The sequence below is a fragment of the Candidatus Acidulodesulfobacterium ferriphilum genome (assembly GCA_004195035.1).
Classification (GTDB): Bacteria; SZUA-79; SZUA-79; order Acidulodesulfobacterales; family Acidulodesulfobacteraceae; genus Acidulodesulfobacterium; species Acidulodesulfobacterium ferriphilum.
In genome coordinates, this window is sequence record SGBD01000004.1 from 115,343 (window position 1) to 226,968 (window position 111,626).

99 protein-coding genes and 3 tRNA genes (1 of these 102 cut by a window edge) are annotated in these 111,626 nt (G+C 36.8%); 11 read left to right on the forward strand and 91 right to left on the reverse strand.

Translation table 11 applies throughout. The features are described 5' to 3' along the window. The 7 genes from EVJ47_07625 to EVJ47_07655 all read right to left on the reverse strand — a co-directional run. Positions 1 to 943: the 5' portion of a menaquinone biosynthesis decarboxylase gene (locus EVJ47_07625; GenBank protein ID RZD14095.1), read on the reverse strand. Its footprint begins 506 nt before the window's first position; only the first 943 of its 1,449 coding nucleotides appear in the window; it begins with the start codon at positions 941 to 943; the stop codon falls past the left edge of the window. 91 nt (positions 944 to 1,034) lie between these two features. Next, positions 1,035 to 2,975, reverse strand: coding sequence for a selenocysteine-specific translation elongation factor (gene selB, locus EVJ47_07630; GenBank protein ID RZD14096.1), 1,941 nt, complete (start codon positions 2,973 to 2,975; stop codon positions 1,035 to 1,037). A 183-nt stretch (positions 2,976 to 3,158) separates the two neighbouring features. Further along, positions 3,159 to 4,643: a Do family serine endopeptidase gene (locus EVJ47_07635; GenBank protein RZD14097.1), complete on the reverse strand. Its 1,485-nt coding sequence runs from the start codon at positions 4,641 to 4,643 to the stop codon at positions 3,159 to 3,161. Between the two features lie 415 nt (positions 4,644 to 5,058). Next, complete coding sequence (gene clpB, locus EVJ47_07640) at positions 5,059 to 7,674, reverse strand: ATP-dependent chaperone ClpB (GenBank protein ID RZD14098.1); 2,616 nt, start codon at positions 7,672 to 7,674, stop codon at positions 5,059 to 5,061. Positions 7,675 to 7,868: 194 nt separating this feature from the next. Further along, positions 7,869 to 8,366 carry a DUF1844 domain-containing protein gene (locus EVJ47_07645; GenBank protein RZD14099.1) on the reverse strand — a complete coding sequence of 166 codons (498 nt, stop codon included), beginning with the start codon at positions 8,364 to 8,366 and terminating at the stop codon, positions 7,869 to 7,871. Further along, positions 8,341 to 10,671: an ATP-dependent Clp protease ATP-binding subunit gene (locus tag EVJ47_07650; protein ID RZD14100.1), complete on the reverse strand. Its 2,331-nt coding sequence runs from the start codon at positions 10,669 to 10,671 to the stop codon at positions 8,341 to 8,343. The genes EVJ47_07645 and EVJ47_07650 overlap by 26 nt, the downstream gene beginning before the upstream one ends. A 108-nt stretch (positions 10,672 to 10,779) precedes the next feature. Beyond that, a complete protein-coding gene (locus EVJ47_07655) occupies positions 10,780 to 11,118 on the reverse strand; it encodes an Hsp20/alpha crystallin family protein (protein RZD14101.1) in 339 nt (112 codons plus the stop codon). 179 nt (positions 11,119 to 11,297) lie between these two features. Here EVJ47_07655 and EVJ47_07660 point away from each other — a divergent pair, with 179 nt between their 5' ends. Beyond that, positions 11,298 to 11,759 carry a hypothetical protein gene (locus EVJ47_07660; protein RZD14102.1) on the forward strand — a complete coding sequence of 154 codons (462 nt, stop codon included), beginning with the start codon at positions 11,298 to 11,300 and terminating at the stop codon, positions 11,757 to 11,759. 15 nt (positions 11,760 to 11,774) lie between these two features. On the opposite strand, the gene EVJ47_07665 is transcribed toward EVJ47_07660, so the two are convergent. The 29 genes from EVJ47_07665 to gcvT form a co-directional block, all read right to left on the reverse strand. Then, on the reverse strand, positions 11,775 to 12,419 hold the full coding sequence (locus EVJ47_07665) for a hypothetical protein (protein ID RZD14103.1): 645 nt from the start codon (positions 12,417 to 12,419) through the stop codon (positions 11,775 to 11,777). A gap of 46 nt (positions 12,420 to 12,465) precedes the next feature. Continuing rightward, entirely contained in the window at positions 12,466 to 13,134 is a 669-nt protein-coding gene (locus EVJ47_07670) for a hypothetical protein (protein RZD14104.1), read from the reverse strand. 12 nt (positions 13,135 to 13,146) lie between these two features. Continuing rightward, positions 13,147 to 14,235, reverse strand: a complete 1,089-nt coding sequence (hflX, locus tag EVJ47_07675; GenBank protein RZD14105.1) for a GTPase HflX — start codon at positions 14,233 to 14,235, stop codon at positions 13,147 to 13,149. A gap of 51 nt (positions 14,236 to 14,286) precedes the next feature. After that, positions 14,287 to 15,687, reverse strand: coding sequence for a hypothetical protein (locus EVJ47_07680; protein RZD14106.1), 1,401 nt, complete (start codon positions 15,685 to 15,687; stop codon positions 14,287 to 14,289). Continuing rightward, on the reverse strand, positions 15,684 to 17,219 hold the full coding sequence (locus tag EVJ47_07685) for a CCA tRNA nucleotidyltransferase (protein RZD14107.1): 1,536 nt from the start codon (positions 17,217 to 17,219) through the stop codon (positions 15,684 to 15,686). The genes EVJ47_07680 and EVJ47_07685 overlap by 4 nt, the downstream gene beginning before the upstream one ends. A gap of 9 nt (positions 17,220 to 17,228) precedes the next feature. After that, positions 17,229 to 18,191, reverse strand: coding sequence for a tRNA (adenosine(37)-N6)-dimethylallyltransferase MiaA (gene miaA / locus EVJ47_07690; GenBank protein RZD14108.1), 963 nt, complete (start codon positions 18,189 to 18,191; stop codon positions 17,229 to 17,231). 34 nt (positions 18,192 to 18,225) lie between these two features. After that, on the reverse strand, positions 18,226 to 18,486 hold the full coding sequence (locus EVJ47_07695) for a LapA family protein (protein RZD14109.1): 261 nt from the start codon (positions 18,484 to 18,486) through the stop codon (positions 18,226 to 18,228). A 36-nt stretch (positions 18,487 to 18,522) separates the two neighbouring features. Next, the gene (locus EVJ47_07700; protein RZD14110.1) at positions 18,523 to 19,008 is read right to left on the reverse strand and encodes an HIT domain-containing protein; all 486 of its coding nucleotides are present in this window, start codon (positions 19,006 to 19,008) and stop codon (positions 18,523 to 18,525) included. 17 nt (positions 19,009 to 19,025) lie between these two features. Beyond that, complete coding sequence (gene sppA / locus EVJ47_07705; protein ID RZD14111.1) at positions 19,026 to 19,952, reverse strand: signal peptide peptidase SppA; 927 nt, start codon at positions 19,950 to 19,952, stop codon at positions 19,026 to 19,028. Positions 19,953 to 19,988: 36 nt separating this feature from the next. Then, the gene (locus EVJ47_07710) at positions 19,989 to 21,599 is read right to left on the reverse strand and encodes a 30S ribosomal protein S1 (protein ID RZD14112.1); all 1,611 of its coding nucleotides are present in this window, start codon (positions 21,597 to 21,599) and stop codon (positions 19,989 to 19,991) included. 56 nt (positions 21,600 to 21,655) lie between these two features. Beyond that, positions 21,656 to 22,540, reverse strand: coding sequence for a 4-hydroxy-3-methylbut-2-enyl diphosphate reductase (gene ispH, locus EVJ47_07715; protein ID RZD14113.1), 885 nt, complete (start codon positions 22,538 to 22,540; stop codon positions 21,656 to 21,658). Then, positions 22,537 to 23,958, reverse strand: a complete 1,422-nt coding sequence (aroA, locus tag EVJ47_07720) for a 3-phosphoshikimate 1-carboxyvinyltransferase (protein ID RZD14114.1) — start codon at positions 23,956 to 23,958, stop codon at positions 22,537 to 22,539. Before aroA ends, ispH begins: the two co-directional genes overlap by 4 nt. Then, positions 23,955 to 24,857, reverse strand: a complete 903-nt coding sequence (locus EVJ47_07725; protein RZD14115.1) for a prephenate dehydrogenase/arogenate dehydrogenase family protein — start codon at positions 24,855 to 24,857, stop codon at positions 23,955 to 23,957. Before EVJ47_07725 ends, aroA begins: the two co-directional genes overlap by 4 nt. Before the next feature lie 99 nt (positions 24,858 to 24,956). Then, on the reverse strand, positions 24,957 to 25,976 hold the full coding sequence (gene aroF / locus EVJ47_07730) for a 3-deoxy-7-phosphoheptulonate synthase (GenBank protein ID RZD14116.1): 1,020 nt from the start codon (positions 25,974 to 25,976) through the stop codon (positions 24,957 to 24,959). A 143-nt stretch (positions 25,977 to 26,119) separates the two neighbouring features. Then, the gene (locus EVJ47_07735) at positions 26,120 to 27,235 is read right to left on the reverse strand and encodes a histidinol-phosphate transaminase (GenBank protein ID RZD14117.1); all 1,116 of its coding nucleotides are present in this window, start codon (positions 27,233 to 27,235) and stop codon (positions 26,120 to 26,122) included. Between the two features lie 28 nt (positions 27,236 to 27,263). Next, the gene (locus tag EVJ47_07740) at positions 27,264 to 27,920 is read right to left on the reverse strand and encodes a 5,10-methylenetetrahydrofolate reductase (GenBank protein RZD14118.1); all 657 of its coding nucleotides are present in this window, start codon (positions 27,918 to 27,920) and stop codon (positions 27,264 to 27,266) included. Next, entirely contained in the window at positions 27,917 to 28,825 is a 909-nt protein-coding gene (locus tag EVJ47_07745) for a bifunctional methylenetetrahydrofolate dehydrogenase/methenyltetrahydrofolate cyclohydrolase (protein ID RZD14119.1), read from the reverse strand. Before EVJ47_07745 ends, EVJ47_07740 begins: the two co-directional genes overlap by 4 nt. Before the next feature lie 14 nt (positions 28,826 to 28,839). Further along, complete coding sequence (locus EVJ47_07750) at positions 28,840 to 29,736, reverse strand: pyruvate ferredoxin oxidoreductase (protein RZD14120.1); 897 nt, start codon at positions 29,734 to 29,736, stop codon at positions 28,840 to 28,842. Positions 29,737 to 29,774: 38 nt separating this feature from the next. Continuing rightward, a complete protein-coding gene (gene porA / locus EVJ47_07755; GenBank protein RZD14121.1) occupies positions 29,775 to 30,947 on the reverse strand; it encodes a pyruvate ferredoxin oxidoreductase in 1,173 nt (390 codons plus the stop codon). 72 nt (positions 30,948 to 31,019) lie between these two features. Next, the gene (locus tag EVJ47_07760; GenBank protein RZD14122.1) at positions 31,020 to 31,283 is read right to left on the reverse strand and encodes a 4Fe-4S dicluster domain-containing protein; all 264 of its coding nucleotides are present in this window, start codon (positions 31,281 to 31,283) and stop codon (positions 31,020 to 31,022) included. Beyond that, complete coding sequence (locus EVJ47_07765) at positions 31,273 to 31,839, reverse strand: pyruvate ferredoxin oxidoreductase subunit gamma (GenBank protein ID RZD14199.1); 567 nt, start codon at positions 31,837 to 31,839, stop codon at positions 31,273 to 31,275. The genes EVJ47_07760 and EVJ47_07765 overlap by 11 nt, the downstream gene beginning before the upstream one ends. Before the next feature lie 135 nt (positions 31,840 to 31,974). Beyond that, a complete protein-coding gene (locus EVJ47_07770; GenBank protein RZD14123.1) occupies positions 31,975 to 32,889 on the reverse strand; it encodes a 5,10-methylenetetrahydrofolate reductase in 915 nt (304 codons plus the stop codon). Positions 32,890 to 32,913: 24 nt separating this feature from the next. Further along, complete coding sequence (gene pheA, locus EVJ47_07775; GenBank protein RZD14200.1) at positions 32,914 to 33,993, reverse strand: prephenate dehydratase; 1,080 nt, start codon at positions 33,991 to 33,993, stop codon at positions 32,914 to 32,916. 117 nt (positions 33,994 to 34,110) lie between these two features. Further along, entirely contained in the window at positions 34,111 to 35,349 is a 1,239-nt protein-coding gene (locus tag EVJ47_07780; protein RZD14124.1) for an MFS transporter, read from the reverse strand. A gap of 5 nt (positions 35,350 to 35,354) precedes the next feature. After that, on the reverse strand, positions 35,355 to 35,963 hold the full coding sequence (locus EVJ47_07785; GenBank protein RZD14125.1) for an alpha/beta fold hydrolase: 609 nt from the start codon (positions 35,961 to 35,963) through the stop codon (positions 35,355 to 35,357). 77 nt (positions 35,964 to 36,040) lie between these two features. Further along, the gene (locus EVJ47_07790) at positions 36,041 to 37,528 is read right to left on the reverse strand and encodes a glycine dehydrogenase subunit 2 (protein ID RZD14126.1); all 1,488 of its coding nucleotides are present in this window, start codon (positions 37,526 to 37,528) and stop codon (positions 36,041 to 36,043) included. A 3-nt stretch (positions 37,529 to 37,531) separates the two neighbouring features. Further along, positions 37,532 to 39,010, reverse strand: coding sequence for a glycine dehydrogenase (locus EVJ47_07795; GenBank protein RZD14127.1), 1,479 nt, complete (start codon positions 39,008 to 39,010; stop codon positions 37,532 to 37,534). After that, the gene (gene gcvH, locus EVJ47_07800; protein ID RZD14128.1) at positions 38,979 to 39,371 is read right to left on the reverse strand and encodes a glycine cleavage system protein GcvH; all 393 of its coding nucleotides are present in this window, start codon (positions 39,369 to 39,371) and stop codon (positions 38,979 to 38,981) included. The genes EVJ47_07795 and gcvH overlap by 32 nt, the downstream gene beginning before the upstream one ends. 25 nt (positions 39,372 to 39,396) lie before the next feature. Beyond that, complete coding sequence (gene gcvT, locus EVJ47_07805; GenBank protein RZD14129.1) at positions 39,397 to 40,578, reverse strand: glycine cleavage system aminomethyltransferase GcvT; 1,182 nt, start codon at positions 40,576 to 40,578, stop codon at positions 39,397 to 39,399. A gap of 165 nt (positions 40,579 to 40,743) precedes the next feature. On the opposite strand from gcvT, the gene EVJ47_07810 reads away from it, so the two are divergent. Then, a tRNA-Met gene (locus EVJ47_07810) sits at positions 40,744 to 40,820 on the forward strand. Between the two features lie 85 nt (positions 40,821 to 40,905). Here the strand turns inward: EVJ47_07810 and EVJ47_07815 are convergent. After that, positions 40,906 to 42,411 carry a mannose-1-phosphate guanylyltransferase/mannose-6-phosphate isomerase gene (locus EVJ47_07815; GenBank protein RZD14130.1) on the reverse strand — a complete coding sequence of 502 codons (1,506 nt, stop codon included), beginning with the start codon at positions 42,409 to 42,411 and terminating at the stop codon, positions 40,906 to 40,908. A 138-nt stretch (positions 42,412 to 42,549) separates the two neighbouring features. After that, a complete protein-coding gene (locus tag EVJ47_07820) occupies positions 42,550 to 43,854 on the reverse strand; it encodes a UDP-glucose/GDP-mannose dehydrogenase family protein (GenBank protein RZD14131.1) in 1,305 nt (434 codons plus the stop codon). A gap of 374 nt (positions 43,855 to 44,228) precedes the next feature. On the opposite strand from EVJ47_07820, the gene EVJ47_07825 reads away from it, so the two are divergent. Then, a complete protein-coding gene (locus EVJ47_07825) occupies positions 44,229 to 44,849 on the forward strand; it encodes a peroxiredoxin (GenBank protein ID RZD14132.1) in 621 nt (206 codons plus the stop codon). Positions 44,850 to 44,923: 74 nt separating this feature from the next. Here the strand turns inward: EVJ47_07825 and EVJ47_07830 are convergent, their stop codons facing one another. Beyond that, complete coding sequence (locus tag EVJ47_07830; protein ID RZD14133.1) at positions 44,924 to 45,706, reverse strand: phosphoribosylaminoimidazolesuccinocarboxamide synthase; 783 nt, start codon at positions 45,704 to 45,706, stop codon at positions 44,924 to 44,926. A gap of 166 nt (positions 45,707 to 45,872) precedes the next feature. Between EVJ47_07830 and EVJ47_07835 the strand changes: the two genes are divergently transcribed. Next, a complete protein-coding gene (locus tag EVJ47_07835; GenBank protein RZD14134.1) occupies positions 45,873 to 46,682 on the forward strand; it encodes an energy transducer TonB in 810 nt (269 codons plus the stop codon). A 27-nt stretch (positions 46,683 to 46,709) separates the two neighbouring features. Here EVJ47_07835 and EVJ47_07840 read toward each other — a convergent pair whose 3' ends face one another. Beyond that, on the reverse strand, positions 46,710 to 47,393 hold the full coding sequence (locus tag EVJ47_07840) for a hypothetical protein (protein ID RZD14135.1): 684 nt from the start codon (positions 47,391 to 47,393) through the stop codon (positions 46,710 to 46,712). Position 47,394: 1 nt separating this feature from the next. Continuing rightward, positions 47,395 to 47,580, reverse strand: a complete 186-nt coding sequence (locus tag EVJ47_07845) for a hypothetical protein (protein RZD14136.1) — start codon at positions 47,578 to 47,580, stop codon at positions 47,395 to 47,397. 225 nt (positions 47,581 to 47,805) lie between these two features. Here EVJ47_07845 and EVJ47_07850 point away from each other — a divergent pair, with 225 nt between their 5' ends. Then, on the forward strand, positions 47,806 to 49,353 hold the full coding sequence (locus EVJ47_07850) for an Rne/Rng family ribonuclease (GenBank protein ID RZD14137.1): 1,548 nt from the start codon (positions 47,806 to 47,808) through the stop codon (positions 49,351 to 49,353). Between the two features lie 14 nt (positions 49,354 to 49,367). Here EVJ47_07850 and EVJ47_07855 read toward each other — a convergent pair whose 3' ends face one another. The 13 genes from EVJ47_07855 to EVJ47_07915 all read right to left on the reverse strand — a co-directional run bounded on the left by EVJ47_07855 (position 49,368) and on the right by EVJ47_07915 (position 60,729). After that, entirely contained in the window at positions 49,368 to 49,694 is a 327-nt protein-coding gene (locus tag EVJ47_07855; protein RZD14138.1) for a septum formation initiator family protein, read from the reverse strand. Continuing rightward, entirely contained in the window at positions 49,666 to 50,964 is a 1,299-nt protein-coding gene (thiC, locus tag EVJ47_07860; GenBank protein ID RZD14201.1) for a phosphomethylpyrimidine synthase ThiC, read from the reverse strand. The genes EVJ47_07855 and thiC overlap by 29 nt, the downstream gene beginning before the upstream one ends. 90 nt (positions 50,965 to 51,054) lie before the next feature. Beyond that, the gene (locus EVJ47_07865) at positions 51,055 to 52,569 is read right to left on the reverse strand and encodes a cobyrinate a,c-diamide synthase (GenBank protein ID RZD14139.1); all 1,515 of its coding nucleotides are present in this window, start codon (positions 52,567 to 52,569) and stop codon (positions 51,055 to 51,057) included. Between the two features lie 57 nt (positions 52,570 to 52,626). Next, a complete protein-coding gene (gene cobS / locus EVJ47_07870) occupies positions 52,627 to 53,442 on the reverse strand; it encodes an adenosylcobinamide-GDP ribazoletransferase (GenBank protein RZD14140.1) in 816 nt (271 codons plus the stop codon). Between the two features lie 57 nt (positions 53,443 to 53,499). Then, positions 53,500 to 54,588, reverse strand: coding sequence for a nicotinate-nucleotide--dimethylbenzimidazole phosphoribosyltransferase (gene cobT, locus EVJ47_07875; GenBank protein RZD14141.1), 1,089 nt, complete (start codon positions 54,586 to 54,588; stop codon positions 53,500 to 53,502). Between the two features lie 124 nt (positions 54,589 to 54,712). Further along, the gene (locus tag EVJ47_07880) at positions 54,713 to 55,318 is read right to left on the reverse strand and encodes a hypothetical protein (GenBank protein RZD14142.1); all 606 of its coding nucleotides are present in this window, start codon (positions 55,316 to 55,318) and stop codon (positions 54,713 to 54,715) included. Positions 55,319 to 55,364: 46 nt separating this feature from the next. Beyond that, complete coding sequence (locus EVJ47_07885) at positions 55,365 to 56,600, reverse strand: EAL domain-containing protein (GenBank protein ID RZD14143.1); 1,236 nt, start codon at positions 56,598 to 56,600, stop codon at positions 55,365 to 55,367. Between the two features lie 261 nt (positions 56,601 to 56,861). Continuing rightward, positions 56,862 to 56,936, reverse strand: a tRNA-Val gene (locus EVJ47_07890). A gap of 265 nt (positions 56,937 to 57,201) precedes the next feature. After that, positions 57,202 to 58,302 (reverse strand): hypothetical protein, encoded by a 1,101-nt coding sequence (locus tag EVJ47_07895; GenBank protein RZD14144.1) that lies wholly within the window; start codon positions 58,300 to 58,302, stop codon positions 57,202 to 57,204. 26 nt (positions 58,303 to 58,328) lie between these two features. Continuing rightward, entirely contained in the window at positions 58,329 to 59,468 is a 1,140-nt protein-coding gene (locus EVJ47_07900) for an NAD(P)/FAD-dependent oxidoreductase (GenBank protein ID RZD14145.1), read from the reverse strand. 92 nt (positions 59,469 to 59,560) lie between these two features. Then, entirely contained in the window at positions 59,561 to 59,821 is a 261-nt protein-coding gene (locus tag EVJ47_07905) for a sulfurtransferase TusA family protein (GenBank protein RZD14146.1), read from the reverse strand. 131 nt (positions 59,822 to 59,952) lie between these two features. After that, complete coding sequence (locus EVJ47_07910; GenBank protein ID RZD14147.1) at positions 59,953 to 60,234, reverse strand: sulfurtransferase TusA family protein; 282 nt, start codon at positions 60,232 to 60,234, stop codon at positions 59,953 to 59,955. 96 nt (positions 60,235 to 60,330) lie between these two features. After that, positions 60,331 to 60,729 carry a hypothetical protein gene (locus EVJ47_07915; protein RZD14148.1) on the reverse strand — a complete coding sequence of 133 codons (399 nt, stop codon included), beginning with the start codon at positions 60,727 to 60,729 and terminating at the stop codon, positions 60,331 to 60,333. 415 nt (positions 60,730 to 61,144) lie between these two features. On the opposite strand from EVJ47_07915, the gene EVJ47_07920 reads away from it, so the two are divergent. From EVJ47_07920 to EVJ47_07930, 3 genes are all read left to right on the forward strand, one after another. After that, a tRNA-Val gene (locus tag EVJ47_07920) sits at positions 61,145 to 61,220 on the forward strand. A 131-nt stretch (positions 61,221 to 61,351) separates the two neighbouring features. Then, positions 61,352 to 62,383, forward strand: a complete 1,032-nt coding sequence (locus EVJ47_07925) for a site-specific integrase (GenBank protein RZD14149.1) — start codon at positions 61,352 to 61,354, stop codon at positions 62,381 to 62,383. Further along, the gene (locus tag EVJ47_07930; GenBank protein ID RZD14150.1) at positions 62,383 to 63,054 is read left to right on the forward strand and encodes a hypothetical protein; all 672 of its coding nucleotides are present in this window, start codon (positions 62,383 to 62,385) and stop codon (positions 63,052 to 63,054) included. The genes EVJ47_07925 and EVJ47_07930 overlap by 1 nt, the downstream gene beginning before the upstream one ends. A 482-nt stretch (positions 63,055 to 63,536) precedes the next feature. Here EVJ47_07930 and EVJ47_07935 read toward each other — a convergent pair whose 3' ends face one another. The 19 genes from EVJ47_07935 to EVJ47_08025 all read right to left on the reverse strand — a co-directional run bounded on the left by EVJ47_07935 (position 63,537) and on the right by EVJ47_08025 (position 86,835). Further along, the gene (locus tag EVJ47_07935; GenBank protein ID RZD14151.1) at positions 63,537 to 63,761 is read right to left on the reverse strand and encodes a hypothetical protein; all 225 of its coding nucleotides are present in this window, start codon (positions 63,759 to 63,761) and stop codon (positions 63,537 to 63,539) included. A gap of 107 nt (positions 63,762 to 63,868) precedes the next feature. Continuing rightward, positions 63,869 to 64,204, reverse strand: a complete 336-nt coding sequence (locus tag EVJ47_07940; protein ID RZD14152.1) for a hypothetical protein — start codon at positions 64,202 to 64,204, stop codon at positions 63,869 to 63,871. A 673-nt stretch (positions 64,205 to 64,877) separates the two neighbouring features. Continuing rightward, positions 64,878 to 67,154, reverse strand: a complete 2,277-nt coding sequence (locus EVJ47_07945; GenBank protein ID RZD14153.1) for a hypothetical protein — start codon at positions 67,152 to 67,154, stop codon at positions 64,878 to 64,880. Between the two features lie 37 nt (positions 67,155 to 67,191). Continuing rightward, complete coding sequence (locus EVJ47_07950; GenBank protein RZD14154.1) at positions 67,192 to 69,681, reverse strand: restriction endonuclease subunit R; 2,490 nt, start codon at positions 69,679 to 69,681, stop codon at positions 67,192 to 67,194. 2 nt (positions 69,682 to 69,683) lie between these two features. Continuing rightward, positions 69,684 to 71,321, reverse strand: coding sequence for a site-specific DNA-methyltransferase (locus tag EVJ47_07955; GenBank protein ID RZD14155.1), 1,638 nt, complete (start codon positions 71,319 to 71,321; stop codon positions 69,684 to 69,686). Positions 71,322 to 71,409: 88 nt separating this feature from the next. Beyond that, the gene (locus EVJ47_07960; protein RZD14156.1) at positions 71,410 to 72,096 is read right to left on the reverse strand and encodes a hypothetical protein; all 687 of its coding nucleotides are present in this window, start codon (positions 72,094 to 72,096) and stop codon (positions 71,410 to 71,412) included. Positions 72,097 to 72,120: 24 nt separating this feature from the next. Then, on the reverse strand, positions 72,121 to 72,360 hold the full coding sequence (locus EVJ47_07965; GenBank protein ID RZD14157.1) for a hypothetical protein: 240 nt from the start codon (positions 72,358 to 72,360) through the stop codon (positions 72,121 to 72,123). 324 nt (positions 72,361 to 72,684) lie between these two features. Then, positions 72,685 to 73,455 (reverse strand): hypothetical protein, encoded by a 771-nt coding sequence (locus tag EVJ47_07970; protein ID RZD14158.1) that lies wholly within the window; start codon positions 73,453 to 73,455, stop codon positions 72,685 to 72,687. A 111-nt stretch (positions 73,456 to 73,566) separates the two neighbouring features. Next, entirely contained in the window at positions 73,567 to 73,770 is a 204-nt protein-coding gene (locus EVJ47_07975; protein ID RZD14159.1) for a hypothetical protein, read from the reverse strand. A 9-nt stretch (positions 73,771 to 73,779) separates the two neighbouring features. Then, on the reverse strand, positions 73,780 to 74,727 hold the full coding sequence (locus EVJ47_07980; GenBank protein ID RZD14160.1) for a hypothetical protein: 948 nt from the start codon (positions 74,725 to 74,727) through the stop codon (positions 73,780 to 73,782). A gap of 1,245 nt (positions 74,728 to 75,972) precedes the next feature. Further along, complete coding sequence (locus EVJ47_07985) at positions 75,973 to 76,368, reverse strand: putative toxin-antitoxin system toxin component, PIN family (protein RZD14161.1); 396 nt, start codon at positions 76,366 to 76,368, stop codon at positions 75,973 to 75,975. Beyond that, on the reverse strand, positions 76,359 to 76,622 hold the full coding sequence (locus EVJ47_07990; GenBank protein ID RZD14162.1) for an AbrB/MazE/SpoVT family DNA-binding domain-containing protein: 264 nt from the start codon (positions 76,620 to 76,622) through the stop codon (positions 76,359 to 76,361). Before EVJ47_07990 ends, EVJ47_07985 begins: the two co-directional genes overlap by 10 nt. Before the next feature lie 550 nt (positions 76,623 to 77,172). Then, entirely contained in the window at positions 77,173 to 78,381 is a 1,209-nt protein-coding gene (locus tag EVJ47_07995; GenBank protein RZD14163.1) for an MFS transporter, read from the reverse strand. 7 nt (positions 78,382 to 78,388) lie between these two features. After that, positions 78,389 to 79,300, reverse strand: a complete 912-nt coding sequence (locus EVJ47_08000; GenBank protein RZD14164.1) for a sugar phosphate isomerase/epimerase — start codon at positions 79,298 to 79,300, stop codon at positions 78,389 to 78,391. Between the two features lie 85 nt (positions 79,301 to 79,385). Further along, a complete protein-coding gene (locus tag EVJ47_08005; protein RZD14165.1) occupies positions 79,386 to 79,790 on the reverse strand; it encodes a biopolymer transporter ExbD in 405 nt (134 codons plus the stop codon). Between the two features lie 74 nt (positions 79,791 to 79,864). After that, the gene (locus EVJ47_08010; protein ID RZD14166.1) at positions 79,865 to 80,548 is read right to left on the reverse strand and encodes a MotA/TolQ/ExbB proton channel family protein; all 684 of its coding nucleotides are present in this window, start codon (positions 80,546 to 80,548) and stop codon (positions 79,865 to 79,867) included. Positions 80,549 to 80,623: 75 nt separating this feature from the next. Next, positions 80,624 to 81,349: a TonB family protein gene (locus EVJ47_08015; protein ID RZD14167.1), complete on the reverse strand. Its 726-nt coding sequence runs from the start codon at positions 81,347 to 81,349 to the stop codon at positions 80,624 to 80,626. A gap of 215 nt (positions 81,350 to 81,564) precedes the next feature. Further along, positions 81,565 to 84,018 (reverse strand): TonB-dependent receptor, encoded by a 2,454-nt coding sequence (locus tag EVJ47_08020; protein RZD14168.1) that lies wholly within the window; start codon positions 84,016 to 84,018, stop codon positions 81,565 to 81,567. 369 nt (positions 84,019 to 84,387) lie between these two features. Beyond that, positions 84,388 to 86,835, reverse strand: a complete 2,448-nt coding sequence (locus EVJ47_08025) for a TonB-dependent receptor (GenBank protein RZD14169.1) — start codon at positions 86,833 to 86,835, stop codon at positions 84,388 to 84,390. Positions 86,836 to 87,183: 348 nt separating this feature from the next. Here EVJ47_08025 and EVJ47_08030 point away from each other — a divergent pair, with 348 nt between their 5' ends. After that, positions 87,184 to 87,789, forward strand: coding sequence for a Uma2 family endonuclease (locus EVJ47_08030; protein ID RZD14170.1), 606 nt, complete (start codon positions 87,184 to 87,186; stop codon positions 87,787 to 87,789). A gap of 94 nt (positions 87,790 to 87,883) precedes the next feature. Here EVJ47_08030 and EVJ47_08035 read toward each other — a convergent pair whose 3' ends face one another. The 4 genes from EVJ47_08035 to EVJ47_08050 all read right to left on the reverse strand — a co-directional run bounded on the left by EVJ47_08035 (position 87,884) and on the right by EVJ47_08050 (position 94,210). After that, the gene (locus tag EVJ47_08035; protein ID RZD14171.1) at positions 87,884 to 88,981 is read right to left on the reverse strand and encodes a hypothetical protein; all 1,098 of its coding nucleotides are present in this window, start codon (positions 88,979 to 88,981) and stop codon (positions 87,884 to 87,886) included. 45 nt (positions 88,982 to 89,026) lie between these two features. Further along, entirely contained in the window at positions 89,027 to 90,838 is a 1,812-nt protein-coding gene (locus tag EVJ47_08040) for a YncE family protein (GenBank protein RZD14172.1), read from the reverse strand. A 28-nt stretch (positions 90,839 to 90,866) separates the two neighbouring features. Next, complete coding sequence (locus tag EVJ47_08045; GenBank protein ID RZD14173.1) at positions 90,867 to 91,649, reverse strand: hypothetical protein; 783 nt, start codon at positions 91,647 to 91,649, stop codon at positions 90,867 to 90,869. A 194-nt stretch (positions 91,650 to 91,843) separates the two neighbouring features. Then, complete coding sequence (locus EVJ47_08050; protein ID RZD14174.1) at positions 91,844 to 94,210, reverse strand: TonB-dependent receptor; 2,367 nt, start codon at positions 94,208 to 94,210, stop codon at positions 91,844 to 91,846. Between the two features lie 484 nt (positions 94,211 to 94,694). Here EVJ47_08050 and EVJ47_08055 point away from each other — a divergent pair, with 484 nt between their 5' ends. Next, positions 94,695 to 95,267 (forward strand): hypothetical protein, encoded by a 573-nt coding sequence (locus EVJ47_08055; protein RZD14175.1) that lies wholly within the window; start codon positions 94,695 to 94,697, stop codon positions 95,265 to 95,267. 47 nt (positions 95,268 to 95,314) lie between these two features. Here EVJ47_08055 and EVJ47_08060 read toward each other — a convergent pair whose 3' ends face one another. From EVJ47_08060 to EVJ47_08070, 3 genes are all read right to left on the reverse strand, one after another. Then, positions 95,315 to 95,746 (reverse strand): hypothetical protein, encoded by a 432-nt coding sequence (locus EVJ47_08060; GenBank protein RZD14176.1) that lies wholly within the window; start codon positions 95,744 to 95,746, stop codon positions 95,315 to 95,317. Then, positions 95,703 to 96,194 (reverse strand): hypothetical protein, encoded by a 492-nt coding sequence (locus EVJ47_08065; GenBank protein RZD14177.1) that lies wholly within the window; start codon positions 96,192 to 96,194, stop codon positions 95,703 to 95,705. Before EVJ47_08065 ends, EVJ47_08060 begins: the two co-directional genes overlap by 44 nt. Positions 96,195 to 96,276: 82 nt before the next feature. After that, a complete protein-coding gene (locus tag EVJ47_08070) occupies positions 96,277 to 97,467 on the reverse strand; it encodes a hypothetical protein (GenBank protein ID RZD14178.1) in 1,191 nt (396 codons plus the stop codon). 241 nt (positions 97,468 to 97,708) lie between these two features. Between EVJ47_08070 and EVJ47_08075 the strand changes: the two genes are divergently transcribed. Beyond that, positions 97,709 to 99,580 (forward strand): potassium transporter Kup, encoded by a 1,872-nt coding sequence (locus EVJ47_08075; GenBank protein RZD14179.1) that lies wholly within the window; start codon positions 97,709 to 97,711, stop codon positions 99,578 to 99,580. A 23-nt stretch (positions 99,581 to 99,603) separates the two neighbouring features. Here the strand turns inward: EVJ47_08075 and EVJ47_08080 are convergent, their stop codons facing one another. The 11 genes from EVJ47_08080 to soxB form a co-directional block, all read right to left on the reverse strand. Next, positions 99,604 to 100,920 carry a replication-associated recombination protein A gene (locus EVJ47_08080; GenBank protein ID RZD14180.1) on the reverse strand — a complete coding sequence of 439 codons (1,317 nt, stop codon included), beginning with the start codon at positions 100,918 to 100,920 and terminating at the stop codon, positions 99,604 to 99,606. Positions 100,921 to 101,166: 246 nt separating this feature from the next. Then, a complete protein-coding gene (locus tag EVJ47_08085) occupies positions 101,167 to 101,547 on the reverse strand; it encodes a nucleotide pyrophosphohydrolase (GenBank protein RZD14181.1) in 381 nt (126 codons plus the stop codon). Positions 101,548 to 101,589: 42 nt separating this feature from the next. Next, entirely contained in the window at positions 101,590 to 102,447 is an 858-nt protein-coding gene (lgt, locus tag EVJ47_08090) for a prolipoprotein diacylglyceryl transferase (GenBank protein ID RZD14182.1), read from the reverse strand. A gap of 70 nt (positions 102,448 to 102,517) precedes the next feature. Further along, a complete protein-coding gene (locus EVJ47_08095) occupies positions 102,518 to 103,804 on the reverse strand; it encodes a peptidoglycan endopeptidase (protein RZD14183.1) in 1,287 nt (428 codons plus the stop codon). 194 nt (positions 103,805 to 103,998) lie between these two features. Beyond that, positions 103,999 to 106,209: a thioredoxin domain-containing protein gene (locus EVJ47_08100; protein ID RZD14184.1), complete on the reverse strand. Its 2,211-nt coding sequence runs from the start codon at positions 106,207 to 106,209 to the stop codon at positions 103,999 to 104,001. A gap of 247 nt (positions 106,210 to 106,456) precedes the next feature. Next, the gene (locus EVJ47_08105; GenBank protein RZD14185.1) at positions 106,457 to 107,014 is read right to left on the reverse strand and encodes a hypothetical protein; all 558 of its coding nucleotides are present in this window, start codon (positions 107,012 to 107,014) and stop codon (positions 106,457 to 106,459) included. A gap of 69 nt (positions 107,015 to 107,083) precedes the next feature. Continuing rightward, positions 107,084 to 107,674, reverse strand: coding sequence for a hypothetical protein (locus EVJ47_08110; GenBank protein RZD14186.1), 591 nt, complete (start codon positions 107,672 to 107,674; stop codon positions 107,084 to 107,086). A 99-nt stretch (positions 107,675 to 107,773) separates the two neighbouring features. Next, positions 107,774 to 108,313, reverse strand: a complete 540-nt coding sequence (locus EVJ47_08115) for a hypothetical protein (GenBank protein RZD14187.1) — start codon at positions 108,311 to 108,313, stop codon at positions 107,774 to 107,776. A gap of 19 nt (positions 108,314 to 108,332) precedes the next feature. Beyond that, positions 108,333 to 109,145, reverse strand: coding sequence for a hypothetical protein (locus tag EVJ47_08120; protein RZD14188.1), 813 nt, complete (start codon positions 109,143 to 109,145; stop codon positions 108,333 to 108,335). 32 nt (positions 109,146 to 109,177) lie between these two features. Then, positions 109,178 to 109,705, reverse strand: a complete 528-nt coding sequence (locus tag EVJ47_08125; protein ID RZD14189.1) for a hypothetical protein — start codon at positions 109,703 to 109,705, stop codon at positions 109,178 to 109,180. Positions 109,706 to 109,812: 107 nt separating this feature from the next. After that, complete coding sequence (gene soxB / locus EVJ47_08130; protein RZD14190.1) at positions 109,813 to 111,507, reverse strand: thiosulfohydrolase SoxB; 1,695 nt, start codon at positions 111,505 to 111,507, stop codon at positions 109,813 to 109,815. Between the last annotated feature and the right edge of the window lie 119 nt (positions 111,508 to 111,626).

The following is a 111,626-nucleotide window of genomic DNA, read 5'->3' on the forward strand; positions in this document are numbered from 1 at the left end:
CGACGATAGTAGCGGGATATATGGCATCCTTCCTGTGCGTTATAAGGGTTACATGAAACACAGGATAAAAATCCTCGAGCGAATAATACCCCGTATGGTCGCCGAAAGGGCCTTCGAGCCTGAAATCTTCAGCAGGGTCTATATAGCCTTCCAGCACAAACTCCGCATTTGCCGGAACAAGCAAATCGTTTGTTTCGCATTTTACAAGCTCTACGGCATCCCCCCTTAAAAACCCTGCAAACATCATTTCTTCTATATCTGGAGGAAGCGGCGCGGTGGCGGAATAAATCACCGCAGGGTCGGAACCTATAACCACGGAAACAGGTATCTTTTTGCCTAATTCTTTATATTTTCTAAAATGCCTTGCCCCGTCTTTATGTATATGCCAGTGCATACCGCACGATGTATCGTCGTAAACCTGCATCCTGTACATTCCTACATTGGTGGAGCCTTTTTCGGGATCTTTTGTAAAAACAAGCGGCAAGGTTATAAACGGTCCGCCGTCTTCGGGCCATGTCTTTAAAACCGGTAAAATATCGAGCAGGGGCGGTTTGTCGATAATAACATCCTTGCATTTCCCTGTTTTGACAATCTTTGGCATGTAATCGGCAAGTTTTTTCAGTTTTGAGAGGGATTTTATTTTCTCGAAAAAATTTGTCGGCATCTCAGGGTCTATTATCTCCGATACCCTTTTTGCGACATCGTCAAGACTTTTAACCTCAAAGGCCTGTAAAATCCGTTTATTCGAGCCGAACATATTTATAAGAACCGGAAAATTAAAGCCCTTGACATTTTCGAATAAAAGCGCCGGACCCTCTTTTTTTACCATCCTGTCCGCTATTTCAGCTATTTCTAAAAATCTATCGACAGGGGCATTAACCCTGTGTAAATCTTTGTTTTCTTCTAAAAATTTGACAAATTCGCGGAGGTCTTTATAAGGCATTATGAATTTTATGATATTTATTATTTATCGCTGCTTGTTATCCGTAATGTCTATATTATATCAAATTAATTAAAAAAATAAAACGACAAAGTTACCTTTTGATTCTATAATCGCCTGTTTTAGCCGTATATCCGGTATAGTCAAAATATTCTAACAGCGGTATGGCATATTTTCTAGAAACTGCCGCGATTTCTTTCATATCCTTTGGTTCAAGTCTTTCCGAAGATTGAAAAAATAAATCAAGACCTTTTTTAATATTATCCATTTGTTCTTTTAAATAATAAATATCGTGTTTTATCTTAACTAACTTCCCCTGCTTCGCCATTACCGTAATGGCGTAATTCAACATCTTTTTATTTATTTTAATTTTCTTTTCGAGTTCGTCCAATGTGGGAACGCTGTTGCCGCTTGACTTTAATAAATTTTCGATCTTCTTAATAATCTCCCGATATTCCTCCTGAATTTCAAGAGCGGCCGCCTCGTCTCCCTGTCTTTTAACTGTTATATTTCCGTTATCGTTCAAAATCTCTTTTTTCGACAACAAATCGTCTAAAATAATATCGAACAGCGCCCCTGTTTGTTTATTAAAATTATTCTCAAACAGGCGGTACAGCTCCGGTTTGCCAATCCCGCTTTTTAGAGCATTTTTTTCATTTACGAGATTTTCCTTGATTGTCTTGATTAGTATAGATCTGCCCGTATCAAAATCTTCTTTTAAAACCGCAAATTTTCCTTTGCTATCCGTTATTATCTTTCCGTCTCCCTTTAATTTATCTATAAATGCCGTAAAGTCGGGATAATTAAAATTTAATTTTTTATAAATTTCTTCTAAGCCTGCGCCGCCTGTCAGCTTAATAAAGCTATAAACAGCCTCTTGCGGATTTTCCGAAGCCATTCCTTTGTAAACTACTTCCAGTGATTCATCATAGCGATAATCCATAAAGGGGTCTATTATAATTCCCCCGCCTATCGTTCTTCCCGCCCCTGCATCCCTTACAATAAATCTTTCCTTAGACATTGTGGATATTTTATTTTGCAATTTGAATATGGCATATGAATAATTTCCGGGGCTTACTTTTTTATTTTCATTCAGAACGATTATCTTTGAGCCGATACTGATGCTTCCGGTCATAAATATTAATATTAGATGGCTCCTTAGCTCTTTTTTATTGTCAAAATCATAATAAAACTTTGTAAAAACGGAGTCCGTTGCCAGAAGGCCATCTTTTGACGATATTATATCCCCGTATTTTACGCTTTCCTTTTTTATGGACGGAACATTTATCGATATTCTCATAGATTTATGCGCCGCGGTTATTTTTTTATTGTGCGATTCCATATTTTTTATCTTTGCGGTTAAGCCGGACGGCATTATCTGTATTTCGTCTCCAACCGAAAAACTGCCGCATTTCAAAGTTCCTGCCAGAATTGTTCCAAAACCCTTCGAAGAAATAACTCTGTCCACGGGCAAAAAGACCTTTGTAGATGCATGCCCTGCTATATTTTTCGCATCCTCATTCTTTATGGCCTTTTCTATTGCGTTCTTTAATTCATCAATGCCCGTACCTGATTTAACCGATACCTTAATAATATTTTGGGATGCCTTATCGTAACCGTAAGATTTTAAGAAATCTTTTATCTCGTTTTCCCGCATAGAAATGATTTCATCGTTCACGGTATCGATTTTGGTTAAAACAGGTATGACAACGCCAGCACCCAGTAGTTTTAAAATGAGAAGATGCTCCTTAGTTTGAGCCATTATGCCGTCATCTGCGGCAATTACAAGCAGAACCCCATCCATTCCCGTGGAGCCGGAAACCATAGTTTTGATAAATTTCGCGTGTCCCGGAACATCGACAATTCCGACGGATATTCCTGAAGGAAGGGTTATATTGGCATAACCGAGCACAATACTGATCCCGCGCCTTTTTTCTTCCTTTAGCCTGTCTGTTTCTACGCCCGTTAAGGCTTTTATCAGCGACGATTTTCCATGGTCTATGTGACCCGCCGTTCCTAAAATAAAATTTTCCATATACCGTAATATTATACAACAAAAAATGGGTTTGCGGAATGAAGAGGACAAAAAATAAATAGCCCGGTCCTTTTTACGGGAACCGGGCCACCTTTAGGAGGAGTGATGGAAAGCTTACAGTTTGTCTTGGTTTTAGGAAAACTTTATAAACTTTATATATTTAATTTGAAACTTAAAAATTCATTATTCCGAGTATGCAAGATACAATTTCATATTTCCCCTTCTCACAAAGAAAAGAAACTGTTTGGATTTTTCAGCCTGATTTATAAGATTAACATACTGTTTTATATTATTAACCGGCTGATGATTTATCTCCTGTATTACATCCCCGGGCATTATCCCGATTCTCTGGCCTATTCCGCCGGGTATGACCTTTGAGACTATAACGCCGTGATGAACATTTTGTATGCCGTATCCCTGCATATTAGAACTTGTTAAGGGCACAACGACAATCCCTAACTTTTTAGCAGACACCTTTTGAGCTTTTTCGTTAAAGGTATTTTTAGGGCTTTTCCAATTGCCAACCGTAATCATAATGGTTTCTTTCTTGCCATGCCTTATAATCTCCATCGGAACAGCTTTTCCGGGTTTCGTATTTCCCACGAGCCACGGAAGCTGCGACATTTCTTTAACCTTTTCCCCGTTAAATTTTATTATAACATCCCCGCTTTTTAATCCGGCACGCGCCGCCGGACCGTTTGGAAGCACCGAAGAAACAAGGGCACCTTGCGAAGTTTCAAGATTAAACGCTTTTTTGAGCGCAGGCGTTATCTTTTGAATTTCTATTCCAAGCCAGCCCCTTGTGATTTTACCGGTCTCAAGCTCCGGAAGAACCTGCTTGACAACATTTACCGGTATCGAAAACCCTATTCCCTGGGCGCCCTTAATGATTGCCGTATTTATTCCTATAACCTGGCCTTTCATATTAATAAGGGGTCCGCCGCTATTTCCCGGATTAATTGCGGCATTGGTCTGTATAAAATCTTCATACGGTCCGCCGATAGCCCTGCCTTTAGCGCTTATAATGCCGTTAGTAACCGTCCAACCCAACCCGAAGGGATTTCCTATGGCTAAAACCCATTCTCCTATCTGGGATTTGGCCGAGTCTCCAAGGGTAGCAACGGGAAGATTATTGCCGTCGTTTATCTTTAAAAGGGCAAGATCAACCTGCGGATCTTTCCCGATGACCCTTGCCTTGAAAGTTTTGCCGTTATAAAGCTTAACATATATTTTGGTTGCTCCCTTTATAACATGATTGTTTGTAACTATATAACCGCTTTTGCTGATAATTACGCCTGAACCGAGGCTTTCTTCGGTATAGGTGCTTTGAGGCACATTATGAAAGAAATTGTTAAAAAAGTTACCGAAAGGATTTTGCTCGTTGCCGAAAGGATTTTGATACATCTGGAATGGTCCTCCCTTTACCTTTTGGGTTGTTCTGATATTTACGACAAACGGCTTATCCTGTTTTATCAATGCGATAAAATTACTGGGACCGTTTTGGGCAGGCATTTCCGAATTAGTAGTCGTATGAATTACCGGCGAAGCCGGCTCGGCAAGGGACTTTTTAAATAAATGTAAATTTGCCGTAATTATAACTCCTGCAATTATACCTATCAATACGGCCACGCCAGCGCCGATTATTTTGGAATCAGATTTAAAACCCATAACTTTAAAAACCTCCGATAAATTATACCTTAGTTATTTATATATATAACAAGCAATAATTATGCCAGAATATATTTTATCTTTAAAAATCGACCAGGCAACCCTTACTGCAATGGTTAAAATGGATTACCGCTTCCTTCGGAATGACAAACCTTTTCCTTTATAACATTGAATATTTTGTCATTATGACAATAATAATTGAGTTTTAATATTAATATTTGTCAAATTGACAAATTAATTATTTCCCAAAATTGCCTATAGAAAATTTTATTCTGGATTCCCGCTTTCGCGGGAATGACTTTGAGGGATTTTAAAAGTTCACCCGTTGGGTGTCATTCCTGCGAAAGCAGGAATCCAGTGTTCTTAATGCATTGCAATATGTTTAACAATCTCTATCGGCAATTTTTGAGTATTTTTATATATCTTCGGCTGAAACCATCACGGCCTTTTCGATTATAACATCATTTAGCCCTTCGTTATAATCCAGAACAATGGAATCGCCTGTTATAATTCCGCCTGAAAGTAAATCCGTGGCTATCCTGTCCTGCAAAAAGGTTTTTATAGCCCTTTTTAGCGGCCTTGCCCCATAGATAGGGTCATAACCCTCCATAGCTATAAACTTAACTAACGGATCCGTATAGCGAACCCCTATCCCTTTTTCTTCCAATATTTTTTTAAGCCTGTTTAGTTGAATCTCCACTATTTTTAATATATCATCCTCGGTAAGAGCATGAAATATAATTATATCGTCAAGCCTGTTAAGAAATTCGGGTCTAAAGTAATTTTTTAAAAGCCCAGTAACGCTGTTTTTCATCTCTTCATAGTATCCGCCGGCATAACTCTGTATAATATCGGAGCCGATATTTGAGGTCATAATGACGATAGTATTTTTAAAATCCACCGTCCTTCCCCGCCCGTCGGTTAAGCGTCCGTCGTCAAGAAGCTGTAGCAGCACATTAAACACATCTTGATGCGCCTTTTCCACTTCGTCAAAAAGCACGACGCTGTACGGCCGCCTTCTAACCGCCTCGGTTAACTGCCCGCCTTCTTCATAGCCGACATAGCCTGGGGGAGCGCCTATCAGCCTCGAAACAGTATGCTTTTCCATATACTCCGACATATCTATTCTTACTATATTGTTTTCATCGTCAAATAAAAACTCGGCAAGCGCTTTAGCAAGCTCCGTTTTGCCCACGCCTGTCGGACCCAAAAACATAAAGGAACCCATAGGCTTGTTTTGATCGGACAAGCCTGCCCTTGAACGCCTTATGGTATTGGCAACACTGCTTATTGCTTCATTTTGCGATATGACGCGGTTATGCAGATGCTCCTCTATCAGCAAAAGCTTTTCCTTCTCGCCTTCCATAAGTTTCGTAACGGGAATCCCCGTCCACTTCGCGACAACCCTTGCAATATCGTCGGAATCGACCTCTTCTTTTAAAAAACCGCCCCCTTTTTGCATTTGAGTTATCTTTTTGTTTGAATCCTCCAATATTTTTTCGAGCCCGCCCAGTTTGCCGTATCTAATCTCTGCAACCTTGTCATATTTTCCTTCCCTTTCAAACCTTTGCTCTTCAACCCTTAAGGAATCTATTTCCTTTTTTACTTCCCCTATTTTTTTAATTACATCCTTTTCATTTTGCCATTTTGCCTTTTTTTGATTAAAATCCTCTTCTAAATTGGCAAGTTCTTCGTCAATCTCCTTTAATCTCTTTTTTGATTCCGCATCCTTTTCTTTTTTTAATGCCTCCTGCTCGATTTTAATCTTTATAATCTTTCTCTGAATTTCATCGAGAACAGTCGGTAAGGAATCTATCTCGATTCTTAATTTTGCGGATGCTTCATCTATTAAATCGATAGCCTTGTCCGGCAAAAACCTGTCGGTAATATAGCGATGGGAGAGTGTTGCCGCTGCAATTAACGCCGAGTCTTTTATTCTTATGCCGTGATAAGCCTCATATCTTTCTTTTAATCCCCTTAAAATTGATATTGTATCCTCAACGGACGGCTCATCCACAAATATAGGCTGGAATCTTCTTTCGAGAGCGGCATCCTTTTCTATATATTTTCTATACTCATCGATTGTCGTAGCGCCGATAGCCCTGAGTTCGCCTCTTGCAAGAGCGGGCTTTAATAGATTGGAAGCATCCATTGCCCCTTCCGATTTGCCCGCCCCGACAAGATTATGAAGTTCGTCTATAAATATTATAATTTTCCCCTCCGAGGATTTTATCTCTTTTACTACGGCTTTAAGCCTGTCTTCAAATTCACCCCTGTATTTCGCCCCTGCAATAAGGGAACCCAGATCAAGCGACAAAACGGATTTATCCTTTAAAATTTCGGGAACATCGCTGTCGGCAATTCTTTTAGCCAATCCTTCCACAATGGCGGTCTTACCGACACCGGGGTCTCCTATAAGAACGGGATTATTTTTGGTTCTCCTCGACAAAACCTCCATTATCCGCCTAATTTCGCTATCCCTTCCGATAACAGGGTCAATCTTCCCTAATCTTGCAAGCTGCGTTAAATTGAGGGTATATTTTTCCAGCGCCTGATACTTGTCTTCAGGATTTTGATCCGCAACCCTTGCGCTTCCTCTTATTTCCATAAGCGCTTTTAAAACTATTTCTTTGCTTAAGCCGAATTTTGCAAAAATTGCATAAGATTTTGTATCTTTCACATCCAAAAGCGCCAGTATAAAATGCTCGACCGAAACGAAGTCGTCTTTCATAGCCGTTTTATTCTTTTCGGCGGCATCTAGCACCTTCTTTAAGGATGAAGAAAAGCCGGGCTCAAACCCTCCTTCCACTGTCGCAAGTTTAGACAGGGCATTTTCGACTTCGCCTGAAAAAACCTTTAAATCGATACCTATCCTTTTTAATAAAGAAACAGCGATGCTGTTTTCATCATAAGTTAAAAGAGCGTAAAGGAGATGTAAATCCGTTACCTCCGGGTTTTTAGCCTCCTTTGCCGTGTTAACGGTCAGCTCTATAACTTCCTGCGATTTTATCGTAAAATTATTCAAATCCACAAATATACCCCTCTCACCCAAAAATTGCCGATAGAGATTATTAAACATATTGCAATGCATTAAGAACACTGGATTCCTGCTTTCGCAGGAATGACACCCAACGGGTGAACTTTTAAAATCCCTCAAAGTCATTCCCGCGAAAGCGGGAATCCAGAAAAATAAATTTCTATCGGTAATTTAGGGTCTCACGGTGATTATTTTTTCTCGGAAATATATGCCATTCTTAAGTCGTATAATATATTTTCGACAAGCTTTTTTTCGTTTTCATCGAGATTTCCCACAGTCTTTTTTGAAAGCATATCTATGGTATCGATAAGATATTTTGCCATATTGACATCCCTTTCATATTTGCCGGTCATAGGATTCGGTATTTTCCCCAAAAAAAGTAAAGCCTGCGTATTTAATGAATAAACAAAGGTAGCAAAATCGGCTTCAAACGCCGGCATCTCTGAAGGCTCCTCCATATTTACGGCATTACCCGAGGTTTCATTAGCCGCATCTTCCATTTTATTAATACCCGGATTGTTTGTATCGGCGGTATTTATTCCTTTGTCATCTGAAGGGGCGTTATTCCCGCCCTCCGCGAAATCTTCCGAAAATTTTCTTTTGTCGATGAACTTAAACTGCTTTTCCTGTTGTTCATTTGGGTTGACACCTTTCTTATCGTCAAACATAGTCGGGTTCTTCTCCATATTCTTCTTTGTTATTTTTATTATTTTTTGTCGTCGTCGTTTTATATTTGCTATTTAAGACAACGCTTACCTCGCCGTCTATCAAATCGGCTATAAAGCTATCGCCGTCTTTCCACTTAAGCGTCAGGGGAACCTTAACGATGTCGTCTATGGAGCGTTTTAAAAATCTTGCCCCAAATTTTGAGCTATAACCCTTCTCGACAAGCTTGTTTAACGCTTCATCCGTAACGGTTAAATCTTTCCCGTGCTCCGACATAGTCTTGTTAATAGAATCTATGTGCATTTCAGCTATCCGCTTAACCTCTTCCTTTGTAAGAGGCGAAAATATGACGATATCGTCAATCCTGTTTATGAACTCCGGCGAAAAGAAATTTTCGATTTCCTTGTTTATGGTCGTCCTTATAGATTTAACTATATCATGGGATTCGATGAACCCTAACGGCTTAGTGAATCTTGAAAATTCATGGGAACCTAAATTTGAAGTCATGATAATGACCGAATCGGAAAAATAAACCCTTTTTCCCCTGCCGTCCGTGAGGAAACCCTCGTCAAAAACCTGAAGGAAGAGATTAAAAACCTGGTCGCTCGCCTTTTCTATTTCGTCAAGCAAAATAACGGAATACGGATTATCCTTAACCTGATTTGTTAAAATCCCTCCCCTTGTCGATCCGACAATACCGCGGGGCATGCCTATTAATTTGTCCACCGCGATAGAGCCGTCTTTATATTCGGACATATCGACTCTGACAATATTTTTAGCGGAACCGAATAAATATTCTGCCATTGCTTTTGCCGTCTCTGTTTTACCTACCCCGGTAGGGCCAAGAAAAAGAAGCACGGCATCCGGCCTGTCAAAGTTTCCTTTGAGCGGCCCTTTGTTAAGCCTTATGTGCTTTGCAAGGGAGTCTATGGCTTCTTTTTGGCCGACGATCCGCTTAGAGAAAAAGTCCTCCATATCCTGAAATCTTTCAAGTACATCCCTTTTAATTAAATCTATAGGCATATTCGCTTCCTGGGAAATAACCTGATAAATATTTTCCTTTTTAACGACCCTGTCCTCATTGTAAATCTCGGCTTTAACACACCCCGAATCTATCCACCCGATAACCTTATCGGGCAATCTTAAGGATTTTGAATAGCGGGCGGATAACGATAAGGATTCCTCTATTGCCGATTCCTCTATTTCCACATCATAAGTATCCTCAAACCTTCTTTTTAATCCGTAAAGTATCCTTTTGGTATCGTCAATCGATGGTTCTTTAACATTGACAAGCCGAAAACGACGCGCCAATGCTTCATCCTCCGCAATAAACTCTTTATATTCCGACAGCGTCGTCGCTCCAATTATTTGCACCTCTCCCCTTGCTAAAGAAGACTTTAATATGTTGGCGGCATCGCTTGGAACGGCAATAGCGGAGCCTGCCCCTATAATCGAATGGACCTCATCGACAAAAATTATTATATTTTTTCTAGACTTTAACTCGTTAATAATTTTTTCCATTCTATCTTCAAACATACCTCTGAATACCGTCCCTGCAACTAAAGAATTCATTTGAAGATTTACGATAATTTTATTTCTGAGCCTTGGAGGAACATTATAGGGTTCAAGCTCTATTTTTCTTGCGAGACCTTCTACTATCGCAGTTTTACCCACGCCGGGTTCACCGACGATAATAACGGAATTCGGCCTGTCAACATGACAGAGTATCTCCATAACTCTTGTAATTTCTTCCTCTCTCCCAAAAACTAAGGACAGCTTATCCATTATGGCAAGTTTACTGATGTTTATGGCATGCTGCCTTAATGTGTAGGGTAAATCATATTTCCTTTTATTCTCGTCGCTCCTGTTTTTTCTTTCCCTGATTTTTTGAAAAATCTTATCTGCAATTATCACGGAATCGATGTTAAGGCTTTTAAAAACCTTAACCGGAACCGAGCTGGGCTCCTGAAACATAACCATTAAAAAATCGGTAGAATCTATCAGGCTTCTACCCGAACTTTGCGCGTAATCATAAGCGCTTTTAAATAAATTTCTTGTTTGAATGGGTATCTTCAGCCCTTCGCCGACATACTGCTCCGACGACATCATAAAATCGTTTAACAGTTTTAAAACCTTTCTCTTATCGATTTTTAAATCGGCAAATATTTCGTTCAGAAGCTCTTCGTCCACCACGGTTAAGGCGTAAAGTACATGTTCGAGCCCCAAATAATAATGCTTTCTCCGTTTAGATTCTTCTATCGATATAGTAAGAACCCTGTATCCGCTTTCCGATAATTTGTCCTCATAATTATCTAAATTAAACATAATAAGTTTTTACCTTCCATAAAATTATTTTATTCTCCATTTTTAATCATATATCATATATTTAATATATTTGCCTATATTTACCGTTCACAAGAGTTATTTAATTAATTATTTAATGTCGATGCTCGTCAATGTAAAACTATCGTCCTTCTCTTTTTTAAGGATAACTATCTCGAGCAGCCCTTCTTTAAACGAAGCGGATATAGAATCCCTGCTTACGGCTTTCGGCAAATTAAAAGTCCTTTTAAAAACGCCGAACGGCCTTTCCATTCTTTGAAAACTTTCTTCCCCCGAAAGCCCTTCGCGCCTTTTTATTCCGCTGACTTCAATATAGTTATGCGTAAGCTCTATATTTATATCCTCCTTTCTGACCCCTGCGAGCTCTATCTGTATAACAACGGAGCCGGTTGTTTCAAACATATCGGAAATTGGAGTAAAACAATACATTTTTAACAATCTCAAAAATTTTAGTTTATTTTATACTTTAATAAATATATGATTTATACTTATAATTATATCAAAATAAATTTTAAAAACAAAATACATTCTAAAATAATGAAACCTAAATTCTTATTAATCCAATTTTAAAACCTGTGTTAAAACCAGTTTTTTACAAGTATCTTATAATGATAGCGATAAATGTAACTCCTTTAATCGGCGGGAAATATGTCTCGACGGCATATGCTGTCTATAATAAATTAAACCCCTACATAAGCATCGCGCTCATAACGGTATCCGAGACACTGTTGTGTTCGATATTATTCTACATTGGGATAAAACTGGGGTCGTTAAAATCGTTAAGTAAATTATTAGGCGCAAAAAAGACTAAAAAAGCCCATAACTATATCGTAAAATACGGCCCCGTTATCGGTCTTTTTGTGGGCCAGATGTTTATCGGAGCGCCGCCTATTGCGCTTGCGCTGGGGCTTATATACGATTCGGGGAACAGCAGAGGCTCAAGGGATAAGAATGTGTTTTTATTTTTCTTCCTTCCGCTTTTTATCAGTATATTGCTTTATGCCGTTTTTAATTTCTATTTAAATACTATAACAATCGTCTCTTTAGAAAATATATTCCATATTATTTAAATTTTTAGCCGAAAATTATTTAACATCGACTATAATCGTATCGCCTTTTACAGGATATACCCTTGCATCTAAATATGTTTTGACCCTGCCTTTTACGCTTTTTAACAGCCTTATGATGCTCCCGTAATATAAAACTTTGATTTCCACAAAATTAATCGAAAAAGATGACACATAGAGGTTTTTTAAATGTTTTGAATATTTTATCATTAATTTTTGTAATTTATTCGGTTCGGCGTAACTGTACTTGCCGATAAACCTGATATAATAAACATGATATTTTACTTTTGGAGATACCCCGACATTTTTAACGACCTTAAATCCTAAACTTTTAAGCTTATTCCTTAACTCCTTTTCCCTGATTAAAACATTTATTTTAATGTAATAAAGGTTAAGATAACTTTTTGCTTTAATAACTTTAAAGGAATATATGTATTTCATTTCATTTGAATAAATATTTTTATTTAATATTTTGCCATTTTTACCGTTTTTCCTTAAACTAAATTTTTTGCCCGTTAATTTCTCTACAGCCTTTCTTAAAGACAGCCCCAATGCCTTTTTTACCGCTAAAGACTGCAAAGTGCCGCTATTATTTTTTGAAACGACGACATAAGTTTCTATATTTATATTAAGTCCGTAAGCACTTTTTAAAAAAAAACTCAAAAATCCGCATAAAAAAACAAATAAAAATAGAACAGGTAAAAATTTATTAAATCTTGTTAATCGCATCTTTAGCGCGCCTCTTATAGCTTGAATTTAGTTTTGCCACTATTTTAAAACATCTTAACGCATTTAACGAGTCCCCGTGATAAAAAAACAACAAACCTTTGTAATAATAAAGCCTCTCTATATTTGCGCCTTCCCTTTTTAATTTTGAAATAATTTTCATGGATGAATCAAAATATCCCTTTTGCCTGTTTATCAAATTGATTTTTATTTTATAGAAAAGATATTCTGCTTTATCCTGTTTTGAATTAATGAGGCTTTTAGATGCCTTTAGATATTTAACGCATTTTTTTCTTTTACCCTGCATCGTATAAATTATCGCCAAATGCAAATTAGCGAAAAGGGGGTGAACGCCCTCATTAATCATTTCTTTAAGGTAAACCTTGGCAATATCGAGGTTATTATCTTTTATGAGCCTGTCTATTCCGAACATTTTATATTTAAAGCTTGTAAGCGGTTCCTTGATTGCCACGCTGTTTTTTGCAGAATTATAAGCGCATCCGGAGGTAAAAACAGGTAAAATCAAAAGTAAAAATACCATCGCCGCGCCGGCATATATTTGCCGAAGGGGTTGCCTTTGCATGCCGCTTATGCAGGCAAAGACGGCGGCAGGCCGGAAAATCCTGTCTCTTTTCCCTTTAGCCTTAATCATAAGAACCATAAACTATACATTGTTAAATATTTTTTCTTTCAACATGCCGATGTTATCGCCTGTTTTTGCGGAAACCGGTATTACGGAATTCCCCGTTAATTGTTCCAATTTTGTTTGCAAAAATCTCACCCGCGCCGAAGTTAAAAGGTCTATCTTATTTAAAACCACTATTGTCTTTTTTTCACCCGCGCCGATAGAATCTAATATCTTTATGACTTCCTCAGACTTGCGCAAAGCGTCTTTTTGAGTCGGGTCTATAACATGTATTAAAACATTCGAATGAACCGCCTCTTCAAGCGTTGACTTAAATGATTCCACCAAAAACAGCGGCAGGTTCTGGATAAACCCAACCGTATCGGATATTATAACTTTCCTTTTACTGTCTTTGTCATAAACCCCAGCCATCTTTGTTCCCAGTGTGGCAAAAAGTTTATTCTCTCCATTGCCGCCCCTTTTCGTTAAAGCGGAAAGCATCGTCGTTTTTCCGGAGTTAGTGTAGCCTACGAGGGTTGCCGTAGATAGACCCTGTTTCTTTCTTGTGGCCCTGTGCAAACCCCTTGTCTTTTCGGCCAGCTTAAGCTTATCCTTTATGTAAGTAATCCTTTGCCTTACCTTTCTCCTGTCGGTTTCCAGCTTGGTTTCTCCGGGACCCCTCGTTCCTATGCCTGCGCCTGTCCTTGAAAGCATTATACCACTTCCCTTAAGTCTTGGCAAAATGTAATTTAACATTGCAAGTTCAACCTGATATTTACTCTCGGCCGTTCTTGCGCGCGTTGCAAATATGTCTAAAATAAGCCTTGTTCTATCGATAACATTTACGCCCACATATTCGGACATATTTCTTTCCTGGGCAGGGCTTAGATTGACATCTATTATCACCAAATCCGCCGCGCCTTTAAGTATCAGCACTTTAATATCTTCAAGCATTCCCCTTGATAGATAATAAGCGGGGTCAATCTTTTTAACCGTTTTTAAGACCCTGCCCGCATTCACGGCGCCGGCGGTTTCTGAAAGCAAAGCAAGCTCTTCAAGTAAATCCTCGCTTTTTTCTCTCTCCGAATCGGCTCTATTAATCCCGATAAGTACCGCCCTTTGAACCATTTATTAGTTAAATTTATTAATTAAATTATCTTTATTATTTATCTTTTGCCATTAATACATTAAATCGGGTATATTATTCAATCTGTTTAACTCTTCTAATTCCGCAGGCATAGAATCGTCTCTCCTGCCCATTAACAGGTAAGCAAATTTTTTTCCTTTTTCAACGCCAGGCTGGTCGAATGGATTAATCTTTAAAAGCATGCCTAAAACGGGAACCATTTCCATAGACATAAAGGATAACTCTCCAAGCGTAAACTCGTCTATTTTATCCACTGTAACCCTGAATGACGGCCTTCCGCCAATTGCAAGCGCAAGTTCAACGCCCGTAAGTTCATTAAGAAGAAGTTCGGATAACTTTTTGTCTTTTAAATAATCATATTCTTTAAACCCATCTGGGTTTATTATATAATCTTTACAAAAATTCTTTAGGCAAAAAAAGCCTATCAGCTTATCCTGCGGCCCCTGCATATAAAGCTGAAGCTGTGAATGCTGGTCGGTAGCGCCTGCCGCGGGAACGGGGGTCGGCGATGTCAAATCCTTTCCGAGGCTTTCGGCGAAAAGCTGTCTGAACCATCTTGAGTACTCTCTTAAATAATCGCTGTAAGCATTAATTATAAATATATTTCTTTTTTTCTGTTTGTAATAAAGGTAAATGATAGCGGCTAAGGAATAAACGGGGTTGTTTTCAAAAACGCCTTTATTTAATATATTATCCCTGTAAGAAATTGCTCCATGTAAAAACTTGTCTATATTAAGCCCCATCACATAAGCGGGGAAAAGGGTTCCCGCCGTTACAACGGAATATCTCCCGCCGACATTTTTTGCAATATCTAAAGTGGATATGCCGCTTTCATCGGCATAGCGCCTTAAAAATCCGCTTCTTTTATCGGTTATAAACAAAAGATTATCCTTATAATTTTTCACCTCATTTTCAAGCATCTCTTTAACGATAAAAAACTGGGATACAACCTCGATAGTATCCGCGGATTTAGAAACAAAACAAAACAGGGTCTTTTTTATATCGATGTTTTGCATGCTCTTATGAATATAACAGGGGTCAATATTTTCGGAAAAAATAACATTTACTTTTTTATGGAAAACTCCGCCGTTTTTTACCTTTTCGCTTATATTTCCATTGTTATAACTATTGCGAAATATCCCGTCTAATGCCTCTTTTAAAAATATTGCGCCAAGCGATGACCCGCCCATTCCAAAAACATACAGAGTGTTAAAATCTTTTGAAAACAGCCTATCCGCAGTTTCCTTCACGGCCGTAACCATCCCTGAGTCGCCTATCTCGTCATAAAAACCGATATCCCCGTTCCTTCTTAGTTCGTTAAGATTTCTTCTTGCCTGAACCAGATCGTTTTCTAAAGAACGAATTTCCGTTATAGAAAGTCCGTTTTCTCCGATTGCAGACTTTAAGGCGTACTTAAAGTTAAACTCTATCATTTTTTAACCCCCCCCTCCATTTTTTTAACGATATATTTATTTTTAACATAAAGAATCTCGGCATCCTTTGATTTAAGCTTGCCGTCTATCTTTAAAAGTTTAATCTCTTCTAGTATAGAACCGCATACGGGACCTTCGCATATACCGAAGGATTTAATGTCGTTTCCGCTAATTACGGGCTTTATGAATTTTATTTTATTTATATATTTTGCAGCCCATTTTGCAAAATTTAAAGCCAATCTGCCTTTATTATTATTTTTAAAAAGATAAAATAAAATCCCGTCTTCGCTAAACCCCTTAAACATAAGATATATTTCGCTATCTGTTAATTTTAATAACCCGTTGCCGCATAATTTATTTGCACGTTTTTCCTTAGCTTCATCCAATTTGGAGAACAGCGAAGCTAATCTTTTTTCTTCCAGATACATCGATAAAATTATTTGTTTAATCTTTTCCCCCAGAGCCAATCTTTCTATTACCGCATTAAACCCGGCAAGGTTTAAATGATGCAAAAGTTCGGCGATATAAAATATATGGATATTTTGACTAGTTTTGCGGCTTTTTGCAATTTTTCTAAAAACCCTTTTGTTATCATTATTAAACCTCAGCTTAGAATAAATGCCCTTAAGAATACCCAGTGCCTCAAGCCTGGCAAAATATATCTCAGGACTTTTTTCTTTTAACAGAAGGTTTAATTCTGCCGTTATTCTCTTTCCCGAAATATTATCCAAAACCTTAGCATCAAGAGCCTTTTTAATGAGGATTATCGTATGCCTTTCGATGCCGAACCCGAGCCTTTTCTCAAATCTGACCGCCCTAAATATCCGGGTGGGGTCTTCTTTGAAACTTAAATCATGCAATACTCTAATTTTTTTGTTGAATATATCGGATAAGCCCCCCGTATAATCCTTTACGACAAGAAATGCAATTTTGGCAGAACGGGGCAAGCCTGCGCCGTTCTGCGAACCATCCGTATTAAGGCTAAAAGACAGCGTATTTATAGTAAAATCCCTCCTGAAGACATCGTCTTTAAGGCTTGTCCCTCCTATGCTGACGGAAGGCAGAGCGCCGTGATTCAGGTATGTTTCGGTTCTTGCGGAAGCTAAATCGACTTTTAAAGGTTTTTTATTAATTAAAAATTCAACGGATGCCGTTCTAAATCTTTTATGAATTTTTATATAATTTATTGCAAAACCGGTATCGTTTCTTTTTCTTATTAATTCTGCAAATCGTTCGGCGTTTCCCTCTAATACAATATCTATATCGAGGCAGATACCTTGGCCATTTTCTTTCTTAGAAATGTTAAAAACCTTTGAGGAGGCAAAGCGGGAAGAGGTTTCAGGGTTTATTTTCATGCTGTATATTATAATATCCCTGACAAATCCCCCTATCAAAAAGGAGTTATATCCGATACTTCCCGCAAAAATACCTATCCTTTTAATTAATTCTAGTCCGTCTCTGCCGTAATCATATATATTAAAAACTTCAAGCAAAGAGCGTTTAATTAAATTTTTGTTTAAATCCATCGGCATTTTAGATTACTATTTATGGTTAACCCCTTTGATTAAAAAATTTTTCAAATGCTTTTCCATAATTTCCAGCCTTTCTTCTATATCGGTCTGCGTTATTATTATCCCGTTTTCCACCTTTTTAAAATAGGTAGCCTGTCTTTTTGCGTATTGTCTTGTCGCAGCCGCAATCCTCTGAAACAATTCCTCATCCGTATTAATCTCTTTGTTTAAATACATAATCCCTTCTTTATAGCCGATGCTTTTAAACGGCTTTGAATCTTCAGGGCAGCCTTTATCAATTATACCTTTAATTTCATCTATTAAACCTGCTTTTAAAATAGCATCCGTTCTTTTTATTATACATGATGCCAGATAATCTTTGGGAGGAATTAAAATAAAATACAGGTAATCATAAAGGGGTTTTCCAAACGGATTTTTGGAGAGATAGGACGAAAAAGGCCTGCCTGTAGCATCGTAAACTTCGTAGGCCCGCGCAATTCTTTGTTTATCGTTCGGCGATATTTTTTTAGCATACGCCGGATCAACTTCTTTAAGCTTTTCGTAAACAGCGGCCGTTCCCAATTTATCGATTAGTTCAACCATCTTTTGTCTGTATTTAGATTTGCTTAATTCCGGAATAGGAGAAAAACCGTAGATTAATGACTTCATATAAAGGGCTGTGCCACCCACAAAAAGCGGTATCTTCCCTTTTTTTGTGATGCCGTTAATCGTATGCCTTGCATCCTCCGCAAAACTGTGGGCATTATACTCTTCGTCAGGGTACTTTATATCAAAAAGGTGGTGTTTGACACTTTTTTTGGCGCTTTCATAAGGTTTTGCCGTTCCGATATCAAAATACTTATAAAAGCATAAAGAATCAAAATTAACTATTTCAAATTTAAAGGGGAGGCGTTCCGTTAACTTAAGAGAAGTTTCCGTTTTCCCTGCGCAGGTTACCCCTCCGATGATAACTATTTTTTGAAGATTTGACATGGGTAGAATAAAATCCCGAATCAAAAACAACAGCCTAATTGGCGCTACCGTTTATCTTTTTCTCGCTGTTTTCGCTTTTTTGCTCCTTTTTAATCTTATACACGGCATAAAAATGGTATATGAGAGCAATTAAAATTCCCACTATAACAGAGGAAAATACTATTACGGAGATAGGAAGTTTTATGGATTCGAAACCCAAAAATTTTACGCTTACGCGCTCAGGATTTTCTGCCGTAAAGACTAATACGACGGCAACAAAAATAATGAAAAGTATCAGATTTATAATCTTAATCATTTGTTTACCTGTTATATAATTTTAAATCTTTTCGATTTAAAGTTTAATCTTCTGAAACTCGCCTATCAATTTATTATATGTATCGTCCAATATTTCGGAAACAACTCTCAGTTCCGAACATACGGTATAAAAACTGACATCCCCTTCCCACCTCGGAATTATATGGAAATGCAAATGCTGCTCGATACCCGCTCCGGCAGCCTTACCCAAATTCAGTCCGACATTAATAGCATCGCAACGGTAAACCTTCTTTAATATATCGCAGCTTATGGATAAAAGTTTCATAACTTCGGCGCCGGCTTCCCATGAAAGTCCGTTAAGCTCTTTAGCATGCGCAGCGGGAATAACAAGAAGATGTCCGCAATTATAAGGAAATGTGTTTAATTTTATATATGAATATTTTCCTTTAAAAAGAACATACTTATCCTCAAAGCATGTATTGTCTTCGCAAAAAACACATTCATCCTTTGATTTGTCTCTAACTAAATAATCCATACGCCATGGGGCATAAATAATTTCCATAAATTAGAAATTAGAAATTAGAAATTTAATCCTGCGCTATTATATGCTATAAGTCCGCCGCCTTTTAAAAAGGTTTTGCCGCCCACATAATCGATAAAAGATTTCACTGCCCTTTTTATAACGGATTGGAATAAATTGGGTTGTTTTCTGACAGGGTAGATAACGGTTGGTTTGCCTTTTATGCCGGCTAATACCTTTGCCGCATCAATCGCATCCTCGAAATCGCCGAGTTTATCCACAAGGTGGTATTTAAGCGCCTGCTGTCCAGAGTAAACCATACCGTTGGCAAGCTTTTTAACATATGCGACTTTGAGGCTCCTTCCTTTTGCAACGGCATCTACAAACTGGCCGTACACATCCATAACAACGCCCTGAAGCTTTTCTCTCTGCTTTGGAGTCATTTCTTTGAAAGGGGTGCCGATGTCCTTATACGGACCGCTTACGATGTAATTATAAGACACGCCGACCTTTTTCATTAGTTTATATACATTGGGCATCTCCATTATGACGCCGATCGAACCTGTTAATGTTCCCGGCTCTGCCACTATTTCGTTTGCGGCGGAAGACACATAATATGCCCCCGATGCGGCAACGGAACCCATTGAAACCACAACCTTCTTGTATTTCTTAAACTTAGTCAACTGTTCATAAATAGCTTGAGACGGGGCAACCTCTCCGCCGGGCGAATTAACCCTTATTACAACGGCCTTAACGAAGGAATCATGTTTATAATGATTAAGGAGGGATATAAAATTTGACGAGCTGTTTATTGCGCCTGTAAGGTTTATTATTCCAATCGCATAGGGAGAAGAACCCTGCACTACATTATAATTAGACTTTACTTGAAATTTAAATAAAATCAAGTAGATGCCCAGTCCAAAAATTCCGATAAATACGATTAAAAATAATAAACCGCTTAAAAATGGATGTTTGCCTGTACTCATATGTTTATGTTTGCTTTATTAGATTTACTGATTTACTTAACTTTGCTCGGAATTAAGAAGAGACAAGCCGATTTTTTGTTCGTTAGAATCCACCATAATTATCTCCGCATTGATATTGGAACCCACGGAAATATCACTTTTTGCAATAAAGTTTTCGGGAATCTTCGAATTATGAATCAATCCCTCAATACCGTCTTCAAGGTAAACAAATATACCGAATTCCGTAATATTGGATATGACGCCTGAGACTGTCATCCCAACCGAATATCTATCCTTAATATTTTTCCATGGACTTTCCGTAAGCTGTTTTATGCCCAGATATACCTTTTGCCTTTCCTCATCGATGTTTAAAACTACGCACTTGATGTTTTCTCCGATTTTGAAGAGCTCCTGAGGGTGTTTTGTTCTTTTTGACCAGGAAAAATCGCTTTGTTTAATGTATGCGTCAAAATTTTTATCTAACTCAACGGATATTCCGAATTCATATATATTTTTAATGGCACCTTCAACAACGGCGCCGACGGGATACTTATCTTTTAACTTATTCCACGGGCTTTCGGTAAGCCTTTTTATGCTCAAAGAGAGCTTTTTGGTTTCGGGTTCTATGCTCAAAATTACGGTTTTAACCCTCTGCCCTTTTGTCAGAAAGGTTTTTAGATCGACCGACTTTTTATCCCAACTCATCTCGGACATATGTATGAGCCCCTCGACATCGTCGTCAAGCTCGACAAATGCGCCGTAATCCGTAATATTTATTATAACGCCTTCAACCACATCGCCCTGTTTATGCCTTTCAAGTATATCCTCCCACGGGTCTTTAAAGAGTTGTTTATAACCGAGGGAAACCCTGTGTTTTTCTTCATCGTACTTGATAACCTTTACATTGATTTTTTGTCCAAGGCTTAACACCTCCGAAGGGTGGGATATTCTTTTCCATGAAATGTCGGTAATATAGATAAGTCCATCCATGCCGCCTAAATCGACGAAAACGCCGTAATCCGTAATATTTTTAACTATACCTTCAAGCACATCACCTTCTTTTATATCGGTTAAAACATTTTCTTTTAATTTTTTAATTGCATCTTCTATAACCTTGCGCCGGGAAACTATAACATTGCAATTTTTTTTGTTTACGCTTATAACCTTTAATTCAAGATTCCTTCCCAGAAAAGCGTCAAAATCCTTTGTAAGCTTGACATCGATTTGGGAACCGGGTAAAAATGCGGTAACGCCGTTCAAATCTATAATTAACCCGCCTCTTGTTTTCGCCACGACGGTCCCGTTGACTATTTCGTCCCCCTCGCAAGCTTTTTCGATATCATCCAATGCGTAAACATTTTTGGCTTTCTCCCGTGAACATATTAAATACCCTGCCTTATCGTCATAATGCCCGACAAAAACCTCTATGCTGTCGCCTGTTGAAATAGTCGTAATATCCACATTGCCACCCGAAGAAAACTCTTCTATCGTGATTATTCCGTCGGATTTATCTCCGACATCGACATAAATATAATTTTCATCGATATTTAAAATCTTTCCCTGCCTCACGAGTCCTTTGCTATTCATATTTTCATAAGAACTGAGTAAAAGCTCGAACTCCGTAGGATTTTCTAAAGATTTACCGTAATTAAAATTTTGCTTTGCCATAAATATTGGTACTCCCTCCTAAAATTGATAAAACTAATCTAACACATTTAAACAAATTAAGCAAATCTTTTGTTTGTCCTTATTTTTTGATTATCGTCTAATTGCCGTATTGTATTAACCACCTTTTCTATAATCCAGTCGGGAGTGGAAGCCCCCGCCGTAATCCCAACCATGTCGGCATTTATAAACCATCCAGGATTAACCTCTTTTTCGGTTTCTATATGATAGGTATTCTTTTGGATAGCCGCGCAGATATTTTTAAGTTTATTCGTGTTTGCACTGTTATACCCTCCGACGACTATCATCACATCAACATTAGAAGCAAGGACTTTAGATTCATCCTGTTTTAATTTTGTCGCATCGCAAATGGTGTTGAAAACAACTATTTCCTTTTTAGCAATTTTAAATATCTCATTAATCACGGAGTTATAAAAATTAACATCCTGCGTAGTTTGGGAAATTAAAGCCAATTTTTCGGAAACGGGGATATTTTTTAAATCGTCCAGACCGTTTATTATTAAAAACCTGTTTTTATCGGCAAAACTAATTACGCTTTGAACCTCGGGATGATTTTTGTCCCCGACCATTATTATAAAATATCCGTCTAAGGCGGCCATGGTTATGTAGTTCTGCGCCTGTTTTACAAACGGGCAGGTGGCGTCGATTGTCTTTACCCCCTTCAATTTAAGCTTTTCCATAATGTCGGATTTAACGCCGTGAGAGCGGATTATAATGGTATTGTAGCCATTGTCCTCGATATTATCTACAGGATAAACTCCTTTTTCTTCCAAAGATTTAACCACCTGCGGATTATGAATAATCGGTCCGAGAGTATTTAATTTTTCGGATAATTTGCAGGTCTTTGACGCATCGACTGCCATTTTGACCGCCCTTTTTACACCGAAACAAAACCCTGCGGATGGCGCAACAATTATATTCATGGCCCATTGCCCCCTTCCTCCTTTGTTAATTTAGAAAGGATGTCAAAAAATTCGGGAAAAGAAGTGCCGATACATTTTATATCGCGAACCTCGGTCCCTATGTTTTTAAGCAATAACCCCATAACTACCATTGACATCGCAATCCTGTGGTCGCCAAAAGAATCCGCGGCCACAAAATCCTTATTATTTAATTTTACACCATTTCCTGTAAAAATTAAATCAGGATTTCCGGTAAGCTCGAATCCGTCCTCTAATTCTTTAATTTTAACTCCAAAAAGACTTAAATTAGAAACAATGGTTTTAATTCTGTCGCTTTCTTTTACCCTTAATTCTCCTGCCCCCGTTACTTTAGTGATACCGCCTGCAAACGATGCTATTACCGCAAAAATAGGAAATTCGTCTATCATATCGGAAACCAATTCGGGCGGCACGGCAACCCCTTGCAAATTTGAATATTTTGCCTTGATAGTTCCAACCTTCTCCAATTTTTTGTCTTCAAGGGTTATTTCTATGTTAGCGCCCATCATCTCTAAAACCTTTAAGAGTCCTGTTCTTTTTTCGTTTAACAAGACATTTTTAATGATAATTTCGGAATTTTTACGCAAAATACCAAGCGCAATGAAAAAAGAGGCGCTGCTAAAGTCTCCGGGGACAGTAATCTCAAAAGGCTTAAGCTCGCCGCCGCCTTCCACGGTTATAAGGTTGTCGTCAAATTTTGGATTTTCGACGGCAATGCGGCAGCCTTGAAGCTTTAAAAAGTTTTCCGTATGGTTTCTTGTCGCCTTTTTTTCATATATTACGGTATTCCCCTCCGCAAAAAGAGCGGCAAGCATAATGCAGGATTTAACTTGAGCGCTTGGAACAGGCATTTCATAATAAATCGATTTTAGTTTTCCTCCTTTAATGGCAATCGGAGGATAATTTCCGTTTTCCCGCCCTGTTATCTTCGCTCCCATGAGGCTTAACGGTTCCGTTATGCGCCTCATGGGCCGGGAATTTAAATATTTATCGCCCGATAACACGGAAAAAAATTCGTTTCCCGCAAGTATCCCTGCTATAAGACGCGTAAGCGTTCCTGAATTAGCGGTATTAATAATTGTCTTAGGCTCTTTTAATCCATGAAGGCCAACGCCGTTAATTACAAAATCTTTTGAATTTTTATTGTTTTTATCGGGCTTAGCCGCAGCTATTGCTACCCCAAGCTTTCTAAATGCCGCAATAGTTGCCAGATTATCTCGCGAAAGCGATAAATTATAGACTTTCGAAATTCCGGAGGCAAGGCTTCCTAACATAATAGCTCTGTGAGATATGGATTTGTCGCCGGGAACCTCCAGTGTAGCATTAAATCCTTTTGAAATACCCGTAACAAGCGCTCTGCCGGATTTTAATTTAATCAAAAACCCTCCTGCCTGATTTATATTTTTTTTCTACTATCGGCTATTTTTGTAATTATGTTCTTTAAGCCTTCCTCGTCGCCCGTTTCCAGAAATCCTTTTAAGATATTCGCAGACGCGATAAAATCCTCTAAAGAGGCGGCTATATTTTCGTTGTTCATTAAAAATATATCTGTCCAAATATCGGGCGAAGAAGAGGCAATTCTCGTCGAATCCCTAAAGCCGCTTCCTATAAGGCTGAATGTGCCGTTCCCGCTTTCTTTTCCTCTTTGAATAAAAGATAAAACCGTATCGGATAAAACAAAAGCAATCAGATGAGGTAAATGGCTCGTGTATGCGACGATATTGTCATGAAAATCCGCCGCCAGATAAACGACATTCATCTTAAGCATCTTCCAAAATTTAGCTACCGCTTCAACCTTATCGGTACGGGTTTTGTCGGCTAAATCGCTGTCTTCCTTGATAACAACGCAATTTTTATTCTTAAATAAATTGAAATCGGCATTTTCAGGTCCGGATTTATCTGAACCGCATATCGGGTGGGATCCTACAAAATTTTTAAAGTTTTTGATTTCGGCATTATGCGTAATTACGCTTTTAACGCTTCCGATATCGGTAATAAAAGGCGCGTTTTCAAAGAAAGTTTTATACCTGTCAAAAAGCGTTAATATTGCTTTGGGGGTGGTGCATAATATTACTAAGGAGGTTAAATCGTCCAGAGAGTTGCCGTAACACGGATTCTTATGAGCATCCATATTGAAATCCATGGCATAATCGATGATCCCGCTGGAAAGGCAGTAATCGATTTTTTTTTGAATTATATCATATCCGCTTATTTTTATTTCCGGGTGAATAGTTTTTACCGCCCCTGCAATAGATGCCCCCATGAAACCGAGTCCAATGATAGATATTTCTTTAAACATCAGTAAGTTACTCCGTCAGCCGAAAGCTGTCATCCTCCCCCTTAAAAGAAGGCGATTTTATTTTTCTATAGAAAATTTAAAATTCCCGAATCAAATGGTTTACATGCTTCTATTAACGGCTTCGGCAACCAATCTCCCCCTGTCAAGCAGTTCGCTGAAGGTATTATATTTTAAGGATTGAGCGCCGTCGGAAAATGCCTTTTCGGGTACGGGGTGAACTTCTATCATAAGTCCATCTGCCCCTACGGCAATAGCGGCGAGAGAAAGCGGTTCCACATAGTACCAGACGCCTGCGGCATGCGACGGATCGACGATAACGGGAAGATGCGAAAGTCTTTTTAAAACAGGAACCGCGCTTAAATCAAGGGTATTTCTCGTAGATGTTTCGTATGTTCTTATCCCTCTTTCACAAAGTATAACATCCAGATTGCCGTTTGACATAATATACTCTGCGGACATTAAAAATTCCTGTATGGTTGAACAAAGCCCCCTTTTTAAGATAACAGGTTTTTTAACCTTTCCGACCTCCTGAAGAAGCCTGAAATTTTGCATATTTCTTGCGCCTATCTGTATAATATCGGCATAAGAACATACCAGATCCAAATCCCTTGGGTCCATAACCTCCGTTGCAACTAAAAGCCCTGTTTTTCTCCTTGCCTCGCTCAGATATTTTAATCCTTCTTCTCCCAAACCTTGAAAGGTATAAGGACTTGTCCTCGGTTTAAATGCTCCTCCCCTGAGCACCGATGCTCCCGCCGTCTTAATATTTTCGGCAATTTCCGTAACATTTTCAAGTGTTTCGACGGCACAAGGTCCTGCAATTACGATAATCTTATTGCCGCCTATTTCGATGTTCCCGACTTTAATGACTGTCCTTTCTTTTCCTATTTCTTTTGAAGCCAGTTTATAGGGCTTTGATATTCTTATGGCTTTATCTACTCCGGGAAGCGCCTCCGCCTCTTCAAAAAAGGCTTTAACCGCGTCCTCATGCCCGATACACCCGATAATCGTAACATCTGCCCCTTCGGATATATGTGGCTTTAAACCCGCCTGATCTATTTTATCTAAAATATACTTAACCTGCTGTTCCGTAGCTCCTTTTTTTAACACCAAAATCATTTATCGTCTCCCATGCTATTTTATTCTTATATTATTTTAATCGTTTTTCATTAGTTTTAAAATATGCTTAGCAGAATTTTTCGTTTATCGTTTTATTTTACCTTATTGAAATAAAATTGTAAAAAACTTTTATATACCCAAAATTATATAACTTTGCCCAAGGCTTTAATTAATCTAATATTTTCCCTGCGCGTACCGATAGTTATTCTGACCATATCGTCATATCCAAACCTATCCATGGGCCTTATGATAATGCCCATATTTAAAAGTTTCTCGTATATGTCTGCCGCTTTCCGTCCTTTTAGTTTTACCAGTATAAAATTAGCGCCCGTTTCGACAAATTCTATGCCTAATATCCCTAAAGCCGAATAGAGATAATTTTTTTCGGCCTCGTTAGTTTCGACTACCTTTTTAACATATTCCTTGTCCTTTAAAGCAGCCTGCGCACCCGCTAAAGACAGGGAATTTACATTAAACGGCTCCCTTACCCTGTCCATTAGAGATATTAAATCCTTATGCCCAATTCCGTATCCCACTCTAAGTCCTGCCAACCCGTACACCTTCGAAAAAGTCCTTAAAACAATCACATTTGGAAAATCTGCAATATCCGTTTCATCTATCAGCGATTTTCCCATGTACTCTATGTAAGCCTCGTCGATTATAACCAGAATGTTATCCTTAACCTTTTTAATAAAATCTTTTATTATGCGGTTTGAAAAAAAAGTCCCCGTCGGATTGTTCGGATTAGAAATAAAAATAACTTTGGTTTTATCGTCTATTAATTTATACATATCGTCCAAATTTAGGGCGTAATCCTTAAGCTTGCTTATTTTTAACTTTAAACCTAATTGTTCTCCTGCAAGGTAATATGCGACAAACGAAGGAAACGGGGCAATCAGATTTTCGTTCCTCTTGCAAAATGTCCTGACGGCTATATCTATTAACTCGTTAGAGCCGTTTCCCAGAATAAAATTTTCGGGTTTTAACTTATCCGATTTAACACCTGCCGCCTTAAAAAAATGAACCAGTTCCTCCTTCAGGTAAAAGCCGGAGCCGTCGGGATATCTGTTTAAATTTTTAAGACAGGATTTAATGGATTTGAGCGCTCCTTGAGAAGGGCATGACGGATTTTCATTCGAGGCTAATTTTACTATATTTTTAATACCCTTTTCCCTTTCCACCTCTTCTATGGGTTTTCCGGGAATATACGGGTTTATTTTATAGATATAATCTGGAGCCTTTACATTAAAAGATTTCATATATAATTTACCTTGTTTTTTATACCGCTTACTTATGCGAACCCGTAAATTTTACAGAAGCCGCAGGTTTTTTAACGGAATAGTCTTTTGGCTTAGCTATCTTCTTTATGTCTGCGGTAGTATTTTGAATAACAGCCCTTTCGTAAATCTTAACCCATGCGCAATCCAAATTCTCGTCAACCTCGCATTTATAATTTTTCATCCCGCCGCAGGGACCATTCAAAAGCCCTTTTGGACACAATGTTACGGGGCAAATTCCTCCTGTTTCGTTTAAAACGCATTTCCCGCACAAAGAACACATCTCCTTCAAAGAAGAGAGGTTTTCGATATTGCCCAAAAACATCGTATCGACGCCGGAGATTACCATTTTTGAATCGTCAAGCGCATTAACCGCCGATTGCACGCCGCTTCCGCAGGATAGAACCAATATTGAAGCGGATTTGGCAACAAATTCTTTATTATCCCTGACCGCTTTTCTAACCTTTTGGAGGTGGCACATTGCATCTATTACATAAGTTCCGTTTACGGAGATATTTTTATCCTCCAGAATCCCCTTCATTGCCGCAACTTCTTTCGGGCCTCCCGTCCTCGAGGTATCGGAGCATATCCCGCATCCAAATATAAAAACGGAACCGCGGATTTTTTTAATTATATCTTCTAATTCCTTTTGTTTGGTAACTATCATATATTCTCATCAATCTTATTAGATAACATTGCCGCCTTGGCGGTATTTTCCATTAAAACCGAAACGGTCACGGGTCCAACGCCGCCGGGGACGGGGGTTATTTTGGAAACCTTGCTTATAACCTTTTCGAAATTTACATCTCCGCAAATATGCCCATCAAGCCTTGAAATGCCGACATCGATTACAACCGCGTCGTCTTTTAAATAGCTGTCATCGATAAGATTTGCCTTGCCTGCGGCTGAAATTAAAATATCTGCCCCCTTTGTAAAACATTTAATATCTTTTGTGAAAATATTGAGCGAGACAACGGTGGCAAGCCTGTTTATAAGCATTATAGCAAGAGGCTTCCCTACGATATTGCTTTGTCCTATTATGACGCAATTTTCCCCTTTAACCGAAATATCGTAATAATCGAGCATTTTAATAATTCCATATGGGGTACAGGGGTAAAAAGGCGAATTTTCCGTAAAAATCTTTCCTACATTTAAAGGGTGGAAGCCGTCAACATCCTTATTGGGGCAGATTGCATCCATAACGGCTTTTGCATTTATATGAGGCGGCAGGGGAAGCTGGACTAAAATTCCGTGGACTAAAGGGTCGTTATTTAATTCCTCTATCTTGTTCAAAAGCTCTTTTTCGGTTAAGCCTTCAGGGTAAATAAATTTTTGGGATAGTATCCCGCACCTTTCGGCGGCGCGTTCTTTATTCCTGACATATATAACGGAAGCCTTGTTTTCTCCAACCAAAATGACGGCGATTAACGGCACTATTCCCGCTTTTTTTAACCCGCTGACTTTAAGCGCTACGGAAGATTCTAATTCTCCGGCTATTAACCTGCCATCGATAATCTTTTCTTTAAATTTATCATAACAACTATTATTATTTATGTAATTATTTGATGTCATTAATTTAAATTTAATTAAATTAAACCGTAGCGGGCAATATTTTCATCGGCTATCTTTTGTATCTTTTCTATTTCCGTTTTGCCGGCCTCATCCTTAAACAGATGTTTAAATCTTCCTTGGAGCTTAAGATATTCCTCGACCGGAATCTTTTTACTTATCTTTTTGACGGAAATTATCCTGTCATATTCTGCTTCAAATAAAGGATAAAGACCTGTCTGAACCGCGAGTTGGGCAATTTTAACGGAATATCTCGGTTCATATTTCCACCCTGGAACGCAGGGAACATCTATTTGCAGATACTTGGCGCCCTTTATGGATTTGGCCTTTTTAACCTTTTTTTGAAGGTCAATGGGATAACCGGCGGATGCAACCGCGGTGTACGGAATTCTGTGGGCCATGGCAATCTCCGGCATATATTTTTTAGGCCGTGAATTACCGAACGACTTTTTTCCCGAAGGGCTTGTGGTGGTGTAAGCGTCGAAAGGCGTAAGTCCGCTTCTTTGATAGCCGGTATTCATATATGCCCCGTTGTCATAGCAAATGTACAGGACATCGTGGTTTCTTTCGAACATGCCGCTAAGCGCCTGAAGCCCTATATCGGCCGTCCCCCCGTCCCCCCCCTGCGCTATTACCGTTATGTCGTCTTTTTTCCCCATAGCCTTAAGGGCGGCTTCAATGCCGGATGCTACCGCGGCAGAATTTTCGAAAAGAGAATGAATCCACGGAATTCTCCATGAGGACTCGGGATAGCGGGTTGAAAACACCTCAAGACACCCGGTTGCAGCGGTTGCTATGGTATTTTTGCCGAGAACTTCGAGTATCAGCTTAACAGCCATAGATTGAGCGCAGCCGGAACATCCCGTATGCCCCATCGTAAAAAGCTCGGTATGTGTTTCCTCTTTAGTTAGCATAATTTATTTTCCTATTTATATTTTAATTTATTTAATTTTTAAAGATACTGCTGGGATAATCCTACAAACTCGCCATCAACGTTTTCTTCCTTTTCCGCCCTCATAACAAGGTCATAAATATTTTTAGGAGTAATATCCCTGCCGCCAAGCCCGATTGTATATCCATTAACGCTGATAGAGGTCATTTTATGCTTATAAAGAACATCCCTTATTTCCATAGAAAGAATCCCGCCCTTGCCAAGCGATATTGCCTTTTCTATCACTATAACATTCTGTGCATTTTGAAGAGCATCCGCAATCTCGTCTTCAGGAAAAGGTCTAAAGGAACGAACCTTTAAAACGCCAATCTTTTTTCCCGATTCTCTTAATTCGTCGACAACGTCTTTTATGGTTCCAAGCACGGATCCCATTGCGACAATAACTATTTTTGCGTCATCCATTTTATAGGCATCTATCAAGGCGCCTTGAAATTTGCCGAACATTTCCTTGTATTCCTGTGCTGCCTGTATTATATAGCGCTTGGAATTATTGACGGCGTTCGAAAGATTATACCTCGATTCCATATAAACGGAAGGTTCGCCCAGCGTTCCAAAAGAATAAGGATTATCTACATCGAGCTTATATTCCATATTTAAGGGCGGCAAATACTCCCTGACCTTTTCGATGCTGTCTATTGTCTCTACAACCTCGAATGTATGCGTTAAAACAAAACCATCGACATTGACCGTGACCGGAAGCATAACATCAGGATTTTCGGCAATTTTAAACGCTTGAATATGCATATCGTACGCCTCCTGATTATTTTCCGCAATGAGCGTAATTGCGCCCGTATCTCTGATCGCCATTGCGTCCTGCATATCGTTCCAAATGTTTATCGGCGCGGAAACAGCTCTGTTTGCGATAGTTAAAACAACGGGAAGCCTCATGCCCGCGATGTTGTATATCACCTCTTCCATATATAAAAGCCCCTGGGAAGCCGTTGCGGTATAAGTTCTAACCCCGCAAGCGCTGGCGCCCAAAACAACGGAAGCCGCCGAGTGTTCGCTTTCAACCATAATAAATTCCGCTTTTAAATCACCGTCGGCAACCATTTGAGAAAGATGTTCCACAATATGGGTTTGCGGGGTAATTGGATAAGCAGAAATAACATGGGGCTCGGTCATCCTCACCCCGTCCGAAATAGCCATTGACCCTTCAAGAACCTTTTTCATAATATATTCACCGGATTAAAAATTTATTTAAATGAATATTAATATCAATATCAATCTAATGCTAATCACAATTTATTTTTCTATTAGAACCATATCTATATCGTCAACGGGGCATTCTTCGGCGCATATGCCGCACCCCTTGCAGTAATCTGCATCATAATCGTATATTTTTGTTTTCTTGTCGCCATAGACAACCCCTTCAGGACAAAAATAAATACAAAGATTGCATCCCGTGCATTTTTCCTGTTTAAACACAGGATTTTCATTTGCAAAAGACCCTGTTTTATTCGAAAGAGCCGCTCCCGGAAGGGCGATAATTCCAATCTTAAAATCCACTCCTGTCTCCTTTTATGTAATTATAAGCAACTTGAGCGGCTTCGGCATTGGGCTTGCCTAATTTTGAACCGAACCTGTTTTCTATTTCTTTTTTAATCGATTCTATGCTGACATCTCCGCTTATTGCAGAAAAAGCGCCAAGTAAAGTCGTATTGGCAATCGGTTTATTTAAAATCTTAAGGGCAATTTTTAATGCTGGAAATAAGACAACATTTTCTTCGCTAACCCCGCCAAGTTCATTAATAACATCTTTTATACCGGCTTCCGAATTTATCAACATTTTTCCGTTTTCCCTGAGCCCCTTATAAACTGGGACAGACTTAAGGAGGGTTATATCCTGAACAATGACATAATTTGGATCGTATATTTGATGCCTTGTCCTGATAGGTTTATCTGAAAATCTTGCAAAAGCTTGAACAGGAGCGCCCGTCCTTTCCGACCCGAAGGATGGAAATGCCTGGCAATAATTTCCGTCGTCAAAAAAGCTGAGGGCAAGAATGGATGCCATTGTAACGGAACCCTGGCCGCCTCTGCCATGTATTCTGATTTCTTTCATCATAAAATTTTTCCTTTTTTATTCGAATAAGTAGGGACAGGCTTAAGCCTGTCCCTACTTATTCGAATATATGAAATGAATTAAAGATTTTTATATCGGTGTTTTAAAAATTATACACTTTTTAAAGCTTGAATGTCAAGAGTTTTCCGAACCTTTTTTCTCAAATTCGTCTAAAAAATAAGGAATTTTATCTTCTATGCCGTAAGCCATTATGTGGATGCCATGTACTAACGGCTTTAATTCCCTTGCAATCCTTGCGGCAATTTCAACCCCTTTTTTTACCGGATTAAGGGCATTATCAAGCTCGCCTATAAGCGTTTCCGGTATATAAATCCCCGGAATAGCCTGATTCATAAAACGGGCAGTCTTTCCTGATTTTAATATATAGATTCCGGCAATAATTTTTATATCTTTATAATTTTTATAAAAATCGTAAAATTTATTAAACTTTTCAACGGAAAATACCGCCTGCGTTTGGAAAAAATCGCATCCGGCAGTAATTTTTTTTTCAAATTTTATAAGCTGGGGCTCAAGCGGAACAGATTCGGGATTTACAGCCGCCCCTATATAAAAATCCGTAGGATCGTTAAGTTTGTTTCCGTTCATATCGGCTCCGGCATTCAATCCTTTTACTATTTCGATTAAATTAGCCGAATCTATATCGTAAACCGCCTTTGCATGCTTGTGGTCGCCGAAAGATATGTGATCTCCCGTAAGAGCTAAAACATTTTTTACTTGAAAAGCGGCGGCGCCGAGCAAGTCTGATTCCAGAGCCATGCGGTTTCTATCTCTGCAGGTCTGCTGAAAAATAGGTTCTCCTCCCGCCTGCTTTATGTAAATCGAACCCGCAAGGGAGGACATTTTCATATTTGCACCCTGATTGTCCGTAATGTTAAAGGCTGTTATACGATTTTTTAAAAGCTCGTATATGCTTTTCATTTTGGAAAGATCTGTCCCCCTTTCAGGGGATATTTCGGATGTATAGACAAACGCGCCTGCGTTTAAACTTTCTTTTAATTTATTGCCTGATTTAAAATTCGTTAACATCATGAAATATTTTCCATAGCGGTGCGGTTAAATATTGTTTGCGGCGGCTTCATAAGAACCGAGTATTTTTATAAATATCGTGTATTCTTCTATCCCTTTTAACGCTTTTTTAAGCCTTTCGTCGGATTCATGAGAACTCACATCTATAAAAAACAGGTAGTCCCAGTTAAATTTCTTAGACGGCCTTGACTCTATTTTGGTTATGTTAATGTTGTTTTCATAAAACGGTTTTAAAATTTTGAACAGCGCCCCGACTGAATTTTTAATGGAAAATAAAATAGATGTCTTATCATTGCCTGTTTTTGAAGTCTTTTCCCCGTTTGAAATAATTAAAAATCTCGTAAAATTATTGCTGTAATCCTCGATATGGGGGAGCAGTATATTTAACCCGTAAATCCGCCCCGCTAATTCGGACGCTATTGCGGCAGCGCCGGCTTCCTTAGATGCCATAATACAGGCATCTGCCGTTGAAAAAGCGTCTATAAGTGCCGCATCTTTAAAATTTTCTTCCAAAAAATTTCTGCATTGGCCGAAAGCCTGCGGATGAGAATAAATCTTATCAATATTTTTAATGCCGCTTTCCTTTGAAAAAAGGAAATGGCTGACGGGAATTATCTCTTCCCCTATTATTGTAACATCGGAATTTACAAACATATCGAATGTAGCGTTTACCATGCCCTCGATGGTATTTTCTACAGGAACAACACCGTAATTCGAAAGCCCCTTGGAGACCGAATCGAAGACCTCGCCGATAGTTTTAAGTGGAATTAAAGTTCTTGACGAACCAAATCTTTTTATGGCGGCAATATGGGTATAAGTTCCTTCCGGACCAAAATAACCGACCCTTATTTTTGATTCCAGGTCAATGCAGGCAGATATAATTTCCCTGAATATATTTTGCAAATGCTCGTCTTTTAACGGGCCTTTATTGTGTTTCTTTATATTTCTAAAGACCTCGCTTTCCCTGCCCGGATTATAATATGTTTCATTATTGGAAGACTTTATTTTCCCGACATTTAAAGCAACTTTGCCCCTTTTATTAAGAAGCAGGGTAAGCTCTTCATCTATCTTGTCTATTTCTTTTCTTAAAGTTTGGAGTTCTTCTATGTTTTTATGCATTTAATCCCTTAATCCCTTGACATTTTAACATTTTTAAAATTTAAAGTATTTTACATAATTTTTAAAAAAAAGGCAAAACAAAGATTGAAGAAACTTACCATGCTTTTACCGTCCCGCTTTATTTCTCTGCATTAATCTGCCCGCAATAAATGAAAGAAATAAAAACAGGGCAATAACTGTAAAAACAAATCTTATCCCGTAAGCCTCGCCGAGATACGCCAAAAAAAACGGGCCGATTATTCCGCCCAAATCAAAATTAGACTGATATACAGTGTTTGCCGCCACTATATCGTTTGTGCCCACAACCTCTGAAATCTTCATTGTCCCGATAGGAAAAATAAGCGCGTGCGGAATACCGAGCAAAATTAAGCTTAACGCATAAAAGAATATGCCTTTCGATAAAACCATAAAAATAAAAGAAAGGCTTGCCAAAAATATGGAAATATTTAAAATCTCGGCCTTGTTTTTTATAGCACCCTTTTTTGTAAAATATAACAAACCGAGCCTGACAATTAATGAGGATATAAAAAACAGGGCAAACAAAAGGGTTATCTCAAAATATTTAATATGGAAATTATCTTTTGCGTAAACGCCTCCGAAAGCAACAATAGAAGCAAAACCTATACTAAAGGCCGTATTATAAAAGATAACCTCCAGAAAGCCATAATTTTTGAATAATCTTGCAATGCTGCCGCCCTTTTTAATTTTACCGCTGCCGCTTTCATTGTTTCCCAAAGTTTCCTTATTTTTAGCGGCGGCGTTCATTTGTTCTTTTTTTATCCGCTCCGTTAAAATATTTTTGGCTGTTTTGTTTATTTTTACCGCAAAGAAAAAAGCAGTAATCCCAAACCCGCAAAGCATAAGATAGATATATCGGATGCTCAAAACTGAAAGCAAAGCCGAACCTAATAATGGACCAAAAACAAGTGCAAGGCTTAACATTAAGGAATATACGGTAAGATTTTTTTCGACATCCGCCTTATCGGAAACCAAATGGACAAGGGATAACAGAAACGGCATAATAATGGCTGTTGCAAAACCCGATAAAATTACGAAAATTAAAAATTCGGGAAAGGATGTCGAAATAAAATATCCAAAAATTGCAAAACTGAATAAAATTAGCCCTGCTATAATAAATCTGGAAATTAATTGCGGTTTTACCCTGATGCTTAAAAGATACCTGACTAAAAGAGTGCTGATAGCGTATGTAGCTGTTGTAACGCCGATGTAAACAAGATTTACATCAAGGACATACTTAACAAAGAGCGGATTTATCGATTGAATCATATTCGTATTGGCTCTTTGAAGAAGTATAACGAGAAAAACGAAGAAAATAGCAGGCATATTACTTAAGCCTTTTCTTCTTTAATGTAAGAAACTATTAATGAAATAATCTCGTCTTTTGATTCCGTCGCGAAAATATTCTGGGCATGGGCGCTGCCGTTAAAAAAGCGGATGGTTTTTGGAGACTTGGTCTGGGCATGCATTTTTTTAATGCCTTCCGCAAACTGTTCCCCTTCCGAGCCTAAATAGTGAACGGGGACATCGATAAAATCGATGCCATCGACATAGACGGGGGATAAGGCAATAACGGATTTTATTTCCGACGGTTTAAAAAGTTTCGATGCGTTTAAAACGGCGGCACCTCCCATACTGGAGCCCAAGAGCGTTATGTTTTTTACAAAATCCAAGCTCTTAGCAAAATTAATAGCCCCTATAACATCCTCTCCGTACGCAAAAGGAGATCCCCTGCCCTGTTTTGAATTTCCGTAACCCCTAAAATCGAAGGCTAAAGACGATATTTTATTTTTTAGAAGAACCTCGCACAGGTCATAATAACTTTCTTTGTTAAAAACCTTGCCGTGCGCCAGTATAACAATATCGGGATACGAACCGAATAAAGAACCGTAAATATTTCCGCCGTCGGCGGCTTCAAAACCAACCTCTTTAAAGTTCATGGCTATACCCCCTATTTTTATTTAATATTAATATTTTAGCATATTAATCTATTAATTCAACAACAAGATATGAATTATTAATATTTAAATACGGGGTGTTTATTTGCCAGCACCTCGTTAACCCTTTTAACCTTTGTTCTGCGGGGAGATTTAAGGGCGGCAGATTTTTTGGTTTTAAAGCCGATTTTTTCTACCGCCTTTAGAAACTTGTCTATCGTCTTTACTGACTCTGTCTCTGTCGGTTCTATCATGATAGCGCCGTGTATATTTTTTGGAAAGTAAACCGTTGGAGGATGAAAGCCGTAATCTATTAAAAGCTTTGCAAGTTCAAGGGTTGATATTCCATTATCCTCTATCGCCTTATCGGTAAAAACACATTCGTGCATACATAATCTATCTTCAAAGGGGTCTGCGCCGTTCAATATTTTGCCAAGTCTTTTTTTGATATAATTTGCGTTAAGGACGGCAATTTCGCTGACCGCCGAAATATTATCGTTTCCAAGGGAAAGAATATAAGCGTAAGCCTTTAAAAGGACGCCGAAATTACATAAAAATGGAGCGATTCTCCCGATGGTTTGTTTTTTGTCTTCGCTTAAATTATAATTACCGTTATTAAAACTCACATAGGGTACAGGCAGATAGTCCTTCAGAAAACCCGCGACTCCAACGGCTCCGCTCCCGGGTCCGCCTCCCCCGTGCGGAGTGGAAAATGTCTTGTGTAAATTAAGCTGGATTATATCTATCCCCATATCGGAAACCTTAACATTTCCGATAAAGGCATTAAAATTAGCCCCGTCCATATAAACCAATGAGCCGTTTTTATGCATGATTTCACTTATCTTTTTAATATCTTTTTCAAAAATTCCAAGGGTGTTGGGGTTTGTTATCATTATCGCCGCAACATTTTTAGAGAGGTATCCTTCCACATCTTTTGCCTCGATATGCCCGTTTGCGCCTGTTTTAATTTCCACCGGAGTAAAGCCTGCGAGGGCGGAACTCGCAGGATTGGTTCCATGCGCGCTGTCGGGTATGAGTATGGTATCCCTTTGCTCTCCCTTTAGGTCATAATATCTTTTTATAATCTTTAATCCCGTAAATTCGCCTGCGGCGCCGGCCTGGGGCGAAAAACTAAATTCATCCAAACCTGTAAGCTCGCAAAGAATGAGATTAAAATCGTGTATTATTTTTAAAACCGGCTGAACAAGGTGAACGGGCGTTAAAGGGTGTAAATTTTTTATATTATCAAATGATGCTATTAACTCGTTTATCTTTGGATTATATTTCATGGTACAGGAACCTAACGGATAAAAAACCGAATCTACGCACATATTCCAGCTCGATAGTCTGACAAAATGCCTGACCACGGTCGGTTCTGAAACCTCCGGAAGCCTTGGCGGCTTTTTCCTTATAAATTTTTTATTTATATAATTCTCCGGCGTTTTCTCTAATTCTGAATCTTTAAGCCCGCAATCAGGGATGCTTATGCCGCAAACCCCTTTAGAGCCCTGACGAATTAATAAATCCTCATCAAAAAAAAGACCTGAAATTCCCGGAAAATTTACCATCTTTTACACCGCCGTTTTTATTATATCTTTTGCGCTTTCCGCATATCTTTCGATATCGTCCATATCGTTATTTTCCGTTGCAGAGACCAAAATCCCGCTTTCGGCAATTTGTATGCCTGCTAAAATCCCTTTATCCGCCATTTTTTCAATAAACCGGAGAGCGGTAATTTTTTCATTTTTGATCTTTAATGTAAACTCGTTAAAAAAATCGCCCGAAAACCACGGCTCAAAAAATCCGGTTTTTAGAAGTTTTTCATATAATATATGCGCAAGTTTAAGATTTAAAAGCGATAACTCCCCGAATCCTCTTTTTGAACATAAAGAAAGATAAATGGCCGCCCTGACGGCATTTAAAGAATTGTTAGTGCAAATATTCGAGGTTGCGGCACCGCGCCTTATATGCTGTTCCCTCGTCGCGAGAATAAAGGCATAAGCGTCCTTGTTTTTGGCGTCTTTTGTCTTTCCGACAATCCTTCCCGGCATCTGCCTGATATAATCTTTCTTTGCGCCAAAAAGCCCGAGAAGCGGACCGCCGAAATTCATATAATTGCCGAATGAATTTCCTTCTCCTGCAAATATATCGGCGTTATAAAAACCGGGAGGGTTTATGACGCCGAAACTAAACGGCTCCGTTGAGGAAACAACAAAAAACGGCTTTGGATTAAAGCTGTGAACTAAAGGTTCTAATTCCCCTAAATCTTCTATGATTCCGTAATAGTTCGGCTGCTGAATAACCACCGTGGAAACATTATTTTTAAGTTTTAATTTTAAATCGCTTAAATCGGTTTGACCTGTTTTCCTATCAAGCTTGACCGTTTCTATTTTTGCCTTTATATCACCTATAAATGATTTAATAACCGAAAAATAATGCGGATTAATCCCTTCGGAAATTAAAATTAAATGATCCGAATGGGGATTTATTTCATTTTTTGAATAATTATTTTGAGGCTGCCTGTTTTGGAGACTTTGATTCGGATTTGCATTTAAATAAAGCCTCAGGGACATTAATATCGCCTCTGCCAAGCTTTCTGCGCCGTCATACATAGATGCGTTTACGACATCCATTCCCAAAATCTCTGCCGCCATGGATTGAAATTCAAATAAAGCAAAAAGGGTTCCCTGACTAACCTCAGGTTGATAAGGCGTATATGGAGTATAAAATTCGGATCTGGAAATAAGACTGTCTATTGCCGCTGGAACAAAATGACTATAAACCCCTCCGCCCGCAAAGATAGAAAATCGGTTTTTATCAGGAAGTTTTAAGGCAATATCTTCAAAATAACGGTATAAAGATGACTCATCCATTCCTCGGGAGAGTGTTTTTAAATTATCGGCATCTATTAAAGTAATGTCTCCAATAATTTTCTCGAATAATTCCTTTTTGCCCTCTACATTAAGAACGGAATAAAGCCTTTTAATATCGGTTTCGGAATTTGGAAAATAACGAAAATTAGGCATGGGAGGATGCCACGAAAGATTCATAGGTATTTTTATCCATTAAGCCTGATGCATCCGGACGGTCGTACGTTTCCACTCTGGCAATATAACCTGACCCGTAAGGATCCGTATTAATGAGTTCGGAAGAATCGTTTAAATTGAGATTAACGGAAAGAATTTTAAGGGTGACAGGCGCATATATCTCCGAAACCGACTTTACGGACTCTATTTCCCCTACCTTTTCCCCTTTTTGATAAGTTTTTCCGACATCTGGAAGGGTAATATATATTATATCTCCAAGTTCGGATTGGGCAAAATCGGAAATCCCCAGATAAAAAATATTATCTGTCTCTTTTGAAATCCATTCATGGGATTCCGAGAAATAAAATTGGCCGTTAATCGTCATTTTAAACGCTCCTTACTTAATTTAATTATGTTGATTTGCCTTTTTTGTGAAACGGCGGGTTTACAACCTCAGCCTTTTCGAAATTTCCCCTTATGTCGATAAAAAAGTTTTTTAAAGATGAAGGACTGATATTGGTATCGGAAATATATGCGCTTCCTATAGGAAACTTGTTTGACGGGCTATAAGTCCCGCTGGCAATACATCCGATAGGCTTAAGATTTTCGTCGAGAATTCTTTGTGAATGTCTGGGTATTTGCTTGCCCGAAAGTTTAAAAAAAATAAGTCTTTTCTCTTTGCTTTTAATATTTTTTAGCGCCGCTTTTCCGATAAAATCTTTTGCCCCGGAGAGATATTTTTCAAGACCTGCGTCATAAGGATTAATAGTTTCGTCAAGCTCATGGCCGTAGAGAGGCAAGGCAGCCTCGAACCTCAAAGTATCCCTCGCGCCTAAGCCGACCGGAACAAGGTTTGAAAGATAGCTATGCTTCAAAAGATAGTCCCATATAATTTTTGTCTCTTCGGCCGGCACAAATATTTCGAATCCAAACTCCCCCGTATATCCGCTCCTTGAAATTAAAGCCTCTACATTAACATCTTTAAACAGTATGCAGCTAAACTCAAAATGTTTTAATTCCGTAACGGGCTTAGGCTTATATTTTAAATCAAAAAACCCGCATCTTCCAATTTTGACGATTTCATCTACTAAAGGGTATATTATATCCCTTGATTTAGGACCCTGAACCGAAATAAGTCCGATCTTTTCACTGACATTAGATACATTGACATCGTATCCCTTTTTTTGAAATTCGGATTGCTGATAATGAAGCCATGAAAAATCCTTTTGGGTATTGGCGGCATTTACCACTGCCATAAATTCATTTTCGGAAAACTTAAACATGGTTACATCGTCGATTATCCCGCCCTTTTCATTAAGTATCAATGAATATATTATCTCGTCAGGCTCAATTTTCGAAACATCGGCGGTAAAGACATAATCTACAAAAGCCCCCGCATCATTTCCCTTAATAATTATCTCTCCCATGTGGCTAATATCGAAAAGCCCAGAGTTATTTCTGACATTTAAATGCTCGAAGGTAATGCTTTTGTAATAAAGCGGCATTAAAAATCCAGCAAAAGGGACAATCTTAGCCCCTAATTTTACATGTTCGTCATAGAGGGGGGTTTTTTTGTTAATCTCCGTTTCCATCGAAAATAATCCATTATAAATAAATTTAATTTATTTTTACTTCTGCTTGATTAATTATTATAAATTTTATATAAAAAATCAAGGACATTTTGAGGCTTGAATTTTTGGACCGCTAAATTTATGTTGCAATGGAACAAATAAAATTATATAATGATTTAATTATATAGCGGGGTGGAGCAGTCCGGTAGCTCGTTGGGCTCATAACCCAAAGGTCGCAGGTTCAAATCCTGTCCCCGCAACCATTCTACTATTCCATTCCCAATACTTTCTATTTTTAAATCCGTACACCCCAGAGAAAGGAGTTGACCGATATTAGCCTTAATTATATTAATCTATCCTGTAATAGTCGTCTTCTAATCTTACTATATCGTCTTCCTTAAGATACTCCCCGACCTGAGCCTCTATTAAAACAAGAGGGATAAGACCCGGATTTTCAAGACGGTGAACGGAGCCTATGGGAATATAAGTGGACTCGTTAGCTTTAAGAAGCACGGTTTTATCGTCAACCGTAACTAATGCCGTTCCGCTTGTTACAATCCAGTGTTCCGACCTGTGAAAATGCTTTTGAAGCGATAACTTGGCCCCGGGCTTGACGGAAATCTTTTTTATTTTATAAAGGCTCGATTCCAGTAAAATGGTATAAGACCCCCATGGCCTATGTACCGTCATATGTTGCGCATGGAGTTCCGAATTGCTTTTCTTTAATTCCTCTACAATCTTTTTAACATTTTGCGACGACCCTCTTTTCGCTATTAAAAGCGCATCGTCCGTATCGATAACGATTAAATCCTCTATATCGATTGTGGCAACCATTCTGCTGCTTGACATTATAAGGTTATTTTTTGAATTAATGTTTAACGCGCCTTTTAATACGGCATTGTTATTTTCATCTTTTTTAAACTCGTCGTAAAGCGAATCAAAACTGCCTAAATCGGACCACTCGATGTCGGCAAGTATTGCTTTTACCATGGGAGTTTTTTCTAAAAGCGCAAAATCTATGGAATTTTCTTCTATATTAAGCATATCATTTTCCAAAATTCTTACCATCGAACCGTCTTTTTTGGCATTGCCGTAAGCGGTATTCGAAGATTCATAAATATTCGGGCATATTGTTTTAAGCTCTTTTAGCAATACCTCCGGCTTAAACATAAACATCCCGCTATTCCAATAAAAATTACCGCTTGAAAGGTAACGGCAAGCCGTTTCCTTATCCGGCTTTTCCTTAAAAAAAGCAACGGAAAAAACATCTTCGTATAAATCTACTCCGTCAAATGTATTCGGATTTAACAATATGTTTTTATCGGGATTATGGTTATTCTTATTATTGATTTTATCAATTAAACCGACCCCGCCACCGTTCGAGATAACCTCGATATACCCGTATCCCGTTTCGGGAGACGACGGTTTTATGCCAAACATGACTATATTGCCATCTTTAGCCGATGTTTTAGCAATTTCAATAACTTTCTTATAAGAATTTTGGTTTTTTATTAAATGATCCGACGGGGTAACAAACAGTACATCGTTTTTATTTTGATTTTTAACGGCATCGAAACAGGATAAGGCAATTGCCGCCGCAGTATTTCTACCTGCCGGCTCAAGAATAAACCTGTAATTTTTTACCCCGATTTCTTCGAGCTGGTCAAGAGCAATAAAGTACTGGTCTTTATTCGTAACAATTAAAAAATCGCCGCAAAAATCCCTGTTGCGCAAAACCGTCATTTGAAATAAGGACATATTATCGATTAACTTATAAAATTGCTTTGGAAAAAATTTTCTCGAAATCGGCCACAACCTTGTACCGCTGCCGCCGCATAAAATAACATTGGTCATAACCGCCTACCCCCTTTTTTCTCTCTTTCTTTTCTTTGATAATTATAAATCAATTAAGATAATATGTCCCCATCGGCAAAAGGCATAGATATGTACCTGACTTAAGCGTGCTCTATTAATCTATATAATCTATTAATCCTATCTCCCGATAGAATAATAATTTATGCCTATTTCGGACATCTTTTTAGGGTCGTATATGTTTCTTCCGTCAAATATGACATTGCCTTTTAAATTATCTTTAATCTTTTTAAAATCCGGCACCCTGAAATCGTTCCATTCCGTCGCGATAATAAGCCCGTCGGAATCTTTTAGCGCTCCGTACATATCGCTTGCGTATCCTATCTCGGGAAAAACTTTTTTTGCGTTATCCATCGCAATTGGATCGTAAGCCTTAATTTTCGCGCCGTAAGAAAGTAATTTCGAGATAATAACTAAAGACGGCGCCTCCCTTATATCGTCGGTTTTCGGTTTAAACGATAAGCCCCATAAGGCAAAAGTCTTACCCGAAATATCCCCTTTGAAATATTTCAAAATATAACCCAATAACGCCTCTTTTTGATAATAATTAACCTCATCGACCGCCTTCAGCAGTTTAAAATCGTATCCGTTTGTTTTTGCGGTTTGATAAAGAGCCTTAACATCCTTGGGAAAACAGCTTCCGCCATATCCGATGCCTGGAAATAAAAAAGACTTTCCGATTCTTTTATCGGAACCTATCCCTATTCTTACATTGTCCACATTTGCCCCTGCCAAAGAACATATATTGGCAAGTTCGTTCATAAATGTTATTCTCAATGCAAGCATTGCATTGGCGGCATATTTTGTAAGCTCGGAAGAATTGGTATCCATAAAATATATAGGCGCTCCGGTTCTGACAAAAGGCTCGTAAATCTCGTCCATAATCTCTTTTGCCTTTAACGACTGCTTGTCGGCGTTTATTCCGATAATTATCCTGTCGGGTCTCTGAAAATCTTCTATCGCGGCACCCTCCTTTAGAAATTCCGGATTCGAAACTACGCTAAAATCATCCGTTATTTTCCTCATCATGTCATCGACCTTTCTGCAGGTTCCGACCGGAACGGTGCTTTTTACGACAACAGTTTTGTAACCGTTAATAGAATTTGCGATACTTTCGGCTACCATAAAAACATTAGACAAATCGGCCTCTCCATTTTCCTGAGGCGGGGTTCCCACGGCTATAAAAATAACATCTGTTTTTTTAACGGCAAAATCCATGTCTTCCGTGAAAATAAGCCTTTCATTTTTTACATTTTTACCCACCAGTTCTTTAAGCCCTGGCTCGTAGATGGGTATTATACCGTTGTTTAACGAAAATACCTTGTTTGTATCGTTATCGACGCAATATACGGTGTTTCCGGAATCGGACAAACAAGCGCCCGTAACAAGACCGACATACCCTGTTCCTATAATCGAAATATTCATCTATGAGATAATCCTCCTTCTTTTAACAGTTCTATAATAGAAAAACCATGAAATTCCGCTTATTAAATTTAAAATTTAATAAATTATTTATAGAATATCAATTATATTATGATATAAGGGTTGATTTCTTCAAAAAATAAGATATAGATATATATAAATAAAATTAGTTTAATTGTACATTTATATTAAGAAAAAATCAAAAATATTCTTGAATATTCTTAAGGTTTCCTTTGATTTCTCCAATCTTCCTTAATGGCTTAAATTAATTTTAATTAACATCTTGACTTGTACAAAATAATAAAATATACTAAACAGTAATTATTATTAAATAAAATAATATAACAAAATTAACAAATTAAAAAGGAGGTTTTTTTATGTGCGAATATTGTGAAGAGTATGAAGCGGCCGTTATCGGAAAACCGGTTCCATCATTTGGGGAAATCAATACTTTTGATCCTAAAACAGGCGGATTCGGAAAATTTAGCATAGAAGAGGCTAAAAAAAACAAAAAATGGACTGTTCTCGTATTTTATCCCGCCGATTACACTTTTGTTTGCCCAACCGAACTGCAGGACTATGCAGGGAAACAGGAAGAACTCGAAAAGATGGGCGCTCAAATAATTTCCGTCAGCACCGATACCCATTTTGTCCATATGGCATGGCAAAGAGATGAAAAATTATTGGAAAAGGTAAAATTTGCAATGGGAGCAGATCCAACGGGAAAGGTATCCAGAATATTCGGCGTATATGACGAGGGTTCTGGACTTGCTTTAAGAGGCACATTTATAATTAATCCTGAGGGCACGCTGGTTGCATCCGAAGTCAATTTTTACAATGTCGGCAGAAACGCAGACGAACTTGTTAGAAAGGTTGAAGCAAACATCTATGTTTCAACCCACCCTGATGAGGTTTGCCCCGCAAAATGGCATAAGGGCGGAAAAACGATTAAACCCGGTCCTGCCGTTGTCGGACATGTCTACGAAGCCTTAAAATAAAAAGACAATAAAAAAGGTAAGAAAAAAGGGTCTGATTTCAAATCAGACCCTTTTTTTATTTTTAATTTGTAAGATTATAATATTATTTTTGATGTTATATCATAGACCCTCTTATAAGCCTCTTCAACGCCGCCAAGGTCCCTCCTGAATCTATCTTTGTCAACTTTTTCAAGGGTTATCTTATCCCATAACCTCATTGTGTCGGGAGTAATTTCGTCTGCCAAAAGGACTTTTCCGTTTAAAGTGCCGAATTCCAGTTTGTAGTCCACAAGTAAAAGTCCATTTTTATCAAAAAAATCTTTTAAAATTTCATTTATCTTTAAAGCAATAATTTTAGCCTCTTCTATATCCTTAATTTCTCCTAAATCAAATGCCTTAACATAAGTCTCGTTAATCATCGGGTCGCCAAGTTCATCGCTTTTAAAATATAATTCAACCACGGGAGAGGGTAATTTAACTCCTTCTTCCACCCCCATCTTTTTCGCAAGGCTTCCGGCGGTGATGTTTCTGACCACAAACTCGACTGGAAACATTTTCAAATGGTTTACAAGCATTTCCCTGTTAGATAATTTCTCGATGAAATGACTTTCTATGCCGCGGTCTTTTAAAAGTTTAAATAAAGAGGCGGATATAGCGTTGTTATATTCCCCTTTATTCATAATTATCCCTTTTTTTTGCCCGTTAAATGCCGTTGCATCATCCTTAAAATAGGTTATCAACTTATTTTTATCTCCTGGATGCTCATAAAGTATCTTCGCTTTGCCTTCGTAAATCTTTTTTAAGCTCTTCCCTTCCGCAACTCTTTGACCGCTTCGCTTTCGGCCTTCGGCCCCATGAAGTTCCTTCGAAACTTTCATAAACTCCTCCTTAAGTTTATAAATTAAAAAAATAAACCAAAACTGTCTATATTTTAATCCAAAAACGATTTTAAATCAATTCAAATAATGTTAAAATAAAAGAAACGGCGGCAACTTTTAAAATTGGAATAAAGGAAAAGGCTTTAGCTATTTAACTTTTGATATTATGAAAAACAATAAGGTCTTAGTATATGCATTAATTATATCTCTTATTATACACTCAGCTTTAATCTTGTTTTTATTGGGATACAACAACAAGAAAACCAAAAAGCACCATAAATATACAAAACCTGTCATAGTCGAACCTTATAAATTTATCAAAAACTTAGAAAAATTTAAAATAAAAAAACCAAAATATGCCAGTATTAAACCGCATTCCGCTCCCAAAAATACAAGGTTAAAAGCCCCTTCGTCTTATAGAAGCCCTTCTTACGCGGCCGCTATGACATCCAGCGCCCCGCCTGCACAGGTTCAAAATCGCAGGATTATAAGCAGTTCCCATATTTTTTCAAATAATCATAATGTCCAGCCAAAACAAAATCAAAGATTAAGCAATCTTTATCCTATGGGAAAACAGTTTTTTAATCAAAATCCGCAACCCCAAAAATCTGGGATAAAGAATCCTTCTCATGGAGTAAAATCCGCAACCGTGAACCTGAATACGACAACTATAAAATATGCCTCGTATCTTTTGCATATCAAAAATAAAATAGAAAATGTCTGGGAATATCCGGCAAAGGCGCAAAGAGAAGGAATATCGGGATTGCTTGTTATCGAATTTTCTATAAACAAGAACGGGTCCGTTTACAGAGTGAAAATTTTAAGGACTTCCGGAAAGAAAATGTTGGATAGGGCGGCCGTTAAGGCGATATATGACGCGGCGCGTTATAATCCTTTCCCTCATTACTGGACCATAAAAAGGTTGAATATAATAGGAACCTTCATTTACAGGTTGTCCAATTTTTATCTTTACTAGGACTCAGGTAATATTTTTCGGATTATTTTAATCTACTTTTATTATGTACGGCTTCAGATTGAATTTCTTCGATATTATATTTTCTACTGATTTTGCGCCTTTATTAGTGGAAAATTTTCCGACCCTGACCTGCTCGTAAGAAGCCTTTCCCTTTTTTCCGGAAATACTTATCGGAACGATATAGGCAAAAAAACCCATAGAATTAAGTTTATCGGCCAATTTCTTTGCATCGCTATATTTTGAAAGGGCTGCCACTTGAATCGTGTAATATACCTTGGAAACAAAGGGGGAAGCGGCTGTTTTTTGTTTTACGGGAGGCTTTTTTGTAATATATTTATATATGTAAATAGGTTTTTTCACATACACGATTTTTGTCCTGACCTTGGATTCCGGTTTCGGAGCAGGAGCAAGAGCAGGTTTTTCGGCAGGCTTTTTGGCGGCATTGCCATTTTTTAATGAGGCCAGCTTTGATATCGGGGCAAATTTTATGTTGCCCGTTGAAACAGGAGTCTTTTTTTCAGCCTTTTGGTTGCCGATTATGTTTAAAGGGGAAACCGAAGGGTTGCTCTCAGTTTTTAAAGAAGACTCTTTAATAACGCCCTCTTTTGATTTTCGAGGGGACAATTTTTTTCCCACAAATAATCCTAATGCGAATACTATAAATAGGATTACTAAAAATACAATAGCCGCTGAAAGTTTATCTTTTTTCAAATCAGTTTACTCTATAATTTTTATTATCGTTTATAAGATATAATAAATCTTCAAAACCTGTTATCGTTAATGTAACATCCCTGCTAAAATCAGAACAATTAAAAATCTCTATCCCTGAAATATTATATTTTTTATTACAAACACCCCGCCATGCACATACCGCGCAAAGAACCACATTCTCGTCCATAATATTTTGACCTCTCCAGTTTTATTTATTATAAATCTAAAAAATATATAAATCAATTAGCAATTAATTTTTGCAATTAATTTTTTATATTATTATATCATATAACTAACATAACTAAAAAATAAAAGTATATAAAAATCTTAAATTATTTATTTTATAGTGTCTAATATGTTAAAATAACCAAAAATAATTAATAAAGAAATAATATTAAATAAGAGGGCTTGATTGACTACTGAACTTATAATAAACAGAGATGAATATGAAACACGCGTCGCACTGATAGAGAGCGGTCAATTATCCGAAATTTTTATCGAAAGAAAGTCGGATTCTCCAAAACATGGAAACATATATAAAGGAAAGGTAATGCAGATTCTTCCCGGCATTCAGGCATCTTTTATAGATATAGGCTGGGAAAAATCCGCATTTTTATATGCCGGCGACTTTTATGAAATAGATGCAATTGATTATGATTTTTTTGAGCCCGGTGCAGAAGAACCGCCTCTTAACGAACTTAATAATGACAGCGAGATTAATATCGATACGCCGGCACATAAAAGGGTTAAGAAAAAGAGGAAAGGCTTGCCTAATATAGATCAGCTTTTGAAAAAGAATCAAGAAATTCTTGTTCAAATCGCCAAAGAACCCGTTAAAACAAAAGGCGCCCGCGTTACAAGCCACATATCCCTTCCAGGAAGATTTCTGGTATATATGCCGACATCTCCTTCGGTTGGAATTTCAAGGAAGATTAGAAGCGATGAAGAGAAAAAAAGGCTTAAAAATATTGTTTTAAAATACAGAAGCGAAGGCACCGGATTTATAATAAGAACTGCTGCCGAAAATGCTTCCGAAATCGACATCGAAAAAGACATAAAATTTCTTACCGCCCTATGGAATAATATTTATAGGGACCAGCTCAAAGCAAAAGCTCCCAAACTTATATTTCAAGATATAAGCATATCCTTAAGAGCGCTGAGGGATTTATTAAATAAAACAATAAACAAAATTATTGTGGACGACAGGGAAGAATACGAGAAAATAGTGGAATTTTTAACGATTCAATCGCCCGAATATACAAATATAGTCGAGTTTTATGCCAACCCCTTACCGATATTCGAACATTTCAATATCGAGAAAGAAATAGCAAAAGCATTGAACAAAAAGGTATGGCTTAAATCCGGCGGCTATATAGTAATCGATTATGCGGAAGCCCTTACGGCAATAGATGTAAATACGGGCAAATATGTGGGCAAAAAAAACTTTGAAGATACGATATTAAAAACAAATCTGGAAGCCGCAAAGGAAATAGCATATCAATTAAAGCTAAGGAATATAGGCGGTATTATCGTAATAGATTTTATCGATATGGCAAAGGAGAATCACAAAGAAAAAGTATATCACGCCTTAGAAAATTCTCTTAAAAATGACAGGGTCAAAACCACCATTAACAAGATAACGGAACTTGGACTGGTAGAGATGACAAGAAAAAGAACGGGAAATAGTATTACCAGCGCGTTTCTGGAGCAATGCCCGATGTGCGAAGGTCTCGGCATGATAAAATCGCCTCAAACCATTTGTTTTGAAATATTCAGGAGTATACCTGCATACGCAAAAAAGACAAGGTCAAAAAAAATTACTATAACGGTACATTCCCATATAATGAATAAACTGTACGAATATGAAAAAGAACTTAAAGAATTAGAAGCGGCAATTAACAAAACGATAATAATTAAAATGCAGGATAGTTTTTATCCCGAATACTTCGAAATTTCATAAATTGCAAGATATTCTCATTTATTTTTTTTATTAGAATCTTTCTTTTTTTTATGAATAAATTTAAATACTATTTCTCCTTTCTTAATCATATTCAGCTTTTCCCTTGCCAAATTTGCGATATATTGCCTGTTATTGATTAATTCGTATATTTGTTTGTCTATTTTATAATTACTTTTTTTAATTAAAGTAATTTCCTGTTTCAACTTTTGTTCTTCCGCCCTTAATCTGTACACTTTTACTATTCCCTGAAGGCTGTATATCACGAATAACGCCAGTAAAAACGCAAAAACAGAACCAGCTATTAATATTGCGTTAAGACTTTTTCCCTTGCTTGATTTCATATTTAAAATATTTCCTTATCCTTAGCGGTGCGCAGAATTCCCCGCACATACTGCATCCTGCGGTATCATCCTGATTTTTTAATTTAAATAATTTTCTGGCATATTCGGGGTCTATGGAATACTTAAACTGCTTTTCCCAGTCAATGTCCCTGCGAGCCTTCGATATATTCAAATCATCCCCGTTTTTTTTAAGTTTTATCATGTCCCCGATATGAGCCGCAATCTTAGCCGCTTTAACCCCTATTTCGACATCTTCCCCTGACGGCAAACCTAAATGTTCAGAGGGGGTAACATAGCAAAGAAAATCCGCCCCGTAAGATGATGATAATGCCCCTCCTATCGCGGAAGAAATATGGTCATAACCGGCCGCAACATCCGTGACAAGCGGCCCGAGGACATAAAACGGCGCTTCGTTCGACATCCTTTTTTGAATCTTGACATTGGCTTCTATCTCGTCGATCGGAATATGCCCGGGGCCTTCTACTATAACTTGAACGCCGTAGTCCCTTGCTATATCGCAAAGTTCGCAATTGATAATAAGTTCCTGCATATACGCCCTGTCGAAAGAATCGTGCGTCGAACCTGCCCTTAAACCGTTTCCCAGACTTAAAACGGTATCATATTTTTTTAATATCTTTAAAACATCTTCGAATCTTTCATATAAGGGGTTTTCCTTATTGTTTTCTATCATCCATGCAACTAAATACGCCCCTCCTTTTGAAACAAGACCCGCATATCTGTATGATTGTTTTTTTAATCTCTCGAGAGATATTAAATTTAAACCGGAGTGAATAGCCATAAAAGAAACACCGCTTTCACACTGTTTTTCTATAACATCGAAGACTAAATTTTCGGGCATTTTTACCGGATTTTTATATCTGTCTATAGCTTCCCTGAATGCCTGATAAAGAGGAACTGTCCCGACGGGCAAAGAGGTATTATTCAAAACCTCTTTGCGTATAAAATCTAAATCTCCCCCGACGCTTAACTCCATCAGCGTATCGGCTCCACTATCTTCGGCAATTATGGCCTTTCTAACTTCTTCTTCTATGTCGGCATGATTTGTGGAAGTTCCGATGCTTGCATTGATTTTTGTGGTCAGGCCACTGCCTATCCCGACAAATTTATCTTTATTTTTATTGTGTAAAATAACCGCCTTGCCGTTTGAAATATTTTCAATTAAATGTTCTTTTGCAATGCTTTCCTTATTAAATGCATAATCCATTGCCGCCGTCCAGATACCCCGAGTCGCGGATTCTTTTTCCGTCATATTCGCCATAAAGTTATTAATTATCCTTTTTAATTTTTGATTTTGAATTAAAATCAGATTATTTATTTTATTATTCCGTTAATCTTAATTTTATATCATTTTAGCATTATCTATTATATTTTTTGCGATTAGCTTGTTCGAGAAAAAAGACAAATGAATATAACTGCCTATAGCGTTTAAAACGCTATACCCCTCTTTTTTTAAAACCTCCGGCGAAGCTAAACTTTCGCATTCGAAAATGTTTTTTAAAGCCGCAGAATTTTCTCCTGTGGAAGCTGCTCGTCCGTGATTGCCATAACTATATTGATTATATCCGTCATCGTTTTGATAGCCTGTTATAATTTTAGAATAATGGAACTCATGTCCGTTTACCCTTAATCCCGCATCTCCCATAAATGATTTTTCTTTAAGGCAAACATTTCTATAACCTAAGGAAAGCCTCGTATTATCCATAGTCACGCCAAACGGAAGTATTCCCAATAAATCCCAATTTTTACTTTTATAGGTAAGACTTTTGCACAAATACATGAATCCCCCGCATTCCGCATATATTATACCATTATTTTCAAAAAATTTATAAATTTCATTCATTATGCCCCGATTTTCCGCAAGATTTTTTGCGTAAATTTCAGGATAACCGCCGCCTATATAAATTGCTCCGATGCCTTTTGGCATAGTTTTATCCGATAGCGGACTGAAAAAAACAATTTCCGCTCCAAAATTCTTTAAAATTTCGAAATTAAAATTATAATAAAAAAAGAATGCCTTATCATAGGCAACGGCAATTTTTACCCTTTTATTATTTTTCTTTACGGATAAACCATTATTGCTTTCAGTCTTAAATTGCGTATTTTTTATCCGCTTTGCATAATTAAAAAACAAATCATTAAAGCCTTTTGACTCTTTCTTAAGGGTTCTTATCATTAAATCTATATCTATATTGCGGAAAACTTCATTTTTTATATTACTTATAATTTTTTCGAATCCCCCTATCGCCCCTTCAGGATTTTGCGTAATCGGGGCTATAAGGCCGAGATGCCTTTCCTTGATAGAAAAAACTCCTCCGTCATTCAAAACATAGCCAAAAACCTCTATATCTTTAATATTTTCTTTAATCTCGTTAAATATAATTTCATAATGTCTTGCCGAAGAAATATTATTTAAAATAACTCCGCAAACATTAACCCCCTTTTTATATTTCTTAAGGCCGTAAACAAGGGAAGCCATGGTAGATGAAATTCGTTTAGAATCCATTACCAAAACTACTGGAAATTTAAATTTTTTTGCAATCGCGTAAGAATTTCCATCGTATAAACCCATAGCGCTTTCCACGATAAAGGCTCTGTTTTCGTTTAAATCACGCGCACAGCCCGCATCGCCGTCAAAAACCCATGAATTTAAAAACTTAACCGGTATCAAAAATGGGTCAAGGTTTTTAACTCCTGTTTTCACAGCCTTCGATATTACGATTGGGTCAAGGAAATCAGGCCCTGCTTTAAAAATATCTATAGCGCAACCCATCTCTTTCACTTTATTTGAAAAAGCCATGGTTATCATCGATTTCCCCGAAGAAGACCTGTCCGACGCAAAAAAAACCGAAAACATAAGGATGCAAGTTTAATTAAAATTTATCTAAATTTATTAATATCCATTAATGCCGATTTAAGATAGGATTTTATAAAATCCGTGCAATGCAATCATATAAACGGCTTCGGATACCTTGACGCTAAAACCGAGCATGTCGCCGTTTACCCCGCCAAATTTTTTAGCAAAATAAAACGCCGCGGCCAGAACAAAAAAAATTGAAATCAGCGCCGAAAAAATGCCTGCCAGTTTTAAAAAAATAAAGATGATTATAACAGTAAAAACAGAGGCGGCAATGAATGTCGAAAGCTTTGTTCCCACGGTAAAGATCGTTCCTATCCCCTTAAAATCCTCCGGCGTATTAGAAAAATAAGACAATAACACTATGGAATACCTGCCTATAACGGGAAATGTCAATAATGATAAATAAATAAACCCTGAATTTATTCCGTTAACCGCGAGCCACATAATCAATATATAAAAAATAACCGCGATAATTCCCGAAGTCCCTGCGTTAACATCCTTCATTGCATTATAAAATCTGACCTTATCGCCGCTTTTTAAGTAAGCAAAAAGTCCGTCCGTCGTATCCGACAGGCCGTCGAAGTGAAGCCCGCCCGTTAAAATAAAAAGAAACAGGATAGACATTAAGACGGAAGCCGGGGCCGCCGAAAACTTATTAAAAATATAAAATACGAGGGCTAAAATTGCCCCGATAAACAGCCCAGCCAGAGGAAAATATTTTATGGATGCCGTCAACTTAATTATTGCCGAATTATCGCCCTCACCGCCGTTAGCCTTATCTTTTCTTCTTAGTCTGAATATTGTTAAAAAGCTTACGGCTTCCAATAAATTACTCACGATAAACGCCTGTTTTATTCGCTCATTGGCCATTATTTTCCGTAATCAGTTTATTTTTGAGGTTCTGTTATCTTCCGTTATTAATATTAATTATTTATTAAGTTTTGACGCAAAGACATTTGCCTCATCGAATGTCAACATATTGTTATACATGTTAATAGCCGTTTCGATTATCTTCATCGCTATAACTGCACCCGTTCCCTCTCCTAAACGCATAGACAAATCCAGGATCGGTTTTTTACCTTTTATAAGGTTAACGGCGGTTTTATGACCTCTTTCTTTTGATAAATGGCCTAAAAACATGTAATCCAAAACATCGGGGTTAAGATTGACGGCTATTAGCGCTCCTGCGGTAGAAATAAAGCCATCGACTACAACGGGAACCCTGTTAATGGCACACCCCAATATAAAACCTGCTATTGCGCCGATTTCAAATCCGCCAACCCCCGCTAAAACATCTATCGGGTCGCCGCCGTTTTGTATATTGGATTTAATTGCTTTTTCGATAATAGAGGCCTTTTTGCTTATTATGCTTGAACTTACGCCTGTTCCGCGGCCGCAAACAAATACGGGCGATTTTCCTGAATAAAAACAAGTAATCGCGGAAGACGGGGTTGTATTGCCTATACCCATATCGCCGGTTGCGCAAAAATCAGCCCCTCTTTCCTTGACGATATTGGATATTTCTATTCCTTTAAGAATTGATTTTAAAGCATCGTCATATGTCATGGCCTTGGATTTAAATATATTATTTGTTCCTGCCTTAATCTTTCCATTTATAAAATTGCCTCCTGCCGGCATTTTTAAATTCGCGTTAATTCCGACATCTACGACCAGAACATTGGCGTTTACGGAATTTGCTATCGCGTTTATGGCCGCGCCGCCGCTTAAAAAATTTATAACCATTTGAGCCGTAACATCCTGTTTAAACAGGCTAATTCCTTCTTCTACGACTCCATGGTCGCCCGCAAATACGCAAACAAACTTATTTTTTAAATACGGTCTTTCTTCTTCCGTAATGGCAACGATATCTTTGGCAAACTCCTCCAATCTGCCAAGGCTTCCCTTTGGCTTTATAAGCCTGTTAAGCCTATATTCCGCAATTTTATAAAATTTTTTTTTATCCGCAGGCTTTATTGAATTAACTAATGAAAAAAGATAATCCTTTTTTTTGTTCATATAAAAACTTTAAAAAATTAAAAATCTTTATCGTTATATTAATTTTGATTCTATTAATTTTATTATAGATTATGATAAAAAGATAGATATAAAATTGGGCGCTTTTACTAAATCCGTCAGGTTTTTATTTCAATAATACTGGATTCCCCGCAATAATACAGAAGGCTTTGTCCGATAAGGCGGAAAGCTCCTGTTCCATTAACCCGTTCAATTCGATAAACTTTCTAAGATAAACATCCGCCGGCACCATATTGAAACCAAGCGAATCGGCTACGGTTATAACGGAGCATTTAATTTCCTTGAGGTATTTTGAAAGCCTTAAAATTGCTCCCTGCGCAAAATCAAAATCGGATATATTTTTAAAGATGGAAGATAGCCATAATGTTAAGGAATCAATGAGAATTATCCCCTTTTTATTTTTAAAAGATTTATAAGCGGCATCTATCGCGGCCCGCAAATCCGCAAAATTTTCGTGAACAATAAAAATATCCGACCTTTTTTCTTTATGTCTTTTTATTTTAAGAAGCATTTCACTATCCAAATTTTCAATTTTTGCGGTTGCGATAAAATGGAGCGGACTATAATCCCGCCCTGCGGGGGCTAAATCGGGACTGGAGTCCAGACCGCCACCGAAAAATGTTTTATAAATCAATAAGGCTTGTTCTTCGGCATATTTTGATTTACCGGAAGATATGCCGCCGGTTATAAAAATTTTGGGTGGATTTTCCATTTATATATTACAATTATATTACATTGCAAATTTTTTATAGAATTTTTTAAACAACCCCGTAAGCGGATTTTTTAACGGCTTCCAGATACATCAATGCTTCGCTGTCTATTTTTAGTATATCGTCAATCGTGGCAAGCGGATTAATTTTTTTAAGTATCGCATTAGCCAAAATATAATAGCCGTTATAAAATGCGTCCACAAATTCAATCAGTTCTCCAAGTTTGCCTTTATGGTCAATTAACGCATCGGAAATTGCGGAATCAATATTTATTTCTTTCAATAAATCCTGAAACGGCATTCCAAGGGCAACGCTTATGAGAGAAAGCATCCCCACTAAAAAGGCTTCATCGCCAAAACTTTTGCTTATGAATTTATTGCATATCGTTTCCATTGTTCTGCTTTTTACTATTGCGCTTTCCAGTATGAGATCCGATTCTAAATCACTTTTGCCGGAAGCAAGCATCATGGTCAAAATCCATCTGGAAACATTGCCGTATCCCAAAAGCACGATGGCTTGCCTTAATGATGATATTTTTGCGGCAAATCCGTAAAAAACCGAGTTTATAAGCCTTAAAAGCCTAAAAACAAGAGCGGGCGAAGTTTTAAATAATGCTTCTATTTGCTCTATATCCGCATTTGCCTGAAAAGCGTTAAATATATTTATTAATAACCTATAGCTCTGGTCTAAACTCACGGAAGATAAAACGGAAGGCTTTTGAAAAAAATACCCCTGATATAAATTAAAGCCGAGACTTTTATAAAAATAAAAATCTTCGTCCAGTTCAACTTTTTCGGCCAAAAACTTTACTCCGTAATCTTTTAGAAATAGAAGTATTTCTTTAATTTCGTTTTTTGAGTATTGCTTAACATCAATCTTGATATAATCGGATAATCTTAAGATAGGCTCCCATTCCTCGCCGTAAACAAAATCGTCCAGCGCAAACCTAAAACCTTTGTTTTTAAAATCTTGTATTATAGAAACAGCCGTTTCGTCTATTCTACTCGTTTCCAGTATTTCAAGGACTATTTTATCTTTAGGAAGCAAATCCATTATATCCTGCCTCAAAATATCGGGAACTATATTAATGAATGCGATTTTATCGCTTATCAATGTTTTAAAGCCGACATCATACATATTCTCCAGCACGCTTGCAGTAGCATTTAAATGATCGACCACCTCGGCAACATTTTCGCCGCTTCTTCTAAAAAGCATCTCGTAGCCGAATATACTTTTATCGCCGTTTATTATGGGCTGTCTTCCGATATAAATTGGTTTTTTCATCTATTTTTAACGCTTTTCCTGCAATATTTATATTAACGATATTTATCGACATTTCAATGCCCTGCTATTATAATTTCCGCTTTACATCTCTTACATATATATCTTTTATCATTGATTATCTAAAAGTCAAATATAAAGAGGATAGTTTAAAATTCTTTTTAGCGTAGAGGGGGCGTGGAGGCTTTAGGAGAATTAGCATAAATTTGACACATTACGGTGGAAAGACCAAAAGATGGAATCATGTAAACCTTTAAATTCATATGGTGGGCGCGGCAGGTCTCGAACCTGCGGCTTCCACCGTGTGAAGGTGGCACTCTACCCCTGAGTTACGCGCCCTTAAAACCTTAATAGAAGGTAATATAAACATAAATTATAAACAAATTTTCGTCTTTAATTTAGTTTAATAGCGTATAACAAAAATGTCAACAGATTATTAAATGCGAATTATTAAAGAACCCGAAAATAAGAAAAGTTAAATAAAACCTGCAAAAAGATAAAAAAAATCCCGGCATTATTTTATTATATAATAATACCGGGCAAACCGTGACAAAAATTCGCACCGCAAATTTATCGGCTTTTTATTTCCCGCTCATCCCTGCTTTCAATCTTCCTTGCCAAAAGATGAACTTATAAATATGCTTTGCTGGTTTTCTCTTAAATTTTTCGTCAAATTTTTAGCCAAAAGCATCATGAATTTAAGTCCAAAAATAACATCTTTGTCTTTTGTTAAAGAAATCAATGAAAAAATACCGCCTTTATGATATTTTTCATCGTCTGCTTCGGTCAAAGTCTCATGCATTGAGCAATCGAGAGCTTTTACGAGTTCTTTTACATCCAGCTGGGTTAAAATGGCTTCCACCATATCCAAACCAGTTCCGACAGCCCTGTCGATAAGCCCATCCGTCATCATTCTTCTTGCCGAAGCTACGCCGTTTGCAAGTTCGACAAGGTCATTTAATGTGTTGCTATCAATAAATCCCTGGCCCGCGTCAAGAAGCGGCTTTATGTTGTATTGCAATGTCAGGTCGGTTAGTTCCGCCAGTTTTTCTGCCGTGCCGGCCATCCGCTCAATCATCGCATCGGTCGTTCCTTTAGCAAACCCTGCGGCAAAATCGCCCATTTCCTTAAGTATTTGGAGCGTACCAGACCTCTCGAGTTCGTCAATCTTTTCGAGCGAGGACTCTAAAGACTTTGATATTTGTTGTGTTTTTTTAACGAGCCCTGCCATATTTTCATCGCTAAGCACATCGGTTAGTTCCGCCAGTTTTTCTGCCGTGCCGGCCATCCGCTCAATCATCGCATCGGTCGTTCCTTTAGCAAACCCTGCGGCAAAATCGCCCATTTCCTTAAGTATTTGGAGCGTACCAGACCTCTCGAGTTCGTCAATCTTTTCGATGCCATTTTTCAGACTTTCCGACTTTTCGCCAATCTTTTTGATCATAGAAAGTTGTTCTTCGCCGGAAAAACTATCCAGCATTGAAAGACTGGTCATAATATTATCGGCCACCCTTTGAACCATTACATCCGTTGCGCTTTCCTTCTGAGCTTGAAGTATTGCGCTAAATTCATCGAGTGTGTCTAACCTATCTATAATATTTAACAAATGTTCTAAGGCTTGCGGTTTTTCCGTGAGTTTATTAGTTAGGGCGGCGCCGACATCTATTTTTGAGCTACGCTGAACTTCGTTTGCATTTTCAGCCATAATTGCCTCCTATTTTAATCGTTAAATTAAAGAACACCCATCGGGGTTAACCAGTAAACCTTATTATATGTTAATTTAAACCAGTGAATAAGCGCTGACGGAGCAACGGGATTTGGCGGAGTATTATAATCAAACATAATATATGTTGCTTTACTTAAACCTGTCTCTATAAAACAGAAAACCTTCCCGTCATACCTGAACGGCGTTAGGCCTTCTCTTAACTCAGAGGCAATATTTTCGACGATAATATCCGATTCAAAGTGGGCAGTAGAACCTGCTTTGCTTATCGGAAGGTTTGTAGTATCCCCGACAACATAGACATTTGTCGCCCCTTCCATCTTAAGCGTAAATTTGTCGGTCGGTATAAACCCGTTCTGTCCAAGGCCGGAATCTTCGATTACCTGCGCCCCTTTGTGCGGCGGAATCGTGAGCAATAAATCATATTTTAAAGTTACGCCCTCTAAACTTGTGATGGTTCTTTTATTGGCATCAACCTCTTTCATATTAAACAAAGTTTCAGTTAAGATGCCGTGTTTTGGAAATGTTTTGGCCGCGAAATGGGCTACAGATTCGAGCCCGTGAAGTCTCCCTATCGGGTAAGTATAGGTATATTCAACCTTATCTCTTATCCCTCTTTGTTTAAACCAATCGTCCAGCATATATGTAACTTCTAACGGAGCAACAGGACATTTATGCGGCAAACCTATGGCGAGAACAATCTTGCCGCCCTTAAAAGTCATTAATTCATGGCGAAGTTTTAAACAGGCATCTACCTCGTAAAACCAGTGTCCGCCCTCTCTTAGCCCTGGTATCATTTCAGGGGCAGGCCTTGACCCTGTGGCAAGAACAACAATGTCATATTTTATAATCAAGCCGTTTTTAAGATGAACCTCATTTTTATCCTTATCGATTTTAACCGCGGGGTGAAGATGAAGTTCAACCATCGGGTCGAGTAAATTTCTTTCGTCTCTGACAAGTTCATCATGGTGCTTTAAACCAAAAAGCATGTATAAAAGGCCAGGTTGATAAAAATGCTCCGGCTTATCCGATACCACATCGATTACCAACTCGCCTTTTTTAAGCTCCTGCCTCATTTTTTTTGCAAGTAAATTAGCAATAATTGTTCCGCCGACCCCTCCTCCAACGATAACCACTCTTTTTGACATAACAACCTCCTTAATTACATTAATTACATTAATTACATTAAAAGTTAAATTAATTTAAAGGTATTTTAACTTGCTCCTCTTTGCATCCTTTCTTACATTTCTTTAATCTTTTTTGAAAAAATTCGCCAATAACCGGTTTCTTCGATAACACCCATAAATTCCTGATGAACCTTGTTTAACCACTCCGGAACATCTTTGGCGCTACCAGCGTCCCCTGAAATTAGTTCTATTATAGAGCCAACAGGCTGCTGCCTCATCTCCTTTATTAATTCCATAAGCGGCCCCGGGCAATATGTCCCTCTTGCATCCACGGTAATAGTCGGTTTAACATCTTTTAAATTTACATCTGCCATAGTAAACACCTCCAAAATAAAAATAATTAAGCGTTAAAATAAGATCACATAATATAAGATATAATAATACATATTTATTTATCTTAAAACCGTGCCATTGTTAAACTTATTGCTGTTTTTCGGTTTTAAAATTACATATTATCCACTTTTTTAGCAAATATTCTCCAATAACCTGTTTCCTCGATAACAGATAAAAGTTCCTGATGAACTTTTTTTATCCATTCTATAACTTCTTTGACATCTTCCTCTTTATCCGTTAATAATTCTATTACCGTGTTTTTCGGCTGCTGCCTCATTTCTATAATAAACTCGCCCACAGGCGGCATGCAGCACGATACGCCCCTTATATCAACTACAACAGATTCGGTATATTCAATATTCTCTGCTAAATTACCCATACAAACATTATTCATTTCAATATCTTAAGATATTGAAAAATGCATTTAAAAATTAAATTTAAAAAAGCAGTTTTATTTCTAATTGATATGCATGTGCATTATGAATTAAAATTAAAATGTAATGGTTTCCGCCCCTTCCATAATTCCCAGAAACGCGGCAAGGCCTAAATTATCATCGACAATATCTATTAAATCGTCTTTTTCGATCCCTAAAATATCCATTACCATAGAGCACACATAAATTTTAATGCCCCCAAGCATTTTAGCCTGGTCAAACAGTTCATAAAACATTGCGGCCTTCTTTTCCTTAATCTGGTGATAAATTTTACCCCCGGTAAAATTCTTTTTCTCCACATTTTCCTTTAAATAATTGTAAACCGCGTTCATAGTTACAAAAACGGAAACATCGATGCCGGAAACTGCCGCAACGGATGCGATCATTGATGCTACATGAGATTTTTCATATTCCTCAGAGGCAATTATTATTGCCAGTTTTTGGTTATCTGCCATAAATGGTCCTCCTATGTTTTTATATTTTATTTTAATAATTTATTTTAATGCTTAATGTAAATTTAGTTTTTTGATAAAATTTTTTAAAAAGATAAAAATTCCCTCTTCTATATTTATAATTATATGAAATGCAAAATATATACCGAAATCATAATTATTTTTAAGTTAGACAATTCCTTTAAAATCAAGGATTTGATTTTTTAATTTCATAATGAAAATTAGATTTATGACAATTTGACAAATTATTTATGACAAATTGTCATAAACCCATAATCTATCAATAAAATATGTTAAAATGTTTCAAAATCTGATAAATAATGCCTATTGACAAATCAGGTATTTCGGTTGTAATATATATTATCTTTTATTTTTCGGATTGCTTTTTATAAAAAGCTGAAAGGGTTTCTATTCATACAGGCGCGTAGCTCAGGGGTTAGAGCACTACCTTGACACGGTAGGGGTCGGCGGTTCGAGACCGCCCGTGCCTACCAGATAAACCGCAGTATTTAAGGCATTTCAAGCAATATCCTATCTTGACATAATTTCTTAATTTTGATAAAATTTAATCAATTTTAACGAATTTTGCATACAAAAACGCATACAATTTTTAGGGTAAAATAATATGAGAATTTACAGGCGCGGTAGTATCTATTGGTGCGAGTTCAGGCTTGACAATAAGCATTATCAATACTCTTGCAAGACAAAAGAAAAAGAAATAGCGCAAGAAGTAGCGTCGGCAATTTATGCGGATATGATACGGGACAGATTTAATATACCGGCGAAAAATAAGGCTCAACGTTTATTTGCCGAAACCTATCAGGAATATTTAAAAAATCTTAATAATTCAAAAGGGACTATTGAAAAGAAAAAATGGCATTATAAGCATTTTATTAAATTATTTAAAGATAAATACATTGCAGATATTGACGTTAAAAATTATCAATTAACAAGAAAGCTTGAAATACAGAACGAACCTAAGAATAAAGGCAAAAACGACAGTCAAATAACTTATGCTATTGTCAATAGCGAAATAATGACCTTATCTAATTTCTTTAATTTTTGTATTGAGAAAGGCTATATAGATAAGAACCCTGCATTTAAAATTAAGAAACTAAATGAACTATCCCGCATTAAAACTTTATCAAACTCCGACATCGAGAAACTCATCGCAGGCGCTACAAATAAGTTGACTAAAGATTTAATTACTTTTTTAATTTATACCGGTTGCCGCAAAGGCGAGGCTCTTAACTTAAAATGGGACGACGTGGACTTGCAGAATAACGTAATAGCTATTAAAGGAACTAAAACCAAGTATGACAGGTATATTCCGATTTCAAAACCGTTAAAAGAGCTTTTAAGGCAAGTCGGAAAAAATCAGGATGGTTTATACGTATTCGAGAGGAACGGGGCTAAATTAACCGATTTTAAGCGTTCCTTTCATACGGCGTGCCGTAATGCCGGATTAAAAGATTTAAGGATCCACGACTTGCGCCACGTATTCGCAAGCAAAATGGTAATGAACGGGACGTCTTTATTTATTACAGGCGAACTGTTAGGACATAGGACTACGCAAATGACAAAGCGGTATAGCCATTTAGTCCCGGAGACGCTTAAGAAAGCGGTTGACGATGTATTTAACAAAAAAATATTGTAATGCAAATACAAACTTGGTTAGCCGCAAATACATTCGTTATTTCAGACACGCATTTTGGGCACGCAAATATTATGCGGTCTGAACCGTTAAGAAGCGGCCTGGTTAATTCTGTTAAAACAGATGTTTCTAATTACGTTGATTTAACCGCGGCGGCTGACCGTAAATTGATAGATAATTGGAATTCCGTCGTATCTGCAGACGATAATATCTTACATTTGGGCGATGCCGTCTGGGGCGGAAAAGACAAAATAACGAAATATATAAAGGAACTTAACGGCCGGATTTATTTGATTAAAGGAAATCACGACGCCGATAATGCCGCATACAAGGAATTAGGCATTAATATTATCGAAAACATTCATTTATTTATAGACGGTTCTTACGATATAATACCCGCAAAACATAAATACGCTAACGCTATTATAACCGAAATTGACGGCAAGAGGATTATGTTTTCGCATTTTCCTGTTGTAAATGATATCGTTGAGGATATGGAGAATTTTGCCGGGATAACCAAAGAGCTTTATGAAATTTTTAAAAATTATAACTGCAATTTAAACATACACGGACACACACATTCGCAATCAATTAAAATAGCTTCGTTCTGCAAAAACGCTTCAATAGAAGCAATCGGGAATTTTAAACCGCACAAAATCGGCGAAATTATATAGCCATCTGGTGCCTGATACGTTAAAGAAGGCGGTTGACAACGTGTAGGATAAGAGCGATAAAAAAAGTTAATTTATCTAAATTTTAAACAGATGCCTTAAAAGGCAAATTATGGTGTTCTGGAGAATGGAAAATTAAGTGGCTGACTAGATTATTTATTATTCAGGGGGGGTATAATGCTGTTAAAGGTTTTACCGAGAATGTTTTTATTAAGGTAGGGGTAAGTTCTTGATGGTCCCGTTTTTCTCTTAAGTTCTTTACAAACGAATAATAATTTCCTTTCGATATCGCTCAGTCCTTCTTTTTTGGCGTTGTTAATATTAACATATAAATTTTATATTTTTCAAAAAGTTCTAGCGCTTCTTCCTGGAGCATAGGCGGTTCTCCATTATTGAATAATCTGTCATAAAGTCTTGAAATTTCTATTTTGCCTTCATCAGAATATAAAAAATTAAAATCAATCACCATAATCCCTCCAAAAAAGTTATTTACTATAGTGATAATTATATAATCTTTCAGCAAACCCGTCTATTATTTTATTTTTTCTCATTTCGATTTCCGGAATAAAATCTTCCTCGAGCATTTCTTTAAGATTTATAACCGACCGCCTTTCTAATTTCAATTTGCGCATTTCTTCCGATATCTTCTTTCCTTTCTGGATAAGATAGACCAGAAAAAATATTTCCGCCGCCGCAAAAATCAATTCCAAACTGACACGAAATTTTAAACGGTCTCCCGATTTTATTAAACAAATTAATATTTATAGATATTTTAGTTTCAATAATTTGTATCTTACAATTGCCTTAAATAAAAAGATTAATGCCTATTACTTAAATAAATACCAAATATCATACACCCTATAAAAAATATCCAAGCAATTAGCCAGTCTATAAAAGTTGTTTTACTCATTTCATGTTTATCGTCATCGTCATGTTTATCGTGAGGATATTCATAACGATCAACTGCTAAATTGAGATCATTTCGTTCATCATCTTGTTTTTTCAACATAGTTTGAAAAGCCTCATAATTGGATTTTTCTTGCTCTAAACGATCCTGTTCTTCATGATAATGTTTATGGTCTTGCTGTCTTTGTTCATATCTTTCTTGCTCTCTTTCTTGCTCTCTTTTCCAATAATCGTTTTCATCATCCATACTAACCTCTAATAAAGATTAATTTAAAAAAAGAACTACAAAGTAAAACAAAAACTAAATAAAGTATAAAACTATTAAATTACAACTAAATTCACATGCAAGTTGAGTTTATTTTCACCCGCCTCTGGAATTTGCGTATTTCGTTTTAATCGAACGCTTTTTTAATAATTAAGCCTAAATATTCTATAAAAATTCAACAAAGGTATTTATAACTTTATCTAAATCTTTTTTAAGCTCATTTTTAATCTGTTCAATCAAATTATATTTTTTGCCATCCCTTTTTGCTTATATAAATCAAATTCCCCTTTCTTATTAATTAGTATTTCAATACTTATTTTTTCAATATGAGTTTTTTAAGCCTCTTATTTCCTGCATATAACGGTCATTTTGGACACTCATATCGGTTTCTGTCGGACACTTGAAATATATCATTTGGTCTATTTCTTTTCAATAATTTTCCATCAAAATCACCCAAACCTTCCCTGTATACATAATCTTTAACTTCTTGTTTAACCTGTAACAATTCAAGCCTCTCTTTAATGCCCTCAATTTCCATTTTAATCGAACACTGATTCCGTTTCTAACCGAACTCTAAAATCAGCAATTAATGCCTTTATAATTTTTTAAAAATTCACTACTATACTAAAACTTTATTTTTCAACATTCTTTTTAATTAACTTATTTGCCTCATAAGACATCTAACGGCCTCGGTATATATTCTAAATTTTTTTCCTTTAATAATTTTATCAAATATTTTATCTTCTTCTGTTAAATATAAAGAGTAATTAGTCTTTTTGTGATTTTCGCAAACACTATCATCAGTTGCAAATCTTTTTCCGCACCATTTAAGATATCCTTCATAAAAGCCTTCCCCAAATTCTTTTTTAGCATATTCTTCAAAATTTGGATCTTGGCAATATGTATAATATTGATTTTCAAGACCGCTCTTAATGTTTTTAAGCTTATTATTTAGCATTTCAGATTTCAAATCAGAGATATCTATTTTTTTTTCACCTACTAAGCTTGCAAAAGTGTTTATAGAATCTATGGCTTTTTTGATTCCATCTTTTTTCTTTTTATTATTATATTTTTCTGGATTAAAAATATCTGAGTCTATTATTGCCACATAATGCAATCCAAGTTTCCCTATAAGTTTTATATAATTAACTAAACTGCCGATACCTTCTATGTTGACTATTTCGATATCGCCAATACTTACATCGTTATTAAATTTTCCTCTACCTTTGATTCTTTCAAAAAAATCATTGTTTCTAATTAAACGCTTGGCAAGTATTTCTTCTGAAAACCCTTCCACTAAGACGACGCCTTTCGCAAAAAATAACCGTTTTAATTCTTCGTATTTAAAAAGTTGGATTCGTTCAAGGTTTTCAGGCTTGAATCTGCTAATCTCTGTATTTGTATCTTTATTTCTAAAAATAAATATGTTGCCTTTTTTATCTTTTTTGTCTATTTCAACCAAATCCGGCGAATGAGTAATAATAAAAAATTGATTACCGTTCTTTTTATTATATCTATCTATTTCAAGCAAAAGTTTATGCTGCAATGTCGGATATAGATTTTGAGCTGGTTCATCCAGAATAATTACTTTATTATTATTTCCTGCTATTACAGCTGAAAGCGTCAGCATTTCATAATATCCGGCAGGACTGAATTCAAACGAATATTCTTCTGAATCCTGACCATCCTTAAAATATAGCTGTAATTCTAATTTATGGTCTATTATGGATACATCAACGCTATTTATATTTTGATTAATTTGTGCGTCCGTCGTCTCACTTAAACCCCAGTTCTGCGGTTTAGGCAATGGCAAAATGTTTGTACCATTTGAAAATTCTTTTATTTCAGCAACCCTTACATCAAAATTTTTACCGTTTGATAATTTTTCAAATGTTTCTTTAACTTTATTATAATCATCAAATTTATTAATTTTTAATTGCAACAAATAAGGATAAAGATTATTAGAATCGAAATTTTGCATCTCGTTTATTTCTTTTATGGACAATATGTTTTTAGAGGGGCATCTGAAATTATCCAATGTAACTATTGAATTTTCGAAAATCCACATAAATATTGTAGAAATAGAAACCCTATTCGTCCCAATAGATAAATCTAATTGACTATCTTTTATAAAAAAATTTTCCGCATATTTTATAACCTTAGATATATTATCAATTTCTCCATCTATTTTATTATCAGTTCCAAATCGGTTAAAATTTTCCAGAAGTAAAGAGTATTTTACGTCTTCGTTATACCATGCTCTAAAAAAATCATTATAATCAGTGTTTTTATTTAAATAACTTGCTATGTCATTTATATTTCCAATAATTTCTTCTTTTTTTCTATCTGATTGAATGGAACCAAAATTATTTTGATGATAATCGTAGCCGTTTTCAACATAGCCAGTAACAAGAAAATTATTAACAATATCTATGGCAATTTTTTCTATTTTAATTGATTTGTAAAATATTTTATGGCTTTTGCTAATATCATCATATTCTATTATTAATTTACCTTTATTAAATATTTCTTTCCAGAGATAGTTAAAAAATTTAGTAGTATTTTGAAAAGAAAGTATATAATTACTGGAATTAAACGGCTTCATTATGATGTTTATTTTAAAGAAAATTATGGCGGTAGCTAATGAAATCATTTCAATTTCTTCGCCGCTTAAAATTAAATCAATATCGGCTTCAATCTTTATTTGGCGGGAGTCTCTCTTAAGATAATTTTGTATATTTGCAGAATATGGAAAATTATATGGCTTTAAAATAGCCATTTTGATAAACCCCATTAATTTCGTAAAGTTAGTTTTACCGGCACCATTTGGCCCCACTACGAAATTTAAATTTTCGTTCAGGTTTACAAGTTCAATACTTTCAAAAGAAAGAAAACCGCTTGCCTTAATACTGTTAATTTTAAGTCCCGGCATAAATTTTTATTTATTAATTAATTTGACAATGGGTTAATTACAGATTAAAAAATTTATTAATATCAATATCCTCTTTGCCCTCTTCAACCAATTTAAAGCTAAAATCTTCGTTTAATTTAAGTTTAATCAATTTCAAATTAATTGATCTTATTTCTTCATTATTCATTCTATCAAAAACATTTTTTTTATATTGAGTATCCAAATTACCAAGTAAATGCTCCCCCTTGCTCTCAATTATATAAACCAGCTCTATTTGATCGTTTTTATTTTTTTTGGCGGCTATGAAATCGGGATGAATTTTGCCTTTTTTCCATCCGCTAATTGCGTACCATTTTTTATTTTCCGCAACATTGCGCACCCACCATACAACGCTTTTTTTATTATCAATCAAATTAGCAACTTTTATTTCCAGAGGATTCATTGATAATTTATCTGATTTTTCAAAAAGATTTGATTTATATGTTTCAATGCCCTCAGGATATACTTCATATTCTTCCGGCAATAAATAACCTATATCTTGGTCATCGCAAACCGCTAATATTAATTTTTTACTCTCTATCAAAGAATTAAAAATTTTTTCTTCCTGATTAAATTTTTCAAGCGATAATTTTTTAATAATTTCATGGGTAATAAATCCGCTATTAACTATTAACTTTTCCTCGTTCTTATATTCTTTGTATTCTTTAATAAAATCATTTGCTAAATCAAAAGCGACGAATGCATTATCGGTTACATCAGTTATTCTGCGGGTTAAATATGAAATTTCAAATAGTCCGCTTTCTTTCTCTTCTAAATATTTTTTCTCATATTTTTTATCTATGTCAACTAAAATTTCATAAGTGGTCGGTTTTTCATCGAGTAATGGAAAAATTTCATTTTTTAGCCATTCCCCATAGTTTACTTTACTCCAATCAATATTAGGTTTAATATCAATATGATAAGAAAACCTGCGATAGCTTTCACTATTTTTTATTATCCAAACAGGCAAATACAACGATTCTGGATATTTTTCAAGGATTTCAGGTTTAACTTTTGTTTTGATTTTTTTGGAACCTGCAGGGCCTGATTCCCTACTAATATTTTGGATTAAATCACCCAAACCTTCATTTTCAAACCCTTTTTGAATATTTTTTAACACATCCTCCGTATCGCCTTGATTAAAATAAACGTAGCTTTCATCAAGTTCTTTGATTCCGATTTTTTTAGCATACGGTTGGCGTAAAATCCTGCCGACTAACTGAGTCATTGATGATTCTGATCTTGCGTTAGGAATTATACCCAAAATATAAGCGAAAGAACAATCCCAACCCTCTTTTAAAGCTTCTTTGGTAATAATATATCTAATTTCGCTGGATTGAGATAAAAGCTTTTCCTCTCTAATTTCGTCTATTTCACTTGATTTAACGGCAATTTCATGGGCAGGCACGCCTTGTTCTATCAGATATTCACGTACATCTTCGCTATGAACTTTACCTTTTTCTCGCTGATCTTTGCCTGTCCTTTCCGCCTGTATAAGGGCAATAGGTCTAATATAGATGTTTCTGTTGCTATTAAGTTTGATTGCTTCTTCTTCTATTGAGTTCCTTTTTTTCATTATTTCATTAATCATCTCATGCCAATTTCCACTAATAGAAGGCGAGTGTAAATGTAAATCAAGCTTAATCATGCCTGCTTTTTCAAGCTGCCGACCGGTAATCTCCACAAGAACATTCATATGGTTTCGTTCTTTAGGAGTGGCCGATAGTCCGATAATCATTGAAGGATTTAAGCCATCAAGTGTCTTTTTTGCTATATCAGAGAACATAGTGTGAAATTCATCTACTATAATTAATGGATTTAATATTCTTATAGCATTTCCTAAACTTGATTTCACAATTTTATTATTGAATAGGTCATCTTGTATAAAATCCAAATTTGGAATTTTTTCAAGAAGTTTTTGGTGTTCGTCATACCTATTATCTTGAGGAAAAAAATCAATATAGCCGCCGCTATCCTGAAATACTTTCATGTTTTCTTTAGTGTTTCTGCTAGTCGATTGGAACATTAACATTAAAATCACTAAATTATCTTCGGTGTCCTGACGGCGTAAAGACTGACCTTTTTCTAAAATAATTGTCCTATTGCCGCTGCATTGATCGAGCCATTGGCGGTAAATATGATTTTTATCTTTTAACTTTTCAATTGTTTGTCTATAAATTATTTCACGGTGGACAATCCAAACGACAAGGCCGGTTCTTTTTTTGGCAAATAGATTATGGTATTCACGGATAGCTTCAATAGCCAAAAGCGTTTTTCCCCCGCCTGTTGGAATTTTTAAGCAAAAGCGGGGGTAAGATTCGCCCAGACCATTTTTAGGCCTATCGGCAAAATGAGATAAATTGAGATTATTATAAACTGCATCAACATAAGATATTGAACTTCTCAGGTTAACATCCAGTTTTTCAATTGCGCTTTTTACATTTTCGGCTTCTGTATAAAATTTTTTAAGCGCTTCTACGACATCAGTTTGGTAATCTTTTAGAATCATATTTACTTTTTCTCAAAAAGGTTATAAGGAATACTTACAAAACTAATATTAAACCTCTCCAAATACTCCTCATCTAAAAAACAAGCAGGAGCATAAACTATCTTCTTTCCATTATCTTTTTTATTGACTTCTTCCGCCCAATCAAGAGTAATAGCTAATTTTTTCAATTTCTCCGTATCTTTTTCATATATAAGATAAACCGTTTCGCTATTTATTTTACCGACAAAATAATTTTTTTCATTAATTGATTCTTCGTTATCCATTGTTTTGCCCGCTGCCAAGTAATAAACATATTTTGCAAATTCATTATAGGTTGGTAAATCGCCATTTAAAATTGAATCCGCATCAATCTTTGGTCCGAGCCTCATATAATAAAAACCAACTTCTAATTTATCTCTTTCTATTACTCGCTTTACACGTTCTCTGGTAATTTCGTGAACATATTTAAAACCTGCCTTGTACGCAGGCTTGTCTTCTTCAATTTTTTCCGGAAGTTGCACTAAAATAAATTTTCTATTTCCGCCATCTTCTTTATTTAATTCCAAAACTGCATGAGCTGTTGTGCCGGAACCAGCGAATGAGTCAAGTATGATATCATTATTCCTTAATCCACTCATAGTAAATAATCTTTTTAATAATGAAGTAGGTTTTGGATGATCAAATACTTTTAGACCATCAAAAATCTCCATTAGTTCTTTAGTTCCCATGGTAGTAGAACCAACGTTATCTAAAACACTTTGGTATTTTTTAAATCTATTTTCGTTTTCATCCGGCTCATAAATTTTTTCATATGCTTCCAATAAATTTTTATTATTAAAAGCAAAATCAATATCCCCATTTTCAATAGCTTTTATCATTTTTGATTTATCCCAACGCCAACATCCATCACTTCCATCAGGCAATCTTGGAAAAAAATCATTACCATCGGGTCCTTTTATTGGATAAAACAAATTAGGCCTATCCTCTCTTCTACTATTAGACCCCCATTTCCTTAAAAGCTGTGTTGTATAATACTTTTCCTTATTTTGGTCAAACTTCGGAAAATTTCCTCCTTCTTTTATTTGCAATCCTGCATTAAATTGACTTTTATTCTTAGCATATACTAAAATATACTCGTGTATTGTTCTGTAATAATTATCATCTTCAGCCCCACTTTTACCTTTCCAAACCAATTTGGCTATGAAATTATCCATAAAAATTTCGTCGCATATATTTCTTAAATGGTGCTCTTCATTATTATCTATACTTATAAAAATAACCCCTTCATCGTTTAAGAACTCTCTTAATAATTTTAAACGTGGAACCATCATGCAGAGCCACTTATCATGCTTAGTTAAATCATCTTTGCCAACAATTTCACCAATCCAAGCCCTTAAAAGAGGGCTATTAACTTTATCGTTATAAACCCAGTTTTCATTGCCAGTATTATACGGCGGATCGATATAGATACATTTTATTTTCCCCTGATACTTTGGCAACAAACTCTTAAGCGCAATTAAATTATCCGCTTCTATAATTAGGTTTTCATCCTCATTTTTTCCTTTGGCAGATAATTTTTTATCCTTTTCCAGTATTTGATACGGGAGTGATAAATGATGATTCCAAACAGCGTTTTTTCCTTTAAAATTTATTGTCGGCATATAATCCTTTATTTATAGGTTTAACAAAGATCTAATAATTGTTCTTGTGATTCAAATCATTAATTATATTTATTTAAAAAGCTATTATTTACAAAGTTTTAAGTTTTTCAAACAAAATATTTTTAGCTTCTTCCACCTCTCTATAGCTGTTTTTTAATCTTATCGCATTTTCTCTTAATATTCTCATGTAAGTGAGTAATTCTATCCTGTCAAAATGGGTTGGTGGTGCTTTATGATAATATTGCTCTAAAAAATATATATATTTTTTTCTATAGTCATTATTAATATCAAATAAATCCAATAATCCTTTAATCTTATTATAAGCATTTATAATTAATCTTATAAGTTCCTTATCTGTAATTTTACCTATTAAATTCGCATTATTATTATAAATTAAAAAATATTCTTCCCTTCTTATATAGAAAAGCTCTATAAAAATATTTTCGGGCAAAATGTTTTCTATTAATTTGTTCAATTCATCATCTTTAGGATTTTTTAATAACCTTTCAATTTCATTAGCAAAATATTTATCATCTTTAGAAATTGAATTTAATTTCATTATTGCGGATTTAACCATATCTAATTCCCAAAAGGATTCAATTTCATGATAGACTCCATTTAAAAACGAATTTATTAATTCCTTTCTTTGTTTTTCTTCTTTTTTAGAATCATAATGGAACGATAAAAAAGCGCCTATTAGAACAAATATGCCGCCGACCATCGCCCCAATTAATGCACTCAAAAAGCTATTCCAAAAATTACTTACTTGTTCCATTTTAAAATCCGTCTGTATTATTTTTCAAAACCTCATCATCGCTTCCAACTTCACTCCAGCGGATATAAAGCCTTTGGCTTTATAAGCATCCGCCTTCGTATCATTAAGCACATATACGAATACCGTCCCTATCGCAACACCCGTCTTTGCGATTACCCTATATCCGTAATAATTAGCCGTAGCCTTGCCGTATTGTCTTGCTTCCGCTATTATATTATTTATAACAGGTTTAATACCGTTTGGCAAGTTATTCCAACCCGCCATATTAGTATTTTTAACTTCGGCTATATTACCGGAGCAAATCTTATAATTTTCGACAGCCCAGTATCTTGGATTAGGAAAACCCTGAGCGCGCCTTATAATGCTTATAAGTTTACAACCTGAGATAGTCGTTGTTATCGGAATAGCGTTATAGATATAAGCTCCGTTCCGAGCCTATACGGTCAAATTTGAAAGGATTTTAAAGCCGAGCAGAAGCATTTTTCAGCGTTCTTGAGAGATAATCCTCTATATGCCCTTTTTTTCTTATCGCAATATCTGGGCTATATTGCATAATTGCCTTTTTGATGTCATCGGGATTAAATCCTTTTAAGATTGCATATTTGGCGGCTTTAAAATCAAGGGCGGATATATCGCTTGTGTTGCAGCTATCATAGACTTTTTTAATATATTCGTGCAGGTATTGCCCATCTTTTTTCCCGCCTGTAATAAGGCGGGGGGGGTGGCTATATTCCTTTCAGGCGGCAGTTCAATAAATCCGGCATCGATACCTGCTAAAATTTTGTCTATGTATTCTTGACCTTTTTTGCAGGTTTTACCAATACCTACGAAAAACTCTACGAACGGATATAATCCTTTTTCATTGCGATATTTAAGTTTTCTGTTAACAAAACCTGCGATCCTGAAAAAATGCCTTATATCGCTTGAATTTATATCCGCGTCATATGTTTCGGCTAATTGCCGAGATATAAAAGTTAGAATATCCATATTATCTACCGGGCTATCGGATAATTTAATAATCGCTTGAAAATTATCAGGCGAAGTCTCCAGATAATAAAGCGGTTCAAAACCGTCATTGTATAATCTTTTGACTCCCTGATTCGTAATATCATCGAGCAGGATATCAGTCGCACCCCCCGTCTGCCGGCAGAGAAAAAGAAAAATATTATATCCGGCGACATTTAGATATTTTAAATACGATAGCGATTTAGAATAAGTTTTTATCGTTTGGTCTTTTAATATCTTTACCTCGCCGGTTTCAAAGTTTTTTGCTTTGATAATAAACTTTGTTCCGAAAGGATATAGTTTTAATTGTTCGATAGATTTTTCCACGAATTTTTTACCGTTTAATTTAGCCATTTTTTTAGCGGGGGCGACCCTCTACGACAATACGACAAAATTTCCAATAACACTCACTCCCGCCTGCATTCCCAGCGGTTTCAAAAATATGACAAACCTACGACAGCTTTTTTATTTACTCACTGCAACGATAGATAATTTATGGCTTTTATTATTAAGTAATTCGGATAAATAATTTCTTGAAATCTTAAGATTATGCCGGCGCATTAGTTCCTTTGAAATTTGCCTTAAACTAAAACCCTGATTTTTCATATTCAAAATTTCAGGCTTGTATCTGGTCAAAATTTTTCTTTTCTTACTTAATCTTCTTTGCATAGTTCCTCCTTATCGTTCGTAGGTTGATACTCTGCGGTTATGAGCGAGCGCTCGGTTATATTCTTTGGAGTTAACGATTTCTTTGTATTCTTTGCCTGTCTTTTCCGATATCTCCGTTCTGACATCTCCAGCAAAACCTTTTTTGAGCGAATGTGCGGCTTCGTAAGGTTGTCCTGTCGCTTCCGCCGCTTTTTCTAAATGTTTTAAGGTTTGTTTATATTCTTTAGTAGTTAATTGAAATTTGCCGTTTTTATCTATTTCAGATAAAACCTTTTCTTTAGTTTCAGGAGAGAGCGAATTAAATCCCTCAAACTTTTGTATTTTACCGCCCTTACCTACTGCATAAAGTTCTCCTTTGCTGTCAAGCCTTAAACCATTTAAAATGAGTGATTTGTGAAGTCTGATGCCACTTTGCTCGATTACCGCAATGGCTAATTTTATCTTATCAGGGGTTTTATTATTGCTATCAATAGCTTTAATCAAACTTTCTTTATTTTCGTAAGAATAATATCCTGCTCGTTCTTTAACCCCCGCGGATTTAAATTGAGTTTCATTTATTTTGAAGTCGTATTTTTGCCCGTATTTTTGAGTCAAGGCACTTTCAAATTTGTTGAGTGCCGATTTATAGGTATGCATTGTATCATTTGATCTCTTTGATATACTTTCCAAATAAGATTTAATGTGGTCCGAATTTATATTTTTGATATTCTTTATGCCGAAATGTTCTTTAATGTATTCAGATGCTCGAATCGATATAGATAAATAGCTTTTGAAAGTAGTTGTTGCAAAAACGCCGGTTGACTTGGCAAACGCCGCCATAAATTTATCTACTCCCTTATCGCCATTGTATCTGGCTTTAAATTCTTGTTTAGCTTTAAATTTACTTTCTCCAAAACGTTGTAAATTCTTAAAAGCTTCAAGCACCTGATATGTTATACTTGCTCTTTCTCTTGCCATAATAATGTCCTCCTTATTGTGTTAATATTAAAAAAGACAGTGGTATCCTGTAGTTGTTTATTTTTAAGAAACCCTATAAACAAAAGGGCAAAACTTTTAAAGCAATAAAGCGCGCAGGTATTTTTAGGGTTCCTTGCGGTCAGAACCGTTTTTTTTCTTTTTTGAAAGGGCAGAAAATAACAAAATATCCCCTTTTACCTTATTTTATCCTTCCTATTTACCTTGTTTTTGAGACCGTATTTTTTTAAAAGGCGGGTTCGGTCGTTTTCGCCTTAAGGCAGTAAAGGATTTGAGCGGGTAGGTATAACCAGCATATATATTTTTAATTATGAAATTTCCCGACGAACGGGCGTGAATTTAGGGGACATCCAGCGTTTTATTTCCACGTATTTTGTCTCGCTATTGGCGAGCCAAACTCCTTGAAATAAAACGCTTTACGAACTTTAAAAGTTTTTAATAACTGTTGAAATTTGCGAACAGTTAAAAAAATAATTTTAGGGTAGTTTTTGCCTGTTTTTTGCTTGCTTTGTTTTTTGCTGATAAAGCTGGCAAAAAACTATGGCGCAAAAAAGAGCGGCAAAAACATTAAAGAAGTTTCGTAAATTTATAGCAAAATTGAAAGATAGAAACTTTGAGAACTGCAGGGCAACATTTGTAGGTAAAACAAAATGTTGTTATGTAGGTTAGTGAAAATAAGATTAATACAAAAATTGATTGAAATTTATGGATAGATAATTGAGATTTAGGCAGAATTTGCCTTATTGAAAGGAATTTAATTTGTTTTTATAAAATATAGTAACAAATTAAATTAATAGCAGTTTAGAAGTCCCAGTGTATTATGTTGCAAATATAATACTTTTGTGGTTTTTACTCCACTTGGCTTGGCTTCTGCTTTAAATGGGATTACAAAAGGGCCTGTTTAAAATTTTTTATATAATCCCTTATAAAAAGTGTTGCAGGCGGTCGGGTTTTTAGCGCAGAGGCAGTGAAAAATCCGAAAAAAGCTTTTAATGTTTTTATAATATCAAAAATAAAAAAAGTTGTCAAGAGAAATTTTAAAATTGTTAGTAACTATTAAAATGTCTATATATAAATAACTTTCATTTTGTCTATTCCTTAACTAAAAATAATAATAAAATAGCGGATAACACCATTAACTCTAATTAAAGGAGGTTATCCGCTTATGAAAATTATAAGGTCGGAAAATAAGTAAACTAATTTATTTTAAAGCTATCGTAGAATTTATTAAAGGGACTTTAAGAAGTTAGAGGCCGTTATTATTTCCAAGTCGCCTATCTTTTTTAGAACAAGCAAATCTTTGTCCCCTGAAACTATATATGACGCTCCGCCGCTTTTTGCGCAATTTATAAATTTATCGTCGCCGGGATCCCTTGAATATTTTTCGTTATAAACATTTTTAATAAATAGACAGTTTTTGACAATTATACCGGCAATTTCTTGATGTTTATTTTCACCGGATTTTTCGGTAAATCTCGTTAATACTTCCGAATATTCCTCGAATATTTCCTCCGTGCATATAACGTCAAATTTGCCGCTAAACCATAGTTCGAGCAGGTCTCTTTCTTTTCCTCTAAAAAATATGCCGGAGATTAATATATTGGTATCTATAACTATGCGCACTTTTGTTTATTCCTTGTTTCTTTTATAACCCTGCCGACATCTTTGCGCTTTAGATTTAATTTTTCCGAAATTTCGTCACCCATAGCGATTAGATTTTTAAAATCCTTTATCTTGGGTTCTTCAATAGGCTTTAAAAGTATATTGCTCCCGTCCTGAAGTATAATCAGTTTGGAATTCGGCTTTAAGTTTAGGGCTTTCCTGATTTTATTCGGTATGACCACCTGTCCTTTAACGGACATGCTTGTAGTTTCCATAATAATAAACCTCCAAAATAAGTAAGTATTTCTTACTTTTATTATAAAGGTAATTAATTAAAAAATCAAGTTAAGATTTTTGTAAAATCAAAAAATCTGGAATTGAAAAGCCCGTCCGATAGGAATATAATAATAAATGCTCAAATGCTGATACATTAAGGGGGTTCGCTTTGTCCGAACAAAGCTGCCCCCTTAAAAACCCCCAGCAAAATCGGGAATGTCATAGAAACCTGTTAAGCTTTACCTGCGGTCTCTGCTCCCGCTGGTCGCATATTTCTTTTTTTCTTGGCGGTCATATGATATACTTATATTATCAATTAATATTTAAATTGCCGTTGCAGCATTAAAAATACAATTTCGCATACAGTAGATTTTATTATGATTAAATAACTATATTAAATCAATAACTTAGATTATACGATAATTACCTTGACACGGTAGGGGTCGGCGGTTCGAGACCGCCCGTGCCTACCAAAAGTATAATATATAGAGTACATAATTGGTTGAAATAAAATCTAAATTTCTACAATGGGTACATTATTTACATGGTTTATAAATTAACATCGAGTTCCCTATTTTTAGTCTCGGGTAGAAAAAAAGTTAATAAAAAGGCGGTTAGCATTAAAATTCCGATCAAATAATATCCAAAATCCTTATTTTCTTTTACAAAGAACATCATAATCAAAACCCCGCATATAGCCCCGAATTTCCCCAACATCGCCGAAAAACCGTAAGCCGACGACCTGAAAGATGTATGCGAAAGCTCAGCCGGAAAAATCCCCACGGTAAGGGACGCAAAGGAATTAAAAATTTCAGCAATGAAAATAACTAAAATGATGCCGATTAAACTTTTATAAACGGACGGCAGGAAAAAAAGCGCGATTGCCATCCCTATAAAACCGATGAGCTGCAAACCCTTTCTCCCGATTTTATCTATATTTAACAGCCCCGCTATAGAACTGATAATGCCCGCAAAAAGGATTAATGATGTAATTAGAGCGTTATCCTCATTTGAAATAAGACCTGTTTTTTTAAAAATTAAAGGTATCAAAAGGCCTATGCCGTAAGCCCCGATATCATATAAAAACCATATAATCGAATATAACAGCGTATTTTTAATATGGACATTTGAAAACATCCCTTTTATATAAATTTTATTTCCTAAATTTTTAACATTTAGCCATCTTGCAGATTCAGGCATAGAAATCCTTAAAAACATAACTATAATAGCAGGTATCACAACAATCCCAAGCATAAATCTCCACATTTCCGGGCCAAACGGAAAAAGCGCTGCCGAAACGAGAGAAGAAAATATTGAACCGAGTCCAAAGGAAAGTCCTGAAAATGCGAGATACTTGCCCCTTAACCCCTGCGGCGCTATCTCGGCAATATAAGAATTAGATACGGGATAATCCGCCCCTACCGCAATGCCTATAATAAAGCGGGATAAAAACAGCATTAAAAAATTAAAAGAAACAGCGGAGATAAGACCAAACATGACAAAAATTACCATGTTTAAAACATAAACCGACTTTCTTCCAAAGATGTCGCCGAAATATCCGACAACCAATGCCCCTGCCGCGCTGCCAAAAATAACCGAAGCGACTATCAAACCTGAGCCGAGGACATTTAAATGAAAATAAGGATTAATAAGTATTATCGCAAATGCTATGACGGTCAAGGAATACCCGTCTAAAAACATGCCCGCGGAGGAAAGCAGAAGGGGCATTGTAAAAAATGTATTATTTTTATTGCCCAATTTTATTTTATATGAAATTTTTAGATTTAAGATACTCTATCGATTTTATTAAATCCTTTTCAGACCTGTTTTCTATAATTAAAGAACCGCCGAATTTTTTATCTTTAAGATAATGAAAAAATTCATCGACTCTTAAAATACCGTCTCCCAACGCACGGTGTTCTTTTCTTACGGTTATTCTTAAGCCCTGTCTTTCCAAAACCATGTCCTGGATATGAATTTCGCTTATGTTTTCGAGCTTAAACTTTTCTATAAATTCGAGGGGCATAAACCCGCTTAATCCCCAGTGTCCTATATCGAAACATATCGAAATATTGTATTCTTTGACTATGGGATATAGATAATCGAACGGAAAAACTTCAAGATTTTCCAACGCAAACATGCAGGGATTAAGACCTGTTTTTTTCAATATATCGGACATACTTTTCCTTGCCTGATTTATAGCGCTAACGATAAGCGCCTTTTTATCTTCTTCCCCGATAGGAAAAAACATTATAGAATCCTCAAACTCGGAGGTTAAATGAAGAACAAATCTTCCAACGCTTATGTTTAATGCCTCTAATTCCCGGCAGGCATTTATAACCCTGATTATATAATCTACGGAAAGTTTTCTGTATTCTTCAAGGAGGCTTGACGGATTAAGTTGTAAATAAGGAAGGTGTACCGAAACCGATTTAATATTCGCTTTAACATCCGAAGATTTTATGATGGGTGCGATTATTTTTCCTAAAAATCCGGGGGATAACTGCTCGATTTCGGTGTTTATCTCGACAGCTTGTATGTGGTACTCATTTAAAAGTTTAAAATATCGGTTAAATCTTAATTCTAAAGCGCGGGGATCATTATTTCCTATAAGTCCGAACCCTATTCCAAAAAATGAATCGGTATTTACGCCAAAACAAAGATTGCCGTTATTCACTTAAACGCCCTATTTTTTTATATTTATTTCGTTATTTAATCTCTTACCGGTACTGCCGATTAAGATTATAACATAAAGCGCTAAATTATTTCACGGGGTTTACGGCGATAGAAACCCTTAAAAATCCATCCTTTTTTATAATATCTATTGTTTTAATGACCCTTTTTAAGTAAATTTTTTTATCTCCGTTAATAATTATGAGATCTTTTTTATTTGTAACCTTTTGCTTTAATAATGCCGGAAGACTCTGAAGGCTTGTCCTTTCTTTATTAAGAAAAACCGAGCCGTCTTCCTTGAGCGTAACCACAAAATTGTGTAATTTTACGGCAGAACCCTGGGATGAATTCGGAAGTTTAACATTTAGCCCCTTTTGATGAACCATCGAAAGAGTTACGAATATAAAAAATACAAGAAGAAAAAACATCGTATCAATCATCGGTATTAATTCGATTCTTGCTCTTTTAGTTTCCTGTTCTTTAAAAAGCTTCATATTTTATCGGGTTTTACCCCTGCCTCCTCCTCAAGTATATAAATTAATTATATATATCTATTTTAATTATCTTTTTAAACCAGTTGCACCTTCTTTTTTTCGTTTGAGCTAAAACTATTGTTATCTTTCAACTCATTTCTTTTGATAAAATTTTCAAATTGCAATACCACAAATTCCATTTGCTTTTTAATCGAAATAATTTTATTCTGGAAGTAATTAAAAAATCCTAAACAAAGTACTGCAATAATAAGGCCTGCCGCCGTATTTAAAAGGGCTAAAGCAACTCCGCCGGTAATGGCCGTCGGATGCGATACCCCTGTTTTACTTATCACATTAAACGAAACCATAATCCCGATTATAGTTCCAAGGAGCCCTAAGAGGGGTGCCATTGTGATTAATGTATCTAAAACCCACATATATCTTTCCATCTCTCTTGTATGCTTCATAGCTTCTTCCGTCAAGACCTCATCCCTTTCCTCTTTAGTTAAACACAGATTGTTAAAATCGACTAAGAGAAGGGAAGAATATATTCCGGGATGTTCATTGCAATATTCTTTTGCCTTTTTAAGCCCGTTATCGCTTTTTAAAATACTTTTAATCTCTTCAGTAAAAGACGAGCCTGTTTTAATAACACTATGCAAAAAATAAAATCTTTCGATAATAACGGTGATGGCGACAAGAAGCAATACAAGCATAACATACATAAGCGGACCGCCGTCAAATAATACTCCTAAACTGTGAAATATATTCATTACCATATCCTCCTTTTAAGGTTTAATTGATATAAAATTATCCATTTACCTTTTTAAACAATTAAACAATTTAATCTCGTTTTATCTTCGTTTTAATTTAAAATGTATTTTTATTAGAAAAGTTAACGAATTTATTGATATGCCCTTAGGAAACGGCATAAACGGCGCAGATATCTTTATGGTTTTAATGGCAGATGAGTTTAAAGTCCCATATTGAGAACCTTTTTCAATCTTTTCGAATACCAGGTCTCCATTTCTTAAAATCTTAAACAATACATTTACATATCCCTCCATCCCTTCTTTTCTTGCATAATACGGATAGACTAAATTCCTTACAACCTTTGCCTTGATTTCGCCGAAATATTTATCTAGTATGCTTGCCGGTATTTTTTTATGCGCATGGTGAACGACAACAGTATGTTTAACAATCGGAGCTACGGGCGCTACCGGAGCGGGCATAGGAACGGAAACATGATGAACCTTAAGGGGAGCGGGTTTTATGGATTTTTTAATCAAAACTTTCTTAATAACTCTTTTTATTACAGGCTTCTTATATATTACTTTTTTTATCTTTTTAACAGGAACCGCTATTTTTTTAGGCGGAACTATAACCTTTTTTTTATGCGGAAGACTGACGACGGAGATGAGTAAGGGCTTTACCTTTGCGGCGGGTTTCATAAAATGCTTGGCAATAAGAGAAATCTCGGCAAAAAGGAGCAAAAACATTATTTCCAGTATTAAAGCAATTATAAATGAATATTTTAATCTTGCATTTTTATCTGGAAATTCTTTTATAATATTTTCCATAAATTTTTTGAAATATGAATATAAACAATTTGAATTTAATTTATTTTAATTTATTGTATCAAATGAATATTACAAAATTATTACAGTTATATTAAATTTTTGTTACAATTTAAAAAAGTTTCCGCAAAAGCCGTTATATGGTTATATCCGGCTTCTGCGGACAAATATTAACCCGTTTAACTCATTAAAAACATCAAATAATTTAGATCTTAAGCTTAAAATTTAAATGATGTCGTCACATAATAGAATCTGGGCATGCCGGGCAAATATTCGGCATAAATGGCGTTTGAATTTGGGTATGTGCTGACAAATCCAGGGATTGCGCCGGTAAGATACTGTCTGTTTAAAATATTGTCAATGGATAGGCTGAGTTTCATACCTTTAAGGCCAGCTTCTTTTAATATGCCCATTTTTTTAAAGTTGAAATAGTGGCTAAGATTTAAATTAAACAGCCAGTAACCGCCAAGGTGGAACGCGCTTGTAGGATTTCCGTTTATGTCTTCTACGAACTGCTCGCCCGTGTATGTCCCCCACAACCTTGCGTCTATATTATAATAGTTTTCGTCAACGCCGATATTTGCAAGATGCCTCGGTATAAACGGAACATTTTCACCCGGTAAAACATTTCCTGCCGGACCTGAATAGGTAGAAGTAAACTTTCCGGTATTTAACGAATAGTTTGCAAAAACATTCAGATGGCGGTTAAAATCATATTGTCCCTCAAGCTGTAAACCCTCATACCGCGACCTGCCGCCGTTTGTCTCATAGGTAACTTCCGTTGCGGTATTTAAATATGTACCGAATGTATTGGAAAAGTCTTCTTTATACACATTTGCCGAAAGTTCGAGATTATCTAATCTGTACCTCGTTCCAAGTTCGTAATCGGTAACATATTCGGGCTTTATTCCGCTTAAAGATGTGGTAAAGTTAGTTCCGTTATAAGAAGTCAGCACGGATTCGTAAGCGGTATAATTTGGAGCTTTCATCGTCCTTCCGTAAGTTGCGTAAAAATTCCAGTTTGGAAGTAGATTATAGCTTAAACCAATCGTGGGTTCTATTTCGGTAAATGTATCCGATACCGTCCCGCCGTACGGATAAAGGGACGGCCATGTTTCGTTTGTTGCAACGCTCATATCCACTATTTGATATTTAACGCCAGGCTCGATAAATAACTTATCGGGAATAATGTCCACCCTGTCTTGCGCATAGACCGCATCCATATTCTCCGTACCGTGTTCATTATCGGCAATATTGTAAAAAGGCGCGACAGGCCCGTAACTTTCTCCGTAAAACGACTCTATTTTGTGATATCTTCCGAAAAGGAATTGTCCGCCGAGCGTAAGCACATTTCTCGGAAATCTAACGGTAACCGAGGGAATATCGCCGAACTGGCTTACATTCACGGCTTTATAATGGTTATCTGTTCCGTAAGCAAATCCGGGAGTAAAGCCGTTTGCAATTGCCGTAGCGCTATTTTGACCGTCAAGAAACTGCGGGTCTGGATTATAAGTAGCGGTGGGAACAGGCGTTAACGACCAGTTTCCACTTCCGAAACTTAAAGAATAAGGCTGCACGCCGTTAATATAAATGCTCGAAGGTATATCGCATGACGCCGTGCTGATTCCAGCGCTGGCGGCACTTGTATGGCATGCCGGGTTTACATAAAGATTTTTTGCCATATTTTCATTAAAGTAAAAACTCTTATTGTCAAAGGTAAGATCTCTGTTTATATAAGCCTTCCAACCAAGTATGGCGTAATACTCCTGATTGTAAGCCTGCGCATTTTCGACGGAAGTCGGCCATCCCCAGCTATAGCCGAACTGATCAAGCAGCGGTACGGGAACGAGGTGCGGGTCGTTTGCGTAATCGTCATTTCTCATAAATATGAACGAAATATGCGATCTGTTGTTATTATACGGCTTAATAAGGGACATATAATATGAATGGAGCCTGTTGGGGTAAGCTGAACCGTCATACCAGTTGTTCGCGTCGTCTCTTGATACCTTCAAATACATTCTGATTCCTTCCCAGAGCTTGCCTGTATTCAAAGCAAAACCGTAAGTCCTTGTGGCAAAAGAACCGTAGCCTCCGAATATCTTGGCGTAAAATTTGCTGGTCGGCATCAATGGTTCATAGTTTATCGTGCCGCCAAGGGAGTCAAAGGAATCAATACTTGGATTATTCACGCCGTAATAAATCCCGACCCCGGAAATATCGCCGAGCGTAAACGGAACGTTGTTCCTAACATCCATATAATTGGAAGAATCGCCGTCAAACATGTTGTTAATCGGCACGCCGTCAAAGGTCTGTGCAACCTCGCCTGTGCCAAAGCCCCTTAATTCGACGCGCGAACGGATATTATTAGGACCGCTGGTACTTGCGTGTATGGAAGGCGCTTGATTTAATATCGTCTCGAAGGAGTTCATAGGCGATTTTGTTGCCTCGATAGCCCTCTTTTTAATCTTCGATACTGTAAAAGGCGTCCTTTTCACTTTCTTAGCTTTTTTCTCGGCTTTTAAAACGATTACTTTGGCATTTGCCTTAGACGGGGCATAAAATGCAGCAAATACCGACAGGGCAATAAACAGGATTAGTTTAAATTCAGTCCTGTTTAACCCTATCCCCAAACCAATCTTTCTTAACTTACCATCAGGAACTTTCAATTTCATTTCTTTTCTCCTTTTTTGTTTTTGTTATTATTTTAAGATGTGATACTAATTATTCTTTAGAATTAATAAAAAAATGATAATGATAACCGAATTTGCATTTTTATAAATTTATCTTAAAATAATAAAATTCCGTAATTGAATAATTGAATTAAGGCTATTAACGGTTAAATTAAGGTGATTAAAAAAAATAAAAACTTGAAATTTAACTGGATTTTTACTTGCCGTTAATTATATTAACAAATGAATGTTACAGAATTATTACGACTTAGCTAAGGTTTTGTTGAATTTTATTACGGTTTTATTACAGTTTTGTTACCGATTTAACAAAAGCCTCCAAGTCCTTTAAGGAGGACTTGGAGGGTGAAAAAATTAAAACTTTAATGTCATCGTTACATAAGCCGCTATCGGCATTCCGGGGTATGCTAAAACCGACCCTGCGCTATTTCCTCCGAAGTAGCCGCCGGCAGTGATATACTCATATTCGTTATATTTACGGTTTAACAGGTTTAAAACCGTGAGCTTAATAACCGCCGCTTTCGGCAAGCCGGCATGCCTGCCGCCAAACGGGATTTTGGCGCTTACCGAAGCATTTAAAACATTAAAGCTTGGAATCGTTTGACCCGACGGCGCCCCCGTAACATCATCCATAATATACTGTTTACCCGTGTATATATCCCATATTTTTGGGGAATAGGTAATACGGTTGATTGAGATGTTATAATACGCGCCTAAATTAAATGTCTCTTCCGGCACATACGGAACATTATCTCCGTTATAATTACCCCCGCCTGTAATGTATGTAGAATACACTGCTTTTTCATAGTTTATATTTGTGAAAAGATGAAGATTATCTATGGGATTGTCGGATGCCGTTAGGTTCACGCCGTCATAATTGGAGGCGCCGGATGCGTAAATAGATGTCCCGTCAGCCAGGGTGTAGGACAACAGCTGGTTTGAGAAATGCTCATGATAATAATTAACATTTAGAACAAAATTGTTTAATAAATTATCGTGATGAACCAAAACCTTAAAACCTGCTGTGTAATATTGATTTTTTTCAGGTTCCAAGGCATTAGCGCCTATCTGCTGAAAGGGTCCTCCGCCTCCGCCTAAATGAGGATTTTGATAGGCGTCCGAGTAATTTCCGTAAATAGCTGTATTTTTAGTTAATTTATAATTAACGCCCAGCGAAGGTTCAAGTTTTTCAAAATAAGTCGAAGCGTCAGGCGCTTGAGGTCCGTTGTGTCCCTGTATTGTATCGTCATTACCGTAAGGATTTAACAGAACCGCTTCAGGATAATATTGCGAAGCATTATTATAAAAGTTTGTTTTAAAGGTAACAAAGTTCAAGCCCGGAGTTATCTTTAACCTTTTAAAAAAATGAAGCGTATCCTGAACGAATGCGGACCCAAAGGTTTGATAAAAATCGCTGTATCTATAAGCGCAAGGATTTGTAATGGTTGTAACTTCACTTAGGCCGCTCGGCTGGGCAGTGCAATATGTTCCGAAAGGATTATAAAACGCGTTTCTCGATATATAATGACTTTTTAGAAACCAGCCGCCGAATTTAATCAGGTTATGAGGAGCGTTTATATCAAAATATGTCCTATCCCCGTAAACTTCGTCTTCGGGATTATTATATTCATACAAATTTCCGGCGCCTTGCGAAAAATCGTTTTGGTGGTAATGGAGCCTTTCCCCTTCCCTGTACCAAACTAAATTATGAAATGAAACAGATTTTGAAACCTTGAGATTAATCGGCGAATAAATTAAATACATATGATTCCTGGCAAGCTTATTCCATACATCAAAGGCTAAGGAGCTGTAATAGCCGGTTGTTTGCTGTGAGAAATATGGTCCCGGCACGCTGTTTCCATCTGGATAATAGCCGTTAACCGTTACTCCTTGATTTCCGTTGCCGGGGTATATCGGACTTTCCGGTATAAAAGTCGGCCTGTAGCCCTGCGAATGGGCAATGTATGCGCCTAATCCAATGTTTCCGTTAGAAAATACTTTAACTACTTTTCCGTAATACGCATAGTCGGCAGCCTGGTTATAAAACCCAAAACCTGTTCTATAACTGTTTGAACTTGTAATACCTCCGGCAAGAACGGCGGAATAACCGCCAATCATCCCTGTTTTTATATTAAAATTTACATTTTTAGTATTAAAACTGCCGTAAGTAAAACTTAAAGAACCTTCGGGCTTAAGCGAAGGCTGTAAGGGGATAAAACCCAATGTTCCGCCGAGGGCATTATACCACCTATTTGCAGGATTTCCGGGACCGTAAACGACATTGATTCCAGAAATTAACGACATCTCCGGCATTAAAGCGGTGGACCATAAGCCTGACCCGGGATTACCCATCGGAACGCCGTCGAATGTTACCGCAATGCTCCCGTCATCGGTTTCTCCTATTAATCCGCCCCATCCCTGTTGAATTCCGTTGATGCTGAAACTTCCTCTGCTCGCCCCTGTCGGACCGTATGTTTCACTTCTAACCCCGGGTATTATGGATAAGGCTTGCGTTGCGCCACCGACGGGGGGTGTTGCCTTAAGTTCGGCCTTACCCACGATTAATTTGCTCTGGGTCGATTTAAAAATTTCCTCTTTGGTGAATTTTAAATCCGTCTTTTTTAATTCTTTTTCTTCTTCGGTAAGAATTTTTTTCAGGTAAGTAGATGAAATTTCGCCAAGATAAACGGGCTTTTTAGAAGCGTCATTGCCTGAAGCAAATGCGGAAGGCAAAGAAAAAAGGGGGGAAATAATCTGGATAAAAATTGGTAAAACAATAAAAAGGTAAACTCTTTTTTTCATAAATCCTCCTGTAAGGCAAGGTTTTTTGTTTTTAATAAACCGTTTGTTTTAAAAACGGGTATTAATTAATTTGCGGAGTTATTTTAACAAATGGATGTTACAAGATTATTACGACAAGGTTAAATTTTTGTTAAAATTATGTTACTATTTATTGCCGTTTGTTGCAGTTTTGTAATAATTGAATTTTACTATTTATATTAATTTATATTTGTAAAGAGGCTTTATTATGGTAAAATATAAACATACAAGGCAAATATGCTTCGATTACTTATCGTAAACGGTTTTTAGGTTTAATTTAAGTTTAATTTGCATTAAATTTTAATTATTTATTTTTAGGGGTTTTTCTTTATGCCGCGTTCATCCTTATTAGAAAAATTCGAAGAAACATATCCTATAGGTTTGCCCAAAAAATACACCGCAAAGGACTATTTCAAGCTTCCCGAAGGAAGCCCCTATCAATTAATCGAAGGAGAACTGATAATGACGCCGTCCCCGTTTACGGAGCATCAAGCCATATCAAGAAATTTAGGAATGATAATAGCTAATCATGTTAAGAAAAATAAATTAGGTTATGTTTACTATGCCCCCATAGATGTCTATCTCGATAACAGAAATGCTTACCAGCCCGACATAATATTCATCTCGAATAAAAATAGGGATATAATCAAAAAAACCGGCATAGATGGAAGCCCCGATCTTGTTGTCGAAATACTCTCCCAATCAAACGCATATTACGATAAAAAAGTTAAAAAAGAGGTCTATGAAAGAAGCGGGGTTACAGAGTATATAATCATAGACCCAAAGGCGAAAAACATAAACATACTTCGAAGAACGACGGGGGATTCCAAGAAATTCGACGAAATCTTATCGGTTAAATATAAAGATAAGGCTATACCTGATATTAAAACATTAGACTTAAAAATAAATTTAGGGGATATATTTACGGAAATTTAAACGGTCTCAATTATAATCAAAAAAAAACAGTTAATTCCTTGGTAAACCAATCATGTTAACACCCCCCTTTAAAGTTAAAATTTAATCTAAAAAATTAATCCGGGTTAACCCCTGCTAATATACCACCCACAGGACTATGCCGCTTTTTTGCCATATCTTTAATATATCGCATCACTTTTTTATATGATTTTAAACCCTTTGACGCGACCCATTCCTGTTTAAACTGTTCCGGTCCAGGTACTTTAAAGAGCGAAACGGGGATATATTGCTCGTTTTTTGGAATGGGAATACCCGCATTTCCGTTTATGTTTGCATCCGCGTTTGAGGAGGACTTCGGTTGTAAGCCGTCTTTTACTCCAGTTCGCCGCACGACATTTTTAACGCCGTTTGAAGTTTTAGACCCTGTTTTTAAGGGTATTTCCCACTCTCCCTTTTTTCCTATCTTGCGCCTTATCTTGTCAACCCTGTTTCTGCATATTCCCGGATTTAATGCAGGTTTTACCCTCATCGGCATAATATTATAAGGCGTCATATCCGGCTTATCGGTAAATCCGTTTCTAATAACGGCGGCGTTTGCATCCCACTGGGACATGGGCGGCAATTTAAAGATTGTCTCTATGGTTCTTAAGATGTTTATCTGGGAATAACGGCGGGCGATTATTGCTCCTTTTTTTACATAAGGTCCAATCATTAATGCAAATGTTCTGTGCGCATTTATATGGTCTGCGCCGGATTGGGCGTCATCTTCGGTGATAAATACGAGAGTATTTTTCCAGACAGGCGAACGGCTTAAATAATTTATAATCTCGCCGGTTGCGTAATCGTTGTTTGCGACATAGTAATCGGGTGTATAATAGCAGGGTTTTTGCCCCGCCGTATGGTCGTCGGGAAGCCATATATAAACAAACTGCGGAAACTTACCCTCTTTAATTCTTTTTTTTGCGAAGTTTAAAAAAACCTTAGCCCTTGCAGTGTCTAAAATAAATCTATCCCAGCCGTATGATTTAAGGTCTATATGCTTTTTCATGGCGGCCGATATATCGCCTATTCTGTTGCGGGACACAAACTCCCCGAAGTCTTCAAAAGAAACGTTATGTTTGAGCATATCGTTAAATATGTATAAATTTTGCGGGTATGCTATCCATGGATTCGACCAGTGTTTCAACGCTTTTAGGCTATCGTAAATCGGCATATATTTATGGCGCGAATTAATATTAATTTTCTTTAAATCCTGCGTTCATCCAGGATTTCCGACGAGCCCCCTGCCGGAATAGTATTCCGGCCATGTCCTTTGAACAAAATCCGAATCCGATGCTCCCGTCGTCCACTCATGCCCCTGCGCCGTAACCTCGCCGTCAGCCATAAAGTTTACGAATAGCGCATAATTATCAGCCAGCTTATAAGCGTTCGGAAGCTCTTTTTTATTATATAAATCAAGATGCGGGTCTGCCCATGCGCCTGCCCTTTTATAATCGCCAAAGTCCTCGTCGAATGTTTTGTTTTCCCTTAAAATAAATACGACATATTTTATATGCGATCTTAAAAATTTGGCTATCTTACTATTTTGAGCCTCCAATGTTAACCTTTGGGACAATAAAAAACCGTTATTCTTTAAAGACCTGTATGTTAAATATTTAATATGTTTAAAAGCATAATTAAGGTTTACCTTTTGCACAACGCCGTCCATAAAATCCCCAATCCACTGGTAATAAATGTTGGGACCGCTGCCTAAACCCTTGGCATTGACAATATATATAGAATTTTTAGATGATGCAACGGCGGTTGGATACCATGCAGCAGGGATAAGCCCCGTTCTTTTTCCGCTTTTCAGATTATAAATTGCAATATCGTTATTTCCTGCATTTGCGACATATATTTTATTATCCTTAAAGGCAATGCCGTCAGGATAACTCCCGGGAGGAGCATTATTATAAGGGGCATCGTTAATTACCTTAACAACCTTTAAGGTTTTTGAGTTAATTTCATAAATATAATCGTTATTGGAATCCGCAATTAAAACATAAGGGGTGCCTTTAATATCGGTAATGGCTGTAGGATGAACGCCTGCGCCATAGCTGTCTTTCGTTAATCTTTTACCCGTATAAACAAACCCTGACTTTTTCATTGTAATTGGATTTATAACCGTAACGCCGTTTGTTCCCCAATCGCTTACGACAAGCCTTTTATCGTTATCCGAAAGGCTTAAGGCAAATGGGTAAGGTCCCGCATTTACATAAGCGGTTTTTCCCGTAATCAAATCAATCCTTGCAACAGAGTTAGATAAAAGGCCTGAAGTATATAAATATTTTCCGTTTTTAGAGACGGCAATAAAATCGGGATAAAAAAGATAAGGTTTTTTAAATTGATGGCCCTGGTACTGATAAGGATATTGGTTTTTCGGAAACGGTTGGTATTTTAAAGCGTATTTTTTAACGACGATAAGTTTATTTTTTATAAGTTTTAAAGCGACAATATCGTTGACTCCGCCGCCTGCGGCATAAATAATGCCGTTTGGCGCAAAGGCAAGCCCCTGAAAGAGGTCCTGATTTTTATTCCTTGCATATGAAAACCGCGCCATTGTTTTATTTATGCTTGCGCTTTTAGCCTGTTTGGGATTATATACAACAAAGTTAGGGTGTTTAAACTTTTTTAGCCTTCTTTCCTTATAAGCCCTGTACTGAGCGATTTTACTAAGCGTATGCTTATTATAAACCGTTACGCTCTGATAAAACGTAGCACCGTTTGCCAAAACGGCTACAAGATTATGCCATACGGCAACATTCGTCGCAAAATTAGGCGTGCCGTTTATAAGACCGAAAGGGGTTATTTTTCTGCCGGTCGGAAGGGTATGTTCCACAATTCTCAAGTTTTTCAAATAAACCCTGATAGGGCTTAATATATTCTTATCATTAAATAAACCTCTTTTCTTAACGGCAACAATCGTATTATTATCGGTTATCTTGGTTGCAAAAGAAGGACTTATAAAAATGAAAATAATAAAAAAATCTATTAATAAGATAAATAAGAAATATAATCTCCCTATGTTCATAATATTTAAAACCCAGTTTCTCATAAAATTATTTAAAAAGATTTTTGGAAATTTGTTTAATATGATTCGTTTCTTTATGTTTCTTATAATATATATCTTTTTTAACCAAATTAACCGCATTTTGAAAAAGTTTGCTTTTCGGATTAAGCTTATAAGCAGTCTTAAGGTCTTGTAATGACAGCTCAAGTTCACCTATGCTATATTCGGCTCTTCCCTTTATAAAATAAGCATACGAATTTTTAGAATTATTCTTAATGACATTATTGGAGTAATATAATGCCTTTTTAAAGTGGTTCGGCTTGGAATTTTCGTATCCCATTGCCGTATTAAGCATTAAAATGTCAGATAGATGCCTGTCGTTTGCATACTTAAGTCCCTTTTTGTATAACATAATGGCATAATTAATTTTGCCGGATTTTAACAAATTATTTCCCCTTAGAAGATAATTTAAAGCAATGCTATTTTTTACGGAATCTATAAATTTACCGGTGTTTTTGTTATTTTTATTGAGTTTTAAAATCGAAGCCAGAGATTTTTTATAGTAATGCGTGCTTAACTTATACTCTTTTAAAAATTGAAGAACATTGGCGGCAAGTTCGTATGTTTCTGGATTCTTACTTTCCCTTAAAGCCTCTTTGGATATTTTTAAAGCGGAATTATACTTTTTATTTTTAAGCAAGCCTACCGCCTTGTTATAATCCGCCTGCCATTTTAAAAGCGCGTAAGATGTATTGACGCTAAAAGGAATACCCGCCATAATAATGAATAAATTAAATAAGATATAAATAAACAAATTTTTTTTAAATTTCATTTAAACCCCCTTTGAATTTAATTCCCGGTTTTTCTATAGCCCATATTTTTATTACAAAAAGTATATATGTGGGAAATCATAGCGGTTCCCCACATATACTTGCTTTAACTGCTATAGAGAGAGGATAGAGATAAAGCCGAAGACTTAATTATTTATTATTTATTAAAGTTAAAACTTCTATGGCGCGATAACTATTAAAACTTAAAATTAGCGGTTAAATAAAAAGTTCTCGGCGCTCCAGGATCAGCCAATATTGCACCAGCGCTTTCTCCTGTGCTTCCACCGAAATATGCACCGCTTGTAATATATTCAAAAGCATTGTACTGATGGTTAAATAGATTTAAAATGGAAAAATCTATGCCTAAAGTTTTAATATCCTGCTTTTTAAAGGCATGGGTCGTAAATTTGATTCCGGCGTTTGCTACATTATAACTTGGCATGGTTTGATTAGTCGGGGCGCCTGTCAAATTATTAAACATATATTCTTTGCCGTTATAAATATCCCAAAACTTCGGGGTTAAAGAAAAATTATAATTTCTAAATGGTATCTTATAAGAAAGACCTAAGTTAAAAGTCAAATCAGGAACATTTGATACAGGGAGATTATCATAATTTTCTTGATTAACGCCCGAAACATAACTGGTATAGTTTGTATGCAACATTTCAAGATTTGAATAAAGATGAAGATTTTTAACCGGATTATCTAATAAAGAAATATCGACACCGTTATAATTTGCGGATGCGTAAGCAAAATAAGTCGTATATACTGTGTTTACCAATATTGTCAAGGGGATAGCTTCATGTCCTAAATGATAAGTAAAATAGGTTGCGTTAAATACAAAATGATGTAAAAAATTAATATTGGATTTATTCAACAAAATTTTAAATCCTGCTTCATAATCCGTATCACGAATTCCCGAAACGCTTCCCGGATTGGCTGCGGCAGCAGAACTTGCAAGACCGACCGGATTTTGGACGGTTTGAGAATAATTTCCATATAATCTAAGATAAGGAAAAAGTTGATAGCTTGCCCCTAAGGACGGCTCAGTTCCGAAAATCTGCCTTGAAAAACTGTATGCGCTTGTTCCTGCAGCCGGGTCATTATAACTGGTAAATATATTGTGATAACCGACCCAGTCTAAGCCGGGTATAACCGTTAATTTGCCAAGATGAATCCCGTCTTGAATAAAGGTCGAAAATCCGGTTTCGGAATATCTATCATATTGAGTGCCAAACCATATAGGATTCCATGTTGCATATATATAATAGCCCCCAAATTTTACATCGTTATACGGCAAATTTAATTTAAAAGTGAGCCTGTTCCCATAGTTATTGGAATAAGGGCTCCAGTCTTCGGAGGACGGCGCTCCGGGAATATAATTATTTACCCTTAAATGCAAGCGGTATCCATGCCTGAACCACGGCATATCAGAAAATGTCAGGTTTGGAGATAACTGCAAATTCAATTTAGAATATGCCAATAAAATCTGGGTCTTAACTAATTTATACCACATATTATAAGGCAATGAGGAATAATAACCGGATGTTTGCTCGCTGTATAGGGGGGCGCCGCTCGCATTTAAACCCTGTGTAGTAACTCCTTGAACGGGGGAAACAGGAATGAAATTTGGACGATAAGCCGAACTTCTTGCGGCGTAAGCCCCAAAGCTTAAAGAACCGTTATTTAATGTTTTTATCGCCTTAGCAAAGAAAGCATACGAATGGGAAGGAGCATTAAAACTGCCCGTCCTGAAAGTATTTTCCCTGACATATCCGCCTGAAAAAATAAAATCCCAACCATTCGTCAAACCGGAACTTAAAGTAAAATTAGTATAATAAGTATTATAACTGCCCGTTCCAAGACTTATTTCTGCGGAAGGTTTTACCGTCGGTTGAACCGGTATAAAGTTTAGAGTTCCTCCTATACTGCCATACCACCGATTATAAGGATTTCCCGGACCGTAAATTACATTTATACCTTCAATCATTGAAAGTATAGGAATCATGTTAGGCTGCCATGCGTTTCTCACATAATCGGTCATAGGAACTCCGTCAAATAAAACCATTACTTCATGACGGGCAATAGACCCGCTGGCAGAACCCCATCCTTGTGAAAGCCCCCGCACATATACTTGACTCCTGTCCGACGGATTATTGCCGCCGTATGATCTTACGGAAACCCCGGGAGCCATTTGCAAAGCTTGAGCGGCATTGCCTACACCGGCATTTTCAATCTCATTTTTATTAATCACAACCTCCGATTGTGTTGATTTAAATATCTCCTTATTCGAGATAACCTTAATCTCTTTTTTTTCATAAGAAAGAAGTCTTCTAACGCCTGAAGAAGTTACAACGCCCAAACTTATTACGCCGTTAGAATTTTGTTGAGCAAACGCAAAGTTGCTCCGGCCTGCTATAAATAACAAAAATAAAGCCGCCAGGATTAATTTAAAATTCTTACCCTCCCCTCCCCTTTCATTCCGGTTTTTCTTTTTACTTCGCGGTTCATTATCTCTTCTCCTAATAAGAATTTTTAGAAAATTAACGATTTTACCTTTCATTTCTTATCCTCCTAAAAAATAAGATTATGTCTTTCGTTTAATTTTAATTTTTAAATAAATTTGCTTTTAAAATTTAATTGAGACATAGTTTATCAAACTAATGTTACGCTATTATTACGATTGCGTTAAATTATTATTAATATTTGTTGCAAATTTGTTGCGATAATGTTACGGATGTAACATTTAACCCAAAATTGCCGATAGAGATTTTTAAATATATCGCAATACATTAAAAACACTGGATTCCCGCTTTTGCGGGAATCCAGAAAAAGAAATTTCTATCGGCAATTTTCAGATTTAATTTAATCATTGACTTATTTAAAAATCTTATTTAAAGATATTATTAAATAACCGAAAATATGGCATAATAAGCCATAACGATATTTATAAAATTTATTTATTTGTGACATAAATCAATGAATTCATTTTAATAAAAGTTTAAATTTAAATTAGCGCAAAAAGGCATAAAACAAGCGGAGGATAAATGGAAACGATAAACGATATCATTTTAAATTACTTGTCTTCCTTCAGCGATACCCGTAACGGCGGCAGATCGGTTAAATCTTTTTTGGAATCTTGGCTCTGCCTTACTTTAATCGCTCAAATAAACATCAATAAACACTCCTATAAAAACAAAAACGATAAAGATAAATTAGAGTTTTTATTTAAAGACTTTAAGGCTAATATTGCCGCCATATTGAACGATAAGGATAATATAGCAAAACTTAAAAATATCCTTGATATCGTGGAATCGGGCTGTCCGATATTAATAACAAAGTTTGACGATATTAAGGAAACGATGAGCAAAGCCGAAGGTATCGGAGATTTAAAAGAAAAAGAGCTTGATTATTTTATGGATTGCACCGTAAGTCTAATCCATCTGGGCAAAAATAAACTGTTTAAATCCTTCAGTCTGGATTCTTTAGCCGAAGATTACAGCAACTTTGATATTATATTTTGCGAAAATGCGTCTATATTAATATATAATATCATCAAAGCCGTTATTGCTCCCTCCGTTCAGACATTCCGAATATCCCCAAAAGGCTCGGAAGCATAATCACGAAATTAACTATGACGGATAAGTTTATACGCCCCGCCCCTAACCTAATACCGCCAATAAGGACATGGACATATCCACGGACCGAACGGGGGACCAAAATACCACTGCCGGTTATACCACAACCATCTGCGCCTTGCGCCCCTGATTGCGGCCCGCTCCTCTCTCGCCCTTATCCCTGTTTTAAGCATATAGTTCAGCACATTTGGGCAAACCCCCTGCTTATGCAGTTTTATTATTTCGCCTGCATTAAGGTAAAATATCTCACCGCTTGCCCTTAACCTGTCAATTATTTCTTTTTGGGGAACATGATTTTTACACATCGATACAATCTGAGTGATAGAAAGGGGAGGCGGGGTAGGCTTTGTTACGGCGGCGCAACCGGAAACGGCTATACCTGTTATAAAAATTAAACTAACTATTAACGGCAGTTTTTTAAAATTCTTCCATGCCGCGTTTCCTGCCCGTTTCTTTTTCATCCCCTGTTCCCTCCTCTTCAAACCATTCTTTATCTTCCATTCCTTCTTCTTCGACTTCTTCCCTAATTTCTTCTTCGGATTCCTGTCCCTTTTCTTCCTCTTGCTCCTCTTCCAAATCCTTTAAATCGGACAATAAGTTTGATGCGGTATTGTAATATTCCTCAAATCTTTCCGAATTATCCGTGCCCAAAGAAGCCTCCAACAGTTTAATAATACTTTCAGCAAGATCAATATTTACTTGAATTTCTTCACTGTCTTTAATTATGAGTTTGCATTTGGCGGTATAAAGCTCCAGATGCTTTACGGCAATCTGGAGGTCTATCGCAATTTTTTTCTTAATCCTTTTTTTATAACTTTCGTCCATTTTCTTTTCATCTAAAATCGCTTTTAAGATAAGTTCCGTTTTTTTTAGTAATTCAATGCCGCTTTCCTCTACATATAAATCCATAATAATATCCTCCGTTTTATTTTTATTCTTACTTTTTTACATCTTTTCATATCTTTTTCATATCTTTATAAAAACATTTAACTTATGAAAGAAAGGTATCCTCGAACCCGTTTGCGTACCTGTCCCTGTCCGTCAGCGGATCAAGCCCCCATAGGTTTTCTACATATTTAAGTATCGAGGCATGCTCATGTCTGACATTCGAGATATATCCTTTTTTAACGAACGGAGAGATAATTATGCATCCCACCCTCATTCCAAGCCCGTAGTAATCGACAACGGGGGGTACGACATGGTCGTAAAACCCGCCGCATTCGTCCCAGTTTAAAAATATTGCCGATTTCGAAAACAGACGGCTTTTTCTTAAAGCTTCAATCCGTTTTACGGTATAAAGCATGCCTGTTTTAACATCTGCCGGCGGATGCTCGGAATTTTTAAAATCCGGAACAAGCCAGCTGAACTTAGGGAGCATCCCCTTTTTTATATCCTCGAAATACTCATGGGCCGGCCTGATTTTATTCCATAACCTTTTATCTTTCATAAAACTTTCGAACCATATAACGGGAACCCAGTGGTGAACATACTTTTTTGGATTCGGCCAGCCTTCTACATATATTTTCCACGATATTTTTGCTTTTTCAAGCCTGTTGAATATCGTGGGAAACTCGTAAGGTTTTCTTGGAGGAGCGTCGGTTATATGTCCGTTTGACTGCCCCGCAATCTGATAAAGCCTGTTTGGCTGGGTCGGAGCCATAATGGAATGAAAATAGTTCTGGCATAGCGCGAAGCTGGAAGCGTATAAATAATAAGGGTATAAAGCCTTTTTAGTATCGTAATAGCCCATTATAACCTTATAATCGTCAACCGGCTGATTTATCCCGTTTAAGAAATACCCGTCCATCCTGCCGTTATTGTATATCGTATGAAGGCCTTCCCATGAATGGTTGGGGTCAACGCGGTCGGGGGTTACATAATTAAAACCTAAATCGTAGGGCTTAATGCTTCCGCCCATGCCGTTGGTTATTCCAAGCTCTAAGACTCTTTCGGGCTGTCCGTTTATCGTTTTATCCATCATGCCGAAATAGTGGTCGAAACTCCTATTTTCCTGCATTATTAAGACGATATGTTCCGGCTTTTTAAATTTATTTTTAGCTAAACCGGCGGCGGAACTTACGCTATTGCCTAAAGCATCCGCATCTTTAAGCCCAAAACCGCCTAAAGCCAACCCGCCTAAAAAACCTAATCCCGTTAATTTTATAAAGTCTCTTCTGTTCATATTTCCTCCGCTATAAAAGGTTAAAACCGTCAGGTCAAAATCGTTCTTAAAAGCAACAATAAAACAACAATTTAGATTAGTATAACACCGCGGGCATCGATTTTTTATTACAATTCTGTTAAATTTTTGTTAATTTTTATTACACTTTTGTTACATTTTCGTAATAATTTTAGTGTATAATGATATCCTGTATTTTTTTTAAAAAATAATATAACTATTACTTCATTTTAATTTTAAATTTTTGAATAACCCGAGCTTAGACAAAGCCAAAAAGGTTTTAACCGAGAATAAATCTTTAAAAGCCCTCGGCATCGTATTTGGAGATATAGGAACAAGCCCTATATATACGATTGCCGTTATTTTTGCTTACCTCAGGGTCACAAGCGAAAATGTATGCGGAGTTATATCTCTTATAATATGGACATTAATCCTTTTGGTCACAATCCAGTATGTCTGGTTTGCCATGGGTATAAGCGAAAGGAATGAAGGCGGAACGATAATACTCAAAAATATTATCGAAAAATACGCAAAATCGGCAAAAGAAATAGCATTTATATCCGTAATATCGTATATTGCATTATCGCTTTTAATAGGCGACTCGGTTATCACCCCCGCCATAAGTATTCTGAGCGCGGTCGAAGGCATAAACTTAATACCTGTTTTTAAAAATGTAACAACCGATACCGTTATTTTTATAGCCGTAATAATTACCGTCAGCCTGTTTTGGTATCAGCATAAGGGAACGGAAAAAATAGCAAAGATATTCAGCCCCGTAATGCTCTTATGGTTTGTCGTAATCGGCGCTTCGGGTTTCGCGTCGTTAATGTACACTCCAGAAATTTTATTAAGGGTTATAAATCCTTATAACGCTTTAAGTTTTTTATTCAACGGAAGTATTTCCGCAAACCGCTTAATTTCCCACGGCATTATTTCCTTATTCGTGCTGTCTGATGTAATCCTCTCGGCAACCGGAGGCGAAGCCCTGTATGCCGATATGGGTCATATCGGAAGGGAACCCATTACTAAAGCATGGTATTTCGTATTTATTATGCTTGTTTTAAATTATACAGGACAGGGCGCTTTTTTACTGAGCCACAGAGCCGATAAGAATACATTTTTCGAGATGCTTTATTCGCAGTCCCATTTATTTTACTTCCCTATTTTAATTTTAAGCATCTTAGCAACGATTATAGCGTCTCAGGCGGTTATAAGCGGCATATTCTCCATTGTTTACCAGCTTATAAACAACAGAATCATACCCCTGTTAAAAATAGATTACAAGTCCAGCGAAATACAATCCCAAATATATATAAGCTTTGCAAACTGGTTTTTATTTATAAGCGTTTTAACGGCAATAATAATGTTCAGGACATCCAGCAACCTTGCTATGGCTTACGGTCTTGCCGTCAGCGGAACCATGACCTTTACGGGCATTTTAATAAATATGCATTTTTATCACAAAAAAAGATACTTTATGCTGTTTATATCGCTTATAACGACATTCGCCGATATTATGTTTTTGGCTTCAAATTTATTATATAAAACTGCCGAAGGGGGTTATTTTGCATTAATAATAGCAACAATTCCGTTCATTACAATAATGCTATATACAAAAGGGCAGAAAAAACTGCATAGCGTATATAAGATGACGGATTTAAAAGTGTTTTTAAAAGAATATGAATATCGTTATAGTAATTTCACCAAATTAAAAGGAACATCCCTGTTTTTTGCCAGCCTTTCCGACAAGGTCTCTCCGTATATTGTCAAAACAATGTTTGATAATAATATAATGTATGAAAAAAACATATTTGTTTCCATAGAAAGAACCGAAAAACCTTACGGAATAACCGATGCGCTTAAAGAGGACATAGCCCCGGGACTCAGTCAGCTTGCCGTAAGCGCGGGATATTCCGAAGTGGTCGATGTGGAAGAGATATTAAAGCAGTACAATATCGACGAAACCGTTATATTTTATGGTTTTGAAGATATCGTCAGCACTAACCCGCTCTGGAGGATTTTTGCCCTAATTAAGAAATTATCCCCCTCTTTTGTAAGATTTTATAAGCTTCCTGCCGAAAAAGTGCATGGCGTAATGGTAAGGGTTAAAATGTGAATACTTGAAAATATAAAAAATACTTAATCCTTATAATTTTTATCCTTTCCCCATAAGAATTTAAGGCGGTTCTTAAGCTCCTTCTCTATTCCTATGTCTTCGGGGCGGTAATAAATTCGGGAAGACAGCTCGGGCGGAAGATACGGCTGCTTTACGAAATGGTTTTCAAAATTATGAGCATATTTATACCCTTTGTGGTAATCCAAATCTCTCATTAGTTTTGTCGGCGCGTTTCTTAAATGAAGCGGCACGGTAACGCCGGGAAAGTCTTTTACATCTTTTAAAGCCTCCTCGATAGCAAGGTAGCTTGCGTTTGACTTGGGACAGCTTGCAAGATAAACGGCGGTCTGTGATAAAATAATGCGGGCCTCCGGCATACCAATAACATTAACGGCATTAAAACAGCTGACGGCAAGATTTAAGCCTTCGGGTTCGGCATTCCCGATGTCTTCGGAAGCCAAAATTATCATTCTTCTTGCGATAAATTTAATATCTTCTCCCGAATCCAGCATCTTTGCAAGCCAGAATACCGCTCCATCCGGGTCGCTCCCCCTTATGCTTTTAATGAAAGCCGAAATCGTATTATAATGCTCCTCCCCCGTTTTATCGTATTTTGACTTTCTAAGGTATGCCTCTTCTATAATCTTTTCGGTCAATATTATCTCGCCCTTATCGCCTTGCTTCGCAAGGTTGACCGCAATTTCAAGAGCGTTTAACATTATGCGGGCGTCGCTTCCAGAATATTGGATCAGGATATTTATATCCTCTTTATCTATAAAAATCTTCTTTTTCTTTAGAACTTCGTCCGTATTTAAGGCTCTATCTATTATTTTACTTAAATCATCCTCGGATAATGGATTCAGGGTAAATACCAATACCCTCGAAAGAATTGGCGAGTTTATTTCAAACGACGGATTTTCCGTAGTTGCGCCAATTAATATAAGGCTTCCTTCTTCGATAGAATGCAAAAGTAAATCCTGCTGAGACTTGTTAAAACGGTGGATTTCATCGATAAAAAGAATTACGGGCTTTTTATAGTGCTTAAAACTAATATCGGCTTTGTCTATAAATTCCCTTAACTCTTTAACGCCTGTAGAAACCGCAGAAATACTGTAAAACTCGTAATCAAAAGCATTTGCAATAATACCTGCAAGGGTGGTTTTTCCGCTTCCCGGCGGACCCCAAAGTATCATCGAGCGGATAAACTTGGAATCCAGCATATTCCTTAACGACTTATCCTTGTCGAGAAGATGGGACTGACCGATAAATTCGGATAGGACCTTAGGTCTAAGCCTGTCGGCAAGCGGCGGTAAAAAATCGCGGTTATTAAAAAAACTCATAAAAATTCACCCCTGTAGCCTATATTCCGACATAAATTGCATACATAAATAAACAAATCTTGCTCATTTCATATTCGTCTTTTTTTTGAATTCGGCTTAACAGTTACGGAAATGATAAACTGCATATATGTATATATAATTAATGAAAATTTAACATGATATTATCGGATAAGAAATGACGGCGGCGGCAAGCAGGGGAAACAAAATAAATTTGGAGGCTTAATTTTGATACTACGCCTATTTTTTTTAAAATTCGTTATATTTCTTATTGGAACCCCATGCCTTATCTACGGGGTATTTTACCTCGTTTACCTTCATTTTAGCTTCAAACGACTCTGTAATATCGATGCCATATTTTTGAGAAAATCTCAATATAAAATAAAATATATCGGCTAATTCGTGGCTGATTTCCTTAAGTTTTTCATTATCATTCATCAAAAGCCGTATTTCTGCGTCATCTTTAAATCTAAAAAATTCTAAAAGTTCCGATGCCTCGGTTATTATGCCTATGGCAAGGTCTTTCGCATTATGATACCTGTCCCAATCCCTCTTTTCGCAAAATTCCCTTACCGCATCTTTCAATTCGGCAACGGTTGACTGCGAATCATTTTTTAAATAGCTTCCCATTCTGCGAATTTCCTTTGTTCTTTATTACACATTTTCATTTTATTATAATTCTTTATATTTATAATGCCTGTAGATTAAGACTGCTATCGAAATTATAACGGCAAACATGCTTAGCACCTGTGAAACCCTGATACTGTTCCCCAGCCATAAACTGTCTATCCTTGTGCCTTCCGTAAAAAATCTGGTCGTTCCGTACCAAATTAAATAACCTATAAGTATCTTTCCGGCAACCTTAGGTTTTTTTCTCGAAAGCCACATCAAAAATATGAATCCAAAGAAATCCGGAACAGACTCGTAAAAAAAAGACGGTTCAAAGTGGGCATACATAGTCAGGTTCTTTGGATAAGCCGTTTGAAAAGGGTATCCCCATAACCCAAATATCAAATGTTTTGGGGTGTAGGCGTTTACGGGGCGCATTGCCTTCGCAATAGGAAGCCCCCATTTAACGGGATAGCCGAAAGCCTGCTGGTCTATAAAATTCCCCCACCTGCCGATAGCCTGCCCTAAAAGAAGACTCGGGGCCAGCATATCTATATACCGCCAGATATTTAATTTCTTTATCCTAGTATATAGATAAAGCGTTAAAAGTCCGCCTATTTCTCCGCCGTATATCGCAAGTCCGCCTTGCCATATATAAAAAACACTTATAAGGTTTTTTGCGTAATACCCCCATGCAAATACGACATAATAAAAGCGCGCAAAAATAATCGACATCGGTATGGCAAATACCATAATGTTAATTATGTTTTCGGGATCCTCGCCCCAGGATTTTGCCCTAAAATATGCTATCGCTATACCGATAACAAAGCCGATACCTATCAAAATTCCGTACCAATGAACAGGAAGCGGTCCTACAAATATTATCGGATCGGGCGCATGCCAGCTGTTAAAATTAAACATAATAATGTCCTTTAATTTATAAATTTAGTTAATTTATTGCCGTTATAAGAAGCGCGCTGCCCGACATCTGCTACTTAATAGATTTAGCAAATGCGTAAGTTCTTTCAAAATATTCGTTTGACAGGCTGGTTATCGTTACCGTACCGGCGCCGGAATTTTCCTGAATAAATTTTCCATGCCCTATGTAAATCCCGACATGCGAAATATAAGGAGCATAAGTCCTGAAAAATAATAAGTCTCCCGGCTTTAATCTGCTTTTAGGGATATATTTGCCTAATCTTGATTGCTCGCGGGCCGTCCTCGGAAGATGTATATTATCCTTTGCAAATACGCGCTGAACAAAACCGGAACAATCCATGCCGGTTCTTGTCGTTCCGCCCCAAGCATACGGAACGCCTTTATACCTGAACGCGGTATCGACTATCTTTCTTCCGATACTCACATGATTGTTTCTTTTAGCCGCGTTATGTTTAGGGCCGTTATTTTTTTTGCCGCCGGTTAAAACTTGAAAAGTCGCAACCCTATAATAATTGTATTTATTATCATTATTGTTATTATTAATTTGAGCGGTCCTATAACTTTCAGGCACTACCAGAACGGCCCCCTGCCTTATCACATTGGAATAAAGGCCGTTTAATTTTCTTAAGTCGGCAACGGAAGTTCCGTATTTTTGAGCTATCAAAGACAGCGTATCGCCAAACTGCACTTTGTAATGGCCGTAGGTAACGGCGGGGCGGTAGGCGGAATGATTATAACCGCCGGAGACTACTTTTAACTTTTCACCAGGATATATTATATAGTTATGAAGACCGTTAAAAGACATTATGGAGGCAACCGTAGTGTTATGGCTGTCCGCAATCTGACTGAGCGTTTCTCCCGGTTGGACGGTTACAACAGCGGAAACCTGAGGCTGAGCTTGATTTGCATTTTCGTGAACAGGCACTACCAGAACGGCCCCCTGCCTTATCACATTGGAATAAAGGCCGTTTAATTTTCTTAAGTCGGCAACGGAAGTTCCATATTTTTGAGCTATCAAAGACAGCGTATCGCCAAACTGCACTTTGTAATGGCCGTAGGTAACGGCGGGGCGGTAGGCGGAATGATTATAACCGCCGGAGACTACTTTTAACTTTTCACCAGGATATATTATATAGTTATGAAGACCGTTAAAAGACATTATGGAGGCAACCGTAGTGTTATGGCTGTCCGCAATCTGACTGAGCGTTTCTCCCGGTTGGACGGTTACAGTCGTAATAAAAGAATAAGCGTTTAAAGAAAAAATACCGATAAAAGCCAGCGAAATAAATAAAATAAACAAAAAAAATTTAGCGAGCAAAGAAAAATTTATTTTATTCATTTAATCTTTACCACCCCATTGGTAATTTCTTAATAACTTATTTATTTTTTATTTATTTTCGATTATATTTGCTTCCCGTCATTCCGCCGATGCGGAAACGGCAAACCACTTTTTTATGTATATTACTACAACAGAATTAAGTATGTCAAGGAAATCCGACCGAAATTTTTAAAATATTTAATATTTTTCCGGATTCACAATACCTCTATATCGCACGATTTATCTTTACATCTGTAAATAAGGGGTTTTTTGGTCTTTTTATAATCATGCACCGCTCTCCTTACCTCCTCGAAAATTATCATATCATCCTCTTTATGACGATCGCCAAAATTCATATAACTTTCTATAATATCCCTGTTATTAATATCGATAAAAATATTAATGGAATTAAATTTAAAAGATCTTTTGCCGTTGTTAATGTTGTTAATATTATTGGCCCCTTTAAAATAATTCATAATGCCGTTGTCGGTTAAGCTTCCGATTATTATATTTTTGTTTACTCCCTGCGCATAATACACCAGACTTATTATATAGCTTGAGCTGTTGTATCTAAAGTTATTTGCATCGTTAATAAAATATTCGAATGACTTTAATATTACATTTTGAAATTGAATCTCGTTCGTCAACGCATAAAGCCTTGCCATTCCCGATAATATCATTGAGTTTGGGGAATAACCGCCGTAATCGATAATCGATTTTTCCTTATGGCTTAGAAATCCTATTTTTGAGCTTTTTATGGTATGATTTATATCAAAAAACCCGCCATCTTCGCCATCGTAATAATTTTTTATAACATGTTCGGCAATTCTTTTCGCATATACCAGATACATCGGTTTAGATGTCGTTTCGAATAAGCCTGTTAAAGCCAAAATTATATAAGCATTATCTTCGAGAACCCCGCCGCCCGGCTCGCCGATAAATCTGCCCACATCGCCGTTTTTATCAAAAACATCTAAAAAGGGCTTAATGGATTTTTCGGCTATTTCGTTAAGTTTTTGTCTGTTCCCGTTATTGCTGTTATAAGGGTTAAAAATCTTGCTTAATTCGGTTATGGAATATATAATATTTCCGTTTATGGAACTATATTTAACCTTATCGATAAACGGCTGTTTTCTTTTATCCCTTTGAGATTTAAGTCTGGATACGGCATTATTATAAAATTTGCTCAGGACAATATCCTCTTCCAACTCTCTTGAATCAACATATAAAACATTTGGGACCGTCCCATTTGTCCTAATTGCCGCCGCCCCGCCGCCGTGAGCGCCCTGCCCCCGCATTCTGCCGTCCTTACCGATATTAAACAAATTTATTACCGCTTTCAATTCTTCGTTTTTTGCAAAAACATCTTTTAGCTCGTCTAAAGTCCATGTAAAAAAACTGCCGTCATCGCCGTCTGCCGCATCGGCATCCATACTGGCATAAAAACCGCCGCTTATTCTGTCATACAAATCGTTTGTAATAAAATCCATTGTTCTGTTTATCGCATTCAATATGACTTTGTCGCCCGCAGCTCCGTAATAATTCAAATAAACCCTTAACGCATTTGCATTGTCGGCCGCAAGCTTTTCAAAATGCGGAATTATCCACTTCCTATCGGTGGAATATCTGTGGAAGCCGCCCCCGACATGGTCAAAAACACCGCCAAAAACCATCTTTTTAAGCGTAAAAACCCCTTTTGACAGAGAATCCCTGTCATGGTTTATTATATAATCCCACAAAAGCAGTTCCATCCCCGAAAAATAAAAAAACTTGGGGGACTCGTCAAGTCCGCCGTTTTCGTTATCAAAATGAAGTTTAAATTCTTGCGCCGCCTCATTTAAAAGCCTACCTGCATATTCTTTATTTAAACTTTTATCTCCCTTAACGGCTTCGTTTATTCTTTGAATATTAAATATGGAAAATTTGTTTAAATCCTTAAATATTCTGTTATAAAAATCTTTGCTCTGCGAAAAAACAGCCTCTTTATTTTCTCTGTAATATTTTCCGATTTCGGCTAAAACCGATTTGTAAGAAGGAATACCGTATTTTGCCTCCTTTGGAAAGTAGGTGCCTCCATAAAAAAAATATCCCTCATATGTCAAAAATGCCGTAAGAGGCCATCCGCCGTTGCCGGAAAAGGCGCTCACGGCTTTTTGATAACGGGAATCGATATCAGGCCTTTCGTCTTTATCAACCTTAATCGCGACAAAATTCTCATTTATTATACTTGCCGTCTCTTCATCTTCGTAAGACTCTTTATCCATTACATGACACCAATGACACCAAACGGCTCCGATGTCCAAAAGTATCGGCAAATCATTTTCTTTTGCTATATCGAACGCCTCCGTGCACCACGGATACCAGTTAACAGGCTGACGAACCGCGGATTTTAAATAGGAACCTTTTTCGCTTTTTAAGTTATTCATTTAATATGCTAATTTAGGAAATCTTTTCGATAATATCCAAAGATTATAATTATTATGATTTAAATATGGATAGCCGTAATTCGTAAAGCCGGGATTAGTTTACGAATTATATCACAAAAACATATTAATTAAAATTATGTAAATAACGGCAATAAAGTAATAAAGAAGGGGGGATTTATAAATATCCCCCTCCCATATGGGAGGGGGATATGAAAAAACAGTATGAGTATGTTTGTAATACGCTAACTTATGGTTTTATATAAGAATAACCGGTCATTTCATAGTGCAGAATGGCAAAGAATCCATCAGGCGTAACATGAACGATGGGCAGTATTTCATTGGACTTAATACCTAATTTTATCATTGCTACATGGCAGGACTCAAACTTCACATTATGCTTATATAATTTTTCGATAAGAGCCGTCAATTTGTTATCTTTTTTAAGAAACATTTTGACGGCAGGGCCGTAGGCTACAAAAACCACTTTATACCTTTTAGGATTATAATGGAGTTCCCAGATAATATCGTTCATGTTTAAAAGGGCGACTTTCCATTTCTTCGGATTCGGGGACGAAACCTGAAAAACAACTTTGATAATCCTGTGATTAAAAAAACCGTTATACGATGCCGGAGTTAAAAGAGGTTTTTTTATTTCAATTTTCTTTTTTACGGCCGCGTTAGAAGGCTTAGTAACGGCCGCCGCCGGAGCCTCTTTTGCCGGTTTTTTAGCACAACCCGTTAAAAGCAGGGATCCGCCGGTCGTAACGATAATTAATAAAATCAATAGCTTCATCAATTTTTTCATTGTTCCCTCCGCATAATTTTAACCTTAATACCGCGTTAGAAATTATATAACTTAACTCTATAAAATAATTTACGGTTTTAAATAAGCCCACCCCTCGGCTTCCCTTATAACTATTTCACCCTGAGCCGATGGAACCATCTTCACAAAAGAATAAAGTTTTGAGGGCGGGATATGAAGTTCATATAAAGTATTAGCGCATTCGGCAATTTCAACTCCGTCTTTTTTTAACTTTAAAAGAGCATTCTTAAAACCGTTTCCCTTGAAGTAAATATGGACGCCCGGACTGAACGCAATAAGTTCGATTCTTATATGCCCTTTTACTCTGGGATCGTTCAGTAAATTCTTAATATTCTTGATAGTTTTCTTCATTACAGCCCTTTTGTTTACATCGATTACATAGAGCGCTTTATAAACTTTCCCCTGAACGGAAACAGCCCCCATGGTAAACGCCGGCTTAGAGGATGTATTGGGAAAATATATCCTTGTTCCATTTACATTATGCCATCCTCTAATTTTACGGATGTGATTTTGATAGTACTTTTTTAAATATGCGGAAATCCCTTCACCGTTCGTGCTTGCCAATGCACAAGGAGCGACAACCAAGTTAGCCGTGATTACAATAGCGGCTGCGGTAATAAAAGTATAAATAACCTTTTTCATAATCTACTCCATATTGTTACAATTTAGAATTAATTTGTTTTGCTATATAACCTCCCATTTAACTTGGCCGTTCGCGATTTATTAAATAAATATCTTCCCTCACGGTTTTATATAAGCATATCCCTGCATTTCTTTCTTAATAATGTAAGCAACGGCGCCCGGATATACCACATTAACAAACGGGAAAAGCTGTTTCTCGTGAACATGCATGGCAAGCATCGTCATATGGCATGCAACAAGATTAACTCCATAAGTGCTTAAACTCTGAAGCAGGGGGTAAAACTTTTTATCGTATTTTTTCATAAATACTTTAAGTCCCGGACCGTATGCGACTACATCGACTTTATAATTAATGCCGTGAGCGCTCATAATCTGGACAACTTTAGCGGCATTGCCGAGGGCAAGCTTCCATCTCGCCGGACTATCCTGTGTTATTTGAATTACAACCTTCATAGTTTTGTTTTTAAAATACGGAAGCGCCTGAATCTTTTTGTAAGCATAAGCGTTGCCGCTAAAATACACTAAAGTCAAAGCCAGAACGATAAAAACTGCTTTAAAATTCAGCAAACCATTTTTAAGTAAATATTTATTCATTATTATTCTCCTTTCTCCGTTTTTTAATGGCCATACGCCAACCATTTATTTAATAATTTTTTAATCATTTTCCTACGCTTATTTTATAGCCCTTTGAAAGCGAATAAACATACAGGTCGAGATACTTCCATGCTTTAGAACCTATCTTCTTTTTAAATCCCGTTTCCCCTGTGTATATGCAGTGGTTAAACTGGTCCTGCATAGTAATAATCCCGCCCCATTTTTTATATTTGGGATAATAAACGGCGTGGCCTATTACCGGCTTGGTCGGCTTGCCGCCCAGAACGCCCGCTCCGCCACCGGGATGACAGGAATCGCAGCTAAAATCGGAAGCGCCTAGAGGAGTATCGTAATAATGTTTTCCAAGCGTTAAGGCCTGTTGAAGAGTTTTTGGGCGCAGACAGGCTTTTGTAAAAGTCGGGCTCGGCGTTGCATTATATCCTTTAATTCTGTAGCCGTTGCTTAAATAGGTTACATAAAGGGTAAGATAATTGAGCTTCTGTCCGCTCAGCGGTTTTCCTTTTAAAGCATGGACGATACACATATTTAATCTTTCCCCAAGGGTAATAATCTGATGGGTTTTAGGATTGAACCTTGGAAAAGTAGCCGCAACGCCCGCCAAACTCCTGACCACCTTTCCGGTCTTTGGGATATAGGTGCCGATACTGTCAACATGACACTTGGCGCATGAAAAACCGTTTGTTCCAAGTTTAGCGCTATAAAATTCTGCCTTCCCCAATTTCAGGGCGGCCTGTATTTTTTCTTTGGCAATCATTTTCTTGTTTAATTTTCCTTTTGCGTAAGCAATACTATTAAAAAAGTATGATGCAAAGATAACCAGAAAAACTCCCAAAACAACTAAAATAAATCTTTTCATTTTGTCCTCCTACGATAACGGTTGTTTTATATTTAAGGTTTTAGAAATGTATAACCCTGCATCTGCTTTCTGGCTATCTCTATGACTCCAGCCGGAACTACTTTAACAAAAGGAAACAGCGCTTCTTTTGTCAAATGGCCTTTAAGCATGGTATTATGGCATGCCCGTATTTTTAATCCATAAGTAACCAAACTTTGAAGAACGGCTTCATTTTTTTTATCGAACTTCTTCATCACCATTTTTATGCCCGGACCAAACACGACAAGCTCCAGCTTATATTTGAAAGAATTATCCCCAAACGCGGCCATGACATTTTTTATATTGGCAATCACAAGTCCCCACCTTGCCGGCTTTGCATAATCAACTTCGATTACCATTTTCATAGTTTTGTGTTTAAAAAATTCGGGAAGAGGCAATGGATGGGTATTGTAATATGCTGGATAGGAACTGTAAGACGATGGACCGTACTTTAAGGCATAAGCTTTAGACGCGGACGAGAAAAATAAAATTGAAACCGCGGCAATCATTAATAAACTTAAAAATAAACGAGACTTTTTCATTTTTAATCTCCTTAATCTTAATTTGGTTATAAGTTGTATAACATGTCGATCAATTATTTTCCTTCTTATTTATATAAGAGCCTTTAATCCGCCTGACTATCGCCTTATCACCCCGCAGTCCTTGAATGCCTGTATATGACATCTCCGGTTTGGATAGACCTGATTGTTTTATGTCCCCTTATATAGTCCGCTATTACATCGTAGGCCTTTTCTTTTTGCAGGCCGCCGTCAACCGTATCGCTTAATTTCTGCATCTTTGCGCCTGATGTGATAAGCCAGTAATCCTTATCCGGATTTATAGGTTTGCCTTTTATCGTAAAACTTTTAATCCTTTTAGCGCCGTGTCGGTTTATAAGTATATGCATTTTAGAATTAGATATTCTTGTTGCATCTCCGCCCATTTGCAAATAAGGGTCTCTTGCAAAAACATCGCTCAAATTGCTCGATGTCGTCTCGAGAATCTTTTGTCCGCTCAGCTTGACCCTGTAAACCTCGGGATAGGTCGTGCCGTATTCTCCGTAAACATGCTCCATGGTGATCTTTTCGCCGGGCAGAACCGTTTCGCCCCAACGCCAGCCCGGGGTAAACACTAACGGGGTGTCGTATTTTTCCATAAATGCCTGCTCTACTACATTGTCCACCGTGCTGATAAAGGTCGCCCTTCTGTACAGCAGGTCTTCGGATGTTCCGAGTTCTTCGTTCAGCGTGCGGGCGTGCGGCGCGTATTCTTCGTCTATTATCCTGCTTATTTCCGGGTCCGGCTTAATCCAGTTCGTAACTATCGGAATAAGTTTATGGTCGTAATCCACGATTTTTTTGTTCTGAACATTCAAATCTATTCTTCCGACAAACTTTCCGTGGGTGCCCGCCTGAACGATGATTGTATTGTTTATAATCTGCGGAGCGGGAAGTATGTCGTGGGTATGCCCGCCGACTATAATGTCTATTCCGTTTATAAGGGCGGCGAACTTTCTGTCCACTTCGAGGCCGTTATGTGAAAGGACGACAACTAAATCAACTTTTTCTTCGTTCTTCAGTTTATTAACCATCTTTTGGGCATGACTCGTGTTAATGCCGAAGTTCCAGTTTTTAACGAAATGGGAAGGATGCGCAAGCGGAACATACGGGAACGCCTGTCCTATTATTCCTACCCTTAATCCGTTGACTTCTTTTATTATATAGGGTTTAAAAATTAGACCGCCCCAGGTAGCATTTGTAACATTCTGCGCAATAAAGGGGAATTTCAGCTTTTTTATGTTGGATAAAAGCTGCTTTTCGCCGTAGGTAAACTCCCAATGCCCCGTCATAGCATCGTATCCCATGGCATTCTGGACGTTTACTACCGCCATGCCTTTAGTGAGCAATGCGATGCCGGTACCCTGCCATGAATCGCCGGTATCGAGCATTATGGTCTTGCCGTATCTTTCTTCTTTTATTTTGTTGAATACGGTCGCCATATGTGCGTAGCCGCCCATGGGACCGTATTCTTTATTTAATTTTAAAAAATCTACGTATGAACAGAAATATCCCATTGCAGACTTAGGATTTATATCGTAGTAGAGGTTGAAAGAATTCCCTACTAGATGACCTGGTCTTCCGTTCATAAAATGAGGCCCTATATTTACGGAAGGCTCTCTATAAAGAGTAGGCTTTAAATGGGCATGGGAATCTGAATTCCATATTATGGTCAAATTACCTACCGGTTTGAACTTTAAAAGATTAACGGGATTTACCGCCGCCGCTCCCGCAAGGACGGCGGCGGTTTTTATAAAACTTCTTCTGGAAACGTTTTTTAAATCCATTTAAAATGTACCCCCATTTTTTTTCAAATAAATCAAATAAATTTTATATTATATAATTTTGCCGATACCGTTTTAAAATCCGGTCTTTACGGAATTCATTATGCTTATTATCTTCCTGG

Coding starts and splice junctions, on each gene's coding strand:
- selB (RZD14096.1), bottom strand. CDS start 2,975: ATGGAAAATTTTATTTTAGGAACGGCGGGTCACATAGACCATGGAAAA.
- EVJ47_07635 (RZD14097.1), bottom strand. CDS start 4,643: ATGGGTTTTAAATCTGATTCCAAAATAATCGGCGCTGGCGTGGCCGTA.
- EVJ47_07645 (RZD14099.1), bottom strand. CDS start 8,366: ATGGAGAAGAACCCGACTATGTTTGACGATAAGAAAGGTGTCAACCCA.
- EVJ47_07650 (RZD14100.1), bottom strand. CDS start 10,671: ATGTTTAATTTAGATAATTATGAGGACAAATTATCGGAAAGCGGATAC.
- EVJ47_07655 (RZD14101.1), bottom strand. CDS start 11,118: ATGTATTGTTTTACTCCAATTTCCGATATGTTTGAAACAACCGGCTCC.
- EVJ47_07660 (RZD14102.1), top strand. CDS start 11,298: ATGATAGCGATAAATGTAACTCCTTTAATCGGCGGGAAATATGTCTCG.
- EVJ47_07670 (RZD14104.1), bottom strand. CDS start 13,134: ATGATTAAGGCTAAAGGGAAAAGAGACAGGATTTTCCGGCCTGCCGCC.
- hflX (RZD14105.1), bottom strand. CDS start 14,235: ATGGTTCAAAGGGCGGTACTTATCGGGATTAATAGAGCCGATTCGGAG.
- EVJ47_07680 (RZD14106.1), bottom strand. CDS start 15,687: ATGATAGAGTTTAACTTTAAGTACGCCTTAAAGTCTGCAATCGGAGAA.
- EVJ47_07685 (RZD14107.1), bottom strand. CDS start 17,219: ATGCCGATGGATTTAAACAAAAATTTAATTAAACGCTCTTTGCTTGAA.
- miaA (RZD14108.1), bottom strand. CDS start 18,191: ATGTCAAATCTTCAAAAAATAGTTATCATCGGAGGGGTAACCTGCGCA.
- EVJ47_07695 (RZD14109.1), bottom strand. CDS start 18,486: ATGATTAAGATTATAAATCTGATACTTTTCATTATTTTTGTTGCCGTC.
- EVJ47_07700 (RZD14110.1), bottom strand. CDS start 19,008: ATGGAAATTATTTATGCCCCATGGCGTATGGATTATTTAGTTAGAGAC.
- sppA (RZD14111.1), bottom strand. CDS start 19,952: ATGAGTACAGGCAAACATCCATTTTTAAGCGGTTTATTATTTTTAATC.
- EVJ47_07710 (RZD14112.1), bottom strand. CDS start 21,599: ATGGCAAAGCAAAATTTTAATTACGGTAAATCTTTAGAAAATCCTACG.
- ispH (RZD14113.1), bottom strand. CDS start 22,540: ATGAATATAATTGTTGCGCCATCCGCAGGGTTTTGTTTCGGTGTAAAA.
- EVJ47_07725 (RZD14115.1), bottom strand. CDS start 24,857: ATGTTTAAAGAAATATCTATCATTGGACTCGGTTTCATGGGGGCATCT.
- aroF (RZD14116.1), bottom strand. CDS start 25,976: ATGATTTTGGTGTTAAAAAAAGGAGCTACGGAACAGCAGGTTAAGTAT.
- EVJ47_07735 (RZD14117.1), bottom strand. CDS start 27,235: ATGAAATCTTTTAATGTAAAGGCTCCAGATTATATCTATAAAATAAAC.
- EVJ47_07740 (RZD14118.1), bottom strand. CDS start 27,920: ATGATAGTTACCAAACAAAAGGAATTAGAAGATATAATTAAAAAAATC.
- EVJ47_07745 (RZD14119.1), bottom strand. CDS start 28,825: ATGACATCAAATAATTACATAAATAATAATAGTTGTTATGATAAATTT.
- EVJ47_07750 (RZD14120.1), bottom strand. CDS start 29,736: ATGCTAACTAAAGAGGAAACACATACCGAGCTTTTTACGATGGGGCAT.
- porA (RZD14121.1), bottom strand. CDS start 30,947: ATGAAAAAGGTTCTTGAAGGGTCAATGGCTATTTCGGACGGGGTGAGG.
- EVJ47_07765 (RZD14199.1), bottom strand. CDS start 31,839: ATGAAAGAAATCAGAATACATGGCAGAGGCGGCCAGGGTTCCGTTACA.
- EVJ47_07770 (RZD14123.1), bottom strand. CDS start 32,889: ATGATGTTAACGAATTTTAAATCAGGCAATAAATTAAAAGAAAGTTTA.
- EVJ47_07780 (RZD14124.1), bottom strand. CDS start 35,349: ATGCCTGCTATTTTCTTCGTTTTTCTCGTTATACTTCTTCAAAGAGCC.
- EVJ47_07785 (RZD14125.1), bottom strand. CDS start 35,963: ATGAACTTTAAAGAGGTTGGTTTTGAAGCCGCCGACGGCGGAAATATT.
- EVJ47_07790 (RZD14126.1), bottom strand. CDS start 37,528: ATGGTAAATTTTCCGGGAATTTCAGGTCTTTTTTTTGATGAGGATTTA.
- EVJ47_07795 (RZD14127.1), bottom strand. CDS start 39,010: ATGAATCTTTCGTGGCATCCTCCCATGCCTAATTTTCGTTATTTTCCA.
- gcvH (RZD14128.1), bottom strand. CDS start 39,371: ATGACGATTAACGGCCAATTTTATTTCTCGGAATCCCATGAATGGATT.
- gcvT (RZD14129.1), bottom strand. CDS start 40,578: ATGGAAACGGAGATTAACAAAAAAACCCCCCTCTATGACGAACATGTA.
- EVJ47_07815 (RZD14130.1), bottom strand. CDS start 42,411: ATGACCAATGTTATTTTATGCGGCGGCAGCGGTACAAGGTTGTGGCCG.
- EVJ47_07820 (RZD14131.1), bottom strand. CDS start 43,854: ATGAATATTTCGATTATAGGAACAGGGTATGTCGGTCTTGTTACGGGC.
- EVJ47_07825 (RZD14132.1), top strand. CDS start 44,229: ATGTGCGAATATTGTGAAGAGTATGAAGCGGCCGTTATCGGAAAACCG.
- EVJ47_07830 (RZD14133.1), bottom strand. CDS start 45,706: ATGAAAGTTTCGAAGGAACTTCATGGGGCCGAAGGCCGAAAGCGAAGC.
- EVJ47_07835 (RZD14134.1), top strand. CDS start 45,873: ATGAAAAACAATAAGGTCTTAGTATATGCATTAATTATATCTCTTATT.
- EVJ47_07845 (RZD14136.1), bottom strand. CDS start 47,580: ATGGACGAGAATGTGGTTCTTTGCGCGGTATGTGCATGGCGGGGTGTT.
- EVJ47_07855 (RZD14138.1), bottom strand. CDS start 49,694: ATGAAATCAAGCAAGGGAAAAAGTCTTAACGCAATATTAATAGCTGGT.
- thiC (RZD14201.1), bottom strand. CDS start 50,964: ATGACGGAAAAAGAATCCGCGACTCGGGGTATCTGGACGGCGGCAATG.
- EVJ47_07865 (RZD14139.1), bottom strand. CDS start 52,569: ATGTTTTCGGTTTTTTTTGCGTCGGACAGGTCTTCTTCGGGGAAATCG.
- cobS (RZD14140.1), bottom strand. CDS start 53,442: ATGGCCAATGAGCGAATAAAACAGGCGTTTATCGTGAGTAATTTATTG.
- cobT (RZD14141.1), bottom strand. CDS start 54,588: ATGAACAAAAAAAAGGATTATCTTTTTTCATTAGTTAATTCAATAAAG.
- EVJ47_07880 (RZD14142.1), bottom strand. CDS start 55,318: ATGGAAAATCCACCCAAAATTTTTATAACCGGCGGCATATCTTCCGGT.
- EVJ47_07885 (RZD14143.1), bottom strand. CDS start 56,600: ATGAAAAAACCAATTTATATCGGAAGACAGCCCATAATAAACGGCGAT.
- EVJ47_07895 (RZD14144.1), bottom strand. CDS start 58,302: ATGGCTGAAAATGCAAACGAAGTTCAGCGTAGCTCAAAAATAGATGTC.
- EVJ47_07900 (RZD14145.1), bottom strand. CDS start 59,468: ATGTCAAAAAGAGTGGTTATCGTTGGAGGAGGGGTCGGCGGAACAATT.
- EVJ47_07905 (RZD14146.1), bottom strand. CDS start 59,821: ATGGCAGATGTAAATTTAAAAGATGTTAAACCGACTATTACCGTGGAT.
- EVJ47_07910 (RZD14147.1), bottom strand. CDS start 60,234: ATGAATAATGTTTGTATGGGTAATTTAGCAGAGAATATTGAATATACC.
- EVJ47_07915 (RZD14148.1), bottom strand. CDS start 60,729: ATGGCAGATAACCAAAAACTGGCAATAATAATTGCCTCTGAGGAATAT.
- EVJ47_07925 (RZD14149.1), top strand. CDS start 61,352: ATGAGAATTTACAGGCGCGGTAGTATCTATTGGTGCGAGTTCAGGCTT.
- EVJ47_07930 (RZD14150.1), top strand. CDS start 62,383: ATGCAAATACAAACTTGGTTAGCCGCAAATACATTCGTTATTTCAGAC.
- EVJ47_07940 (RZD14152.1), bottom strand. CDS start 64,204: ATGGATGATGAAAACGATTATTGGAAAAGAGAGCAAGAAAGAGAGCAA.
- EVJ47_07945 (RZD14153.1), bottom strand. CDS start 67,154: ATGCCGGGACTTAAAATTAACAGTATTAAGGCAAGCGGTTTTCTTTCT.
- EVJ47_07950 (RZD14154.1), bottom strand. CDS start 69,681: ATGATTCTAAAAGATTACCAAACTGATGTCGTAGAAGCGCTTAAAAAA.
- EVJ47_07955 (RZD14155.1), bottom strand. CDS start 71,321: ATGCCGACAATAAATTTTAAAGGAAAAAACGCTGTTTGGAATCATCAT.
- EVJ47_07960 (RZD14156.1), bottom strand. CDS start 72,096: ATGGAACAAGTAAGTAATTTTTGGAATAGCTTTTTGAGTGCATTAATT.
- EVJ47_07965 (RZD14157.1), bottom strand. CDS start 72,360: ATGGCGGGTTGGAATAACTTGCCAAACGGTATTAAACCTGTTATAAAT.
- EVJ47_07970 (RZD14158.1), bottom strand. CDS start 73,455: ATGGCTAAATTAAACGGTAAAAAATTCGTGGAAAAATCTATCGAACAA.
- EVJ47_07975 (RZD14159.1), bottom strand. CDS start 73,770: ATGCAAAGAAGATTAAGTAAGAAAAGAAAAATTTTGACCAGATACAAG.
- EVJ47_07980 (RZD14160.1), bottom strand. CDS start 74,727: ATGGCAAGAGAAAGAGCAAGTATAACATATCAGGTGCTTGAAGCTTTT.
- EVJ47_07990 (RZD14162.1), bottom strand. CDS start 76,622: ATGGAAACTACAAGCATGTCCGTTAAAGGACAGGTGGTCATACCGAAT.
- EVJ47_08005 (RZD14165.1), bottom strand. CDS start 79,790: ATGAAGCTTTTTAAAGAACAGGAAACTAAAAGAGCAAGAATCGAATTA.
- EVJ47_08010 (RZD14166.1), bottom strand. CDS start 80,548: ATGGTAATGAATATATTTCACAGTTTAGGAGTATTATTTGACGGCGGT.
- EVJ47_08015 (RZD14167.1), bottom strand. CDS start 81,349: ATGGAAAATATTATAAAAGAATTTCCAGATAAAAATGCAAGATTAAAA.
- EVJ47_08020 (RZD14168.1), bottom strand. CDS start 84,018: ATGAAATTGAAAGTTCCTGATGGTAAGTTAAGAAAGATTGGTTTGGGG.
- EVJ47_08025 (RZD14169.1), bottom strand. CDS start 86,835: ATGAAAAAAAGAGTTTACCTTTTTATTGTTTTACCAATTTTTATCCAG.
- EVJ47_08030 (RZD14170.1), top strand. CDS start 87,184: ATGCCGCGTTCATCCTTATTAGAAAAATTCGAAGAAACATATCCTATA.
- EVJ47_08035 (RZD14171.1), bottom strand. CDS start 88,981: ATGCCGATTTACGATAGCCTAAAAGCGTTGAAACACTGGTCGAATCCA.
- EVJ47_08040 (RZD14172.1), bottom strand. CDS start 90,838: ATGAACATAGGGAGATTATATTTCTTATTTATCTTATTAATAGATTTT.
- EVJ47_08045 (RZD14173.1), bottom strand. CDS start 91,649: ATGAAATTTAAAAAAAATTTGTTTATTTATATCTTATTTAATTTATTC.
- EVJ47_08050 (RZD14174.1), bottom strand. CDS start 94,210: ATGAAAGGTAAAATCGTTAATTTTCTAAAAATTCTTATTAGGAGAAGA.
- EVJ47_08055 (RZD14175.1), top strand. CDS start 94,695: ATGGAAACGATAAACGATATCATTTTAAATTACTTGTCTTCCTTCAGC.
- EVJ47_08060 (RZD14176.1), bottom strand. CDS start 95,746: ATGAAAAAGAAACGGGCAGGAAACGCGGCATGGAAGAATTTTAAAAAA.
- EVJ47_08065 (RZD14177.1), bottom strand. CDS start 96,194: ATGGATTTATATGTAGAGGAAAGCGGCATTGAATTACTAAAAAAAACG.
- EVJ47_08070 (RZD14178.1), bottom strand. CDS start 97,467: ATGAACAGAAGAGACTTTATAAAATTAACGGGATTAGGTTTTTTAGGC.
- EVJ47_08080 (RZD14180.1), bottom strand. CDS start 100,920: ATGAGTTTTTTTAATAACCGCGATTTTTTACCGCCGCTTGCCGACAGG.
- EVJ47_08085 (RZD14181.1), bottom strand. CDS start 101,547: ATGGGAAGCTATTTAAAAAATGATTCGCAGTCAACCGTTGCCGAATTG.
- lgt (RZD14182.1), bottom strand. CDS start 102,447: ATGTTTAATTTTAACAGCTGGCATGCGCCCGATCCGATAATATTTGTA.
- EVJ47_08095 (RZD14183.1), bottom strand. CDS start 103,804: ATGAATAAAATAAATTTTTCTTTGCTCGCTAAATTTTTTTTGTTTATT.
- EVJ47_08100 (RZD14184.1), bottom strand. CDS start 106,209: ATGAATAACTTAAAAAGCGAAAAAGGTTCCTATTTAAAATCCGCGGTT.
- EVJ47_08105 (RZD14185.1), bottom strand. CDS start 107,014: ATGAAAAAATTGATGAAGCTATTGATTTTATTAATTATCGTTACGACC.
- EVJ47_08110 (RZD14186.1), bottom strand. CDS start 107,674: ATGAAAAAGGTTATTTATACTTTTATTACCGCAGCCGCTATTGTAATC.
- EVJ47_08115 (RZD14187.1), bottom strand. CDS start 108,313: ATGGTTGGCGTATGGCCATTAAAAAACGGAGAAAGGAGAATAATAATG.
- EVJ47_08120 (RZD14188.1), bottom strand. CDS start 109,145: ATGAAAAGATTTATTTTAGTTGTTTTGGGAGTTTTTCTGGTTATCTTT.
- EVJ47_08125 (RZD14189.1), bottom strand. CDS start 109,705: ATGAAAAAGTCTCGTTTATTTTTAAGTTTATTAATGATTGCCGCGGTT.
- soxB (RZD14190.1), bottom strand. CDS start 111,507: ATGGATTTAAAAAACGTTTCCAGAAGAAGTTTTATAAAAACCGCCGCC.